The following is a 90,108-nucleotide window of genomic DNA, read 5'->3' as shown; positions in this document are numbered from 1 at the left end:
AGTTCACCTCGCCAGCGACAGCCGTGCACGGCCTCTGGTCCTCCGCGTCACCGGAGGCCAGGCGGGTGACGCGCCAGCCTTCGAGACCGTCATGGAGGACCTGCTCGGGCACGCCCAGCTGGAGACGACGAGGTGGGTGTACCTGGCGCCGGTGGCGGAGTTGCGGCTGCGGTCGCTGCTGGCCGACTTCGTGTCCGCTGACGGGCCGGTGTCGGAGCAGGAGCTGGTGGCGCTGTTCGCCCGGCTGGCCCGGGAGAGCGAGGGCATCCAGGACCTGGACGAGCAGCTGGTAGCTGCCCGGTGAGCCGGCGCGGCCGTACGGCGGCCCTGCCCGAGCAGCCGCATCGGCGCCCGGCAGTACTCGAGGAGGGCGGCCTGGCGGTGGAGCACCGGGACCCGCAGGGCCGGAGGCGTTCCTACGACTTCGCCGTGCTGCCGATCCCGCCGGCGTTCCAGCGGTCGCTGGCCGTCCTGTACGCGGCCCGGTGTTCCCCGGGCGGGGGCTGGGACAGCGTCAAGACGAGCGAGGGGTATTGGTATCTGGTGCGGGCCTTCGCGGAGTTCCTCGCCGGTCTGGAGGACGTGCCGCAGGACGTGGACCGGCTGACGGCGGCGCACTGGGCGGCGTGGCGGATGAGTCTGCCGCCGCGGACCAGTGGCTACAACAAGTACGCGACCATTGCGGGGCTGCTCCAGTCCGACGCGCGCCTGCCGCAGCCGGTACGGGAGGCGATGGCCCAGCGGTTCGCCTGGGAGTCGGGGCGCGAGCAGGCCTACCGCCCGGAGGAGTTCCAGGACATCCGCGCGGCGGCCCGGCGCACCTTTCGGGCAGCCCTGCTGCGGATCCGGGAGAACACCGGTCGGCTTCAGTCCTGGCGTGCCGGTGAGATCCCGGTCGGCAGCCGGGAGTGGCTTGTGGGAGAGGCCTTGGACGTGCTGGCGCGTACCGGGGACGTGCCGCTGTACGAGTTCCGGCGGGCCATGCGTCGTACCCACCGTGAGGCGCTGGGCGGGAGCGCGGCGACGTGCACGTGGATGCGGTTGTTCCTCAGCCGCAAGGAGGCGACCGCGCTGGCGGTGCTGATCGTGATGGAGCTCGGCCTGAACGCCACCACGGTCTCGGAACTGCCCGTGCCGGAGGCGCTGCCGGGCACGGGGGAGGCGGGGGTGCCGGTGTATCGGCTGCGGCTGGAGAAGCGGCGCCGGGCCGGTCATCGGGGCCGCTTCGAGAGCCGCAACCTCACCGACTCCGGTGCCGGATCCTCGGGGCGGGTCATCACCGAGGCGCTGGAGGCGACCGCGGCCGCACGCGCCGTTGTGGCACTGACCGGCGAGGCTCCCAACCGGCTGCTGGTGTGGCACCAGACGACGGGGCACGAGCGGCAGGCGTACCTCAAGCCGGTACGTGTGGGCCCGTTCGGGTTCGGTGTGGACGAGCGCGCCGGACGGGACTGGGCGCGGTCGGTCGGGCTGCCCGGCTCGCCGCTGCGGCGGCTGCGTCGGACAGTGAACGTGCTCCACCGGCGCGAGCCCGGGCAGAACACCCAGGACACGCACGACCAGGTCTACGTGCTGCCCGAGCCGCAGATCCGCGAGGCGGCCGTGCCGGTGATCACCGCTGGAGCGCTGGACGCGGTGGCCTCCGCGCGCCGCACCGTCTTCGCCGCCCGTCTCGCCGACCAGCCCCAGGAGGGGGACCGGCCGACGGCGACGACGCACTGCGCCGACTTCGAGCACGGCCCGTTCGGGCCACCGGGGCGCGGCTGCACCGCGTCGTTCCTGCTGTGCACGGCCTGCCCGAACGCGCGGGTTACCCCGGCCCATCATCCGCGTCTGGCGTACTTGCACCAGGCGCTGACCGCTCTGCGCGGCGTCCTGGGCGCCGCGGTGTGGGAGGCGGACTGGGCCGACTCCCACGCCCGGCTCGACGATCTACGCGCTCGACTGGGGGAGACGGTCTGGGCCACGGCGCTGGGAGCCGTCACCGGCGAGGACCGCGCGATGATCACCCACCTCCTGCAAGGGGACTTCGACCTGTGACCGCTCTGCCGGCCGAGCTGCCCGCGCTGCCTGACTGGACGACGCCAGTGATCGCACCTTCCTTGGTCGTAGCCCCGGGCCGCCCCTTCATGCCGGTCTACGCCGACGACGACTGGTCCCTCACGCCGCTGATCGCCAACCCCGGCGCGAAGCGGGTCTGCATCGACTGGTCGCACTTTCCTGACAGCTTCCGGGAGGAGATGCGGCTGGCCGCCTGGATGATGATCAACACAGCGCTGCCAGCGAGCGTCCTGGTCGGCCACCCCGCCTGGCACCCGCGTCTGGGCCCGAACGGCATCTACGACACCGTGCGCCGGTGGAACAGGTTCGCCCACTGGTTGACCGGTCAGGGACTGTCCACTCTTGCCGCGTGCACGGCCGACACCTTCACCGCCTACGCCGCACACCGGGCGCGCCGCCCGGAGGTCGTCCGCGACGACGCCTCCAGGGAGCTGGTGGCGCTGACCCGGCTGTGGGCGTTCGACGCCGCGAGCGCCGCCCCGGCCGGGGTGCCGATGCCGCCCTGGCAGCAGTACGGCATCGACGACTACCTGCCGGCCGCGCCCGCCGTCGGCGGCGGGGAGAACAGCCGCGAAGCGATCCCGGAAGCCACGATGGGCCCGCTGCTGATCTGGGCCCTGCGCATGGTCGACGACTTCGCCGGCGACATCCTCACCGCACAGCAGGACGCCCGGCGCCTGACCGAAAGGGCCGAGCATACGGCCGGCACCAGGGAGTCGATGGCGCGGCTGGCCCGGTATCTGGACCAGCTCGTCGAACGCGGCGCGCCGGTACCCGCCCGGCGGCTGAAGGGCGAGTACCAGGTCAGCGCCACCTACATCGCCGCCCAGGCCGGCTGCGCTCTGCGGCAGGTCAGCAACCACCTGCGTAGTGAGCGCCGCGAGGGCTTCCGTGACTACGTTCGCCGCCATCCCGGACCGTGCCCGCTCCCCACCCCAGTCACCGGCACGGTCGACGGCCGGCCATGGGCCGCGGCCCTCGACTTCACTGAGATCCCGCAGCTCATGCGGCACCTCAGCACAGCCTGCTTCATCGTCGTCGCCTACCTGACGGGCATGAGGCCCGGCGAGGTGATGGCCCTGGAGAACGGCTGCTGTCCCGAACCCAACCCACCCGGGCGGCACCTGATCTACGGCCGGGTCTTCAAGGGCGTCCTCGACCAGGACGGCAACCACCTCTCCGCCGGCCAGCCACGCGAAGTGCCATGGGTCGCCATCACCCCGGTCGTCACTGCGATCCGCGTACTGGAACGCATCGCCCCCGACGGCCTGCTCTTCGACACCGCCGCCCACGCCATCCCGCGCGGCCGCGCGGCGACCGGTCGGACCATCGGCTTCGAGGCGATGCGCCACCGCATCGAGGACTTCACCGCCTTCGCCTCCGAGCTCGCCCTCCGCCTGGACCGCCCCCAAGAGACGGTCTGTGCCGACCCGCACGGAGCGATCGGCACCGCCCGGTTCCGACGCACCCTGGCCTGGCACATCGCCCGCCGCCCCGGCGGCCTGGTCGCCCTGGCCGTCCAGTACGGGCACCTGCGCACCACGATGAGCGCCGGGTACGCCGCCCGCGGCCGCGACGGCATCCACGAACTGCTCGACATCGAGACCGCCCGGGCCACCGCCGACACCCTCACCACCCTCCACGACGACCTCACCCAGGGGGTGGGCATCTCCGGGCCGGCCGCCCGGCGCGCGATCCACGCCGCCGCCCAGGCGCCGACGTTCACCGGGTCGATCCGCACCCACCGCCAAGCCCGCGACATTCTGGGCAACCCCGCCCTGACCGTCTACGACAACCCGCGCGCCTTCCTGATGTGCGTCTACAACCGCGACCGGGCCCTGTGCCACCGCCTCGACATCACCGATGCCCCGCGGCTCGACCGCTGCCAGCCGTCTTGCGCGAACATTGCCCGCACCGACCAGCACGCCGACCAGCTCCGCCAGCACGCGCAGGCGCTGGAGAAGCAGGCCGCCTCCGAGGCCCTGCCCGATCCGCTCGCCGACCGGCTCGCCCGCCGCGCCGAACACCTTCTGGGCTTGGCCGACCGGCACGAACACGACTGCATCGCCCTTCAGGAGCCGCCGTCATGACCCCAGCCCCGGACGAGCGCGAGCGGATCAGTGCCGCGATGGACCGCATCCTGGGCGGCACACCGCAGCGCTCGAACGGAGCGCTGACGATCGTCGCCCTCGCCGTGGAGGCCGGCGTCCCGCGCAACGCGCTCACCCAGCGACACACAGACCTGAAGGCGGAGTTCTACGACAAGGTCCGGGCCCGGGGCGCCACGCCGGACAGCGAGCGCCGTCTGCGCCAGCAGGTCCGCAAGCTCAAGGAACTCCGGACGGCAGACGCCCGAGAGATCGCCCAGCTCAAAACCGACGTCGAGGCTTTGGTGGGCGCCCTTCACCAGGCCAAGGCAGAGAACAGTCACCTGCGCCGGCAGCTCGTCGACCGCCATGCGGTCGTGCGCGTGCTGCCGGCGCAGACGCCGCCCGATAGGTAGCTGGTCAGCTGCCGCAGGTACACCTGTCGGCGTACGGGCTTTTCTGGCTCTGGCAAGATTTTCGTAGCCGGAGATCATCTCGGTGACACGGTCAGCCGGGCCGCAACGCGGGCAGCCTGTGGCTGTGCTCTGTTGAACTGGCTTCACTGCTACCTCAGTTAGCTGATGTGCTGGTCGTGTCGGTTGATGTCTCTGATACTGGTGTGGTGGTTCGCGCCTGTACGAGGTCCGGTGTTCCCGCGGCATGTACGGGGTGCGGCCGGCTCAGCGAGTGGTGCCATAGCCGCTATGTACGGCGCCTCGCCGACGTCACCCTCGGGGGCCGGCCTGTGCGCATCGACTTGTCCGTACGCCGTCTGTACTGCGAGAGCGCAGCGTGCCCGAAGGTGACCTTCGCCGAACAGGTAGCGGGACTGACCGTGCGCTACCAGCGGCGGACACCGCAGTTGCAGCGCCTGGTGCAGGACGTCGGTGTGGTGCTGGCGGGCCGGGGCGGTGCCCGGATGCTGCGGATCTTGAACATCAGGCTCTCGCGGTGCACCGTCCTGTCCCAGCTGATGCGGGTACCTCTTCCGCCGCTGGTGACGCCCCGGGTGTTGGGTGTGGACGACTTCGCGCTCTACGGCGACACCTACGGAACCCTCCTGGTCGACGCCACCACTCGCCTCCCGCTCACCCTCTGGGAAGGGCGCGACGCCGACCAGCTCGGCCGGTGGCTCCGCGAGCACCCCGGTGTCGAGATCGCCTGCCGCGACGGTTCCCTCACCTACCGGCAGGGCATCGCAGGCGGCGCGCCCGATGCGGTGCAGGTCAGCGACCGCTTCCACCTCTGGCAGGGCCTCTCCCGTCGTGTCCAGGACATCGCCTCCGCCCACCGCGGCTGCCTGCCCGCAGCCCTGCCCCCGGCCGGCGAGAGCGGTCCCGCACCGGCCGAGCAGACCGCCGGGAAGTCCGCGGAGGACAGTCGGGCCGCACGCCACGCCCGCAGACTGTTCGAGGCCGTTCAGGCCCTGACCCGCACCGGCCGGAGTCACAGCTCCGTGGCCCGCGAGCTCGGCCTGGACCGCCGCACGGTCGGCAAATACGCCCGGGCCGGCACCTGGCAGGAGGTGATGCGCCGCCCGCCCCGCAAGCCCTCCCCCCTGGACCCCTACCTCGACTACCTGCAGCAACGTTGGGACGAAGGACAGCACAGCGCGAAGATCTTGCACGAGGAGCTCCAGACCAAGGGCTACCTCGGCCATTACCAGCGCGTGAAGATGGCCGTCGCACCCCTCAGGCGGGGCCTGCCCCTGGACGAGCCTCACGAGCGCCCGCCCTCCCCGCGGGAAGCCGCCCGCTGGATCACCACCCATCCAGGCCGCCGCAGTCCACACCTCAACGACCGCCTGCCCCGGCTCCTCGACCATTGCCCTGAACTGAGGCACACCCACGACCTGGTCCGCCGGTTCGCCACCATGCTCGACAACCGTGACGCCACACCCTTGGCAGGCTGGCTGAAGGACCTAGGCAACAGCGGACTCGCCCCTCTTGCAGGCCTCGCCAGGGCCCTACGCGAAGACCGGCATGCCGTTTCCCAGGGAATCACCACCCCACACAACTCCGGGGTCAACGAAGGCCGTATCACCGACGTCAAGCTGCAGAAACGCCTCATGGCCGGACGCGCCGGCGTCTCTCTCCTCCGCCACCGCGTCGTCCTGATCGCCCACCTCCGCCGCCGATACGCGGACTGACAGACCACCCTCCCAGGCTCAGCACCGTTCCCTGAAATATGACGCCATGGTCTGGACGTCACGAACGCTTCGTCGCCTTGGCTGGGGCTGTCAGCCGTGGATGTCAGAATCGGCGGCATGACTCTGTGTGACTACTTCGCCGCCGCTGACGACCAGGCTGCCGCCGCCGTTGCTCAAATGCCTGGTGGCCCGGCTCAGGCCGCACTTGACGCGGTCTCCCTGAAGGGCATCGACCCGGTGGTCGCCATTGCCCAACTGGAAGGGATCGTGACCGGCTGCAGCTACGAGGAAGCCAGCCAGCGGCCGCGATCCGGACAGTTGCTGTCCCCACCGGAAGCCGACGGCCCCTTCGTGTTCAGCCTGTCGGACTCGCTGATCGAGGCACTCGTCACCGCGACACCGGATGACCTCGCGCGGTTCGCCGAGCCATGGTCCAGGACGGACGAACTGCGGCAGAGCCATGTCGATGCCGAGACCGCGGCCGGTGTTCTGGAAGCCCTGGCCGGCCTGGCCTCACGTGCTCGGGCGAGCCGCATGGGCCTGTACTGCTGGTGGTCACTGTGACTCAGCGAAGTCAGCTTTCAACCCTCGACCGGGGTGATCTTCGGCTACGAAAATCTTGCCAGAGCCACGTTCACGTGTACGCCGACACCCAGCATCTGCGGCGTCCGCCGGGACAGATGGACAAGACCGCGCACCGTTTCCCTGGCGCCGGGGTGGTAGCGGGTCTGCTCCGGAGCCGTTCGGTGTGCTGTCCACAGGGACTTCAAGGACGCCTCGGTGTAACCGAGCTCCATCTCCATGCGCGCGCGATCGATGAAGTAGTGCGCGCGCCGGGACGTGGCGATGCCGGCCGGCAGCTTGATCGCCTTCGCCTGCCGCAGCGCCTCGTCGTAGTGCCGCATCTCCATGGCGACGCTCATCTCGTGCAGGGCGACGTTGACAGGCCCGAAGTTCAGCCAGTGCACCCTGCTGGCGTCCCCGACCCGCCCCGCGTACTCGCGCGCGCTCGAGATGTGGGCGGCGGCCGCGCTCGCGTCCTCGGCTCGCGCGGCAAGGACGGAGCCGCCGAGATGGAGCTGGCCCGCCACGGTGAGGGCCTCCCTGGAGGCATCAGCCGCATCGAGGAAGGCGTGGCCGGAGCGGATCAGGCGCAGACCGATCGTGTACTCGCCCTCCCGGAAGTACACCAGGCCGCGGAAGTACTGCCGTATGGCGGCAAGCCGGCTGTCCGAGGCCCGCTCCGCCGCCCACCCCAGGCGGTCCAGGGCGACGCTCGCGAGGTCGAAGTACCCGAGCTTGACCGTGACGTCATGAGCGGTCCGGTAGGCCGAGGCCAGCGCCCGCCACAAGTCCGTCGTCGGCGCGCGCCAGCACAGCGCGGTCAGCTCGGTGATGACGTCCGGGAGGGCAGTCGCAGCCGTGTGCAGGTGCGTCGCCCGGACCTGCGCGCACAGCGCTTCGGTGGCGGCGGTCAGCTCGGAAGCGGGACGGGTGGTGACCTCCGGGTCGTCGCCGAGGTCGTACAGGTCGAGGGACTCCCGGATCGGGCGGATGAGCTCCGCGAGCCGGTCCTCCTGAAGCTGGGTCACGTAGGGCTGCCCTGTCAGCACGGTGACGTCGACCCTCAGCGCGCGGGCGACGGCGGCGATGAAGTCGACGGACGCCGGTCTCGCCCCGCACTCCACCTGGGTCAGCCAGCTGTACGAGTACGGGATCCGGTCAGCGAGCTCACGCTGAGTCAATCTCGCGAGCTTACGCTGCTGTGCGATCCGCTTTCCGGTGTGACCGTTCTCCGGTGTCGGCATACTGGCGCTCCGTTCCTGACTCCTCATCCGGAACGCTACTCGCGCCCAGCCTGGCGCGAGATGGGTTCGCCCCCGACTCCCTTGCGCCTGAGGCGAGTCCGTGTGATCGGATAGAGCCCATGACGCGGACCTTGTACCTGTTCAGCAGCGCGGCGCCTCCGGTCTTCGACATCGCCCGGGTCATCGAGGACGCCCAGGCAGACGGCTGGGACGTCTGCCTGGGACTCACCCCGACGGCGGCCCGCTGGCTCCACGAGTCCCTGGACGGTCTGGCAGCGCTCACGGGCCGACCCGTGCGGTGGGACTACCGTCTCCCCGGGGACCCGGACGTGTGGCCGAAGCCGGACGCCATCCTTGTCGCCCCCACCACCTTCAACACCGTGAACTCCTGGGCGCTCGGCATCACAGACAAATGGCTCGTCGGCGTGGTCGCCGAAGGCACCGGCAAGGGCATCCCGATCGCGATGATGCCGTGCGTCAACAGCGCGTACACCGCGCACCCGCAGTTCGAGCGGTCGATCGAGACCCTTCGCGGCGCCGGCGTGCGCGTGGTGTACGGCGAGGGCGGGTTCGTGCCGAACGAGCCGGGCCAGGGCGACCGGTCCGCCTACCCCTGGCCCGCCGCACTGAAGGCCGTCTTTGACCCGCTGTGACGATAGAGCCCGGCTCATCGCGGCCATCAACGAGTGGCTGTGATCGGCACCCCGTCGCTAGAGCTCGTAGTCCTGGGCCAGCTCCTCCCAGCGAATGCTGCGCAGCCCAAGGTCGGCGTCCTCTCCCGACGGGACATCCAAGCCGGCCTGGAACCAGACCACGGTGAGAGCGGAACGGTGCAGCACCGAGTCGAGCTCAGAGGCGACCGCCGTCGAGCGGAAGGCCCCGATGCAGGCCACGGAAGGCAGCACCTCAACGGGGCCGAAGGCGCCAGCAGTCTGGTCCGGGTACTCGCAGGAGGGTGGCACCAGATGGACCGGCGTGGAGGGAAACGCGCGTTCAGCCTGCCGCTGGAGGCCCCTGACCTTCATGTCATTGATGGGCTTGCAGGGGTAGCCCTCCAGCATCCCTCCGTAGGTCGAAGACATTCGCAGCTCGGTGAGATCGATCGAACGTCCGGACGAGAGGGCTATGTGGCTCAGCGACATGCCGACACCATATGCGCAAGATCCACTTTCGATACACGGCCTAGTCTTCCGAGTCAGGAATTCTGTTCAGATGTATAGGCTTGGCCTGTGGCGCGTACTGGGCGGCCGAAGGCCGAGTTGATCCTGTCCGGTGAGGAACGGGCCGCGCTCGAGGGGTGGGTGCGGCGTCGTTCCACGCCGCAGGCGTGGGCTCTGAGATGCCGGATCATCCTGGCCTGCGCCGAAGGCGCTTCGAACAAGGACGTCGCGGCCCGGCTCGGTTCGACCGCGCATGCGGTGGGCCGGTGGCGGGCGAGGTTTGTCGAGCACCGGATCGCCGGCCTGGGAGACATGCCCCGCCCGGGCGGCCCGCGGACCGTGACCGACGAGCAGGTGGCCGCGCTGGTCACCAGGACGCTGCAGTCCGCGCCGAAGAACGCGACCCACTGGTCGACGCGCTCGATGGCAAAGGAACTGGGCCTGTCACAGTCGACCGTGTCCCGGGTCTGGCGGGCGTTCGGACTGCAGCCGCACCGCTCCGAGACGTTCAAGCTGTCGACGGATCCGTACTTCGTCGACAAAGTCCACGATGTCGTCGGCCTCTACCTGGACCCGCCGGAGCGGGCCCTGGTCTTCTGCGTCGACGAGAAATCGCAGATCCAGGCCCTGGACCGCTCGCAGCCGGTGCTGCCGATGATGCCCGGAGTGCCGCAACGCGTCACGCACGACTACGTCCGGGCCGGCACCACCACTTTGTTCGCCGCCCTTGAGGTCGCCACCGGCAAGGTCATCGGCTCGCTGCACCGGCGCCACCGGGCCGAGGAGTTCAAGAAGTTCCTCATCAAGCTTGACCGGGAAGTCCCGGACGGACTCGCCGTGCACCTGGTGCTGGACAACTACGCCACCCACAAGACACCGGCCATCAAGACCTGGCTGCTGGCCCATCCCCGGTTCCACCTGCACTTCACCCCGACCGGGTCGTCCTGGCTCAACCTGGTGGAGCGGTGGTTCGCCGAGCTGACGAACAAACGGATACGGCGAGGCGTCCACAAGACCGTCCAGGCCCTGGAGCAGGACATCCGCGACTGGATCGCCGTATGGAACACCGACCCCAGGCCCTACGTCTGGACGAAAACCGCGGACGAGATCCTCGAACGCCTCGCCTCATATCTAAACAGAATTCCTGACTCAGAAGACTAGTGGCGGGGCTGCGGAAGGCCCAGGTGGACGGAGGCGAAGGGCTTCGTGCCGCCGGCTTCGGAGGAAAAGGAGAGTTCGTCCAGGTGTGTGTCCGTGTGCTAGTTGGTCTCCGCCAGCTCCTGCAGGATCGGTATGACGAACCGCCAGATGATCACTGCGATGAGGATGGCGAAGGTAGTCGCTCGCCACTTCCCCTTCGCCAACCGCGCGGCCTGTTGGCGCGCAGCCTCGGCGCGGTCGGCGTCGGCAAGGTGCGGAGCGACCCAAGGCTCATTCTCGAGGCTGTCTCTGCGCCATTGACGGCCCTCCAGCCCTATCTGCTGGGCAGGGCCCAACTTGGCACGGTATTCCTTCTCAGCCTGGTACTCGGCGCGGCGTCCTTCACGCAAGACGAGGCAACGCGACGTGTGGTTCGGCCTGGTGCAGACGCAGGGGTCGAAGGTGAGACGGAACATGGCTCGATTCTTCCAGGAAGGCGGGTTGCCGAGCTGCTCCGCCGGCCTTCAGCCAAAGCCTGAACAACCGCCGGCCCGAGGAGTCAGCGTCCAGGTGGTGCTGCCGTGTGAGCGAGGGCTCGTACGAGAGCTTCGAGCCTCCCCGTGTCCAGCGCGTCGAGGCGCAGGGACCGTGCGCCGCCGAACTTCTTGATGAATGCGTCCCGTGTCGCCCGGTCGGGGAAGAAGGCCTTCGCGAGTGACTGCACCCGCACGGACAGCAGAACCGGCCGGTCAACAGGGGATTCGAGCGCTTGGGGGAAGGTGGTGCTGCCGTCACGGAGCCGTTGAATGAGGGCATGGCGCTTCTCGCCCGCCGCCGTCTTCTCTTCTGGAGACTGCGATTTCGACGTGCTCACCGCCGGAACGGCTCGGCCTTCCAGCGTGTGGTGAGCGGCACGGATGCGGTCGACGAGGTCGGGAACGCAGCCGGCCGAGATGCTGATGCTGTGCTCGTGCATGGCCTCGGTGAGATTGTCCCAGCCGTGGACAGCGCTGAGTAGCGCGACGGCGTGTGTACGCAGCAGGAGGGGATCGGGGTCGCTGAGGACGGCGAGTATGGCGCGGCGTCCTGCCGCCAGGTCGGCCAGAAGACAGCGTCGCGCCTTGGTCTCGGCGGCTGCGGCTTCGGGCTGATGTGTCTGAGGGTGCGTCCCAGCGATGAAGCGGTCGGCCAGCTGCGCGTCGACCGCCGCGATACGGCCCTCGCGTAGAGCGATGGCCACCAGGTGCTTGTCGCGTAGAGCCAAGTGGGCATGTGAGTCAGGGAGGCTGAGTTTGCGGTGGCTGTCTGCAAGCGCAGTGGCCTGCTGCACCCGAAACTTGATCAGCCCCTGAACACTGGAGCCACGCAGCGTTGCCGTGACGCCCTTGACCTGGGCGTCTTTCTTACGGCGTTGCTGGGCATCGCGTTTCTTGATCCTGCGGCATCCTTCGCACTGATCGCCCCTGGAACCGAGCCGGACGAGCGCCGATCCACATTCCGGGCAACGCAACGAGGACACCACTACAGGGGCGCGGGCGCCACGCTGGTGCTCGCCGTCGAGCCGGCCACCGGTCAGGCGCACGGACCGCACTTTGTCGTAAGGGGTAGGCATGTCGGTGCTCCCGGCTCGTCCATTCACGACGGTGGACACGGATCAGTGTGGACGCCCTGCTCGGGCACACGCCAGAGTCTCTACCGCTGCTGTAGGTGGGAACGCCTGGCCATAAGCAGGGTTTGCCAGCGGTCCCGTACTGCGTCGGATGTCTCCGTCCAGCGAACCTAGGCCGCCGAGCGCGGCGTACCTGGAGCCGCCAGGGACGCCACCAGCTTCTGGCTCTCCAAGAGCGTGGCGCGCACCGCTGGCCATCTCGTGAAGGCGGGCTGGCCATAGCCCGCGATTGACCGGAATTCTGGGGCAGACGAGGCCGTCATCTCCGCCGGCCATCGCCGGTCTGTAGTGATTTCTGGGCGCCGACGCACCGACGAACCCCGCCCTTACGCTGCGGGACAGCGCAAGGGCGGGGCAGCCTGCAGGCCAGTCAGCCGCAGGGACGTGTTGATCTTGGGTTGTCCAACCATGTGGTTTCACCAGAGGCGTTGCCTGCCAGACCGAACCCGCTCAAAATCGTGCCGATCTCCGATCGATTACCCCGCGTCAGCAGCTTCGAAGACCAGCCGGGGAGTCATATCGGAGAGTCCGCCTACGGGTTCGCCCGATGGCAGAGCCAGTCGTAGCTGCTGGAAGACCATGGCGATCCGGTCGGGTGTGTAGTCGCGCATGTCATCGGTGGCCTGCAGCACCAAGCCGCCGTCGGCTAGCGCCGTGATCGTCGCGAACGCTCCTGAAGCGCGTAGTACGTCGGGGCCGCCGAGGCGGGCCACAACACCAGGGGAACACACTGTGGTCCACGAGTAGCCACGCATCGTGGTGTCGAGCTCCACGACAGTCTCGTCCTGGAACAATCCCAAGGAGGCTTCCAGCGCCGTTCGGCGCGTTGTCGTATCGACATCGTCTGCCACGCATCCGAAAAGACACGTCCGTCCTCCTCCCTCCAACCGCCGAAGGAGGAACTCGGTCCACTGCCGCTGGACATCGGAAGAGCGATCCGGAGCGAAGAACTCCTCCGACGACCGATCTGCCATGAGCCGCACCCACTCGGGGGCCTCGATGTCCCGCTCGGCGGTAACCGTGAGCCACGGGCCCGCGGGGTATCCGTCCGCGCCGAGCCGCGCCAGCCTGAGTGTCACTTCGAAGGGGTCTTTCTCGAGGCCGTCAAAGAACGACTCCCACTCCTTCGGCGACCAGGCCCGGCCGACACGCGTGCGTCTGCCGCGGGTCATTCCCGCGGTCCACAGACTTCCCCACAACTCGCCGGGCTCACCGTACGGTACTCCCGACTTTTTTAGCACCGCTCCGCGGCCCGACAGGTTCAGGTTATTTGTGAACGGATTCAACGTGGCCCCGCTCAGATGCCGGGCGGCATTGACGAACCACTCCTCAACCAGACTTCGGTAGCCTGCTCTGCTCTCCGGAACGACATAGTCCAACTCGGCATGGACGCTCGTATTGGGCGCAAAGCCGCCAGCATTTCTCACAAAATTCCTCCCACTAAGCGGGCTCGACCCGGCCCCTGTCGAGGCCGAGTCGAGCATACCTATCTCAGCAGGTGGCGCAGCCTGTGGCAGCGTGGAAGATGCCACCCACGACCAGCAATGCACCTGTGCCCACGACGGCGGCTGTCTTTCCGGCGTCCAGCCGGTCCCAGTTCCACTCGACACCGGGGGTGCCCGCGCCTGGCGACACATTCGTTGGCGACGTATGCGGGTGCGCCGGGGTCGGAGCTACCTGAGGGGGTGGTTGCGGCACGGGCTGGGCAACCGGCGCAGGCTGCGGCTGGGGCTTGGGTGCGCTCGTCTCTAGCTTTTTCCACGTGTACACCTCGACGCCTGCGTCCGCCTGGGACGATTCCACGGTAATCAGCTCACGAGGGTTGTCCAGGTTGATCATGGATTGCGAACTCGAAAACTTGAACCCTGGCACGACGGGTCGGTTATCACCCTTGGCTCTGAGCTGCCTGGTCAGATATCGGATGTAGTTCTGAAGCTGGGGAGCTCCATCCTTTTCGGCGTCGCCGCCCTTGTGTTTCATCTCCCAGATGTAAACCTTGCTTGGTGTCCAGTAGATCAGATCGGCATATCCGGGTTTCTTCCCGGGATGGCCCCGAACAGCGTCGCGAAGAGCACGACGGCGCCCGCGATCAAGGCGCCCCCGCCCCGTGTGATGATCTTCATGGCGTGCAGTGTGCCAGCATCCTTACACAGGCCATACATCGGGTAGGGGTTTCGGGTGGGTGCCTGACCTGCGGCCGGACCGACGGACCGCCACGCACCCGAGTGCGCCGGAAGCCCACGGAGTGCTGGTGACCTGAGTCTTAGGTTTGTCGTTGGTTCGGTATGAGTCGTCCGGGTCCGAAGATTCCGCCGTTGTCGGTGACCGATGCCCAGCGTGCTGTGCTGGAGGGCTGGTTACGTCGTCGTTCGACGGCCCAGGCGTTGGCTCAGCGGTCGCGGATCGTGCTGGAGTGCGCGGAAGGGCATTCGGTGATGGAGGTGTCGCGCCGGTTGCGGATCGCGCCGGACACGGTCCGCACCTGGCGGCGGCGTTTCCTGGAGCACGGTCTGGGCGACGAGCCGCGGCCCGGCGTCCCCCGCAGGATCACCGACGCCGATGTCGAGCGGGTGATCGTCAAAACGCTGGAAGAGACACCGAAGAACGCCACGCACTGGTCGACGAGGTCGATGGCCGCGGCCACCGGTATGTCGCAGTCGACGATTTCAAGGATCTGGCGGGCGTTCGCGCTGGCGCCGCACCGTTCGCAGACGTTCAAACTCTCAACGGACCCGTTCTTCATCGACAAGGTCCGTGACGTCGTCGGTCTCTATCTGGATCCGCCGGAGAAGGCTCTGGTCCTCTGCGTGGACGAGAAGTCGCAGAGCCGGGCCCTGGACCGGTCCCAGCCGGTCCTGCCGATGCTGCCGGGCGTTCCCGAACGCCGCAGTCACGATTACATCCGGGCCGGCATCACCACCCTCTTCGCCGCCCTCGAAGTCGCGACCGGCAGGGTCATCGGCTCACTTCACCGCCGGCACCGGGCCGCCGAGTTCAAGAAGTTCCTGGCCAAGGTCGACAGGGAAGTGCCGGCGGATCTCCCGGTCCATCTGATCCTCGACAACTATGCGACCCACAAGACGCCGGACATCAAGCGGTGGCTGCTGGCGCATCCGCGATTCCACCTGCATTTCACGCCCACGAGTGCGTCCTGGCTGAACCTGGTGGAGCGGTGGTTCGCCGAGCTCACCCAGAAGAAGTTCAAGCGCGGAGTCCACCGCTCCGTCCAGGCCCTCGAACGTGACATCCGGGCCTGGCCGGCCGACTGGAACGACCAGCCAAGCCCTTCGCCTGGACGAAGACAGCCGACGAGATCCTCGACAAAATCGCCGCCTACTGCCACCGAATCTCTGACTCAGGTCACTAGGGGGACCGCCTCGGGGACGGCTGAGGACGACACGGTACGAGGTGGCTCTGGATGGCATCAGCCACGTGGTAGGCGCCCACTCCGGGCTTATCGTCAGGGCTGAGAAGGCGGGCGACGCTGACCTCCGTGGTTCTTTGGCAGGTGTGGTTCCAGCGAAGCCCACTCGTTATCCGAAAGATCGCCCCGCCCCATAAGACTCGAAATGATCCACCTGCAGACGAGTCACCCGACCCATCGGACAGGGCCTAGTACTCAGCACGACAGTCGGCGGTCTCGGCGCCACTGCCGTGCTCACGGCCCTGATTGACGAACCGGCGGGCGGCAACGCGCGCCCGCAGCAAGGCCGCCGTTTACAGGCCAAGGGCCAGCAGGATCGTGACCGTCGGCGGGACCGGCGCGACCCACCCCGCCCAGCGGCCCGCCTTGGCCAGGGCGGGGTGGTCCCGGTATAGCCAGAAGGCCACCACGAACAGTGGAGTAGCCGTCCAGGACCCAAACCAGCAGACCGTGACGACCGCCACGGTCTGAGGATGAGCCTCCGCAGCCATCCCGGCGAAGGCCCCGAAGAGAAACGCCAGCGGAATCAGGGCGACCGCCAAGGCCGTGACCCACCGCAACACCACGTCGGCAACAGGGATCGCGGCGGCGCGGTCGGTGGTCAGGAAGGGAGTCGTCTCGTGCATGGGTACAGCTAACTGGCTTCGGAGCCGGTTCGCTTGCGCGGGCGTACTCAGGGCCGGCAGGTCTTCGTACTCATCCTGCCCAGGCAGCTGTCCAGACGTCGGGACCGGGCCGTCCAACGCAGCCGCGGGCTGTGGCCAACCTTGAATTGCCACCAGTCGAGCTCGGAACGCTGTACCGGGTCCGTCGATGACATGTGTCTGGATGATTTGGCAAGGAGCCGCCTACCGTGGCGCCGCCTTGCGACGCGCTGGTCCCGCTTCAGCCATGGTTGGCGCGGGATGCAGTCCCCTGCCAACTGATCGTTTCAGAACGCTGTTCGTAGGCTGCGGCTCCCGGGTGGCTCGGGCGACATGGGTATCGCCGCCCCCCTTACGGGTCGTTCTGGTTCACCCGATTAGGCAGCAGTCCCGCGTATCCAGAGAGGTTGCTGGAGCGGATTACCCGTCACCCAGGCGCCGTGGTAGCCCTGTTCGACTGGCTGATCATCATCTGACCGGGGATTGCACGTCATGGCTGTCACGGTGCCGGACTGGGCGGACACGCTGCTGGACCTTGTGGGGGTCAACTGGCCCAACGTGGACGAGGACGCCTACCGGCAAATGGCGGACGCGCTGCGGGAGTTCGCGGACGACCTCGCCGACGACGGGCAGCTCGCCAACAACCACATGGAGCGCCTGCTGTCGTCCGGGCACGGCGAGGCGATGGACGCGCTCAACGCGCACTGGAACAAGGTCAAAGGCAAGTACCTCAAGGACATCGTGTCCGCGGCCCGGACCATCGCGGGCGCACTCGACACGGCGGCCGGCGCGATCGAGGCCATGAAATGGAAGGCAGTCGCGGAGCTCGGGATTCTCGCGGCCCAGACTGGTCTGGCCATGGCGCTGATCCCGGTGACCGGTGGTCTGTCGGCATTGCTGGGTGCCGGTGCGATCGCCTACACGAAGAAGCAGCTGCTGAAGCTCATCACGGGCGCGATGGAGGAGGCGGTCGGTCACATCGTCGGGGTGCTGACCGAACCCGCCGTGGCGGCGCTGGAGAACATGGCCGCGGACCTGGTGGTCCAGATCAGTATGGACGCCCTAGGGGTCCAGAACGGGGTGGACCTCGGGCAGACGAGGCAGGCCGGCACGGAGGCTTCGACGAGGGTGTCCAGGGTGCGAAAGACGGTCTGAACCTCGCCTCCGCCGGCAGCGGTGGTGGCGGTCGCCCCGGGGGCGGCTTCCACATCGAGCACGACGAGCACGACAACGCCGGCACGAAGCTGAACGGTGTGAGCGCCGGGATCCACGGTAAGACCGCTGGAAAACTGGCGAAGGCAAAGACGGCCCAGGGACGCAACAAGGGCCGGGACGACATCGCCGACGCCCTGGACCCGGTCATCGAGAAGGCCATGAGCGCCCTGGTGAAGTCCGCCAACACGATGGGCGACCATGTCGGCAAGACGCTGCCGAAGGTCGTGAAGCAGATATCCGTCGACCACAAGAACAACGACGACGACTTGCGCGACCGCTTCGCCCGCCAGCGAGAGGGCGACCACGACAGCAACAGCGGTGACCGCAAAGGCGGCAGTTCCCGACGCGATCGCGGGGGAGAGGGCAACGGCAGGAAGCCCCGCGAGGGGCTGAACGGCGCAAAGGACGACCCGCGCCGTCACGCGATCCCCGAAGCGAAGAAGCGATGCAAGAACGACCCGGTCGATGTGGCGACGGGCGAGATGATCCTCACGCACACAGACCTGTCCCTGCCCGGGGTCCTGCCACTCGTCCTGCGCCGAACCCATCTGTCCGGATACCGCTTCGGACAGTGGTACGGCCACAGCTGGGCCTCCACACTGGACGAGCGCATCGAACGCCACCTGGCATCACCCCGGTCTGGGCACGGCAGGACGGCTCCCTCCTCGTCTATCCAGGCCTGCCGCAGGGCAGCGGAGAGCCGGTAGCACCACCCACACCGACCGCATGGGCCGCACCACCACCCACTCAGCCACCCACTTCGACCTACGCTCCGCCACCCGCACCGCAGACGGAGCCGGCCACCACTTCACCCACGACACCGAACTACGCCTCGCCAAGGTCACCAACGCGCAAGGCCTCGAGTGGCACTACACCTACGACGCAGCCGGCCGGCTCATCGCCGAGACCGACTTCGACGGCCGCACCCTGACCTACGAGCGCGACCCATTGGGCCGAGTCACCCGCCGCACCAACGCCGCCGGCCAGCACCTGACCTACGAGCGCGACCACCTCGGCCGCGTCACCCGTCTCGCCCACGACGACGGCACCGCAACCTTCTTCACATACGACGCCGCTGGCTACCTGGTCCGCGCCACCAACCAGCACGCCGACATCACCTTCGAACGGGACGCAGTGGGCCGGACCGTGTCCGAAACCGTCAACGGGCGCACCCTCACCCACGCCTACGACGCCATGGGCCGCCCCACCTACCGCCGCACCCCCTCCGGAGCCGAGTCCCTCATCGAGTACACCGCCGGGGGACTCGCCCAGTACCAGGCCGGCGACCACACCTTCCACTTCACGCGTGACACGCTCGGCAGGGAAACCACACGAACCCTGGGACCCCTCACCCTCCAGCACTCCTGGGACCCGGTCGGCCGCATCACCAACCAGACCGCAGAACACGACCTCACCCAGCTCCTGAACCGAACCGCCACCTACCAGGCCGACGGAACCCCCGCACAACTTCACGACAGCCGCACCGGCACCGGACCTACACCCTCGAACTGCCAGCCGGATCACCGCCGTCGACGCGGACGGCTGGCGCGAACAGTACGCCTACAACGCCGCAGGCGACCTGACGCATACCGCCCCCCGCCCCCCGCCCCCGGCCAGGAAAGCACAGGCGACCACACCTACACCGGAAGCCGCCTCACCCACGCCGGATGCACCGCATTCACCTACGACGGCCGGGGCCGAACCATCCAACGTCAGACCCGCACTCTCAGCGTAAAGACCCTGACGTGGCACTTCACCTGGAACGCCGAAGACCGCCTTACCCGCGTCTTCACCCCCACCGGCGACCTGCGGGACTACCTCTACGACGCCTTCGGCCGCCGCATCGGCAAACAGCAGACCACCGCGGACGGCCGCACCACAGCTTTCATCACCTACACCTGGGACGGCGGGCAGATCGCTGAACAGTACGACGGCACGACCACCCTCACCTGGGACTACCTCGGCTTGCAGCCCCTCGCCCAACGAGAAGCACGCGGAGCCACCCAAGACGAAACCGACCGCAGGTTCTTCGCGATCATCGCAGACCTCACCTGCAGCCCCAGCGAACTGATAACCCCTCAAGGCGACATCGCCTGGCAGGCCCGCTCCACCGCCTGGGGCGCCACCCAGTGGAACCGCAACGCCGCCGCCTACACCCCGCTACGCCAGCCCGGACAGTACTTCGACCCCGAAACCGGGCTGCACTACAACGTCAACCGCTACTACGACCCTGACCTCGGCCGCTACCTCAGCCCCGACCCCCTCGGCCTCGCACCCGCCATCAACCAGTACACCTACGTCCCCAACCCCTTCACCCTCTCCGACCCACTCGGCCTCGCCGGCTGCGAAGCCGACCCCACCTGGGGCGGCAGGGTCACCTGCACCCGCGACGAGCACGGCCGCCCCTACGAGATGTCCGCGACCGTCACCCGCGACATGCTCGACGAAGGCACCGAGGCACGCAGTTCACTTCGCCCTCCGGGCTTCCTCGGCGGCGACTACAACCAGGCCCGAGGCCACCTGCTCGCCCGCATGCTCGGCGGCTCCGGCGACACCCTCGACAACCTCTTCACCATCACGCAAAACCCGACGAACAGCCCAGATATGCGGGACTGGGAACAGGCCATCTACAACTCGGTCAAGGACCACGGCCACGCCACCTACAACGTCTATCTCGAGTACAGCGACGACAAGAAGGACTCCGTCCCCAAGTACATCCAGCTCGAGGCCTACGACCGCCACGGCAAGGTGATCGTCGATACGATGCTCGGCAATCCCGCCTGGAACCAGCAGCAGCGACGTCGCCAAGGACTCCTCCCATGACCACGACCGACGACCTTCTCCGACTCTGCCCACCACCCCCCGGCGCGCCGGTCGTCGACTGGCCGGCCGTCGAGCAGTCCCTCGGCATGCCGCTTCCCGCCGACTACAAGCAACTCGCCGGCGCCTACGGCCCTGGTTCCTTCTGCGGGTTCCTCCACCTCTACCACCCGCTCGCACCGACCGAGTGGGTCAGCCTGACCGGCCCCATGCCGGCTACGATCCGCCGGCAGCTCCAGCACGACCACGAGACTGGAACGCACGCCGTTCCGTACGACCCACAGAAACTGTTCGCGATGGGAGTGACGGACAACGGCGAGTACCTCTTCTGGATCCAGGACCCCGAACACGGGTCCGACCAGTGGAACATCGCCGTCAACGAAGCCCGCGGACCGCGCTGGTACACCCACAAGGGAGGTGTCGCCGACTTCCTCCTCGCCGTCCTCACCGGCCGCGAACAAGTACCCCTCTTCCCCCGCGACCTCCTCGACCACGGAATTTCCTTCACCACCTCGCCCGCCGCGCACGGCCGCCCGCAGCCGCACCAGAGCCAGCCCTCCAGCACGTCTGTCGATACTGACGAGATCCGCACCTGGGCCCGCGCACACGGCTACGAGGTCAACGACCGAGGCAGAATCCCTGCCGCCATCACCGACGCCTGGAAACAAGCCCACAGGGCGTAAGCCGGGTGCAGCCCCGGGGCGTCTGCCGTCCCGGAACCTGCAGGCCGACAAGGGGCAGCAGGTCCAGCAGGGGCGGGACGCCCTGCGATCTCGGGGCCGCATGTGGAACGGGCAGGCCCCCGCCCCCCGACGGGAGCCTGCCCAGCTGCTGTGGTCAGCCTGGATCTCATCTCCCTGGTCTGGTTCCCGCGGTACCTGTCACGGTCGTTTCGGGAGGTACACGGAGCCGGGGGTGATGGATCTGAGTCTCGTCGAGTCCTCGTCGGCCGGGACGATCCAGGCAAACGAGAAGGCCGCCGTCCACACGGAGTGAACGGCGGCCTTAGACGTCGTTTCTGATGGCTGTCAGAGCGACATGAGAGTCTCCGGTCATGAGCTACGACCTTGCTGTCTGGGAGGGCGAGAGGCCGGCGGATGACAAGACCGCCGGCCAGGTCTTAAGCGACCTGTACGACCGCTACATCGACAGCGAGGTGAAAGAGCTTCCGTCGCAACGCATCGCGACGTACGTCGCCGTGCTGCTTGAGCGGTGGTGCGACCTCGCCGAAGACGAAGAGGACACCTCGCCCTGGTCGACCGGCCCGCTGATCGGCGAAGCCAGCGGACCATTGATCCACTTCCCCATGCGATTCAGCATGGCTGAAGAGACGTCGGCCTATGCGGCGGCCGTCGCGGAGGCCATGGGACTGGTCTGCTTCGACGTGCAGCAGGACCGGCTCAGGCCATGAGCAGGGTGTTCAGGCGGCGGTAGCCGATCAAGGTCGCTGCTATGCCGCCGAAGGCGAGGAAGTGTTCGGCCTTGCGCTCGTAGCGGCGGTGGAGCCGTCGGCAGCCGGCCAGCCAGGACACGGTTCTCTCCACGACCCACCGGTGCCGGCCCAGCCGTTGTGAGGACTCAATGCCCTTGCGGGCGATGCGGTGGCGGATGCTGCGCTCGCGGAGCCATCGGCGAGCGGATGGGCGGGATGCCTCGCACGAGCGGCTCAAGGCCCTGGCTGTCGTGCATGTTCGCGCCGGAGATCCCCAGGGACAGCGGCAGTCCGTTCCGGTCACAGATCAGGTGGATCTTCGATCCGAGTTTGCCGCGATCGGTCGGATCGGTCCCGTCAAAGGCCCCCTATTGCCGCCCGCAGACTGACCGAGTCGATCGCGCACCGCGACCAGTCCAGCTCGCCCCGCGCCCCAAGTTCGTCGAGGATCACGCGGTAGAGCCGGGCCAAGACCCGTTCCCGGCTCCACTGGGCGAAGCGGCGGTAGACCGTGGGCCAGGCCGGGCCGAACACCGGCGGCAGCTGCCGCCGCGTGCAGCCCGACGTCGCCACGAAGATGATCGCGGCCAAAGCCTCGCGGTCACCCGCCCGACGTCGGCCACCGCCCTGCGGACGTATCACCTCAGTCGGTGGCACCACCCGTCGGAACAGCACCCACAACTCGTCCGGCACCAACCGTTCGACCAGATCCACCATGCACGGTTCAACGTATGATCACACCATAAGAAAAGACGTCTTAACAGTGACGTGGCATGACCGTGCCTGCCCGCATTACATGGCCGATTTGATCCTGGCCCACGACAGCTGACCCTGGTCGCCGAGCATTTGGCCGCCGCCGACCCCGGACACCCCTGGCAGGGCGTCACGTTCGCCGCGACCTGGGGGAGCCGTGACGTCCTGGACGTGCGCCTGGTCCGCCCCGACCTAGTGGCCGAGATCAGCGCCGACTGCTCGATCGACCAGGGCGGCGTGTGGCGCCACCCGCTCCGTTTCCGGCGGCTGCGCCTGGACGTGGGTGTTGAGGATGTTCCCCGGTTCGGGAAGGAGTCGGACGCCGCAGTCGGCTGACCGGATTCCGGTGCGGTCCGTAGGGGGTTGCGGGGCTACGGGTGCACCCACGATCTGTCAAGAGACGGCATGCTGACGCCCCCTCATGGGAAGATCCACACGCGTCGGCAGCGAGCCGGCCAGAAGAGGGGACAACCCATGCCTGACGAACAGGCCATCACCTAGGTAACCGACCTGGGCCTAATCCTGGCCGAGCAGGTCGCGCCCGAGCACGTCGGCACGTTGAGTCTGCGCCACGTGGACGGGGCGGCGGGCCGCAGGGTCCCGGGGCCTAACGTGCGCGGGCGCGGTCGGTGCTCCGGCCCCAGCAGTTCATTGCGGTTGGCTGCGATCCTGGGCGGATGTCACCGTTCTGCCCTTGGAGAGCAGCATGGTTCTGAGCGCCACCGGCGAGCCCGTCGTGATCCAGGACGACCCCCAGGTCGACGTCGATCTCCACTTCTTAGACACGTTCCGTCGCCGAAGATGGGGGCTTGGTTGTTGTTGGCCCACACATACCGGACACTGCGGACCCGCGCATCCGCCGGCTGCCGCAGCACCTCGTCAGTGAGTGCCCGCAGTTCCTCGTCCTGCCCGGCCTCCAGCAGCCGACGTAGTTCGGGAGCCACCGGGTCCGGGGCGGAGGTGTCCCTGAGCGGGGAGGTTGGCGCGCGGCCGGACCGAGTGCTGGCCGGTCCGTCTCCGGTTTCGGTGCGGCTATCCGACTCGGCAGCTGATCGTGTTGGTGTTACCGCAGGCTACGGCGGAGCTGGTGTGGGAGTGAGAAGGTGGTGGGCTCGGTGACGGCCGTTACTGTCTCGACGCCGTTGCAACCGTGGTCGGCGAGCCACTGCACTGGTCAGTCAGGCCGGTGTCGTCGAACCGATGCACGACCGCCTTATACAGACGGCTTCGCACCCCAGCACGGGACCGGATCCTGAACGGCCGAGCGGCCGAATGGCCTGGTGTTGCTCGTTCGGGTGAGTACCCGTGCCCGTGTGGCGGGGTGCCCGTTGTCTGGTTGATGCGCCATTTCGTGGAAGCCGGGGCTGACTCTAAAGGGTCGTGGCGAGGCGCAACCTTTACTGAGAGGCGTGTGTGAGCACCATCGAGGACTGGCTGACCAGCGTTCCCATGGAGAAGTTCGGTGGGGCGCCGGAGACAATTCCTCCGGCCGGGGGCTTGCTGTGAGCGCCGCGCAGATCGCCGTCACCGGCGTGGGGATGATCACCCCCGCCGGGGCGGACGTGAACGAGACCTGGCACAGGGTCTGCGAAGGGGCTTCAACTGCCGCGGCCGTCAGTCCCGAGTTGGCCGGGCTCCCGGTTGAATTCTGTTGCGCGGTTCCCGAGTTGGATGTAGGCAGGTTGGGGCGTCGCAACGTCCTCCGGCTGGACCGGTTCACCCAGCTCGCGTTGCTGGCCGCGCGCGAAGCCGTGGACGACGCCGGGCTGGACACCGGGACGTGGGACGGGGCCCGGGTCGGTGTGGTCATCGGGTGCGGCATCGGCGGCGTGGGCACGTGGGAGAAGCAGCATGCCCGGCTGCGGGAGCACGGCGCGAGCACCGTCTCGCCGCTGTTCATTCCGATGCTGATCCCGAACATGGTGGCGGGGGAGATCGCCCTGGCCCACGGTGCGCGTGGTCCCAGCCTGGTGACGTCGACCGCATGCGCTTCGGGTGCGACGGCCATCGCCACCGCCCGCGACCTCCTGCTGGCCAACCGCTGCGACATCGTGATCGCCGGCGGGACCGAGGCACCGAACACCCCGTTGACGACGACCGGTTTCGCGAACCTGGGTGCCCTGTCCCAAGCCCAGGACCCCACCACAGCGTCCCGGCCCTTCGACGTCGACCGCGACGGTTTCGTGATGGCCGAGGCCGCCGGTGTCCTGGTCCTGGAACGCGTGGATGACGCCGCTGCACGCGGGCACCGGCCCCGCGCGCTGCTGGCGGGTAGCGGGATGACGACCGATGCCCACCATCCGACGTCCCCCCATCCCGAGGGACTCGGGGCGGTCCGGGCGATGCGCGCGGCGCTGGACGACGCAGGACTCGCGCCGCGGGATGTGGAGCATGTCAACGCCCATGGCACCGCTACGCCCCTCAACGACGTTGTCGAGTCCCGGGTGATCAACCAGGTTCTGCCCCACCGGCCTCTGGTGACCTCCGCCAAGGGAGTCCTGGGCCACTCCTTGGGGGCCGCCGGTGCTGTCGAGGCCGTGCTGACTGTGCTGAGCGTGCAGCACTCCATCGTCCCGCCCACCGCCAACCTCGACAGCCCTGACCCTGCCCTCGACCTCAACCTGGTCGGTAAGACCGTCCGACAACAGCCCATCGGCGTTGCACTGAGCAACTCCTTCGGGTTCGGGGGACACAACGTGGTCCTGGCCTTCTGCAGACCATGACGTGCCCGGTGGCGCCGGATGTCTCCCAACCCGCCGATTACCAAACATCCTGTGGCTCGTTGCTCAGAGTGACGCATGAGCGGCCGTGGGGGCGTTCACAAACGGACGGCGAGCGGAGCGGCAGTGGGAACGAATGGTGTCGACGGAGGCGGCCCGGCCACCATGACGGAGCCGCACACGGTATCCAGGTCCCCGTCCACGGTGCCTGTTCTGCCAGAGGCGGGTGCCGTGGACGGTGCGGGCGGGCTGGCGCCGGGCATGGACCGTGTGATGCTCGAATGGGAACGCCGTCACCCTCGCGACGGATACGTCATCGGGGCGCTGCTGCGGTTGCGGGGCCGCAGGCCCACACGGGAGCGTCTGCTGGCCTGGGCCGCAGCCCGGGTTCCGCTGGTGCCCGCTCTCGCCGAGCACCTGGACGGGCCGGTGCGCCGGGAGCGGTGGACCCCCTTCGGCAGCTTCGACGTCGCCTCGCACGTCCACGTCGCCGACGGCCCGGGGGCGCTGTCCGCCGGGGAGTGGGCGGTGAACCTGCCAGTCCCCGCGGACCGGCCGCGTTGGGGCCTGTGGCTGCTGCCCGGCAGCGACGGCGAGGACGGATACTCTCTCGTTTACCGCGTCCATCACGCGGCCCAGGACGGCCTGGCGATGGTCCACACGCTGGAGTGGTTGTTCGGGGCGGCCGAGCCTGCCGGGACCGTGATCCCGCCGTCGTGCGGCCCGGGGGCCGCAGAGGCGGTCGTTGCCAACCGCGTGATGGCCGTCGCGGATGTTCCGGCGGCGGCGCTGCGTGAGATCGCCCGAGAGGCGGGCTGCAGCGACCACGACGTGTATCTCGCTTCTCTCGCGGGCGCCTTGCGCGTGTGGCTCGGGGCAGGCGGATGTGACCGGCCCGTGGCGGTGCGCATGCCGTTCAGCGTGCGGATGCCCTCCGATCGCCGGGACCGGGGGAACCATGCGGGACATACCCGGATTCTGCTGCCGGTCGACGAACCCTCGGCCGGCCGGAGGCTTGCCCTGGTCGCCGAGAGAACCGCCGCCTGGAAGGGGCGCTCGGCCCGGAAGCGCACCCGCCGGGTCCAGGACCGTATGCCCGACCGCATGCTGCTGGAGGAGTTCTCAGCATTCTCCGACGCCGACGACTCCCTCGGCACAGCGACCTCCATCCGGTTTCGCCGTCCTTTGGTGTTCGACGGCGATCCGGTCACCGCCGTCACCGGACTGCCCCCGCTGCACGGCGACCACGTGTTCACCAGCGTGCTGTGCGTCCACGGGACGCGGACGACTGTCTGCTTCACCGCCCGGGCACAGGACTGCCATGTCCTCGAATTGGCCGGCCTGTGGGAGAACGCGGTCGCCGAACTCGCCGCCGCCAGGCCCTGACCGCCGCCCCGAGAGAGACCACCGTGCCCTATACCCGCTCCACTGTCCTGCTCACCGGCGCCACCGGTGTAATCGGCTCACGCCTGATCACCGCCCTTACCGACCGCCACCACGTCATCGCACTGATCCACCGCCGCCAGTCAGAAGGCACCCACACCTGCGTGACGGGGGACCTGACGGCCGACCGACTGGGCCTGGACACCGGCCAGTACCGCGAACTGGCGCACAACACCGATGTGATCGTGCACTGCGGGGGCCAGACCGACTTCGCCCAGCACACCCTGGACACCTTCGACGAGGTCAACGCGGACGGCACCCGCCGCATCATGGAGCTCGCCCGAGCTGCCGGGGCGCCAGTGCTCCTGCTGTCCTCCATGGCCGCCGTGATGGAAGTCGAAGGCGACGACCTCACCGCCCGCAGTCTGCGCGCCTACGCCCAGTCCAAGCGCCGTGCCGAGGAAGCCGCCGCCAGCACCCACCCAGTCGCCATCGTCCGCTGTCCCACGCTGTTCGCGCCCCGCAACAGCATCGACACGCCCGCCCACCAGTTCCCGCACATCTGGTTCCGCGCCCTGCTGCGCGGCCAGGGCCGCAACCTGCCCGTCTCGCCCGACCACTGGTGCGATGTCATCCCGCTGGAGACACTCGTCGCCTACCTGTCCGCCCTGACCGACGCCCTGCTGAACGGCGAGGACGACGCGACGGGGCTGCACTGGGCGATGGCCGGCCCGGCCCGGCTGACCGCCGGCGAACTCGCCAGGGTCTGCACCGAGTTCCTCGCCGAAGTGGGGCTGCCCGCCGGAGACCCGATCCTCGCCGACCCCACCAGCACCCGTACCCGTTTCACCGGCATGGGCCGCCTCGCGCAGCTCTCCCTCCAGGCCCCCCAGCAGCCGCCCTACCCCTCGGACCTCGACCGCTACCTGCCGCATCCCCTCACCCTCGCCGTGATCCTCGACGCCCTCCACCACAACCTCCGCCTCACCGCAGCCGCACAACCCATCCCCGCCGCGACGGCATCCGGCCGCTGACCTCACCCGCTGCCTTCCCGGCACCGGCCACAACACATCCGACAGACGAACCGAGGAGCCCCCGTGTACGAGACCCTGACGCGCATGCTGATCGAGGACCTCCAGCAGGACCCCGCCAAGATCCACCCCGACACGACGTTCCGCGAACTCGACATGGACTCCCTCTCCCTCGCCGAACTCGCCGTCATGATCGAAAACGCCACCGGCCGCATCATCACCCTCACAGACCAGGACACCACCCTGGCCCAGGCCGCCGAGCTGTACGCCTCGGCAGGAACGCCGGCCTCCTGACGTGACCGACACCGCCACCGCGCCCGCGACGGCGCTCGCCATGCGCGCCACCGGGCACCTCATGCGCATGCACCGCGCCGTCGACGCCGCCCCCCACCACGAGGCCCTGCGCCGCCTGGGCCCCGTCCTGCCCACGCTGTGGGGAGGAGTCCTGGTCGCCGACCCCGCGCTGGTCCGCGAGGTTCTGGCCGACCCCGTCTTCCACCTGCGCGACACCGCATGGCGCGACGCCCACACCCCCGGCTGGCGCCGCCACGAAAGCCTCGTCTTCCTGTGCCGCTCGGTGATGCTGCTCAACCCGCCCCTCCACACCCACCTGCGCCGCTCCCTCAACGGCCTCTTCGGCGCCCGCTCCGTCAACGCCCTTGCCCCGCACATCGAGCGGATCACCCGCGAACGCCTGGACGCGCTGGAACACGACATCCACGCCCGCGGCGAGGCCGACTTCACCACCCTGGTCGCCGGACTCATGCCCTCACAGGTCATGTGCGCCTGGGCCGGCCTGCCCGAGGACGACGCACCGCTCCTGGCTAACTTCAGCGAGCGCTTCGCCGCCGCGCACAACGTCGCCAGCGACGCCGAACTCGACGACGCCGACCGTGTCACCAGCGACATCCGCGCCTACTGGCACGCCCACATCGACCGCCTGCGCACCCGCCCGGGCGACGACCGCATCTCCACCTGGCTCACTGACCCCAGGCTCACCGCCGACCTCCCCGACAACGAGACCCTCGCCGCGACCCTCGCGCTGTTGTTCTTCGCCGCGCACGAGACGACCGCCGTTGCCCTCGCCTACGCCGGCGCCGCCCTCGCTGAATACCCCGACCAGGCCGCGGTACTGCGCGAGAACCCCGATCGCGCGGCCGCGGCCGTCGAGAACCTGCTGTGCGCGCACCCGCCCGTCAGCTGGACCCAGCGCGGCACCTTCCAGCGGACCACACTGGCCTCGCACACCATCCAGGCCGGCGAGAGCGTCTACCTCCTCCTCACCCCCGACAACGACCACCACACCCGCAGCACCCGCTTCGCCACCACGCCACCCCCCGCGGCCTCCCACCACGCAGTCTTCGGCGCGGGCGCGCACTACTGCATCGGCGCCCAGGTCGCCCGCCAGGAACTCGCCACCGTCCTGCCCGCACTCGCCCACCGCTTCCCCGGCCTGCGACTGGCCCGACCGGTCACCGTCCCCCGCGGCAGCAGAGCCCGCCGCGGCGCACCCCAGGTCCACCTCACCGACCACCCCGAAGGCAGCCGAGGCAGCCAGTGACGTCCATGAACATTTCCCTGCACAGCGCGACGCCAGGCGGCCTCAACTGGATCGAGGAAATGGAGCCGGTAGTAGGCGGACTGTTGGACCGTCACCTCACGGTCGCCAAGGAATGGTTCCCCCACCAGTACGTCCCCTGGCGGGCGGGCACCGACTTCGACGGACCGCTGGACGGGACACCGTGGCAGGACGCTCACTCGGCACTCGATCCCCTGGCACGCTCGGCACTGGTGCTGAGCCTGCTGACGGAGGACAACCTGCCCACCTACCACCACGAGCTGGCAAGCATCGTGGGCCGCGACGGCGCCTGGGGAAACTGGCTGCACCGCTGGACAGCGGAGGAGGACCGGCACTCGATCGCGCTGCGCTCCTACATCCACGCGACCCGGGCGGTGGACCCCGTCGCCCTGGAACGCGCACGGATGACGCACATGTCGACGCCGATGCCTGGCTTCTTCCCACGCGGAGTGCGCGGTATCGCCTACGTCCTGGTCCAGGAACTGGCAACACGGGTCGCTCACCGCAGCACGGGTCTCAACACCGCCGAACCGGTGTGCGCGCAGCTGTTCGGCCGGATCGCCGCGGACGAGAACCTGCACATGGTCTTCTACCGCGACCTCTACGAGCAGATCTTCGACCTGATCCCCGACGAGGCGATGAAAGGGCTGCGCTGGGCGGTGTGCGACTACCGGATGCCCGGCCAGCCGATCCCAGGATTCGCCGCCATGTCACTGAGTCTGGCCATGGCCGGCTGGTACGGCCCCCAGATGTTCCTCGACTCCGTGCTCGCACCGATCATGCGGGCGTTGCGGGTCATGGACCGCACGGACCTCAGCTCGGCGGGCGAGGCGCACCGCGAAGCACTGGCCGAGCACCTTGAGCGACTGCGGGTACGGGCCGGGCGCTTTGAGGAGCGACGCCAGGAGCACCGGCCCAACGGTGCAGGCGAGCCGATCACGACCGGCTGACCCGCCACCAACCGCCCTGCGGGCTGTGGACCAAACCAACGGCCGACTCGCCAAACGCCGTCAGGGCCCTCAAGCCATCATCGAAGACGTACGAGCGGAGACCACATGCCGACATGGCTCACATCAGCAGGCGATGACCACCCGTCCCGCACGGTGCGTCTGGGAGCGGCGGACCAGGCGCTGCTCGCCGGGCCGGCCGGTCGGCCGGTTCCCATCGTGGCGCTGTTCGACTTCGACGGCCCCGCCCCCTCCGTAGAGGGGCTGCGCGCCCGCGTCGCCGAGCGCGCCGAACACCTGCCCGCCCTCCGCTACCGCATCGGCGACGGTGGAAGAACCGCGGAATGGAGCGACCGGCTCGACACCGACCGGCACGTCCGGGTGCTGGCCGCGGGCGGCGAGTCAAGCCACGTCGGGGCCGAACTCCTCCTCAACCAAGGACCGCCAGCCGACAAGGACCGCCCGCCGTGGAACATCGTGCTGATCCCCCGTCCCGGCGAATACAGCCTGGCCTTCCACGGCGACCACGGCCTCTACGACGGCGGCGTCGCCGCCCTTGTGCTCGCTCTGCTCGACGACAACCCGACAGCCGCTCCGCCCCTGCCTCTGCCCAGGCGGCCCCCGGCGGCCGGGCTCATCAGTGCGCTGGCACAGCAGATCGCCCTCCTACGCGCCTCACGGCCGACTCCTGCCTTCAGCTCGCCCCAAGGGCCCACCCGCAAGGTGCGGTACGCCGACGTCGCCCTGACGTATCTGCGAGATCTGGCCCACGCGCATCGTGTGAGCGTCAACGACATCTACCTCGCGGCGCTCGCGCACGCCGTACACCTCTGGCAGGGCGAGCAGTCCGACAAGGCGCATCCACCGGTGATCACCGGCATGCCCGTGTCCTTCCGAGGGCCCGGCCAGGAAGGAGCGCTCGGCAACCACATGGCCCTGACGCGGATCGTGCTGCCGTGCGACGAACCGTCACCGCTCCAGGCCCTGCACTTGGTGGCGGCACAGACCGCCCGCCACAAGCGCCTGCGCCAGCGCGACGCCCTGCGGGTGCTGTCCGCGCTCACCCCGGGCGGCGCCACGAAGCGCCTGTTCGGACGACTCGGAAACCCCCTGACCGCCAGCAATGTCGTGCTCGGCGGGCCTCTGACCTACCGTGGCAACGCCGCCCGCGCCGCCTACGGCGTCACCGACACCCTCGGGCCCGACCAGTGCTACACCTGCCTGGTCACCTACCAGAACACAGCCAGACTCAGCGTCGTCCACCACTCCGGGACCCCCGTCGGCCCGCTGCTCCCCGACCTGTGGCGGACCGCGCTTCAGGCCATCGAACACGCCAATGATCCACCGGTGGGCAGCTCTGATGCCCTTCAGCGAGGAGTACGGGCGTGACCGGCACGTGAGAAGGGCGACCGGCTTCCTTCACCGTGACGGGGAGGTCTCCGCGACGCCGGTCGCCGCCTTCCGGTCCGCCTCGGCAGCCGGAGAAAAAGTGCGAGTACGTACAGCGAAGGCGGCCATGCCCAGGGCCGCCATCCCCAAAGCCCATCCGGCACCCAGTAGCAGACAGCTCCAGGGCACCACATGCAGCTCCGCTGCCGCGACCGAGCTCTGCACCGCGCCGTAAGCCGGCAGGTATCGCACGAGGACGCTGTCCGCGTTCGGGTTGATCAGGGGATTCTGCAGCAGCAGGTCGATGGCGCTGATCAGGATCGCCAGGAACATCCCCGCCAGCTCACTGCGCAGCACAGCCGCCAGGACGATGCCGATACCACCGTAGATCAGAGAGCCGGTGAACAATCCTGCGGCGAACACCACGGGCTGCTCCGGCCGCCAGAACACATGCACCCACGCCGTGGCGTACACCGCGACGACGACGGCCACCAGGACGAGCGAGGCGCACTTCGCCAGCGCGAGGCACGATCGCGGGTAACCGGCCTGCACCAGACGCCGGTCGAAGAGCGCCGAGCGGGCCGTGGCCACGAACATCATGAACGCCACCACCAGCGCGAGGGTCTGCAGCGCCCCGGTCACCTGGGTCAGTAGGTTGCCGTCCATGACCAGGTAGGCGCCGACCGGACGGACGTAGAACCGCAACGGTTCCCTGGCCACGACCTCGAAGGTCAGCGTCATCCACAGCGGTACGAACAGGAGCACGATGAGCAACGCCAGCCTGTTGCGGGCCTGTTCGACGATCGAGAACCGCATCGCCGTACCGAAACACGACCACCAGCGCCTCACACCGACACCCCGCCCGTTCCGGCCCGGTCCATCTCGCTCAGAACCCCCGCGTCGAGGCGGTACAACGTGTCCAGCCGAGCCGCATCGTAAGCGAGATGGGAGACCACCAGCACCGCGCAGCCCCGGTCCCGCAGCGTCCCCGCCAGATCCCAGAACCGCAGATAGGTCTCCCAGTCGAAACCCTGGTACGGCTCGTCCAGGAGCAACACCCGCGGATCATGCATCAACGCCAGGACCAGGTTGAGCTTCTGCCGGGTGCCGCCGCTGAGCACCTCAAGGCGCTCGCCCCGACAGCCCGTGCAGTTCAGCTGTTCAAGCAACTCGAAGGCCCGGTCCAGACTGTCCAGGCCATAGGCCTCCTGGAAGAACCGCAGATGCTGCTCGACCGAATACGCGCCGTTCAGCACAGCGTCCTGAGGGCAACTGCCCACCACTCCGTGGCACTCCACCACACCGGCGTCCGGAGCCAGGTCGCCCATCAGGATGCGCAGCAGCGTGCTCTTGCCCGCGCCGTTCTCGCCCACGATGCCCACCAGCTGCCCCGGGAGCAGATCCAGCGACACCCCACGCAGGACCGGGCCCCTGCGATAGCTCTTGCATACATCCCGGATACGAAGAACTGGCTGGCTCGACGTCACGACGCGACCCGGATGCAACGCTCGTAGCCGACGGCCAACCACCCGCGCCGCCCATGCGCAGTCTGCTCCAACGCAGTCACCATCCCGTCCTGGCAGCGTGTCAGCCAACACGATCAAAACGACACGACCCGGCATGAGTGACGGGCAGGGTGTCAATTCCCCGTAAGGAGCCCTTTCCATTTGTCCCCGTAGTTGGTGAACGTGGTGTATGTCGATTCCTCGGCATGGACCGACGAACCGGTGAGTAGACCGGCACAGATCCCCACCGTCACGACTGCTACCGCACCGGACATCTTCAACTTGACGCTCATAGCCCGCACGCCTCTCGCTACGTCCTGTGCCCACCCTCGACCGGGCACGGGTGCCCCGACCTCCGAGCCAACCCCGCGCAAGCCTTCCCCCGACAAGAACGTGGGACCGCCCCCTGAGTGGTGGGCACGCTGATACTGGATCCGCACAACTGGGGCTCCTTCTTCTCCGGTTCCGCCTGGGAGCTGGACGCGGCGAGCGACGCGTACTACCTCCACCTCTTCTCGCCGAAGCAGCCAGACCTCAACTGGGAGAACCCCCGGATGCGTCGGGCCGTGTACGCGATGATGCGCTGGTGGCTGGACCGGGGCGTGGACGGCTTCCGGATGGACGTCGTCAACCTCATCTCCAAGGACCCCGCCCTCCCCGACGGCGAGGTGCACGAACAGGGGCCGTACGGTGACGGCTCGCCCTACTTCGTCTGCGGACCCCGCATACACGACTACCTCCAGGAGATGCACCGCGAGGTGATCGCCCGGTACCCGGGCCGGCTGCTGACCGTCGGGGAGATGCCCGGGGTGACGGTCGAGCAGGCCCGCCTGTTCACCGACCCGGCGCGTGCCGAGCTCGACATGGTCTTCCAGTTCGAGCACGTAGGGCTCGACCACGGGCGGGGCAAGTTCGATCCCCGCCCACTGCGGCTCACCGACCTCAAGGCCTCGCTCGGCCGCTGGCAGTCCGGCCTCGCCGACGTCGGGTGGAACAGCCTGTACTGGAACAACCACGACCAGCCCCGGGTGGTCTCTCGGTTCGGTTATGACGGACCGAGCCACCGCACCCGGTCCGCGACGATGCTCGCGACCGTGCTCCACCTGCACCGGGGCACACCGTACGTCTACCAGGGCGAGGAACTCGGCATGGCCAACTCGCCCTTGCGCACCATCGAGGACTTCAGGGACATCGAGTCCCTGAACCACTACACGGAGGCGTTGCGCGCGGGGGCGGAACCCGAAGACGTCCTCCCGGGACTACGGGCGATGGGCCGCGACAACGCCCGTACACCCATGTAGTGGGACGCGTCCCCGCATGCGGGGTTCACCACAGGCACCCCGTGGATCCCCGTCAACCCGGACCACACCGAGGTCAACGCCGAAGCGGCCCTCGCGGATCCCGACTCCGTCTACCACCACTACCGTCGGCTGGTCGCCCTCCGGCACCAGGAACCGGTCGTCGTCCACGGCGACTTCACGATGCTGCTGCCGGACGACGAGCGGATCTACGCGTTCACCCGCCGGTACGGCCGCACGGTGCTCTTGGTCGTCGGGAACTTCACCGGCGACACGGCCTCCGCCGTGATGCCCGCCGGATGGGACGGCGCCGAACTCGTCATGGGCAACGGCCCGTCGGTCCCTCCGCGGCCCGGCCGCCTGGTGCTTGCCCCGTGGGAGGCGCGGGTGCACCGGCGCACCGACTGAACCGAGCGGGCGGGGACGGCGACCGTTGATCCCTCCGGTGCCGGGTACGCGGATCCCATGACCGTCTATGGATTCCACGCCTCCCACGAACAAGTACCTCCCGCCGACCTGCTGGCAGCCGTCGTGCGCGCGGAAGGCGCGGGCTTCACCGCCGCGATGTGCTCGGACCACTTCTCACCATGGAGCGTCCGGCAGGGTGAGTCCGGCTTCGCCTGGTCCTGGCTCGGCGCGGCGCTCCAGGCCACCGACAGGATCCCCTTCGGAGTGGTGAACGCCCCGGGCCAGCGCTACCATCCGGCGATCGTCGCGCAGGCGATCGGCAGCCTCGCCGCGATGTACCGAGGCCGCTTCTGGGCGGCGCTGGGAAGCGGTGAGGCGTCCAACGAGCACATAACCGGCGACCGTTGGCCGCGTAAGGACATCCGGAACGCGAGGCTGCGCGAGTGCGTCGACATCATCCGGGCGCTGCTGCGCGGCGAGGAGGTGAGCCACGACGGGCTGGTGACCGTGGACCGGGCCAGGTTGTGGACCCGTCCGGAGACGGTGCCACCGTTGGTGGGGGCCGCGTGCAGCGAGGCGACCGCGCGGTGGTGCGCGGAGTGGGCGGACGGCCTGATCACGGTGAACGCGCCACACGAGACACTGCGCCGGATCGTGGACGCCTACCGTTCGGCTGGCGGCGTCGGTCGGCTGCACCTCCAGGTGCACCTCAGCTGGGCCCCCGACCTGGAAACCGCCCAGGAACTCGCTCACGACCAGTGGCGCACCAACGTGCACGGGCCGCCGGCGAGCTGGGACCTCGACTCTGCCGAGCTGTTCGACAACGTCAGCGAGCACGTCTCTCCGGACAGGGTCGCGGAGTCCGTCAACATCTCCAACGATCTCGGCCGGCACGCGGCCTGGCTCCAGGAGTACGCCGACCTCGGCTTCGGCGCCGTCATGCTGCATCACGTCGGCAAAGAGCAGAGCGCCTTCATCGACGCGTTCGGCGCGAAGGTGCTGCCGCAGCTGGATGTCACCCGGCCCCCGGCCGCCGTCGCGGACGGTGTCCGATGAGGCTGACCCGCACCTCCGACCTGTGGTGGAAGAACGCGGTCGTCTACTGCCTGGACGTGGAGACGTACCAGGACTCCGACGGCGACGGCACCGGCGACTTCGCGGGCCTGACACAGCGCATCGACCACTTGGTGCGCCTCGGCGTTACCTGCGTGTGGCTGATGCCGTTCTACCCGACGCGGGAGCGCGACGACGGCTACGACATCACCGACTTCTACGCCGTCGATCCCCGGCTCGGCACGCTGGGCGACTTCACCGAGTTCGTGCGCACCGCCCGCGACCGGGGCATCCGGGTCATCGCCGACCTGGTCGTCAACCACACCTCCGACCACCATCCGTGGTTCCAGGACGCCCGCTCCAGCCGCACGTCGAAGTACCGCGACTGGTACGTCTGGTGCGACAGCCCGCTGGAGGACGGCCCCGAGGGTGTGGTCTTCCCCGACGTCGAGAAGAGCGTGTGGGAGTACGACGAGACCACCGAGCAGTACTACCTGCACCGGTTCTACAAGCAGCAGCCCGACCTCAACGTCGCCAACCCGGCGGTCCGTGACGAGATAGCGCGCATCATGGGCTTCTGGACGCAGCTCGGACTGTCGGGATTCCGGGTCGACGCGGTGCCGTTCCTGCTGGAGACCGACGGCCAGGAGGACGCGGACCAGCTGCCCGACCCGCACGAGTACCTCGCCGACCTGCGGGCCTTCCTCGGACGTCGCAGCGGTGACGCAGTGCTGCTGGGCGAGGTGAACCTGCCCTACCCGGACACCGCGAAGTTCTTCGGCGACTCGGAGTCCTCCCGCGGTGACGAGCTGACCATGTGCTTCGACTTCATCGGTATGCAGCAGATGTACCTGTCGATGGCGCGGGGCGAGGCGGCCCCTCTGGCGGCGGCTCTCCGGGAGCGCCCCCCGGCGCCCCGCGACGCGCACTGGGCGACGTTCGTCCGCAACCACGACGAGCTCACGCTCGACAAACTCGACGACGACGAGCGCGCCGAGGTGTTCGCCGCCTTCGGCCCCGACAAGGACATGCAGCTCTACGACCGGGGCCTGCGCCGCCGCCTGCCGCCGATGGTCGATGGCGACCGGCGGCGCGTGGAACTGGCCTACAGCCTGCTCTTCTCCCTGCCCGGCACACCGGTGCTGTTCTACGGCGAGGAGATAGGCATGGGCGAGAACCTTGCCGCCGAGGGCCGTCAGGCCGTCCGCACCCCGATGCAGTGGACGCCCGACAAGAGTGGCGGTTTCACCGCGGGGGAGGGAGTGGAGCTGCCCAATCCCGTCGCGACGGGTGCGTTCGGCCCGACGAAGGTCAACGCGCACGACCAGGCGCACGACCCGGCTTCGCCGCTGGGCCGGATGCGGACGCTGATCGAACGCTACCGGGAGACCCCCGAGCTGGCCTGGGGCGACTACCGGGTCATCGACGCGGACGACCCGGGCGTGCTGGTCCACCTCAGTTCGCTGGAGGGCGGCGCGGTGCTCGTGCTGCACAATTTCTCCGAGCGGTCCGTCACCGCCTCCGTCGAGGTCCCGGGACTGAGGGGCGGCCGGCTGCTCACCGATGTCTTCACCGGTGACACCCTCAAGTCGGCGGCCGCCGGCCTCGTCGATGTCGCGCTGGACCCGTACGGCTACCGGTGGCTGAGGGTCAACACCCCCCTTGACGAACCGGATCGGGCGACAGCGGTGTGATCCCGCGCGCGCGAGGTGTCCGGCCGCACGGACGGGGAGAAGGCGGAGGTGGTCTTCGACCTGGTGCCGGTCGGTGAACGGCGCCTGGCCCGCTGCCGACGCCGCCTGATGGCGCGGGCCGCCCGTCGGGGCCCGTCCGCGTACGGCGAGCGCCTGACCGGCAGCCTGGGGGGGAGGCGGCTTCTGGGGCTCGATGACTTCGGCCTGGTCCGGTGGCGCTGGCGCCTCCAACCGCTCCGAGCGGATCCCGCGGCAGACCGACCTGCCCGACGGCGTCGGCAAGCTTCAACCCGCCACGGGGGTGGTATTTGCTGTGCAGATCCTGCTGCGTACCGAGGCCGGCCATCCGCAGCTGGCCCCGGCGCGGATGCGCCGGTTGATCGCGGCGCTGTCGATGACGTCGGGGGAGAACTGCCTCAAGGTTCGGCCGGTTCGAGCGCCGCTTCGCGAGCGGGTCGCCGCCGCCCGCGTGCAGGACCTCCTCTTCGGCCTCCAGCTTGGCAAGGCCGGCCACAGCAAGACGGAAGAGGCCCTCGTGCAGTGCATCGCGATGGCGCACTCCGGCTACGGCTGCTGGTTCCTCAACCCGCATGGAGAGGGCTGGGCCCGGGCCAAGCCGTACCTCGCGCACCCGGAGATCGCCGACCGGCTCTGGGAGATCAACCTTGCCAAGGCCGACCCGGACCAGGCGGTTGTCTCCTGGAACCCTCTGTCGATGGAGGGCCGCACCCTCTCCGACGTCCAGGACATTGTCCGCTCCGTCACCGAGGGCATCGCCGCGGCGCAGGACTGGGGCGACAACGCACCCCGTGCCCGGACGATCCTGGCCCGCGCCTCCCAGGCCCTGGCCTTGCTCAACCTCCAGGCCGTCCAGGCCGGCGCCGGCGGGGGCTGCGCAGGCGGGCGAGGGGTTCCGGCACGCGGATGAGTGACGCCCGTGCGACGAGGTGACGCCAGTTCCCCCTGCCCCGCTCCCAGGGACCGCGACACCGTGAACGGGCCACCGCGCAGCTCCGGGCCCGCCCCGCCCCTCATCGGGGTGGTCATGACCACAGGGCCGTGACATCGCTCCGGGGCCCGGGTTGGCCGGGCAGGCGAATGATGATCTCCAGCGCGGCCGTGGCCGCCGCCCTCCTGACGGGCGCCGTGCCCGCGCTCGCCACGGTCGACACCGCCCCGGCCCGAACGACGGCCGGTCTCAACTCGTGCGGGTACGACGTCGCGGGCTCGAACGTGAACCTGCGGTCCGGCGCGGGGACCCGCTACGCCTCGCTCGGGCACCTGACCCGTGGGGACCTGATCGACGTCGACCGGAAGTCGAACGGCTGGTACCGGGTCACGCTCTCCGAGCGCTCACGCTCCGGCATCAAGGCCGGCACCACCGGATGGGTGGCCGAGCGCTACCTGAAGCCATCAGTCTGCATGCAGCTCGACTAGGACTTGTCCGGCCGGTCGTGTCGGACCGCTCGGCGTCAAAGGGGTGGCTGGATCACCGGCAGGACACCTGCGCTCTTCCGCTGATGAGCACGGACATAGGATCACGGGTGTGGACATACGAGGGGCCATCGAAGAGCTGGCAGAGGAAGCCGAAGGGCAGATCCGCGACCACACGTGGGTCCTGACACCCGCCGACCGTTCCGTGGCGGCGAAGGCCGCCTCCGACCTGGACGCCATCGTGGGCACCCTGGACTCCCAGGAGGCGCTGTCTGAGGTCGAGCGGCTGGCACACCTGCGGGAGGCACTCGCCGCGGTGGCCATCGCCCTCGCCCACGTACACGGCCGCCTGGCCTGGTTCCTCGGCGCAGCGGCCACCGCCCTCACACCCGTCCTGCACTGGCGCGCCCTGCCCGCCGAACACGGCCCGACCTTCGGCGCCGTCCCGCCGACCCTCGAGCAATACACGGAAGCCGAAGACGCGGTCCGCCGACTCCACAGCACCCTCGCCAACATCGCCACCACGGGCCACATCCGCCTCCCACGGGACCCGTGATCACCCGGACAAGACCAAGTCCCGGTAGCGCCCGCCCGGACCGCCGGCGGGCGCCACCGCCGTTCCGCTACCGTCCGGAGCGCCGGCCTGCGGGTCACTCGTCACGGTGGTCCCGGCCGCGACGTCCCCAGACCGTGCCCCGCGCTGCGGCAGCGTGAACCCATGCACCCCCGCCACATCCTCTTCGCCGTCCTCGCCGCGCTTCTCACCACCGGATGCGTGGCAGTCCCTCACGCTGCCGCCCCTGACGCTCCGCCCCGGCCCGCCGCGCTCGCGCCCGCTGCCGACCGCCCGCCGGCCCCACTCCCGACGCGGACGGGGGCCGACCCCACCCCGGCCGCACCCCGCGAATCCCTGGCAGCCACCGACCCCCGTCCCACCCCGCCGAAGGCCGCCCCCGCCCCCGCCGCCCCCGCCGCACCGGCCGCCGCGCGCCCGGCCGTACGGCCCGGCGACGCCAAGCCCGCCCGCCGGACCGCACCGACGACGAAGCGGCCCGCGACCACGAAGAGCACGAAGAGCACGAAGAAGGTTCCTGCCAGGAGGGCCGCCAAGCCCCGCCAGAGCCCGAGGAAGACCGCCCCGCGTCGGCAGCCGACGACGGGGCAGGCCCCGCAGATGCGCGAGCTCTGCCGCCAAGCCCAGAGCATTCAGGACCCTATGGGTGCACCGGAGTTGTGCCGGAGGATGTACGGCCGCTGACCCCGTGCCGTGCCACATCAGGCCGGGGCGCGACGCGGAAAAGGGCTGGCCCCCCTTGCCGCCGAAGCGGGTGGAACGGGGTACCGGCCAGCCGAAACGAAGACGAGCCCCCTTCCCGCGATGCGCGGGGGAGGGGGCCTCTTTGCGTTCTGGATCAGTCGGTCAGTTTGAACTTCCGCGTGGTCAGTCCGGCCTGACGTTTGGCCAGTGACGCTGGTGAGCCAGCGGCTCATTACGAGTTGGTGCGTGATAGTGGTTGAGGCAGCGTGCCTGGTTGGTGGCATGATCCGGCTGTGGTGATCATGGTCAATCGGGCGGTGCTGGCACATCGGCTGTTCACGGGGATCTCTCGGCAGCATCTCGGCTGCTTGGTCGAGGAGTTGGCCGTGCCGTGGCAGGCCGGACTCGAGGGCCGACGCCATGCTGCACGAGGCGGAGCCAGAAAGCGGGAAGCAACTGACGCGCTGGACCCACCGCCGCGACCGCCTGCCCGACACCTACCGCGCCATCGCCAACCTCATATCTGACCGCTGCACCACCGCCTGAGAACAGGCCATGAGCAGGTCAAACACGCCTCACCCACTATCACGCACCAACTCGTTAGACGTCATCTCATTTGGCGAGTCTGCGGTGGTAGATGAGGGTGCAGGCGATGCTGGTGAAGGCGAGGAAGTGGTCGGCCTTGCGTTCGTAGCGTCGGTGGAGGCGGCGGCAGCCGGCGAGCCAGGCCATGGTGCGTTCCACGGTCCAGCGGTGGCGGCCCAGCCGTTGCGAGGACTCGACTCCCTTGCGGGCGATGCGGTGGGTGATGCCGCGCTCGCGTAACCATCGCCGCAGGTGGGCGTAGTCGTAGCCCTTGTCGGCGTGGAGTTTGCCGGGCTTGCGCCGTCGTCGGCCGCGGCGCGAGCGGATCGGCGGAATGCCCTTCACAAGCGGGATCAGGGCCTGACTGTCGTGCAGGTTGGCCCCGGAAATGCCGACGGATATGGGCAGACCCGACCGTTCCGTGATCAGGTGAATCTTCGAGCCGTACTTGCCCCGGTCGACAGGATTCGGACCCGTCAGGTCCCCCTTTTCAGGGCCCGCATGTTCACCGAGTCGATCGCGCACCGCGACCAGTCCAGCTCGCCGCGGACACCGAGTTCGTCGAGGACCAGGCGGTGGAGCTTGGCCCACACCCTGGCCTTCGACCACTCCGAGAACCGCCGGTGGGCGGTCGCTCCGGACGGGCCGAACGACGCCGAAGGCAGCTGCTGCCAGGTACAACCCGACGTGGCCACGAAGACGATCGCGGCCAGCACTTCCCGGTCGCCGTGCCGACGCCGACCACCGCCCTGCGGCCGCGACGGCGCCTCCGGCACCACCCGCTGGAACAACTCCCACAACTCGTCCGGCACCAACCGCTCAACGATCCCCACCATGACTCACAGAATACCGAGACACCCAAATGAGATGGCCTCTTAATGAGACGGAACCAACAGAGCCCCCGGACTGGCGGTGGTGTGGAATGCAATATCACCGCCGACATCCAGGGGCTCTGTCGCGCCACTACTTCAGTTGATCATGTCTCACAGCCCCTCAGGGAAGGGATGGAACCGGTCACGGTGGTTTGCGCGGAAGGCCGTCCGACCTAGCCTTGACGTGGGACTTTGGATCTGACCTGGCCTTACACCCGACGCCAAGTCAGGAACTCGTGCCGATCCCCCGCTGAAAGCGGTTCGCTGAGCGGGTTCACCTCGCCAGTCAGGGCCGCCACGCAGAACGACGCCATTCCGCCATCGAACACAGTCCAGCGGTTCATCCCGTACGGCGTCTGCCTCCGAAAGATGGCCACGCGCCAGTCGTCGGGAGCGCCCTCGCACAGCCAGAACGCTACATCGCTGCTCGCCGAGTCCGCGAAGGGCAGCAGTGACGGCAGCGCACTTCCCGGCAAGAGCGCAATGAGATCTTTACGGTCCTGGTGCGAGAGGACGGGATCCTTTCTGTCCAGGAGGTCCCCGTACGCCGACCCGGGGACGGGCGGCGTACTGATGGACAGGTACTCGTCGATCTCTCCACCTCCGTACGACTCCACGAACTCGCGATAGTCGGCGGGAAACGTCAGACCTGCCGTCCGCTCAATTTCCTGCCAGTCGATCGAGTCGCCGCCGGAGACGGGCGGCGGGAGAACTTCACGCAGGCGCGCGACAGCGCAGTGAGGCATATCAATTTTCCTTCGCGTCGTGATGGAGGGCCATCTCATGGCTGCCCCGGTAGGGGCACGTCTCCACCGGTGCGGCTGTCGATCGCGGTGCCCAGATTCTTCCAACCCCGGCCAGCGGTGTAAATCAGGTTCGATACTTCCGTGGCATCAGTGCCCGCGTAGCGTCCCTTGCTGTCCCATGCCGTGTAGGACATGCGGAATTCGTAGGGCACAGTTCGGCCGTCTTTGTAGACCGGTGTCACCTTGTATCGCACAACATGCCCTGAATCAATGAGGGACCGGACTGTGTCCTCGAAGTTCAGCATGCTGTCCATGGGAGGAATCGGCGACTGGGGTTTGCCGACGTAGGAGTTCGCGTCAGTTCCGCAGGTCGCAAGGTTGGCCAGGTCGGTCCCCGATCCGCTCAGCTGGGCGCCGAGGAGATGGCAGGCGTTGACGTCGCGGGGCCGACCTCCCAGATATCCGACGTAGGACCGAGCCCAGTCATACCCAGGTGGCTTGATGCCGGCACGAGTCTCGGTGGAGGTGCCCGGATGGGCGGTTACATAGGAGAGGTCGAGGCATGCCTCCACACCGGTGGCTCGATTCCCGTTGGTGCTGTCGAGAGGACCGGGATCGACCCAACCCGTGCCACCACGCTTGCAGTCCTGCCCGCCGTCGTCATTGCCGCCTGACCCCGGGTCCGTCCCAGGGGCGTCCTGGATGTCGGGGGCCTGGTCGGGCGTGAGGACCGTGTCTGCGCCGCCCGCGAGCATCGCGAGGAGGTTGGCGCCGCTGACGACCATGTCGACGGCCTGGGTGGCCGTCCAGACGGCCTGCGCCGGGGTCCAGTCGGGCTTGGGGATGTGCTTCGGGGCCGGAATGGGGTTCGGGCCGCGGTAGGGGTTCTGCGGGATCTTCGGCTTCGGGGGTGCGGTCGGCCGCTTCGGGCGCGTCAGCGTGGAGGTGCCTCCACGGCGTCCGCCTCCCGAATAGTTGCTGCCGCCTCCACCGCGTCCGCCCCCCGAGTACTTGCTGCCGCCTCCACCGCCCGAGTACTTGCTGCCTCCGGACCCGCCTCCCGGGGAACCGCCGCCCGACGGCGGATCGATCCGCTGCGGGGGCGAACCGTTGCCGCACATCCAGTGGGTGCACGCCTTGCCGAAGTTGCGGGTTGCGGCGCAGGCCGCGATCTCGGCAGGGGTGGAGGTGCAGCCGGAGCCGCTCTTGCCGCCGCTGTCGCTGCCGGCGATCCAGCTCTCCCAGAGGACGCACCCGAACAGCCCGCCGGCTGCCCTCTTCAGCCACAGGCTCTTGGCGTTCTTCCTCGGGTCCACGCAGTCCCACACGAGGTGACCCGTCGGGTCGATCCCGTTCATCGGGCTCGCGTTGGCGTAGGTGTAGCGGTTCGCCTGGACCGAGGGGTTCGGGTCGAGTTGCCAGGTGTCGCGGCTGGTGAAGCCGCCGGTGCCGGGCTGGTACCAGCGGGCGGCCATGTTGACCTCGCCGGTGGACGAGTCGGTCCAGCCGGACTGGTAGCCGACCGACGGGGTGGTGCCGTTGCTCGCGGTGACCTTGCCGGAGGCGTCGTACGCGCGCGACGAGGTGACCGTGGTGCCGTCCGGGGACAGACTGGCGACCAGGTCCGTGTGGCCGTCGGTGACGGCCAGGCGCGCCGTGCCCGCGGTTCCGGCGGTGGCGCTGGCGAGCAGCGCCCCGTCGGGGGTGCGACTGTAGGTGTTCGTGCCGTCCTTGACCAGGTTGTTGGAGCCGCCGTCGTAGCCGAAGGCGGTGCCGTTGTGGGTCATGACCCGGTCGAGCGAGTCGTAGGTGAACGTGCTCGTGCCGTTCGACACGGTGCGCTCGAAGGCATCCGAATTGATGGTGCGGGCGGGTCCGGCGGTGTCGGTGATGCCCTTGACCGTGCCACGTGCGGAGTAGTCGAAGCTCTGCGTGCCCCAGGTCTGGACCCGGTTGCGGGCGTCGTAGGTGGCTGTGACGTCTCCCTTCCTGGTGAGGTTGCCGGCCTTGTCCCACTCGTAGCCGGTGGTGGTGCCCCCGCTGGTTTCGGAGGTCATCCGGCCGGCGAGGTCGTAGGCGTACGTCTCAAGGCCCGCCCCGGCCGTGCCGGTCGCGGTCTTCTTGACCAGGCGGTTGTCGAGGTCGTACTCGTAGGCAGTGCCCTGGACCGCGGCACCGCTGTCGGTCTTCTTGATGCTGTCGTCCGCGAGGCGGCCGAGCGTGTCGTAGGTGTACGAGCGCTTCGCGGCGACCGTCCACGTGCCGCCGGCGGCGGGGCGTGCGTACTCATCGGCGGTCGGGCGCCCGGCCGCGTCGTAGTCGCTGCGCACCTGGGTGCCGGTGAGCGGGTCGGTCGTCGTGTCGAGGCGGCCAGCCTGGTCGTAGGTGAACGCCGCCGCGCCCGCCGCGTCCGTGCGGGAGGTCATCTGGCCGTCCGCGTCGTACGCGTACGACGAGGTGCCGCCCGGGCCGTCCGTGGACAGGAGCTGGCCGCGGTCGTTGTAGGTGTACGTGTTGCCCGCGAGGACTCCGTCGCCGCCGACGCCGGTCAGGCGGCCGGTGAGGTCGTATGAGAGCGAGCGGGGACGGGTGGCCACGGCAGTGCCGGAGCCGGTCTCGCCAGTCATCCGGCCCAGCGCGTCGTACGTCTTGTGACGCTTGACGTTGCCGGGGAGCAGCTCTGTCACGAGCTGACCCCCCGCGTCGTAGACGTTCGTCCAGGTGCGCACGTCCGGGTTCCAGTGCTGGGTGGTGGCCGGTTCGATCGTGGACTCGGGAAGGCCCCACGTGTTGAACGTGTAGTACGTGGCCTTGCCGCGGCCGTCGGTCAGGCGCGTGCGGTTGCCCGCCGCGTCGTAGCCGAAGGTCGTCGTGATCGAGTCAGTGGTAGTGACCGGTTCGACCTGCTTGGTGAGCTGGCCGAGCGCGTCGTACGTGTACGTGCGGCGCGCACCGGTCGGCGACACGGATGCAGTGACGTTTCCGTCGGCGTCGTACTCGGTGCTGGTCGTGCGCAGGGCCGTCGTGCCCGTGCCGTAGTCCGTCACGGACAGCGGCTGGCCCGCAAGGTCGTACGCGGTGACCGTCCTGCGGCCGGTCGCGTCCTTGTTCTCGATCGGGCGGCCCAGGCCGTCGTAGACGGCGCTGCTGACGCCACCGGCCGGGTCGGTGAGCGTCAGGGTCTGCCCGGCCTTGTCGTAGGTCGCGCGGGTGACCCGCCCGCCCGGCGTGGTCGAGGAGACCTGGTTGCCCGCGTCGTCCCAGGTGAAGCGGGAGACGAGGTGCTGGAGGCTGGGCTTGCGTTCGACCGTGGTGGCGGTGAGCTTGCGGCCTAGTTCGTCGTAGGTGGACTCGGTGCGTGCTCCTGTCGGGTCCGTCGCGGAGAGCGGCAGACCGGTCGGGGTCCAGGTGAAGGTGGAGACTCCGCCGCCGGACAGCGTGGTGGAGGTGCCGTTGAAGGACGCCGTGCCCGGGGCCTGGAGGCCCTGCGCACCGGCGACTGCCGGGTCCGTCTTGCTGACCAGCCGGCCCATCTGGTCGTACCGGTAGTACGTGGCGCGGCCGAGCGGGTCGGTCGTCGACGCCGGGTTTCCGAGCCGGTCGTACGTCGTGCGCGAGACGGCCGTGATGGCCGCGGTCGCACCCGGCGGGGTGTAGTCGGGCAGCGTGAGCGCGACGGGGCGGCCCAGCTTGTCGGTCTCGGTACGGGTCACCAGGCCGCGCGTGTCACGCGACTCGGTGACCTCGCCGAAAGTGTTGTAGCCGACGAGGGACTTGGGGGTGACGACCGCGGCCGCACCGCCGCTCTCCTCGGCCTGCACCTGCGGCGCTGTCTGCTCGACCAGGCGGCCCAGCGCGTCGAACCGCCCGCTGCTGGTGATGCCGCGCGGGCTGGTCTGGGTCAGCGGGAGCCCCCGCTGGTCGAAGGTGGCGGAGGAGACCCGGGTCGTGGTGCCGTCGGTGACGGTCGTTTTCTTCGGGTTGCCCACCGCGTCGTACTCGGTGGTCGAGGTCACCTTCTTGCCGGTGCCGTCGATGGCCTGGGTCTGCTCGGTGAGCCGGTCCTCCGCATCGTAGGCAAAGGTGGAGACCCGGTTCAGCCCGTTGGGGTCGAACACCGAGCGGGTGGTGCGACCCAGGGCGTCGACCGTGCTCACGGTCGTGACCCCGCCGCTCGCCGTGGTCGCGACCGGGTTGCCCGCGCCGTCGTAGACCGTCGACCCGAGGAGGATGTCCTTCTTGGAGCCGTCGGACTGGGTGACCTGCTTCGCCGTCGTCGTAGCCTGAAGGCCGTCGTCGTAGTACGTGAAGGCGGTCGTGGCGCCCATCGCGTCGGTCGTCGAGGCCAGGCGACCAGCTGGGTCGTACGCCTTGGAGCCGAGGACCAGGTCGCGGGTCTGGCCGGACGGGTCGCCGGTCCAGTTCTTCAGGACCGACTCGGCCAGCTGGCCGCGCTTGGTGTAGGTGTGGGTGACGACGGTGCCTGCGGGGTCCGTCTCGCCGATCACCCGGCCCAGGGCGTCGTGGTGGTACGTCGACTCGTTGCCGGCCGGGTCCGTCACGCTGTCGGCGAGGCCGTGCGTGTTGTAACGGTAGGTCGTAGTGCGGGTGGCGTCGCCGCCGGTGGTGTCCTCCGTGGATTCGGTGAGCAGGTTGCCGTCCGCGTCGTACGTACGGCTGATCCTGGCGGTGTGGGTGACACCGGTGATCTCGTTCTTGACGCCCGGGCCGGTCTCCGAAGAGACACGGGACATGGCGTTGTAGGCGTACGAGGTGGTGACGCCCGCCGGGGTGGCGTCGGAGACCTGGGTCTCGGTGACCATCCGGCCGATGCCGTCGTAGGTGTAGGTCGTTACCACGCCTGAGGGCGCCGTGGACTTGGCCAGGTCACCGCTCGCGAAGTACGCGTACGAGACCGTGACGCCGCCGGTGCTCTTCTTCGTGGCAACCAGGCCGGCAGGGGTCAGTCCGCCCCCCACCGCAGGCTCGGTGCCCGTGGTGTACGTGGTCGTCGCCGTACGGCCGTCTACCGACGTGACCGTTTCGGTCAGGCCGAGCGCCGTGTACGAGGTGGTCGTCCGGTAGCGGTTGTCCGCAGGTCCCGAGGAACGGCCGTCGCGCAGCGCGATCTGCTTGCCATTACGCAGGTCCAGCTTGTCCGCGGGGTTGTCGTAGTACTCCGCAAAGGAGGTCCAGCAGGAATTGGCGTCCCGGCAGGTGGTCGTCGAGACGGTGTTGCCGCGCTCGTCGTGACCGGTGATGACCGAGTGACCGTTGGGATTGGTGACCGTGTGCAGGAAGCCGCCGGTGTCGTACACGTACGTGGTGACACCTCCGTCGGCGTTGGTCGAGGCGACCCGGCGTTGCCCGCGGACGGCGTCGAAGGTGCTGCTGGTCTTCGCGCCGGTGGGGTCGGTGACCGTCACCGTCGCGCCCAGGGCGGAGACCGAGGCGCGGGTGCGGGCGTAGAAGTGGTTGGCGACCTGCTCTGCGGTGAGGGCGCGCGGGTAGACCGCGACCTCGTCGATCCAGCCGGTGAAGTAGCTGACGCCGTTGCCCGGCGAGGCGGGCCAGTAGTTGGTGTGGCCTGCCCCGATGTAGGTGTACTTGTTGGCCTGGTGATCGACGGGCACGTTGGTGGCCTGGGCGACCTGGGTTCCGTCCAGGTACAGGGTCTGGGTTGCGCCCTTTGCCGTGATCACGGCATGGTGCCACTCGTTGTCCGTCACCGTCGTCGGCGAGACGTTGGTGGCGTCGATGCCCCGCGTGAAGTACTGGCCGTGGAGTTTGCCGTCCGCACCGACGTACAGCACGGGCGTGTAGGTGTTGTGATCGGGGATGCGGTGTTCCTGGTCGCTCAGGAGCACACCGGGTGTGGTGGTCTTGAACCAGAGTTCCGCTGACAGATCGGTGCTGGATATCCGCGCGCCGGGGAGTTCGGCGTAGCCGTCGCCCGAGAACTCGGCGGCCGATCCGTCGCCGGCACCGAACGCCCCGGCTCCGCCGAGGGTCGCCTTGGTGTAGGTGCCGTTGCCTCCGGTGACGGCGACCTTGTTCGCCGCACCGGTGCCGCTGGTCTCGTCGAGCCTGTAGTAGGCCGCGGGGGCGTCCGCCATGACGGCGCCCTGGTACTGGCTGCCACCGCCGGTGACGAGTCGCGTGCGGGCCTTGAAGTGGTCCGCGACGGTCTGCGCGTCGAGTTCCTTCGCGTAGAAGGCGGCCTCGTCGAGCTGGCCGTTGAAGTAGCGGGTGGCGCCCGCCTGACCGTCCCAGGTCTCGTGAGCAAAGCCGCCGCCCAGGTAGGCGTGGGCCAGCGTCTCGGGGTCGACCGCTCCGGTACGACTGCCGACCTTCGTGCCGTCGAGGTACAGCGACTGGCCCGCGGGCCCGCCGGTGATCACGACGTGGTGCCACTTGTTGTCGGTGACCTTGTTGCCGCCCATGACGGGCCAGTCGCGGGTGCCGTCCCACAGGTGGCCGCGGAGCTTGCCCTCACCGTCGATGAGGAGGCTCGGGTTGAACATGGACGGGTGGCCGTCCTCGACGCGACCGTTCTGGAGCCCGAGGAGCACACCGCTCGGCTTGTCGGTGCGGAACCACAGCTCCACCGATAGGGACGTGGCATCGCTGATCGACTCGGCGGGCACGGAGACCAGGCCCCTGGAGCCGTCGAGGGTCACCGCACCGTCATCGCCGTCGAGGAACGCCCCGACGCCGCTGAGGGTGACGCCGTCACGGTAGGAGCCGTTGCCGCCGGCGGATATCTCGTCGGCCGCGGCCGCGCCGCTGCTGTCGCCCAGGCGCCAGTAGTTGACGGGGCCCGCGGCGTGCACGGCGTCCGCGTAGGCCTGGGAGCCCGACGCGTAACGGGGCGCGGAGATCTGCCATACACCGCCGTTCTCGTCGGTGACCTCGGTGGCGCGCCCGGTGTCGCTGTCGTAGAAGGCCTTGCCCCCGGTCCGGCCCGAGGGCAGGGTCGCCTTGGACAGCTTCGAGGTTTCGGTGCGGGCCGCGTAGTGCGAGCGGACCGAGCCGGCGTCGAGGGCGCGGTGGTAGACCGCGACCTCGTCCATGAGGCCCTTGTAGTAGCGATTGCCGTAGGTGCCGGCGCCGTCCCACGTGTGGTCGGTGAAGCCGCCGCCGAGGTACGCGTACGTCTTGGTGGAGTGGCTGACGGGACCCGCGAGGGTGCCGACGGCCTGGCCGTCGAGGTACAGCGTCTGGCCGGTGCCGGTGCTGGTGAGCACGGCGTGGTGCCAGGCGTTGTCGGTGACGGTGGCGGTGGACGTCATCGGGACGAGACCGCCGTTGGCCTTCTCGAAAGCACCGCGCAGCTTGCCCGCCGAGTCGACGGCGAGTACGGGGTTGTAAACGGTGGGGTGCGTCGGGCCCAGCGGGTCGTCCTGGAAGCCGACGAGAACGCCGTTCGGCTTGTCCGTCTTGAACCACAGCTCCACCGACAGCACCGTGGAGGAGGCCAGGCTCGACTCCGGCAGCTCCACGTGGGAGCTGGTGCCGTTGAAGGAGACGGCCTTGTTGCCCGTACCCGCCAGGACCCCGGCGTCGCCGAGGGTGACGTCGCGGTACCGGCCGGCGCTCAGACCGGTGCGGGAGACCGCCTCGCTCTGCGCGACCGAGCCCTCGGTCTCGTTCAGCCGCCAGTAGGCGACCGGGTTGGCGTCCTGCACCATGCTGCGGTAGTGCGAACCGGCGGTGTACTCGTACGTGGAGCACGCGGTCGTCGACTCCGGCGGGCAGACCTTCACCAACCGGTCACCGTCGTACGTGTACGCCCAAGTGAGCGCCGGGGCGTCGGGACCGACGGCGTCGGTCGACACCGAGGCGACGTGCGCGCCCGCCCATGTGAAGGTCAGCGCGCGCTTCGAGAGCGCGTCCGTGGCCTTCGTCAGCTTGCCGGCCGTATAGGTGAGCAGCTGCTCGCGCCCGTGGCCGTCCTTGACCTTGGTCAGGCGGCCCGTCACGTCGAACGTGTGAACCGCGGCCGCCGCATCACGCAGCGTCCAGCCACCACCGGCGACCTCGGTGAGCACGCCCACCGAACCGGACGGCGCACTGTACGTACCGTCGGCGTTGCGGCCGAAACGGACGTGGCTGCCGCTGTCCAGGGTGATGACGACGCTGCCGTCGGGCTCGGCGACGGCCCGCATGTCCCAGCGGGTCGCCCAGCCGGCGCCGAAGGCGTTCGCCTGGCGCGGGTCCTGCGAGTTGTACGTACGCGTAACCGCGAGGTCCGGGCCCACGGACGGCACGGCGGCGTCCGTGGCCGCGGTGGCGTAGTTGCCTGCCCGCTCGCCGAAGGTGCGCCCGCTGTCCGCGCCGCCCAGGTAGGAGGTGATGACCGGCTGGGGGACCTGCGTGCTCAGGATCGACGCTGCCGTGCGCTCAGACTGGTCCTTACCATCGTTCGCGTAGGCGTACCAGGCATACGTCTTGGCCCAACTGAGCCAGCCCGACGGAACCGTCCAGCTCTCGGAAGCAGCGTGCGTGTTGCCGCGGCAGTTCTTCCGGGTGTCCTTGCCTTCGACCTCACAGACCTCGAACTGATATGTCAGCGCGCCCGGGGACTTGTCCCGGTCGGTGGCCGTCGCCCACAGCGTCGGGGTCAGAGTGTCGGCGACCGTGCCACTCGGCGGAGCCACAGCGGTCAGGTACGGCGGAGCGTTGACCGCGTCGAAGCGCACGGTCGGGCCGGGGACGCCGTCGTCGACGAAGCTCCGCACGCCGTACTCGTCCATGGTCCACTGGATCGTGTACGTGCCGGGGGCCAGCGGGGCGATGTGCGCGTCGAGGGTGACCGAGCCGCCCGGCGCGACGTCGTAGGGCATCGGCGTCCACCGGATCTTGCTCCAGTAATCACCGCCCACCTTGTTGCCGTTGGCGTCGAAGAGGTCGTAACGCAACTTGTAGTTGCTGGTCTTGCCCCAGGTCTCACGACCCTGGTTGGTGACCGTGACCTTGAAGATCCCGTCGGCCGTGGCCGTCGGCGGCTGGACGAACCCGCCCAGGCCGTACGCGGCGCCGTACTTCGACCACGTGATGTCGAGGCTGGGCTTGCCGTTGGGGTAGTTGTCGGATCCGAACTTCTTCCAGGTCCTGGAGTCGTCCGTGGCCGCCTTCACGGCTAGGCCGTAATTGGCCTTCCGGCCGTGCGTCCAGTCGTCCACCAGCTTGCGGCCCGACTCGCCGAGCGGGATCGACTCCCACGCCGCGGCCCCACAGGGCCAGCTGCTCGAACCGTCTGGGCGCCAAGCGTGCGCAAAGGACTTGGAGCCCAGGGCGCCACCGGTGGCCGGCCCGGGGTAGCTGCTGGTGCTGCCCTCGGACCAGTTCGAGGTGATCTCGTGGACCGTCACCGGCCGTGCCGTGCACGAGTACGAGAAGGTGTTGAACAGGCTCAGGTTCGCATTGATGACAAATGCGTTCTTGAGCGTGGTGTCCAGGCCGTTGAACTTCAGGAACGAGGCTGCCTTGTGGCCGCCCCCGTCGTACGTTCCGACCTTCAGCTCGTTGGAGCCGGAGAAGTTCTGGTTGTACGGCGACTCGACGTACGTGCCAGAGGCCGCCTCCGTGCCGTTCACGGAGGGGTCGACCCTCACGGGGAACACCCGCTCGGGGGCCGACAGCCACTTTTGGTCCAGCTTGACGACCAGGACCTGGCGAGAGCCTTCCCGCACGAGGTCGTAGGTGACACCGGAGGAGATGACGCCCTCGTCGGAGTTCGGCGCCTGCTTCGAGTCCTCCATCCAGCCGGCGGGCATCCAGCCCTGCTGACGGCCCGCGGCGTCGTTGAAGACGACGCCGCCGTGTCCGTCGAGCTTGGCCGTCAGACCCTTCAGGGCCAGCGGGAAGCGCCACTCGGTCGGCGCGCCCTTGTCCTTGAGGATCAGCGTCTCCTTCACGGAGTCACTGCCGGCGATCAGCTCCACGTCAGTAGAGCGGCGGACCTCCGGATACGTGATCACGCTGCCGTTGACACGGCCCTGCGAGCGCGCCGCGCCCTCGATCGAGTAGCCGACCGCGGCGGTGTCGCCGACACCGAGGCGCACAAACGTTTCCGCATCGGCGAACTCGGAGAAGTAGACCTTCTCCTCGGTCGACGTGGCCTGCCAGCCGGTTCCCGGGGCGCTCTCGGTCCGCACTGGCGGGGACGACTTTGCCAGCCGGGTGTCGATCTCCTTCCACTTGCCGTCGTTGCCGAGGAAGTTGACCTGCTCGTTGTAGTAGCGGGTCGTGAAGGTGCCGTCCGTGTTGGCGAACGTCCGCGCATCGGCGGCACGCTTGCTGGGCACTTCCGTACTGGCCTTGGGGTCGAAGCCCTTAGGCGCGGACCGGCGCGGTGACGGGACCTTGCGATAGGAGGGCACCTGGGTCTTGGGCGGGTTGCCCAGCTTCACCGGCGTGGTGCCGGAGTCGGGGGTGAGTTCGCCGGGCGCCTTCAGTGCACCGCTGCGGCCGCCGGCCGCGGCCGCGTCGGTGGCGTCACCGGAGGCGGCGTGGCCGCGGCCGCGGGCCGACCCCCAGCCCTGTTCGGGCAGTTCGCCGGCACCTGGGCCGGATCTGCCGGCAGACCACAGGCCGACGGCCTGGGCTGCGTGTTCCGTGCCCGCGAGCACGGTCATGGTGATCGCCATGGATATGACGAGTGGACGGGTGATACGCACCGTTATAGCCCCCACAGAATGGATCAGTGGTGGCAGTCAATCCGGGCTCACAGGAAACTCACAAACTACGTCCGGAACCCGCCCACTTCGAACCCGGGGGTGCGCGGTGGTCATATCCGTCATCTCGTCATGGATCTGTCGAATAACCCTGCGATGCACCTCCAATACCGTGATCAGAATCACTCATCGGTGGTCGATGTAGCTGACACCCGCTCAGCTGAGAGTGGATTCCAGCCTCGCCAGAGGCGTCCGATGAGCTATTTCCGGCCTCCCGGTGGCATCACTTGTCTCCACCGCGAAGCGGCGCGCTCGAGCCGTGGGTGGTGCAGTCGAACACTGGCGGCCTGCCACCACGGCTGCCGAGTCGTTTGCGGTTGGCGGAAGAACTCTCCGATCCGCCATACGACCGCAGCCGGCGCCCGGTCGCGTTCATCTCGCCGGAGCATGGCGGACGTGAGTGGCACGCGTGACCGGGCGTGAGCCGGCTGACCACCGGCGTCCAGGCTGAGAAGACACCTTACCGGGCGGGCGCGGAAGGGGGTGGTCGGCCTTCGTCCTCCGGACCGTCAGACGTCGGCTTATCGCTCTCCGGCATGGGAGCCCCCCAATCAGGACCGCCGTGTGTCTTCAGAAAGGCCGGGCGGACGGTCCGCGAAACCCGGCGATCCCGAAGTCGCACAAGCGACCCGGATGGGCGCACCCAGAGTATCGGGCGCCGCTGGCAACCCTGACGATGAGCCACAAAGTCCGGGGTCCGCCGACGCGCGCGTGCCCACGACCCGGTGTCTGCCTGCCGCATGACCGCGCTCGCGGCCTCGTGACCAGCTGTTTGCTACTCAGTCCTTCCTGCCTCGGCCGTTATTGTCCGTCCTGGTAGTTCGCGCCGGTCTGCGACACGACACGCGAGCGCTTCGCACGCAATAGCTCCGCGATCGCTAACCGCGAACTGGGACTCGTCCCGAACACTGCCTTGATGCTCCAGCTGTAGATCGTGATCTTCACCGTCGTGGACGGATCGTCGCCTGCATGCAGATCAGCTGTCTCGTAACGTCCTGACGACCGCGATGGCCTGATCCAGCAAGTCGATGGGGCAGCCCCAGTAGTCATAGATGCCGCCGCGGGCGCGGTTGCTGCCACAGACCACGAATACGCCGGTCCCCAGCTCAACCTTGAGGCGGGTGGCCAGCCAACCGACGAAGCCGCTGTTGTCCACGTGATCGGCGAAATGGAAGGAGAAGATTCCGAAGCGTTCGACGCCGTCGCCCTCCTGGGTGAGCGGGACCAGGCGGCTCCAGCTCTCCCGGTCCCGAACGACTGCCAGCGTCTCGGCGGTGAGTGCCGGCGGCTGGTCGGCTGGAGACTCTTCAAAACGCCAGACGCCGTCGTGCACGACGAGGTCAGCCTGAGCGATCACACGGCGTAGCCGCTGCTCCGTCTGTTCCGCAGTCTCCATACTCACACTGACCATCAGCGAGACTCCTTGATCCGTGAAGGCGTGATCCCACCCGGGGATCATCGCGCGATCGCCTCCTCTGTCGGAACGAAGGCTCCTGCAGGGCAACCATCGTCGCAACGCCCTCGCCGTCTCGTCCATTTCGCACGCGGCTTCCCTCGTCTTTGGAGACTCCGTCGAGCAAGATCGTGAACTTCATGTGGTGGCTGCCCGTCATCGGTAGTGGCAGGCGCGTGCTCGGGCTTGGTGGCGTCGTCGCCGGCGGGACCGGTCGAGCCGGTGTGCCGCCGTGTGGTCGGGCCGGACGGCCAGGCTGATGAGAGGTCGCTGAATCTCGTCGCAGGGCGGCGGGATCAGCCCGCCAGGGGCGCCGTGCTGGGCGTGTTCGTCGGACCGAACGACGGTGAGGAAGGCGTGGCCGATCACGGCCAGAGTGACCCAACGGGTCCCGGACGAGTAGCGGCGGACTTGGTGCTCGTCCAGTCCGGCCAGGCCCTTCTAGGCCTGGAAGGTCTCTTCCACCCGCCACCTCGATCCGGCGACTCTGACCAGGGTGGTCAGCGGGGCGGCCTGCGGCGAGTGGCAGCGGTATTAGGCGAGTTCACCGGTGCTGCGGGTGCGCCGGATCAATAGCTGGCGGTGGCCGGGGGCGTCCTCGGCCAGGTCGACGATGGCCCGGTGGTGGAAGTCATGGCCCTTCGCGCCTTCGCTGGCGGACAGCTGCTGCCGGGCAGCCCCTTGACCAGCGCGTCGGTCCGGAGCTGGCCGGAATCGTTCGATCACCACAGTGGCCAGTTCCGGCTTGGCCTGGAAGGTGAGCTCGTCGTCGAGCCCGGCGGCCTGACAGCGGTCCGGATCACTGGTTCACGAGCGCGGGATGTTCAACTCCCGGTCCCCTACCCCGTGTCCGCACTGCCCGGCGTAGAGCAGGTAGACGGCGACCTGGGAGTCCTCGATCCGTTTGGCAGTGCCGGTGTACTGGCGCTGGACGCCGACGCTGTGAGAGCCGTTCTTCACATCGCCGGTCTCGTCGACGACCAGCACAGCGGCCTCGTCGCGGAGGTGCTCGACGACGTAGTCGCGGACGTCGTCCCGCACGGCGTCGGCATCCCAGGCCGCGCGGCACGGCAGGTACTCGCGCGCTGCCGGGGGCGGGGGCACGGGTCGAAGTCGGTTCTCACGGCAGAACAGCCGGCATCCGGCAAGATCCAGAACGAGACGGCCCGACTGCGATGATGTCCGAGCCGACCTTCCCTACCAGCGAGATCACGGTCTCCAGGGTGACGAGTTGGCGCAGATCTGACCACCATTTCAGAAAGTAGGACGATGAGAAGAACGCGCCTGACGCGCGTCATATCCGGGCTGGTTCTGGTCGCGGGGCTCTTCATGGCGACCACGGCTCCGGCCACGGCGCAAGTCGGCTCCGCATCACAGGTCAGCCTGGTGTCGTACAACGTGTGCGGTGGCTGGGAGGAGTGCCGGAGCGATCTGGCTGTGGGACCAGAGAAGACCCAGGGACAACGGGCCGATGCTTGGGCCGCAGAGGCGTTGGCCAAGGCCGGTCTCGCCGGCACCGATGTGATCATGCTCCAGGAGCTGTGCAAGGGCCAGTACGATGCCCTGCTGCCGAAGCTGCCGGGCCATGCCGGGTACTTCGCCGGACGGCAGACGTACGAGGGTTGCGGCGCATGGGGTTCGGACACGACCATCGGCCAGGCGGTCATCTTCCGGGGAGCGACGGCCGACCAGGTGAGCGGAGCTCCGGTGGAGGTGGCCGTGCCGAACGAGCGCTCCCGGCTCGCGGTCTGCGCGAAGGGCCCGATAGCCGACCGCCACACCCTTGCCTGCAGCGTGCACCTGTCACAGCCGACGGCCGCAGGCGACATGCACGAGCTGACCGGTCACATCCAGGCGCATGCCGGTGGTGCATCCGTCATCGTGGCGGGCGACTTCAACCACAGGCCCGACGACATCAACCCAGCTCTCGCCGCCGGTGTGCCCGCCAGCGGACCGCTCGCCGAAGCCGACGCAGCTGCCAACAGACCGACCACCGGATGGGATGCCAAGAAGGTACCGGCCGGATACACGAAGAAGTTCGACCACGCGTTCTTCAGCACCGAGGACTTCCACTCCCTCTCCGCCGAGATCGAGGACCCGCAGCTGGCCAAGGCGACGGTGAAGGATCACGCTCTGCTGAGGGCGTTCGCCGTGCCGCGCAAGCCTGTCCCCGGTGACCTCACCGCGGACGGCCGTCCCGACTTGCTCGCCGTACGAAAGGACGGCTCGCTCCGCCTGTACCCAGGCCTGGAGGGCGGCCGGTTCGGCTCCGCGCGGACACTCGCCACGACCGGTTTCCTTGGCGCGGTGGTGAGCCATCGTGGTGACTGGACCGGTGACGGCCGCGAGGACGTCTTGGCCCGGATTGGCACCGAACTGTACGTGTACCCGAACTCCGGTGACGGAGCGTTGGGATCTCCCCGAACATTCCCCAACCGGGAGAACCGCTGGGGCGGTACCGCGCCCCGGGCTGCTGGCGACATCGACGGTGACGGCCGCCCCGACCTCGTCGTCCAGGGTCCCTCAGGGCTGTGGCTGCACCGGGGAGGGTTCCCTGCCACTGGCCCTTCGCTGCCGCACGCCGCAGTACAGTTGGGCGGCGGGGAATGGGCTTACGGGGGAGACCTCGAGGTACTCGTCCCGGGCGATACCGGCAAGAGCGCTACAGAGCCCGACGGCCTGGAACGAGCCGACGTGTGGTCCCGCCACCGGATCACCGGCCAACTGCGGGAATACCGCAGCGACGGCGCACACGTGCTGGCAGGTTCGAGTCCGCTCAACGGCGACACCTGGACTGCGGTCAACCGCCCTCTGGTCACCGCGCTCGGAGACGGCGACGGTAATGGCCGGGCCGATCTCTGGTTCACCACGTCGTACGACCAGCAGTCCCAGCAGGGCGGCGACCTGTTTTTCCAGCCCGCCGTAGTGGGCGCATGGGGGATGCCCGAGGAAATCGGCAGCGGCGGCTGGGGTTACATCGAGTCCCTCTCCTGACACCGAGGGGCTACCGCAGCGCTCGGGGATCCGCTCCCCGTTGTATCCCGCGTTTCCCCGGGCGCGCCCGTTCCCCGCTCCCCACCACGGGCGGGGCCGTGGGCCGGCAGGCCCGCTGAGGCCGCGGCCCCCGCGCATTGGCAGGCTCGGTCAGGGGCGAAAGCGTAAAGCGGTCGAGGGCGGGAGCGACCATCAGGTGGGTCGCCGGTGATCTCGGGGTGAAGAGACGCTGAGAACTGGATCAGGGTCCCGGCGGGCGCTGGGTCTGCTCATCCCAGCAGGAGCCGGCGGTGGAACGGATTGCCAAGGGTCCGAACTCGTCGAACGCGAAGGTGCGGTCCGGCCGCTGGTTGATCGCGTGCTCGATCCGGGCCGGCTTGGCGTCGAAGAACGGTCGGGCGGGTGGTGGCCGTCTGGACGACGAAGTCCTCGTCGTCACGATCGAAGGCGGGGACGGCCTCCCGCTCAGCGAGGGTTCAGGCATGCGAGCCCGATCCCGTTGAACTTGTGGATCACATCGCGGACGGTGCCTCGTCCGCCTGGACCAGGCGGGCGATGACGGGGACCGTGCTGCCGCCGGCCGCGGCCAGAAGCATCATCGCCTGCCGAAACCGCACCGAACTCGTGCTTCCCCGCCGGACGATGTGCTGGAGTTTCCGGCCCTCCTGCGTCCGTCAGCCCGCGAACTCGGACCGGTTTCGCCCTCCCGCCTCCTCACGTTGCTTGGAGAACTCATCTCCAAGCAACACTACGAACAACCCGGTGAACCTTCCTGGTCACAGGAGAGATCGCCCGGTGTCCGACAACCCCTGTCTTGGGGGCCTGTGGGCTCCGAGCCGGCGGTGTGCTATGCGGAGGCGGGTGGGACGCTCCCGATCCGGGGGAACGGGGTGATCGAAAAGACCACTTCGACCGGGACCTCGAAGTACTCCGCGATCCGCAGGGCCAGGTAGAGGCTGGGGCTGTACTCGCCCCGCTCCAGATAGCCCACCGTCTGGTAGTGCACCCCGAGCGCATCGGCGAGCTGCCTGCGGGTGATGGCGCGTTCCACCCGCAGGACGGCGATGCGGTTGTGTACCGTCTCGGCCCCGGCGCCGCCACGCGACCGCCCCTGCTCGCCGGCCGTCTTCCGGACGGAGGCCGGCTTGTCGGTGCCCGTGCCCGTGCCGGTGCCGGGCGCGGCACCGGACGGCTCCGTCACCGACTTCGACGCCGATGTTCCGCGATGCATCTGACCGCCCTTTCTGTCGGATGCCTGTCACCCAACGCGCTTCAATGCCTCCTGCTGCCGTGCCTCGACCTTGGACCCCGTCTCGCCCTTGGCCGTACGGCCCAGGACCTTCGGGGCAATCAGCAGCGCGACGACGGCCCAGGCAAGCAGCACGACCGCGGTCATGGGCCTGCGCCAGGAGTCGCCGAGCTCGACCGCGACCGCCGCTTCGGGCAGCAGCGCGGCGCGGGTGCCCAGTCCTACCCAGTACATCGGGAAGATCTGCGCGATGCCTTGGAGCCATCCCGCCAGTGAGGTGACCGGATAGAAAATACCCGAGATCGCCATCAGACCCATTGTCGGGAAGATGCCCCAGGTGTTCGCGCCGCGAGGGTTCTTCACCATGGCCCCGATGATCAGGCCGATCGGCAGCGTGGCGAGCAGCCCGAGCACCAGCACCCAGAGCAGGTTCAGCCACTTCGTGACCTCCCCCGTCACCAGGTCGTCGAAGAGGAAGACGCTCGGCACCAGGATGATCGCCAACGTGAGCAGGGTGCTCAGCGCGATGCCCAGAACCCGGCCGGCGATGTAGCCGGCCAGCCCCTGCGGCACGGTCTTGGCCCGCAGCAGCGTGCCGTCCTCCCGCTCGGCCGCGAGGGCGAACGCCGCACCGCCCAGTGTCTGGAAGGCCAGCAGTCCGCCGATCATGCTGGGCATGGAGAGCGTGGCCAGCGAGAGATCGGTCCCCTGGACAGTGGAGTTCCGCATGAAGAACAGCACCGTGAGGAAGATCCCGCCGAGGAACAGGTAGTAGACGACGTCACCGGGCGTGGTCAGGCTCTGGCGGAACTCGATCCAGCCGCGGCGCAGACCGAGCCGTACGGCGTAGATGGTCGGACTCACGGGCCTGCCTCCCGGAACGCGGCGACCGCCTCTTCGGACCGGCCGGCCTCGTACTGCCGGACCATGGTCATGTACGTGTCCTCGAGGCTGGCCCTGCGCACCTCCAGGTCCCGGACGCGCTCCCCGTGCTGCTTGAACAGCTTGTGGACGAACGCGCTGGCGTCAAAGGTGGCGTGGACGAACTGCTCGCCATTCACGCTCCAGCGGACCTCGGCCTTGCCCGACGCCTGCCTGGCGAGCTGGTCGGCACTGCCGTTTGCGACGATCTGGCCACCGGCGAGGATCAGGATGCGGTCGGAGAGCTTCTCCGCCTCGTCCAGGTCGTGTGTGGTGAGCAGGATCGTGGTGTCCTCCAGGTCGGACAGTCGGTGCACCACGTCGTGGAAGTCCCGGCGCGCCTTGGGGTCGAACCCGACGGTGGGTTCGTCAAGGAACAGCACCTCCGGGCGTCCGACGATGCCGATCGCCACGTCGAGACGGCGGCGCTCTCCGCCGGAGAGCGACCCGATCTTCTGGTCCGCCTGCTCCTCGAGACTCACCATCGCGATCAGCTCGTCCACGTTGCGCGGACGGGGCCGCTCGGTGGTGGAGTACGGCTGGTAGAAGTCGCCCAGCTGGGTCAGCAACTCGCTGACCTTCCATTTCCCGTGGTCCCGCCACGACTGGAGCACGATGCCCAGCCGGGCCCGCCACTGCTCGTCGCCCTTAGCGGGGTCGACGCCGAGCACCGAGACGTCACCCGCCGAGCGGGTGCGGAACCCCTCCATGATCTCGATGGTCGTGGTCTTCCCCGCGCCGTTCGGCCCCAGCAGAGCGAGGACCTCGCCCCGGCGGACGCTGAAGTCCACCCCGTTCAGCACGTCCTTCGATCCGTACCGCATCCGCAGACCGCGGATGTCGATCACTCGTTCGTCCGCCGGGCCGTCAGGTGATCCATCCGCCTGATTGAGCTCCTGCAGATCGCTTGCCCCTGCCATAGGTCCTCTACCTTTCGATCCGACCTGTTAGACCAAACGTAGTATCTGTACTACGAGCAGCACAAGCCATAGTGCGCATATTCGGAACGCACCGTGACAGTCGGCGGGCTTCACCGGGTGAGGGGCGGTTCCAACAGGGCGACACCTGCAACCGCCTCGCAAGCACGCCGAGGGCGCCTTGCTGCCCCTTCTTCGCACCGGTGATGATGACGAGCCGCTTGGCGATGTTGCGCAGGCTCACCTCCTTCTCGTCGCGCCGGTGGAGGGCCATGGAGAACACGGTTGCACTAGGCGGGGGACCGGAGGTGGGACCCCCCGAATCTGATGATCTTGCATTCGCGCAGGTCAGATGCCGTGGGCAAGCCCTCTTCGGAAAACGACACTCTTTGTCCGCGATAGCCGGAGGAAGAGGTCTGCTTCGGGTTCGGGGACGCCTGGCGGTAGTGACGATGCCGGACACGTCCACCGAGTGGAGCTCACCGAGTGGAGCCCACTGGGTGGACCCGATGCCGGGCGCCCGGTGCGGTGGTGCGCACCGACGGTGCGGTGGACTCCACTCGGTGGAGTGGAGTCCACCGCACCGGGGTGGAGACCACCGTGCGCGGCATCCGCTCCACTGAAGGGAGCCCCACTCGGTGGAGTGGACGACATCGTGCGGGAGTGGACGCCGGGGACGGTGCCGTGCATCCACCCGGTGCGCGCCTGCCGCGTTTCTCCTAATCCAGTGCGTAAGCAGACGGCCCGGGACCATGCAACGCCCCGGGCTAGCTGCTCGCGTAGGACAGCGAATGCCTGGATCCCCCCTGGCCGTCAAGGCCTCCTCACAGAGCGGCATCGCTGTCCGTTGCGGGGTCCGCGGTGATGACGCGGGCGCCGGGCTGATGCCCCCGTTTCCCCGGGCCCTTGAGGCCTCTGTCAAGAGCGGCGCAGCCCGGCGTCTCCGTGGTCACCGCGAAACTCGCGGGGACTGCTCGGACGTTGATCGTCACGGCGCGAGCCCGCTCCAGGGTCGACCTCTTGTTCATCCGCGAGCCCGTGAGCTCTGCCGAAAGATCGAGCCCCTGGAGTGCGCTGGTGTCGCGAACGGCTACTGAGATGGCGGACCAACGAGTCCTTGGATTAGGGCGCCGCGTGACCGCATGTGCTCGTGACCTGCATAAACGGACGGATGGGGAGGACCGCTTGACCGTGTTCTGCGGCATCGACTGGGCGGAGCGACACCACGACATCGCCCTCGTCGACAACACCGGCACCCTGCTCGCCAAAGCCGTATCACCGACGACGCGGCCGGCTACCACCAGCTTCTGGCCCTCCTGGCCGAGCACGGCGACAGCCCGGACGATCCGATACCGGTGGCCATCGAGACCAGCCACGGCCTCCTGGTCGCGAGCCTGCGCACCGGCAGCTGTCGGGTCTTCGCGATCAACCCGCTCGCCGCCGCCCGCTACCGCGACTGCCACGGCGTCAGCCGCAAGAAGTCCGACCCGGGCGACGCCCTGGTTCTCGCGAACATCCTGTGCACCGACATGCACGCCCACCGGCTCCTGCCGGCCGACTCCGAACTCGCCCAGACCATCACCGTTCTGGCCCGAGCCCAGCAGGACGCCGTCTGGACTCGGCAGCAGGTCGCCAACCAGGTCCGCTCGCTCCTGCGCGAGTATTACCCTGCTGCTCTGCTGGCCTTCCAGAGCAAGCAAGGCGGTCTGACCAGGGCTGACGCCCGCGTCATCCTCACTCTGGCGCCGACTCCGGCCAAGGCCGCGAAGCTCACCCTCGCCCAGCTGCGGGCTGCTCTCAAACGCAGTGGCCGCCTACGCGGCTGCGACGCGGAAGCCGAGCGGCTGCGGGACGTCTTCCGCGCCGAGTACGCCCACCAGCTCCCCGGCGTCGAGGACGCCTTCGGTCACCAGCTCCTGGCCCTGCTCAAGCAGCTGGACGCCACCTGCCAGGCCGCAGACGATCTCGCGGAGGCGGCCACAGCAGCCTTTCACCAGCACGCCGACAGCGAGATCCTGCTCAGCTTCCCCGGCCTGGGGCCCATGCTCGGTGCCCGCGTGCTTGCGGAGTTGGGCGACGACCGGGCACGGTTCGCCGACGCCCGGGCGCTGAAGTCGTACGCCGGATCCGCGCCCATCACCCGGGCTTCCGGCAAGAAGCGTTTCGTCGGCCGTCGGTTCGTCAAGAACAATCAACTCATCAATGCCGGCTTCCTCTGGGCCTTCGCCGCCCTCACCGCCTCACCGGGAGCGAACGCGCACTATCGGCGCCGACGCGAGCATGGTGACTGGCATGCCGCCGCACAAAGGCACTTGCTGAACCGCTTCCTCGGCCAGCTCCACCACTGCCTCAAGACCCGACAGCAGTTTGACGAAGAGCACGCCTTCGCACCGCTCCTGTCACCCCCAACCGAGCAGGCGGCTTGACTTCATAGCCCCCTGAGATGTCTTGGCATGGGCCGTTTCGGCTCGTGATCAGGTCGCGGTCAAGGGGGCGTGTGATAGAGGAGCCCGCCCGGCCGTGACGCACCCCAACGCGGCGCGACGACGCCGGGGGACCGCACCGCCGGCACCTGGCGCCCGGCGGTACGTGCGGTGGTGCGGCGGTGCGCACCACAGTGGTGCGGCGGTGCGGCGGTGCGCACCACGGCCGTCCCGGAGGTGCGGCTACGCAGTGGTCCGGTGCACCGGGTGCGCTTCCATCGCCTGTTTCATCCCGGCGGCCTCCAGCTGGCGCAGGACGTCGGCGACATCGCCGTGGTCCTCGGTGAGGATGTTCTCGGTGAAGCGGATGATGGTCTCGGCGATCCCCGGTGCACCGGACAGGCACGCGCCATCACAGAGAAGCTCCAGCAGGAGCCGGCCGAGTGCCGCTGCCAGGAAGGAGTGCTCGCAGGGCTCCCCGTCGTACTCGTCCACGGCGGTGACCGGGATGAAGACGCGCGCGGCGACGTCCAGGAGCATCTTGAGCACCTCCGTGCCCATGCCGTCGACGACCGCGCAGGCGGCCTCGATGTCGTCGGCCTGCAACGCCCGGATGTAGGCGAAGGCGGCGGCGATGTCGTCCGGCTCCATCGGGGCGAGCGGCGCGGTGACGGTGTTCTCGGGCACGGGTGCTCCTCATCGTCGGGCCACCTCGCTGATCGCGGCGGCCTTGAGGACACCCTCGAACTGCGGGTCTGTGGACAGAGTCCGGCCGCTGACGGGGGAGAACTCTCCCCCTCCGGTGTCCCGTCTCACCGAAGGTTGGTCAGTCTCACCGAACCTTGACCACTCGGCTGTTGTCCCATCGAACTTTGACCGCCGCGGGTTGAGGGCAGATGGCCTTCGGGCCAGGCTGGCGCTGCGTGTCCGGATGACGCGCTGCCGCCTGCGGTTCCCGTCCTCGAGAAGGTACGGCTTGCTGTGGCCTTACGAACGCCCCTGCTGGGGACTACCTTTGAGACATGGCAACTCAGCAGCCCGGCCCGCTGGCGGAAGTTGTGGCACCCGTGACAGCGGGATGGCGGCTGCTGTTCATGCCCAGCCGGGTCCGCGAGCTGGCTGTCGCGCTCGGCGGGAGCGTCATGGTCCCGTCGGTGGTCGGAGGCCCACTTCTGCTGGCCGCTCTGGTGGTCGCCGTGATCTCGGGGAGCTCACTCGTCTGGGGCGGTTTCTGGGTCCTACTGGCGCTCACGGTCGTCGCAGTGATCGTGCTCACCGTGGCCATGATGTACGTCACGGTCTCCATGACGGTGCGGTGGGTCGAGTTCCGCCCCCTGGGAGATCCGGCCCAGGTCGTGATCGCCCGCTTTCTGCGTTCGTCGACCATGGCGATGGCCGATCTGCAGCGAGTCGTCGTCATCGAGCGACTCAGTCTGGGGCAGCGGCAGTCGATCAAGGTGGTGTTGCACACCCGCAGCGAGACGGTGGAGTGCGAACCGGCGGCGTTCGCACCGCTCGCTCGGGTCGACGCACAGGCGCTAACCAGCTGGTTGACCGAGCAACTCGGCCGGAGCCAGGTGGCGGTGGAGCGTCAGACGGTGGTCAAGCGAAACTTCCTGCGGCCGGACGAGTGGTGGACCCCGTCCCACACCGCCGAGCTGTGGCAGGTACCCGTCGGCGAGGTCGACGGCATAGCCGCCCAACGCGGTGTCGAAATCTACGGGTACACGCCCCGGGCAGCCGCGATGTACAGCCCCGCCACTACGGTCACCGTCTACGACCCGGGCCGGGCCTACGAGGTCGCCGAAGAACTCCGGGCGGAACGAGCCGCCGGCCAGGCCGCCGACAGCACGGCAGCCCCCGGCCCGTCCGAGGACGACGCAACGGATTCCCGCTGACTCGGTCGGGCCGGTCCTGACCTGGCTCGGAGACTGCACTCCATGAGCGGGCGGATGGCATCGCCTGCGTGGTGACGAAATCCGTCGGAGCCAACCCGAAATCCCCTCCGTGAGGCCGCAGCGGGTCGGCAACGGGGTCCGTGCCGCCGTCGACGCGGCAACCACGCCGGCCGCACGGCTCACCCTGGCCCTTGCCGCCGTCCACGCCAGCCCGGCCGAAGGCAATGCGTGAATTCCAGCTCGACGACGTGGACCTGGGCAACCGCCGCCTGGCGGTCAAAGTTCGATGAGACAAACAGCCGAGTGGTCAAGGTTCGGTGAGACTGACCAACCTTCGGTGAGACGGGACATCCGGGTTGATCACGATGCGGTCACGGTGGAGGGATTCTCCGAGGCTGGCGTCACACGGAACCCGAATTCCGCACCAGTAGAAGGTGAATGGCGGGATAGGCCCGCCCCACCTTCAGGAGCATCCTGTGTCCGCAGACGACCCCGAGCAGCACCTCGACCAGCCCGGACAGACCCCCTCCGTGGACCCCTCCATCACCCCCTCCGCGCCCCGCGCTCAGCAGCCGGGCGTTTCCGCAGGTCAGGAACGGCGAAAAGGGGGTCGTCGCAGGTCCGACAACCTCATGTAGGTGTGGCAACACGCCCCAAGCACCGGAAGAACTCGACCGGGCCTCGACGCCGGGAGCTCCTGCAAGCGCTGGGGATCTTCCAGAGGGCGACGCCCGATCAGTGGTGGAAGCTGACCCGTCCGGACAACCAGCAATACAAGCTCACGCGGGGCCCCCTCCTGGATCTTCAGGACCACCACCTGGTGAGGATCGAGTTGGTACGGGAGGACCAGCGGCAGGTGTGGGTGCTGACGAAGCGAGGACACGTCGAGGCGAAGCGGCTGCTGGCGCCGAAGGGCATACGGGTCTCGGCACTGCGCGAGGAGAAGTACGCCCCGGTCACCGGGAAGCTGCTCGGTGCCAGCTACGACGACCACGCGGCGGCGGTCACCTCGACGGCCGCCGAACTCCACCGTGCCGGGATCGGTCACCGGCTCGGCTTCGCCACCGAGATTCCACACCGGCTCGCGGACGGGTAGGTGCAGGGGGCGGACCTGGTGGTGCGGGCGCCGGAGGCCGGGGTGCCGGTGATGCTGCTGGAGATCGACCGCCGCTCCGAGGACGCGCACGATTTGGTGCAGAAGTTGCGCCGGTACGGGGAGTGGGGCCGGCTGCTTCCGAAGGACGCGGCCAAGCGCACGGTGGACCTGGTCCGCTCCCGGCCGGGCGCGATCGAGGACGTCGACCACGAGCTGCGGCTGTGGCGGCGGGTCTACCCGCCGACCGGCCGGGAGGGCCTGGTCCCCCTCGCGTTCGTGTTCGCGGACACCACGACCGCGAAGGTCGACAACACGGTCGCCGCGCTGGAGGAAGCCGGCCGCCGCTACTGGGCGCCGCGCCGGTACGACTCCCTCTACCCGAAGGCGGTCACCGCGCGGGACTACCGCCAGGGGGTCCCCGTCGTTCTCACCACCCTGGAGCAACTCCAGGAGCACGGCGCCGGTGCGGCGGTGTGGCGGCGGCTGGGACGGACCGAGGAGCAGACGCTGACGGACGCGCTCGACAACCCCGACGGCCACGCCCTCTACCGCGCCCAGGAGGCCCGCGCCGACGCGGAGGACAGGGAGCGCCGCGCCGCACAGCGGGAGGCGGAGCGCCCGGTGTGCACGCGGTGCGGGCGGAAGTTCACGGACGAACGCTGGGAGGAGATCACCGTGCACCGGACCGCCGTATGGGCCGGGGACAAGTCCGTGTGCGGCCCTTGCCGCGCCGACGACGCCGCCCGCGAGAAAGCCGCCGCCGAAGCCGCCCGCCTCCAGGCCGCCGCGCCGCCGGAGCCGGAGGACGACCCCGAGCCGGACCGGGGCCGCGGCTGGTTCTGCCGGCGGACCTGACCCGGGCAAGCCCAAGGGGAGCCTGGGCGGCGGGACGGCCGGTGAAGTCGGGGCGTCGCCGTACGGGAAGAAGAGGCCGAACCCGGCTGTAGGCCAGTGCCAGGCCCTAGACAGGTCTCATGAGACGCAGCAGAGAAGAGACCGCGCCGGACCTGCCGGGCGACCTGTGGCACGCCCTGGCCGAACTTCAGCACACCCATCCTGACCCGGTGGGCCGCGTCGGGCCGCTCGCCCGCCCGGCCGGACTGCTGTCCTTCACCGCGGCCGCCGACACCATCCTCGCGGCCCGGGTGCAGCTGACCGGCGCGGAGACGATGCACCAAGTGCACGAGACGCTCCGCGCGATGAGCGGCAACCTCCCCCACGCCCACTTCACCGGCCCCGGCGTCGCCCTGGAGCTCACACTCAGCAGACGGCAGGAGCTCCCGATCCACGCAGCGCACGCCGCCGGCCTCACCCGGCTCTTCCGACACGCCGCCGGAACCATCGGCGCCCGCAGCACACCAGGGGGCGGCCGATGCTTCCACTGCGACGGGACCGGGCTTGCCCGCCCGCTGTGGGAGCCGGCGGCCGGGCAAGCCTGAGCGGCTGGGCAAGCCCAAGGGGAGCTTGGGCAAGCCGCCCCGAACGGCGGCTTGCCCACCCCATCCCCGGCGCGCTGAGGTGGTGCCCGCCCGGCTGGGCGTCCCGGCCGGGCTCGCGAGGGAGGCACCGGTGAAAACCTTCACGACGGGGGAGACGGCCGTTCGACGCGACGTGCACCGCTCCGGGCACGTGTGGAGCGAGCAAGCACTACGCGTCCTCACCGACACCAGCGAGGCGCTGGTGACGGCATGCGCGCCCGGTGCTCAAGCGCTGTGGCCAGCCCTGTACGCCAAGGCCCGCGCCGACGGCGACCGATCGGTGCGCACGGAGGCGTTCGACGCGATGGCGACGGGGGAGTGGGAGCTCGCGCCCGGGGTGTGGCAGGAGACGGAGCTGCTGCTGTGGAAGCCGCCGGGCGCGTGGTTCAGCATCAACGCCTTCTTCACCGCGGCCGGACTGCGGAACTGGTACGTCAACTTCGAGCACCCCACTCGCCGCACCGAGACCGGGTTCGACACCTTCGACCTGACCGTCGACCTCGTCATCGACCCCGATCTGAGCGCGTGGACGTGGAAGGACGAAGGCTAGTACGCCCACGTGAGGCGCCTGGGCATCGTGACTGACACCGAGCACCAGGCGGTGGAGTACGCCCGCGCCCAGGTCCTGGCGATGCTCGAGGAACGGGCGGGGCCGTTCGCGGACGCCGACCTGTGGGCGTCCTGGCGCTGGGAGCCGGCCTGGCCCGCGCCGCGCCTGCCAGGGAGCGGTGGCGAGCCGTTGGGACAGCGCTCTTGACCGAGGGGTCCAGTGCGCGGGACGGTCATCGCGCAACTATGCGCAACCGACTCGACACGGGAGCACGCGATGACGTTACGGTTCGTCGGGATCGACCCGAACACCGGCGGCGAGGGATCACCGACGGTGTGGGTGGAAGAGGAGAGCGCGGACCTGGTCCTCCAGGGCGAGGAAGTCGACGAACTCCTCAAGTCCCTGGTCGGCTCCACCGAGTGGGTGGCCGGCCACACGACGGGGATCCCCGCGCACGAGCGGGTGATCCGGATTCCGGTCCGCATGGCGAAGATTCTGAGGGAGGCGTGCGATGCCGCTGAACGCGCAGCAGCTGAACACCGCGACGTTCGCTGAGCTGCTCGCCGACACCCACCGCACGGCGGTCCACCTGGAGATGCGCGACGTCTACGCGGTGGGCGACGAAGCCGACGACTTCGAGAGCTTCCAGCGCACCGGCGTCCCGAACCTCGATGCGGGCCGCTCGTTCTGGCCGCAGTGGATGCCGCTCGTCCAGGACGCGGTCGCCCGCGGCGTGGTGATGCGCCGCGCGCGGATCGTCTCCGAGCCGGTCACCGACTACATCCGCTACGAGCACGCCATCACCCCGCTCAACCTCCAGGCCGGAGAGGACGTGCGCTGGCTGCCCCGCCGCCGCGCCTCCGACATCGCGCTGCCCGGCAACGACTTCTGGCTCCTGGACGGGAGGCTCGTACAGTTCCACCACTTCACCGGCACCGGCGACTGGGCACCGGACGGCAAGGAACGCACCACGGAGCCGGCCGCCGTCGCGCTGTGCGCCACGGCGTTCGAGACCGTGTGGGAACGCGGCGTCCCGCACGAGAAATACACCGTCTAGGACTCGATCTGCCGATGCCCGCCTCTCCCTCCTCCAGCGCCCAAGGAGCCCGCGTAGCGCTCGCGGCACGCCTACAGCACCTGCGCAAGGACGCCGGCCTCACCGGGAAGGAACTCTCCGCCCGGTGCGGCTGGCACCCCGCGAAGACCACCCGCCTGCAAAAGGGCGACGCCGCGCCCTCCGACACCGACATCCGCACCTGGTGCGCGGCGTGCGACGCCGACGACCAGGCGCAGGACCTCATCGCCACCGCCCGCGCGGTCGACTCGATGTACATGGAGTGGCGCCGCCTGCACCAGGGTGGCATGCGCAAGGTCCAACAGAACCTGTACGACCTGCACGAGCAGACCCGTATCTGCCGCGTCTACCTCTCCAACGTCCCGCCGGGCTTCCTCCAGACCCCCGCGTTCGCGACCGCCCTCACGGGGCAGATCACGCGCTTCCAGGGCACCCCCGACGACGTCGCCGAAGCCGTCGCCGCCCGCGTCGCACGCTCCCGCTTCCTCTACGAGGGCGGGCACCGCTACGTCGTCCTCATGGAGGAGTCGGTCCTGCGCTTCCGCACCGCCGACCCCGGCGCCATGCGCGGGCAGCTGCGCCACCTCCTGGCCGTGATGCCGCTGGCGTCCCTCTCGCTGGGGATCATCCCGTTCACCGCGCAGCGCACCGTGTGGCCGCTGGAGGCGTTCTACGTCCACGACGACACCACGGCCGTGGTGGAGACGCTCACGGCGGAGATCAAGGTGACCCAGCCGCGCGAGATCGCCGACTACCTGAAGGCGTTCGGCGGCCTCGCGGAGATGGCGGTGCACGGCGACGCCGCACGCGCCCTCATCGCGGCCGCGATGGACGCCCTGGAGTGAACCTCCCGCAATTACCCGCAATCTCGTTGAGGAACAACCCGCGGCCTCCGTAGCGTCGAACGACACCGACACCCCAGCAACGGAGGCGGTGCCCCATGAGCGCACCCACATCCGTCGGCCCCGACTCGGACGGTCCCGGCCTCCAACGCCCTGACTTCGGCCGACCCTCCCCGGCCCTGCTCGCCCGCGCGGACCGGGGACTCGCCCGGTTCCTCGCCCGGTCGACCGAGGACCAGGACGACGAGCTCGGCGACGGCGCCCCGCGGTGACCGCCGACCACCCGTACGAGACGTTCCAGGCAGCGAGGCCCGCCATGTACACCAGCAGCCACACGGTCCTGTACGACCCTGACGGGCTGATCGAGGCGGAGCTCCCGCTCGACCGCGAACCGTACGAGTGTCTCGTCACGGCCGTCCTTGCGTGGACCGGCGGGGACACGCTCAGCACCCGGGACTTGGAGCAGATCGCCCTCCAGCTCACCGGCCACGCCCGCGCGGTCGCCTCAGACGTCCGCCGCCGCGCCGACCAGCTGCCCAAGGCCAGCGGACCCAAGGCGCTCGCCGACGTCGTCCTGCGCGAGGCAGAAGGCCGGCTGTCCGTGCCGATCGAGGGCACCGCGCGCTGCGTCCAGAACCGTGCCCGCCTCGTCCGCGCCCTCTACGAACGACTGGACCGCCTGGAGGCGGTCGCCGCACCGGCCGTCTGACCTCCGGGGCGGGAAGCTGGTCCGCCGACCATCAGGGGGCGGAGCCCTCTTCGGTTCCGCCCATCGCCGTGCGGCACCACTCGGTCCGGTGCCGTGAAGGACCAGGAGGTGACTGCCCGGGACACCTGCGGTCTTGGCCATGGCGGACAGCAGCCCGTCAGTCAGCGCGGTGCCGTCCTTCTTGCTGAGCGGCTCGGCGCCCGATCTGTAGGGGCGCACCTAGTGGTGGACCTCGTCGCCGCCTTTGACGACGAGCGCGAGGTACTGGGACGACTGGCGCTCCCATTTGACCTGCGTGATCGTGTCCGCTCGCACGGTCCGGCTGCCGTAGGCCGTGCTCTGCGCCCGCACCCACACGTCCTGCATCCCCATGAGCCTTTGCCCTCCCGTACCGCGGCTGCGTCAACGCCCCGATTCTGCTGCTCCGGGAGCACCAGGGGAGCGGACTTCAGGGAAGACCAGCCGACCGGGGCCGGCACACGGCACGGGCCCGGTCCCCGACGAACGACGGAGGACCGGGCCCGGCTCGCACGCGTAGCCGAAGCCCGCCACGGGGCTTCGCGGCTCCTGCGCTCTGGCGCCTAGCCTTTGCCGTTCAACTTCGGCGCGAGATGTGTCGGGCGAGTGCCTCTGTGGGCCGGCAGAGCCAGTTGAGAAGAGAGCTGCTCACCACGAGCGCGTGGACGCTGATCCAGCCCTGTTCTTTGTCCAGGATCGGTGGGGCATCGTCCCGGTATACGTAGCGTAGGTACCGTCGGCGGACCGGCGCTCCGGCTATCAGTAGCACCGGTGAGACAACGAGGATGGCCACCGGAACCAGAATCCTCGCCGCGGTGAGCTTCGCCTTCTCCTCGTATCGCATGTGCTCAGTGTGCTTGGTCATCGTGCCGCTGGTGCAGCCGGGAGCGGACAGCCTCGCCTTCCTCTACGAGCTCTTCGAACGTACGCATGGCGCCGAGAATGGCAGGCGGGAGCAGCGCACGCATCCGAGTTCGCCGGTTCACTTTCCGGCGCGAATCGCCCCGCGATCTCTTGGTGATCACAGAGCGTCACAATCCCGTGGTCAGGGAAACTTGTGCCTGCCCTGTCTGTCGGCCGACCTGTCGCCGCCTATCCGCGCGACCTCTTACGCCAATCGGCCAGCGAGGTCGCAGCCTCGGCTTTTCGGGAGGCTGTGCGTGACCAGCTGTCCGGCGCACGGTGAGGCCGGTGCGCCAGGCGTCGACGGCCTTCTCCCACCGCCTCCGCCCGGTCACGGACGCCTCGTCGCCCAGAGCCGTCGATGTGCACCCGCGCCGCGCCCTTGATCAGCCTGCTTCGGTCAAGGCTGCGCGCGCGGCGGCGAGGATCTCCTCGGAGAGCGGGGAGCCGTTGGTGGCCCGGGACAGGACCAGCGCTCCGAACAGGGTGCAGAGGCGGACGATGCCGTCCTGGTCGTCGGTGGCGAGGAAGTCGGCGAAGTCGGCCACCCCCTCGGTGTAGACGCGACGAGCCTCACGTCCCCCGCCTTCGCGCGCGATGTCGGAGGCGAGCGCGGCGACCGGACAGCCGTCCGCCGGGCCGTCACGGTGCTCGACGGAGAGGTAGGTGTCGATCAGCACCTGCTGGGCGGCGTCGCGCCGCCCTTCATACCGCTCAAGTCCCTCGGCGTAGCGCCGGGCGAGCTCGGCGAAGGCGTGGGCGGTGGCCTCGTCGACGAGCGCCTCCTTGGAGGCGAACTGCTTGTAGAAGGCGCCGTGGGTCAGACCGGCCGCCTTCATCAGGTCGGCGACGCTGACCTGCGTGCCCTGCTCCCGGAACAACCGGGAGGCGGTGTCCACCACCCGCCTGCGATTCTCCTGCGCCTGCGCCTGCGATACGCGGCCCATGGCCACCTCCCGTTGGATGTCGACTGGCATCTATCGTAACTCCATGTTTAGATTGGTTGCGTAATCTAATTCGGGGGTGCCGTCGGCACCCGTCAGGACCAGGAGCCGGCATGGAACTCAAGAACGCGGTCGCGGTCGTCACCGGCGCAAACCGGGGGCTCGGGCGGCACCTGGCAGCCCAGCTCGTCGAGCGTGGCGCGAAGGTGTACGGCGCGGCCCGACGCCCCGAGGCGGTTGACGTGCCCGGCGTCATTCCGGTGCGGCTGGACGTCACGGACGAGGCGTCGATACAGGAGGCCGCCCGCGTGGCGTCCGATGCGACACTGCTGATCAACAACGCGGGCATCTCCACCGGCGTGACGCTGATCCGAGGCGACGTGGCTGAGGTGCGCCGCGAGATGGAGACCAACTTCTTCGGCCCGCTCGCCGCGACCCGCGCCTTCGCCCCCGTCATCGAGGGCAACGGCGGCGGCGCCGTACTCAACGTCCTGTCCGCCCTGTCCTGGTTCCACCCGGCAGGCCTCGGCTCCTACGCGGCCTCCAAGGCCGCCGCCTGGGCGCTGAGCGACGCGAACCGCGAGGAACTGGCGCCCCGCGGGATCACCGTCTCGGCGCTGCACGTCGGCTACATGGACACCGACATGGCCGCTGGCGTGCCCGCCGATCAGAAGGTCGCCGCCGCCGACGTCGCGGCCCAGGCCCTTTACGGCATCGAGACCGGCCTGCCCGAGATCCTCGCCGACGAGACCAGCAGGTACGTCAAGCAGAGCCTGTCCGCGACGCCCCAGCCGAATGCGGGCTGACGCTCACCCCCTCCACCACGGCACGACGGCCTTCCAGGCCCCCTTGCGCGAGAACTTCTCCTGCGTTACACGGCCTTCGGCCGCAAGACCGGACTACGCGTCTCCGAGTACGCGCTCGGCACCGTGAACTTCGGCACCGGCTGGGGCGTCGGCGCCGAGCCCGACGAGGCCCGCCGGATCTTCGAGGGGTTCGCCGAGGCCGGCGGCACCTTCCTCGACAGCGCCGACAGCTACCTCGCAGCCCTCGACGTCCAGCTCACCGACGAGCAGTACGCGCGCCTCGACAAGGTCAGCGTCATGCCGCTCGGCATACCGCACGAGGGCGTCGCGGGCTCGCTGGGCCTCCTCCAGGGCGGCGACGCGGGCAGCGTCATCGCCTCGGTCGTGCCGGTGGCCTGAGCCCGGAAACACGGCCGCCGCAGGGCTCTCCGTGCAGGCACTGGCCACTGTCGTGCCGACGCGGAGCGCGCGGACCAGAAGAACACCACAACTGTCTCGTAACGAGACAACCCCTCACGGACACCCCTCCCGCTTGGACGGGAGACCACACGAACGGAGATGACGATGAAGGCCTTCATGGTCGAGAAGTACGGTGACGCGTCCAACATGCGTGCCGCCGAGATAACCGCCCCCCAGGTGGGCGCCGACGACGTTCTGGTCAGGATCGACGCGGCGAGTGTCAACCCGCTGGACATGAAGATCCGCGACGGTGACCTCAAGCAGATCCTGCCCTACCGTCTCCCGCTCGTCCTGGGCAACGACCTCGCCGGGACCGTCGTCCGCGTCGGATCGTCCGTCACCCGCTTCGCGGTGGGCGACGAGGTCTACGCGCGGCCCGACAAGGACCGCATCGGCACCTTCGCCGAACTCCTCGCCGTCCACCAGGACGACCTGGCGGCCAAGCCCGCCACGCTCACCATGACCGAGGCCGCCTCCCTCCCCCTGGTCGCCCTGACCGCCTGGCAGGCCCTGGTCGAGCGGGCCAAGGTGCAGCCGGGCCAGAAGGTCCTCATCCACGCGGGCGCCGGCGGCCTGGGATCCATCACCATCCAACTGGCCAAGGCACTGGGCGCGCACGTGGCCGCCACCGCGAGCACCGCCAAGATCGACCTCGTCAAGGACCTCGGCGCGGACGAGGTCATCGACTACCGCACCCAGGACTTCTCCGAACTCCTCACCGGCTACGACCTCGTCCTGGACTCCCTCGGCGGCGAGAACCTCGCCAAGTCCCTGCGCATCCTCAAGCCCGGCGGCCTGGCCATCTCCGTCGCGGGCCCGCCCGACCCGGCAAGCGCCCGCGAACTCGGCTCGAACCTGGTGCTCCGCCTGGGCATCGCCGCGCTCAGCGCCAAGACCCGGCGCCAGGCCAAGCGTCTCGGTGTCACGTACTCCTTCCTGTTCATGAAGGCCAGTGGCGACCAGCTGCGTGAACTCACCCCCCTCATCGACGCCGGGAAGATCCGCTCCGTCGTCGACCGGGTCTTCCCCTTCGACGAGACCCTTCAGGCCATGGAGTACGTCGAAAAGGGCCGCGCAAAAGCCGGCAAGGTCGTCGTCTCCATGACGTGAACCCAGGGCAACGGCCCTGCCGGACGCCGAGACACCCCCCGGCGTCGCGCTGGAGGTCACGCTCGGCAGACGGCAGGAACTCCCGCTCCACGAGGCCCACACTGCGGGCCTCACCCGGCTCCTCTGCCACGCCGCCGGCACCATCGGTGCCCGCAGCACGCCGGGAGGCGGCCGGTGCTTCCACCGCGACGGAACCGGGCTCGCCCGCCCGCTGTGGGAGCCGGCGGCCGGGCACGCCTGAGCCGGGGCCACCGGAGACCTCGCCCATTCAAGCCGGCAGAACGTTGGGCAGTCTGGTGTACATATGCCGCTATGCCAAAAAGCTTGTCCGAGCGCGTTCGCAAGGTCTCCGACGAGGTCACAGATCCGCGCTTCCGGTTCGTCCGTGACCACCACATCCACCAGACCACCCGCCAGCTGATGGACGAAATCTTCGTTACGTTTCATGGCGCAGACCGCAGCTTCGTCCGTGAGTTCCAGACCACCGGCTTCTCTCCTCGAGTGTTGGAGCTAGCTTGATCTTTAACCTGTGCGGCGGGGTCGTGGCCTGGTCGACTTCTTGGTCTGGGACGTGGTGGTGCCCGTCTGGCGGGGTGTGTGGACGTCGTGGCGTGGGGTGGGCCGGGTGTTCTTCCGGCCGGGAGGCCGTCCGGGTCCGGGGCGGGTGGGTTTCGGTGCCTGGGCCGGGCAGGCAGTCTTGGGGCGGATGTGCCGGAAGTCGCGGCGGACACGTGCCGGGGTAAGCCTGTCCGAGGAGACGGGCTTCTCCCATGGGTGGCGCCGGTCGGCTGCCAGTGGCCGGGCCAGTCGCAGTTGGGTGTAGGCGGCGAGGATCAGCCAGGTCCAGCGGTCGGCCGCTTCGGGGGTTCGGATCTTCGAGCAGGTCCAGCCGAGGGTCTGCTTGAACAGGCGGAAGGTGTGCTCGATGTCGAAACGACGCAGGTATGCCTGCCAGAGCCGGTCGGTGTCCGCTGCGTCTGCGTCGGTGCCCGACCACCACAGCCAGACCGGCTTCGGGGTGGCTCCGCTGGGCAGATGGGCGATGTCCAAGCGGATCACCGTTCCCTCGACGATCGGAAGGGTGCCGTCGGCCGCGGCCCAGGAAGAACGGTGGGTGAGCTTGGGGTGCAGCCGGTCCCAGGAGCGGGCGAGGGCGGTGCCGTAGAGGCGTGTGTCGGTGACGGTTTCGGTGTCCGGGGTGCCCCAGGTGTCGGGCTGTCCGAAGACGAACTCGCCGCCGTGCCGGGGCGGCCGGCCCCTGGTGTGAGGCTCCCGCGGCGGGGCGGGCCGACGCAGGACGCGATCCGAGCGCATCCGGGCCAGCACCTGCACCGGCAGATCCTTCAGCAGGAAGGCGAGGCGGGGCGCGTCGTATCCGGCATCCGCGATGACAAGCACGTCTGGGTCCCCGGTCTGCCACTGACCTGCGGCGATCAGCCGCTCGACCAGGTCCCGCAACTGCCGGCCGGTGACGATAGCGGTGTCGTCCCCAGGCGCCAGACGCAACGCGTCCAGCGGTGCGGTCCACGAGCTGCGGCCGGGTTCCAGCGCGCAGACGATCGAGTAGGGCCAGCCGGGAACGGGAATGTGCTGGTCCTTGCCCCGGCCGTAGGTGTGACACAGGATCCGCTGCGGTGAGGTGTGGGCGGCGGGCCGCAGCCAGCAGGTGACGTCGACGGCCAGGACCAGTCGGTCGTCGGCCGCCCGGGGCAGCGGCACCGAGGCCAGGGCTCGTCGCATCCGGTCTGGGTCGACCTGGCCCTGAGCGAGGGCGGCGTAGAGCCCTCCGTGACCACGGCGGTGTTCGCCGACCAGCGACAGCTCGGCCAGTGACCTCACCGGCTCGTCTCCGCACGAAACCGCGTCGGCAAGCTCGAACAGGGCATCCGGACGGGCGGTGAGACAGGAGTAGAACTCGCCCCGGAAGCATGACAGTTCCGTCAACGACTCTCGCCGGGCATCGTGATACAGCAGACTCATCCTCACGGCCTTCGTACTGGACGTGTGTGTTCCTTGGTCGGAGCACATGTTCAGACGAAGGCCGCTTCCGTGTACGGCGGATACCGAACCGAGTGATCAAGTACGACGCACCGTTCGAGGAACGGCTTCTACCGGCGGCGCAGAGACCCGGGGCCGCAACGAGTGGACCAGTCGCCGGCCGGCGACAACCGCACTCCACTGGCCCGCACGACGACAAGCCCGCTGGCTTCGAAAACGACTCGATCACCGACGGCCAGGAAGAGCGGGCTCGCCAGCTCGAAGGCATATCCGTCGTCAGTCTCGAGGTCCTTCACCAGCACCAACCGCGAGGTCGGCGTGGCTCCGTCAGCTACCAGGCGCATACCGAAAATGGTCCCACGCAGCCTGAGGCCACCTCGACCCTCTTCAGCAGCTGCCCAACGGCCCAGACGTTAAAGATCAAGTTAGTAGGGCGCGTGAATCGTAATCGCTCCGTGCCAGTCGATCTCGGTCTGAGTCCCGTCACCCTGCCAGGAGGCCTTCCGGTCGCGACCTGCGACGATGACGTCATGCTGCAGGTCTGTCTCAACGGTGCTCGAAGCCGCGCCGAGTGTTCCCATCTCCCGATGACCCCCGACGAACTGGCGGTGGCGGCCCGCGAGGCTGTCGCCGCCGGCGCCGAGGACATCCATCTGCACCCCAAGGACCGCGACGGCCGGGACACGCTGGAAGCCGCCGCCGTCGCCGCCGCAGTCAACGCGGTACGGGCCGCAGTCCCGGGCGTCCCTGTTGGGGTCACCACCGGCGCGTGGGCCACAGCGGACCCTAAGGCCCGCGCCGCGCAGGTCCGGGCATGGACCGTGCTACCTGACCACGCCTCTGTCAACTGGCATGAGGACGGCGCCACCGATGTGGCCGCGGCCCTGCTGGACCGGCGGGTCGGTATCGAAGCCGGTATCTACTCGGGTACTCCTGCGGCACAGCGGTTCCTGGACTGGCCCGAATCCCGCCGAGTCCTGCGCATCCTGGCCGAGATCACCGAAACGGCCCCGCAGGATGCGGTCCATGCCGCCACCGACCTGCTGGGCGAACTGGAATCAGTCGCCACGCCGATCCTCCTGCACGGCGAAGACACCGCTGCCTGGCCCGTCCTCCGCCTCGCGGCCTCCCGCGGCCTGGACACCCGAATCGGCCTGGAAGACGTGCTCCACCTTCCCGACGGCATACCTGCCCCGGACAACGTCGCCCTCGTCTGCGCCGCCCGCGAGACCATCACGCCCCGGTGGGGTGGTCCTGCAGGTCCACGCCACGGGCGGTGATGTGTTCGCCGAGCTGGCCCGCAGAGACGTCGGAGCCCTTGAGCGCCAGCTCGTCGAAGAGCTCCTCGTGTATCAGCCCGTGCGCCCACCGGCGTGATGCCGGAGGCCGCCGACAGCTGCTGGGGCCCGTCCAGCACAGCACCGCGCGGGCCGTCTCCAGTTCGGCAGCGGTGACGTCCAGGAGGCCCGGGCCCGGTTCGGCAATGTGCTGCTCGTGGATCTGCGTGCCCCTTTCGACTGCAGTTCCGGGCAGGGTGGTTTCACCCGACGGCGACCTGCATCCGTACGAGTGACAGAGGCCGAGCGTGAGTCGAGGCCATGTCAGCGGCCGTCAGGCCGCCTCCGATGAGCCTGAGTCGCCCACGCCAGCCTAGAGCCGCCGGCCTTGGAGCGGTCTACGAGCCGGAACGAGGCGTGCCCATCAGCCGACCTCGCCATAGGCGCTCAAGATGGTCGTGCCGATGACGCTATGACGTCGGGATGTACACCACCCGAACGCGGTTGTCCCGGTACTCCCACTCCAGCTTGCCCTCGCCGCTGACCTCGATCCGGTGGCCGAGGCAGAGCCGGACGATCGCAGCGTCCAGGACTCGCGCTCGGCGTCGTGGTGATGGGCACGGCAGGACGTCGATTCGGCGACGGCCGGAAAGACGCGGTTGGTGCCACCGGTCCATGACTTCGCATCGTCCGGCGTGTTCGCCACAGGCTGGCCGGTGCCTCCGCGCACAGTGAAGTCGTGGGCCGCCGTCTTGGTGGCTTTTGCTTCACGACGAAGGGAGATGCCAGTGACTGTGGTCGGTGACAGCGCGACGGGGGAGGAGCTCGCCGAGAGTTTGCTGGAGGGGGTGGTGAATGAGCCGATGCGGGCCGCGACGAAATTGCTGGGGGCTCACAGTGACGGTTACTGGCTGCGACGTCTCACCCACGACCAGGAACTGGCGGCTGCGGTCGACCAGCCGCTGATCGGCCTTTCCGCCCGGTATCCGGCGGTCCACTGGGACGGCGTCGGCCACCTCCTGAAGACCTCAACGTGGTCCCAGGGAGCCTCCAGAAGCCAGGCGGCCGTCCTGCAGTTCGCCGCATCCCTCGTGAGCCGGTGCCCCGTACAGCTCGGCACGGTGACCCACGCGCTCGACGACGCCGAATTCCAGTTGCTCCTGACGGCCATGGAAGAGGCTTCGTACGGCGACCCCCGCTGAGCTGCACGGGGGCTCGTGGCGGCACCGCAGCACCTGGCAATCGGATGATGCAGGTTCTCTGGGCGCCGTGTGTGCTGTGAAGATCAGACGGCGGGGGCGTATGAAGGCCCGGTGAGCCGGCCCGGGTGGGCGAAGAATCGGGTCGGCCACCTTGAGCAGATCGGTCCGCAAAGAGGGGATGTCTCCCCGGCTTGCTCGCTGCGTTTCGGAGAGGTTGCGCTTGCTCACTGGCGCTTGCTCACTGGCGTTCCTGCCCCGGTGAGGCGGCCACATCCTCCCGCTGCGAGGGGTCTGACCTCGGCTTCCGGCCTCCGCACTCCGGCTTGCGCTGCAGATCATCGGGCAGGGGACTACAGCACCCCGCCATCGGTTCCGAGGTGCGACACGTGCGGATGGCTCTGTACGCGAGAACGGCCCGCGAATAGAGCCAGTCATCCGACGCTGACGGCAGGTCTCAAGCAGAAAGGCTTGGATTCCCCCGCTGCGGGCCGGTTAAATCCGAGCCTTTGCAGTTCTGGGGGCCTGTCGAAGAAGACCGGGTCGACGGTGTCCGGCGTAGTCCGGCTATCCCCGCTGCCTGGCACGACCGCGTCCTTGCAAGCTCGGGGAGGCGCATCCCCTCATTCCTGCAGTAGCCGCCATGCGGTGAGGGCGAGTCTGACCCGTGTCAGCCCAGTGGATGTGGTGAGTTCGACGTCCAGGGTCTTGGCGATGCGTTCGAGTCGGCGGGCGACGCTGCTGTGGTGCAGGTGGAGGAGCTCGGCGGCCCGGCGTATGGAGCCGGTGGCGCAGTATGCGTCCAGGGTTTCCATGTGTTCCGGGCTGTCGGCGATGCGGGCGATGGCGGCCACGTCGGTGTTGTCGCGTGAGACGTCCGGAGATATCTCGGCCAGGAGAGCCAGCGCGCCCAGGTCGGCGTAGTGGACGACAGGCGCGCGAGGGGTCGTGAAGCGGAGAGCGGTGCGGGCTTCCCGCCAGGATCGGCCGGGACTTCCGGCGGCGCCGATGCCCGCGCGTACGCCTGCCGGAAACCGGGCGGGGTCGATCGCGGTGGCCAGGATGACGCCCACGTCGGCGAGAGGTGCTGCCTTAACCGGGCGGGCCGGGCAGATCAGGCCGCCGATCTGGTCGAGCGGGAGATGTGAGCGCACGGCGGCCACGTGGACCGGCAGCTCGGCGGCGAAACCGAGGAGCCGCAACGCGCGCGCCCTGGTCACCTCGTCGCCGTCGGGGCCGACGGCGAGCTCGACGAGGGCGGGGTCGGCCATGGTCGTGCGAGCCGGGCCGTACCGCTCGACGGCTGCTGCGGTGGCGATGGCGAGCCGGTCGAGGAGTACCTCGTCGAGAGGATTGGGAGGCCCGGGGCGCTCCAGCCACACCGTGCCGATCTCCTCCTCGTCGAGAATGATCGGCACGGTGGTGGACGCGGGCGACGGCGGGGCGGAGGCGTGCCTGCCGTCGGCCGTGAAGCGGGTCGCCCGGCCCGTGTCGTGGAGCCGGATACCGGTCACGCACTCGGCCAGGCCCGCCGACGCCCGAGCGAGCGCCGAGAGATCTACCCGTCGGCGCATCAGCGTGTCGTAGAAGGCGATGATGCGGATTGCTCCGTCGACGTACGGATCGAGTCCCGACAGCCGTACGGCCAGTGCTTCCATGGCAGAAGGGTAGAAGAACGAGGACGCGCCGATGGGTGCGTGATCGGTGCGGGATGCGCGACGGATGTCGGACGACCCCTCGGGGCTCGGCCGCAAGGATGGTCGCCATGGATCCCGAACTCGAAGCGTTCATCCCCTTCCTGCCGTACATGGACATGAACGACCCGGTCGCCGCGCGCAAGGACTTCGCCGAACGGGCGGCGGCGACGCCGGCACCAGACACCTCCCGCATGGACATCGAGGACCGTACGGTGTCCGCCGATGCCGGTGCGGATGTGGCGGTGCGGGTCTACCGCCCGCACTGGGCCCAAGGCGCCGTCGTCTGGCTGCACGGCGGCGGCGGAGTCTTCGGTGACCTGGACACCGAGCATCCGTGGGCCGCCCGGATCGCGGACCTCTCCGGGGCGGTGGTGATCTCGGTGGGCTATCGCCTGGCGCCCGAGCACCCGTTCCCGGCCGCCCTCGACGACGCCTACGCCGCACTGGCCTGGACGGATGAGCGCGCGGACGAACTCGGCATCGACCCGGCGCGGATCGCGGTCGGGGGGCACAGTGCAGGTGCGAACCTCGCGGCTGCGGTGTGCTTGCGGGCGCGAGACGAGCAAGGGCCGGCGATCTGCTTCCAGCTGCTCAACCAGCCGGGACTGGACGATCGGCAGGAGTCCTGGTCAGCGCGGAATTTCACCAGCACCCCCTGGTTCGATCGCGACAAGCTTGCCGCGGCGTGGCGGCACTACCTGGGGTCCCGGCCCGCCACCCCGTACGCCGCCCCGGCGCGGGCGGCCGATCTGTCCGGCCTGCCGCCGGCCTACATCGCCACAGCGGAGTTCTGTCCGAACCGGGACGAGGGCATCGCCTACGCGCTGCGCCTGATGCAGGCGGGCGTGTCGGTCGAACTCCATCAGTGGCCCGGCACATTCCACGGATCCCAGGCGATCCTCTCCGCCGATGTCTCGCAGCGGCAGAACGTCGAACTCGGCGCCGCTCTGCGCCGCGCGCTGGCCGAATGAGTCGTGGATGGCGACCCGCTCGGAGAGAGTCCCCGATGCACTCACCGATCATGAAAGGACGGACGTCTTGAAGATCCGACTGGCGGTATGCGGAAGTGTGGCCGCGCTGAGTGTCTGTGCGGGCACGGTGGGGGCGGTTCCCGCGCCCGATGAGACGAGGCCCGTGCCGGCCGCCGACGCGAGCCCGTCGGTCGGCTTCGATCCCGCGGAGCTCAAGACCGCCCTGGACGATGTCCACGGTGCGGGGATCCCCGGGGTGTACGCCGAGGTGCGCGACGCCAGCCGAATATGGCGTGGGGCTTCCGGGGTCGCCGATGTCAGGACCGGGCGTCCCGTCAAGCCCGACATGCGGCAGCGCGTCGGCAGCATCACCAAGACCTTCACCGCCGCCGCGATCATGCAGCAGGTCGAGCAGGGCCGGATTGGACTCGATGCGCCGATCGGCGACTATCTGCCGCAGCTGGTACCGGGAGAACGTGGCAGGAGGATCACGGTCCGCATGCTGCTCAACAACACCAGCGGTTTCCCCGACTACATCCGCTATGCCTTTCCTTCTCTGCAGGACATGTCGTCCGAGAGCCTGGACGAGAACCGGTTCAGGCAGTTCCGCCCAGGCGAGCTGATCGAGATGGGCGTCAACGCGCCTCCCGCCGCCGAGCCCGGAGCCACCCCGGGGGTGTACTCCAACACCAACTACCTGCTCCTCGGCCAGCTGCTGGAGAAGGTGACCGGTATCCCGGCCGAGGAGTACATCACCCGCAACGTCATCGAACGCGCGGGCCTCCGGCACACGGGCTTTCCGGCCGGGCCCCGGATCGCGGGGCCGCACTCGCGGATGTACGAGGCCTTGTGGGGCCTGCTCGACCCCCCGCGGGACTACAGCGTCTACAACATGTCCTGGACGGGGACGGGGGCCGCTCTGGTTTCGACTATGGAGGATCTCAACCGTTTCTACCGCAAGTTGCTCGACGGCAAGATCGTCAACCGATCGTCGCTGGCGGAGATGCAGCGCACCGTCCCGGTCATCGCACTGGACGGAACGACGATCCAGTACGGCCTCGGTCTGCACAAGGTCGAAAACGGGGGCTGCGGCACCTTCTGGGGCCACGACGGCACGGTCTGGGGGGCCGGAACGGTGTCCCTGACCTCGGCCGACGGCACACGCCAGATGTCCGTCGCGGTCAACCTTCAGAGGTGGAACGAGATGGACTCCTCGGGTATGGCGCAGCACCACCCCATCGACGACGCGCTGAAGACGCTGTACCAGCAAGCGATGTGCGGCAGCGGCGCCCAGACCGAGAACACCCCGTACGGCCCGGCGATCACGTCTCGTTGACGGTCTGGTAGCTGGTCAGGGGCCTGGCGCGCCCAGTTAACGATGATGCGGCAGAACATGCGGTGTTCGGTCCTGTTCCACTTCGATGTTCCGGGTGGGAAGTGGCAGACGGTGATCTCGAGGCCGTTTTCAGGGCGAAGGCGGCAAGGTGCTTCTTCCATGTCCAGCGGCGGAGGTCGTTGGAACTTCCGCAGTCGGCGGTGATCAGCAGCCTGGGGGCATCGGGGTGATCGGTGCGTCCGCGCTGCTGCCACCATCGGTGGATGGATTGCACCGCAAATTCGCCCGTGTCGTGGTCGGTCCCGACGTTGACCCAGCCGGTGTTGCGGGTGTTGTCCCGTAGGGGATGACCATGGGGTGGTGGTGATGAAGGTGTGCAGGCGAAGTTCCTCCCGGCTGGTGGTGGACATGGCCTGGCAGGAAGGCCGAGCGGGTGCCAGCCGATGGCCGAGGTGCTACTCGCGAGGGTGACAGCATGAACCTTGGCGTCGGCAGTCCGACAGGCACCCCGAAGCTGGTCCCCAGTGCAGCATTCGCACGGCACGTTATGCGTCGTAGCGATCCCCTATCACCTCCGTCCACCATTCGGGCCGGACCGTCTGCCCTCCGGGGCACCGACGCCTGGTGACGCGCTCGGCGGTGGGGAAGTCGGACTGGGCGGAGCGCACCTGCAGCCGTCCAGGAGCAGCGGCGTGCGGCAGAGGTGACAGGGCTCTCTGTCTCGACGAGATCCTCCTGCCCAGAGAAGGCTCCAGCCACGAGATCGCCTGCTGGGCGGCGCCTTCATAGTTCCGAGACGACCAGGACCATCACGTGGGCGACTTCGACTGCGATCGGGCGTACGAGGCGGTCGAGGAAGGCCCGGGTGCACTCGCGGGCGTCGGCCGTGGAGCGGGCGGTCGCGACGTTGACGCTCATCGTGTCCATCAGGGGCACCGTGGTCTCTGGATCGCCATCGCCTGGGGCGGCCCGTCCGGTACTTGTGCACCGGGTGTAGGGGGTAACCCGGCGATGACTGCCCCTGCGTCTTGTGGTGCGCTGTTCGAGGTCGATTAGCTCACCGCTGGACGGGCGAAAATCTGTGTCGGCCGGAGTAGATATTAGGCATCGGTGTGGCTATTGTTTCTCCCGTAGCCAAGAAGGACCGCAGGGCCCGGCAGAGACGAACTGCCGGGCAGCAGTACACGCGATTGCAGTTCGCAGGACGGTGCGGCGGTGGAGTTTCGAAGCCAGGGTGGTTGCAGGACGGCGACGGGGCTGACGGCCGGACCGGGTGGCCCGCAGTGATCAGGGGCCGCCGCAAGCGGGACTGCGGGCATGGCAGTTGTGCGGTACCCGTGAGTGCAGTACGCAGTACCCAGCAGTGAAGTCAGTGAGCGGTACCCCCGGTGAAGGTGTCGGCTGCGGACGCGCGCACCGGGAAGTTCGGCAGTGGGGTTCCAAGCCAGAGCAGGCGCAGGACGGGCAACGGGGCTGGCTGCCGAAGAGCGACGCTGTCACAGTTCGTTCAGCAGGTCGCATCACCAGCAGTACCCGCAAGAGAGCAGTACCAGTAGTACGCAGTACCCCGTAGTAAGTAGTTGATCACTGAGGGAAGAACGGAGGAACGAAGCACCATCAGGATCGCCTGGACAGAGTCTTGAGTCCGGGTACCGCAGGACATCGTTAGTGAGGTGGTCTCCGGTCAAGCAACCGCGATCCCCGCAATCCCGGCAGCAGTCAGGTCGGGTCTGCGGACACAGAAGGCCGGCGCGGTATCAGGGCCGGCAGGTGGTGTAGCAGTTCCTTCGGGGCCCCGGTGCCGTACGGCACCAGGGCCCCTCCACGCGTTTCAGAGAGAGGTGCAGATGACAGCAGACGACACACGCGGGCATCTCGACGACGACTATCCCGCCTACACGATGGGCCGGCCGCCGAGATGCTCGGCACCCCCCCGCCTTCCTGCGCGCCATCGGCGAAGCCCGCCTGATCACCCCGCTGCGCTCCGTCGGCGGCCACCGCCGCTACTCCCGCTACCAGCTGCGCATCGCCGCACGGGCCCGCGAACTCGTCGACCAGGGCACCCCCATCGAGGCCGCCTGCCGCATCTTCGTCCTCGAAGACCCACTCGAGGAAGCCCAGCGCATCAACGCCGCATACCGCCGCGCCGCCGAAACGGCCCACCCGTCGGCCGCAGCCTGAGACGACACCCGTCCGCCGTCCGCCGTCCGCCGGGCACCGCGCACTTACCCGCGGAGACGTTTCCTCTGGTGACGGGGTGTGACGCCGACAGCATGGCCGCCGTTCTTGGGACCCCGGACGCCGGGCACGAGACCCCGGACGCCGTGGAGGAGCGCAGCGAGGACGACCGCAGGAAGGACCCGAGCGAGGACCGTCCGGCACCGGCCGAGGAGGCCGCCCCGGCCGACGACAGCGAGGAGCGCAAGGAGCCGTCGACCACTTTCGACGCCCGGCACCATGACGTCGTCCAGGCCGCGCGGGCAGGACGGCTCAGTGGGGCCGCGCAGCTCGCCGCGATCGGTGAACGCGAGGACATCACCGCGTACGGCTTCAACAGTGACCAGGCGGCACTGTGGCTGATCACCCGCGCCCACGTGGCGGAGTTGTCCGGAAGCCCGGCCAAGCCGCGCAGCTCCGCGCTACCGTCGCCCGCATGGGCAAAGATCCAGAGTGGTGGACCGACCACACCGCAGCACCGGCCTGGCACAGCGTCCCCGAGCCGCTCACCCCCGAGCCCCCGCACGGCACGACGCAGCCACCCGCAAAGCGCCGGCGCACCTGGCCGTACGCCGCAGCGGTCGCAGCCCTGGCCATCACCGCCGCAGGCATCTGGGAGCAGCGGGAGGCCGGGCAGCAGCGCGAGGAGCGTGCGCGCACCGCCGCCGCCTACAAGGGAAGGTCGGGAGCCGAGCTGAGTGTGGACGGCGTCAGTGCCGAGCTGGTCGCCCGGTGGAACGGTGACCGCGACCGCGTCGTCATCGAGCTGCGCACCTACGCCGACAGGAAGGCCAGGTATCTGCGGCTCGACGCGGCGGGGGAGAGCGCCCGCGCCACGAAGGGGACAGATCCCTGGATCGCCAAGACCCCTGAGGTCGCGGTGCCGGTCAAGGACCCGATGGCCGACGTCACGGTCCGGATAGCGGTCGGCGGAGCGACATGGAAGGAAGGGGACCAGGCCCCCGTCCGAACCGTGCGCCTGTCCCCGACCGGGGCGGCGTACGACGCCGAGACCGGAGAGCAACTCCCCTCCGATCTCTGAATCTTCAGCTACGAACTGGCCCCGGGCCGCCCCCTCAGGAGGCGACGCCGAGATCAGTCCGCGTTTACCGCAGACCCCGTTCCGCCCGGCAGGGGTGCCGTGCTCGTGCAGGCAAAAACCGGGTGTCAGAACATTCTGACACTCCAGATTCGGTGTCCGGCCGCGCGCGGCCGGAAGCTACGCTGCGGCCATCACCACGGGAAAGTGGAGAGGACGGGCATGGCAGGCAAGCGCGTAGCGTCATACAGCGAGAAGGGCGGGGTGGGGAAAAGCGCGCTGGCCGCAGGGCTGGCAGCGACCGCCCGCCGCCGCGCCCACGCGGGCAAGATCGGGACCGTGTACGCGGCGGACCTGGACCCCCGAGGCACCCTCACCTCTGAACTCGGTCTCGACCCCGAGGCGCTGCCGTGCAGCCTCAACGACCTCCTGGCCGCCGATCCCAAGGGCGAAAAGGGTCTGGCGGCCGATGTCCTGCTGGAGGCCTCCGAGGCATGGTCGGGCATTCATGTGCTGGCCGCCGAGCGAGCGCTGGCCCACCGCGAGACGGACCAGTCTACCGGCATAGAGTTCCGCCTGCGGAACGGCCTTGACGGAGTGGTGACGGACGACGACCTGGCGGTGATAGACCTCCCGCCCCGTGCCGGCGGCAAACTGGTCGTCGCCGGACTGACGGCCGCTACGCACGTCGTCATTCCCGCCACGCTCGACGAGAACGGCCGGATCGGCGCCCGGGAGGCACTCGACACAATCCGGCACGGCAGTACTGCGGAGCGCTCGGGAAGCGGGCGAACTGCCAGGTCGCGGTCAGTGTCCATGCCACCACCGACACCGCTTCGTGCCCGCTGGACTGGGAGTTGTACCTGCCTGGGGAGTGGACGGATGAACCGGGCCGCTGCCGCCGGGCCGGCATCCCGGACGGCACCGTCCATCAGGAGAAGTGGCGGCTCGCACTCGGTCTGCTGGACAACGTGTCCGGGTGGGGACTGACTCCGCCGGTGGTGGTCGCCGACGCGGGTTACGGCGTCAGCGCCCCCTTCCGCCATGGCCTGGAGGAACGGGGCGTGTCCTATGTGCTGGCGCTGACCGGGAAAGAAGTGGCGCACGCCCTGGATGTCGAGCCCCATCAGCCGGGTTACGGAGGGCTTGGACCGCCGACGCTTCCCCGTTACCGGACGGCACCGCAAGCGCTTTCCGTCCACGCGGCCGAGGCCGCTGCCGCGGGCCGCTTTGCCGAGGTGGCTTGGCGGCAGGGCAGCAAAGGCACGATGACCTCACGGTTCGCGGTCCTGGCTCTGCGCGCGGCGGGCAAGCAGTCCCTGGCCGCCGCCCAGGCGGCAGGCGGCGGACGCAACCGGTGGGACGGTGTCCTGCCCGTTTCCACCGTGCTGGTCGAGTGGCCCGCTGACCAGGAGATTCCGACCGGCTTCTGGATATCGAACCTGCCGCCGGAAACTCCCCGTGCCGAGCTGGTGCGGTGGGCGAAGATGCGCTGGCGCATCGAACACGACTACCGCGAGCTCAAGCACGGTCTGGGCCTGGACCACTTCGAAGGCGGCACCTGGCGCGGCTGGCATCACCACGTCACCCTCGTCACCGCCGCCCAGGCCTTCCTCACCCTGCGGCGGCTCGACCCACAAGCCCACACGCCGACCTGACCCTCTACCAGGTCCTCGACACCCTCCAGGACCTACTGCAGTGCTGGACCGGCACCTGCACCACCTGCGGCCGACCCCTACCCCGCAACAGAACCAGACGAAGAACCTAACGAAGCACTACTAGCAGCGTGTCGCTGAAGGAGGGCGTCGCGTCGGGTGCCGGTCGCAGCGCGGTCGAGCGGGCCAACCGCCAGGACTGGCGGCCGTTCCAGTGGCTCAGGGGTGCATAGCGCAGGACGGGGTCGCTGGTGCGTTCGGGTTCGGCCGGGGCGAGGCGCCAGCGCTGGCTCTCCGCGCTGTCCTTCACCGCTCTGCTTCACCGTGCCAGGCTCCGCCGCATCCGGTTCCACGACCTCCGCCACTCGGCGGCGACGCTCCTCCTGGAGCAGGGGGTGGAACTCGTTGTCATCAAGGAACTCCTCGGCCACGCCCACATCGGCGTCACTGCCACCGTCTACGCCCACGTCCGGCTCCGCCTCCAGCGCGACGCTATCGATCTTCTTGGTAACTCCCTCCGTACCTCCGCCGCCATCACCGGCCAGCCCGACGATGGCGACACCCCACCGCTTTGCGCAGCCACCGTCCGCTGACGTTGCCGTCAACTACTGCCGTCAAACGCCAAGAAGCCCCACCGGAGTGTTATCCGGTGGGGCTTCTTGGCATTCTGACGCAGGGCTGATTTCCTGATTTAATTCGCCATCCGGCACATGCAGTTCAACTCGCCCAGGTAATAGAACGCATGTAAAGCGCCAGACTAAGGTCGCACCTCGATGGAGATCATTCCGATATCTGGGAGGGCGCTTGGCGGCTCATCCCCATACCATGCGTATTCGATCGCCGAGAGGCATCCATTGGTAGCCCAGAGAAGAATCTCCCCGAACAGTGAACCTGTTTTGTCCACAACTGTTGCATCCACCGGAATCACGCCGGTGACTCCCGGTGACCGAGGAGCTTCTTCCGACACCAGCAGGTCGACGCTCGCTGAATCTACTCCCCATTTTGCAACCACCTGTACGAAGTCAACTTGGGCTCGCAGTTCAGCTGCGCCGGGGAATTCATTGGCGAGGATCAGCTCAACTACAGCCCTCTCAACTGGGCTCATGGGGCGAGGAGTGATTGCAACGGGCACGGCGGGATGCCTCCGGGTAGTCGCCCCCTCGGGGGCGAGCGCTGCGAGTTCTTGGAATTTAGAGGCTGCCCAAAGAGCGCCTCGCACAGATTTTCCTAGCCGGGGAATTTTCCAGGAATGAATGCCGTGCCGAGCCGGGGGACTCCATTCACTACGGCTCCTCGGATCGTCACCGTCTCTCCTGAAATTTCTCGGTTCACCTCGTACCTTCCTGCAGCTGGCAAATCCGTAGCGCCATGAAGACTATCCATGATCGAACGAAGGGCTCCCTCTCGCCCCCCGGTCTTGGCCACCAGATCCCCAAACCCATGCTTGGCCGGGTCAATCACGTGTTCAAGATTCGCTGGCGTATTCCATGACGACCACGCCTGATCCAGGGTCTCCGCCGTCACACCGCAGCCAGGTTCCGTGTTATGTACCAGGACCGGGGTAGCCCCCGCCAGCACATAGTACGTGTGGATGCGGTTGACGGTCAGGTCAAAGGTCCGCTGTTGCTTCGTGTAGTGCCGGACCGCAGTCACCTCGACGGTCATGCCGTCCGACGCGTGGAGCGTCGTCCCCGACGTGATGTCGCCCGCGTTGATCCACTTCTTCAGGCTGACTGCCCAGAAGGGGTGGGTGTCCGTGGCGGTGATCTTCGCTTTACGAGTTGGTGCGTGATAGTGGTTGAGGCAGCGTGCCTGGCTGGTGGCATGATCCGGCTGTGGTGATCATGGTCAATCGGGCGGTGCTGGCACAT

Annotated in this window: 74 protein-coding genes and 14 pseudogenes; 57 read left to right on the top strand and 31 right to left on the bottom strand. The window is 68.9% G+C overall.

Features of this window, described 5'->3' with window-relative positions; all coding sequences use genetic code 11:
- The 6 genes and pseudogenes from ABZ567_RS29005 to ABZ567_RS28980 form a co-directional block, all read left to right on the top strand.
- Window positions 1–94 (top strand): annotated as a pseudogene (locus ABZ567_RS29005) (IS5/IS1182 family transposase); the annotation flags it as partial.
- A 206-nt stretch (window positions 95–300) separates the two neighbouring features.
- Window positions 301–2,040: a hypothetical protein gene (locus ABZ567_RS29000; protein WP_360795261.1), complete on the top strand. Its 1,740-nt coding sequence runs from the start codon at window positions 301–303 to the stop codon at window positions 2,038–2,040.
- Complete coding sequence (locus tag ABZ567_RS28995) at window positions 2,037–4,151, top strand: integrase (RefSeq protein ID WP_360795258.1); 2,115 nt, start codon at window positions 2,037–2,039, stop codon at window positions 4,149–4,151. The genes ABZ567_RS29000 and ABZ567_RS28995 overlap by 4 nt, the downstream gene beginning before the upstream one ends.
- A complete protein-coding gene (locus ABZ567_RS28990) occupies window positions 4,148–4,564 on the top strand; it encodes a hypothetical protein (protein WP_360795255.1) in 417 nt (138 codons plus the stop codon). The genes ABZ567_RS28995 and ABZ567_RS28990 overlap by 4 nt, the downstream gene beginning before the upstream one ends.
- A 116-nt stretch (window positions 4,565–4,680) precedes the next feature.
- A complete protein-coding gene (locus ABZ567_RS28985; RefSeq protein ID WP_360795288.1) occupies window positions 4,681–6,297 on the top strand; it encodes an ISL3 family transposase in 1,617 nt (538 codons plus the stop codon).
- Window positions 6,298–6,414: 117 nt separating this feature from the next.
- A complete protein-coding gene (locus tag ABZ567_RS28980; RefSeq protein ID WP_360795252.1) occupies window positions 6,415–6,861 on the top strand; it encodes a hypothetical protein in 447 nt (148 codons plus the stop codon).
- Window positions 6,862–6,905: 44 nt separating this feature from the next.
- On the opposite strand, the gene ABZ567_RS28975 is transcribed toward ABZ567_RS28980, so the two are convergent.
- Complete coding sequence (locus tag ABZ567_RS28975; protein ID WP_360795249.1) at window positions 6,906–8,105, bottom strand: helix-turn-helix transcriptional regulator; 1,200 nt, start codon at window positions 8,103–8,105, stop codon at window positions 6,906–6,908.
- Between the two features lie 119 nt (window positions 8,106–8,224).
- Between ABZ567_RS28975 and ABZ567_RS28970 the strand changes: the two genes are divergently transcribed.
- Window positions 8,225–8,758 carry a flavoprotein gene (locus ABZ567_RS28970; protein WP_360795246.1) on the top strand — a complete coding sequence of 178 codons (534 nt, stop codon included), beginning with the start codon at window positions 8,225–8,227 and terminating at the stop codon, window positions 8,756–8,758.
- 57 nt (window positions 8,759–8,815) lie between these two features.
- Here ABZ567_RS28970 and ABZ567_RS28965 read toward each other — a convergent pair whose 3' ends face one another.
- Window positions 8,816–9,247 carry a hypothetical protein gene (locus ABZ567_RS28965; protein WP_360795243.1) on the bottom strand — a complete coding sequence of 144 codons (432 nt, stop codon included), beginning with the start codon at window positions 9,245–9,247 and terminating at the stop codon, window positions 8,816–8,818.
- Between the two features lie 87 nt (window positions 9,248–9,334).
- Here ABZ567_RS28965 and ABZ567_RS28960 point away from each other — a divergent pair, with 87 nt between their 5' ends.
- Window positions 9,335–10,426 (top strand): IS630 family transposase, encoded by a 1,092-nt coding sequence (locus ABZ567_RS28960; protein WP_360795240.1) that lies wholly within the window; start codon window positions 9,335–9,337, stop codon window positions 10,424–10,426.
- Window positions 10,427–10,524: 98 nt separating this feature from the next.
- On the opposite strand, the gene ABZ567_RS28955 is transcribed toward ABZ567_RS28960, so the two are convergent.
- The 4 genes from ABZ567_RS28955 to ABZ567_RS28940 form a co-directional block, all read right to left on the bottom strand.
- Window positions 10,525–10,881, bottom strand: a complete 357-nt coding sequence (locus ABZ567_RS28955; RefSeq protein WP_360795237.1) for a hypothetical protein — start codon at window positions 10,879–10,881, stop codon at window positions 10,525–10,527.
- Window positions 10,882–10,964: 83 nt separating this feature from the next.
- Window positions 10,965–11,987: a hypothetical protein gene (locus ABZ567_RS28950; protein ID WP_360795234.1), complete on the bottom strand. Its 1,023-nt coding sequence runs from the start codon at window positions 11,985–11,987 to the stop codon at window positions 10,965–10,967.
- Window positions 11,988–12,550: 563 nt separating this feature from the next.
- Complete coding sequence (locus ABZ567_RS28945; RefSeq protein ID WP_360795231.1) at window positions 12,551–13,453, bottom strand: hypothetical protein; 903 nt, start codon at window positions 13,451–13,453, stop codon at window positions 12,551–12,553.
- Between the two features lie 112 nt (window positions 13,454–13,565).
- Window positions 13,566–14,054, bottom strand: coding sequence for a hypothetical protein (locus ABZ567_RS28940; RefSeq protein WP_360795228.1), 489 nt, complete (start codon window positions 14,052–14,054; stop codon window positions 13,566–13,568).
- Window positions 14,055–14,359: 305 nt separating this feature from the next.
- On the opposite strand from ABZ567_RS28940, the pseudogene ABZ567_RS28935 reads away from it, so the two are divergent.
- Window positions 14,360–15,441: pseudogene (locus ABZ567_RS28935) on the top strand (IS630 family transposase).
- Window positions 15,442–15,791: 350 nt separating this feature from the next.
- Here ABZ567_RS28935 and ABZ567_RS28930 read toward each other — a convergent pair.
- Window positions 15,792–16,124: a hypothetical protein gene (locus ABZ567_RS28930; protein WP_360795225.1), complete on the bottom strand. Its 333-nt coding sequence runs from the start codon at window positions 16,122–16,124 to the stop codon at window positions 15,792–15,794.
- A gap of 510 nt (window positions 16,125–16,634) precedes the next feature.
- Between ABZ567_RS28930 and ABZ567_RS28925 the strand changes: the two genes are divergently transcribed.
- From ABZ567_RS28925 to ABZ567_RS28905, 5 genes are all read left to right on the top strand, one after another.
- Complete coding sequence (locus tag ABZ567_RS28925; protein WP_360795222.1) at window positions 16,635–17,297, top strand: hypothetical protein; 663 nt, start codon at window positions 16,635–16,637, stop codon at window positions 17,295–17,297.
- Between the two features lie 98 nt (window positions 17,298–17,395).
- Window positions 17,396–18,064 (top strand): DUF6531 domain-containing protein, encoded by a 669-nt coding sequence (locus ABZ567_RS28920; protein ID WP_360795219.1) that lies wholly within the window; start codon window positions 17,396–17,398, stop codon window positions 18,062–18,064.
- A 19-nt stretch (window positions 18,065–18,083) separates the two neighbouring features.
- A complete protein-coding gene (locus ABZ567_RS28915; protein WP_360795216.1) occupies window positions 18,084–20,180 on the top strand; it encodes an RHS repeat-associated core domain-containing protein in 2,097 nt (698 codons plus the stop codon).
- Entirely contained in the window at window positions 20,177–20,860 is a 684-nt protein-coding gene (locus ABZ567_RS28910; protein ID WP_360795213.1) for a histone-like nucleoid-structuring protein Lsr2, read from the top strand. The genes ABZ567_RS28915 and ABZ567_RS28910 overlap by 4 nt, the downstream gene beginning before the upstream one ends.
- A gap of 371 nt (window positions 20,861–21,231) precedes the next feature.
- Window positions 21,232–21,588 carry a hypothetical protein gene (locus ABZ567_RS28905; protein ID WP_360795210.1) on the top strand — a complete coding sequence of 119 codons (357 nt, stop codon included), beginning with the start codon at window positions 21,232–21,234 and terminating at the stop codon, window positions 21,586–21,588.
- On the opposite strand, the pseudogene ABZ567_RS28900 reads toward ABZ567_RS28905, so the two are convergent.
- Window positions 21,578–22,326, bottom strand: a pseudogene (locus tag ABZ567_RS28900) (IS5 family transposase). The gene ABZ567_RS28905 and the pseudogene ABZ567_RS28900 overlap by 11 nt on opposite strands.
- 129 nt (window positions 22,327–22,455) lie before the next feature.
- Here ABZ567_RS28900 and ABZ567_RS28895 point away from each other — a divergent pair.
- From ABZ567_RS28895 to ABZ567_RS28860, 8 genes are all read left to right on the top strand, one after another.
- The gene (locus ABZ567_RS28895; protein WP_360795207.1) at window positions 22,456–22,698 is read left to right on the top strand and encodes a hypothetical protein; all 243 of its coding nucleotides are present in this window, start codon (window positions 22,456–22,458) and stop codon (window positions 22,696–22,698) included.
- A 1,166-nt stretch (window positions 22,699–23,864) separates the two neighbouring features.
- Window positions 23,865–25,085 carry a beta-ketoacyl-[acyl-carrier-protein] synthase family protein gene (locus ABZ567_RS28890; protein WP_360795204.1) on the top strand — a complete coding sequence of 407 codons (1,221 nt, stop codon included), beginning with the start codon at window positions 23,865–23,867 and terminating at the stop codon, window positions 25,083–25,085.
- Window positions 25,086–25,286: 201 nt separating this feature from the next.
- Entirely contained in the window at window positions 25,287–26,468 is a 1,182-nt protein-coding gene (locus tag ABZ567_RS28885; RefSeq protein WP_360795201.1) for a hypothetical protein, read from the top strand.
- A 23-nt stretch (window positions 26,469–26,491) separates the two neighbouring features.
- On the top strand, window positions 26,492–27,499 hold the full coding sequence (locus ABZ567_RS28880; protein ID WP_360795198.1) for an SDR family oxidoreductase: 1,008 nt from the start codon (window positions 26,492–26,494) through the stop codon (window positions 27,497–27,499).
- 63 nt (window positions 27,500–27,562) lie between these two features.
- Window positions 27,563–27,790 carry an acyl carrier protein gene (locus ABZ567_RS28875; RefSeq protein ID WP_360795195.1) on the top strand — a complete coding sequence of 76 codons (228 nt, stop codon included), beginning with the start codon at window positions 27,563–27,565 and terminating at the stop codon, window positions 27,788–27,790.
- A 1-nt stretch (window position 27,791) separates the two neighbouring features.
- Complete coding sequence (locus ABZ567_RS28870; protein WP_360795191.1) at window positions 27,792–29,057, top strand: cytochrome P450; 1,266 nt, start codon at window positions 27,792–27,794, stop codon at window positions 29,055–29,057.
- Between the two features lie 5 nt (window positions 29,058–29,062).
- Entirely contained in the window at window positions 29,063–30,025 is a 963-nt protein-coding gene (locus ABZ567_RS28865) for an acyl-ACP desaturase (RefSeq protein ID WP_360795188.1), read from the top strand.
- A gap of 105 nt (window positions 30,026–30,130) precedes the next feature.
- A complete protein-coding gene (locus ABZ567_RS28860; protein WP_360795185.1) occupies window positions 30,131–31,411 on the top strand; it encodes a wax ester/triacylglycerol synthase domain-containing protein in 1,281 nt (426 codons plus the stop codon).
- 30 nt (window positions 31,412–31,441) lie between these two features.
- Here ABZ567_RS28860 and ABZ567_RS28855 read toward each other — a convergent pair whose 3' ends face one another.
- Both ABZ567_RS28855 and ABZ567_RS28850 read right to left on the bottom strand, forming a co-directional pair.
- Window positions 31,442–32,227, bottom strand: coding sequence for an ABC transporter permease (locus ABZ567_RS28855; protein WP_360795182.1), 786 nt, complete (start codon window positions 32,225–32,227; stop codon window positions 31,442–31,444).
- Window positions 32,228–32,256: 29 nt separating this feature from the next.
- Window positions 32,257–32,898 carry an ABC transporter ATP-binding protein gene (locus ABZ567_RS28850; RefSeq protein WP_360795179.1) on the bottom strand — a complete coding sequence of 214 codons (642 nt, stop codon included), beginning with the start codon at window positions 32,896–32,898 and terminating at the stop codon, window positions 32,257–32,259.
- Window positions 32,899–33,329: 431 nt separating this feature from the next.
- Here ABZ567_RS28850 and ABZ567_RS28845 point away from each other — a divergent pair, with 431 nt between their 5' ends.
- The 9 genes and pseudogenes from ABZ567_RS28845 to ABZ567_RS28805 all read left to right on the top strand — a co-directional run bounded on the left by ABZ567_RS28845 (window position 33,330) and on the right by ABZ567_RS28805 (window position 40,607).
- Complete coding sequence (locus ABZ567_RS28845) at window positions 33,330–34,217, top strand: alpha-amylase family glycosyl hydrolase (protein WP_360795176.1); 888 nt, start codon at window positions 33,330–33,332, stop codon at window positions 34,215–34,217.
- A gap of 45 nt (window positions 34,218–34,262) precedes the next feature.
- Window positions 34,263–34,622 carry an alpha-glucosidase C-terminal domain-containing protein gene (locus tag ABZ567_RS28840; RefSeq protein ID WP_360795285.1) on the top strand — a complete coding sequence of 120 codons (360 nt, stop codon included), beginning with the start codon at window positions 34,263–34,265 and terminating at the stop codon, window positions 34,620–34,622.
- A gap of 57 nt (window positions 34,623–34,679) precedes the next feature.
- Window positions 34,680–35,678: a TIGR03885 family FMN-dependent LLM class oxidoreductase gene (locus tag ABZ567_RS28835; RefSeq protein ID WP_360795173.1), complete on the top strand. Its 999-nt coding sequence runs from the start codon at window positions 34,680–34,682 to the stop codon at window positions 35,676–35,678.
- Window positions 35,675–37,369 (top strand): alpha-amylase family protein, encoded by a 1,695-nt coding sequence (locus ABZ567_RS28830; RefSeq protein WP_360795170.1) that lies wholly within the window; start codon window positions 35,675–35,677, stop codon window positions 37,367–37,369. Before ABZ567_RS28835 ends, ABZ567_RS28830 begins: the two co-directional genes overlap by 4 nt.
- Before the next feature lie 193 nt (window positions 37,370–37,562).
- The gene (locus ABZ567_RS28825; RefSeq protein ID WP_360795167.1) at window positions 37,563–38,297 is read left to right on the top strand and encodes a hypothetical protein; all 735 of its coding nucleotides are present in this window, start codon (window positions 37,563–37,565) and stop codon (window positions 38,295–38,297) included.
- Window positions 38,298–38,470: 173 nt separating this feature from the next.
- Window positions 38,471–38,806, top strand: a complete 336-nt coding sequence (locus ABZ567_RS28820) for an SH3 domain-containing protein (RefSeq protein WP_360795164.1) — start codon at window positions 38,471–38,473, stop codon at window positions 38,804–38,806.
- Window positions 38,807–38,915: 109 nt separating this feature from the next.
- Window positions 38,916–39,359 (top strand): hypothetical protein, encoded by a 444-nt coding sequence (locus ABZ567_RS28815; protein ID WP_360795161.1) that lies wholly within the window; start codon window positions 38,916–38,918, stop codon window positions 39,357–39,359.
- Between the two features lie 1,004 nt (window positions 39,360–40,363).
- A pseudogene (locus ABZ567_RS28810) lies at window positions 40,364–40,510 on the top strand (IS5/IS1182 family transposase); the annotation flags it as partial.
- Complete coding sequence (locus ABZ567_RS28805; protein ID WP_360795291.1) at window positions 40,482–40,607, top strand: hypothetical protein; 126 nt, start codon at window positions 40,482–40,484, stop codon at window positions 40,605–40,607. The pseudogene ABZ567_RS28810 and the gene ABZ567_RS28805, both read left to right, overlap by 29 nt.
- Before the next feature lie 66 nt (window positions 40,608–40,673).
- Here ABZ567_RS28805 and ABZ567_RS28800 read toward each other — a convergent pair.
- From ABZ567_RS28800 to ABZ567_RS28780, 5 genes and pseudogenes are all read right to left on the bottom strand, one after another.
- Window positions 40,674–41,482 (bottom strand): IS5 family transposase gene (locus ABZ567_RS28800; RefSeq protein WP_360795158.1). Its coding sequence is split into 2 segments (ribosomal slippage): window positions 40,674–41,135 and window positions 41,138–41,482, totalling 807 coding nucleotides; the frame shifts between segments, so codons are not numbered across the junction.
- Window positions 41,483–41,727: 245 nt separating this feature from the next.
- Window positions 41,728–42,264: an SMI1/KNR4 family protein gene (locus ABZ567_RS28795; RefSeq protein WP_360795155.1), complete on the bottom strand. Its 537-nt coding sequence runs from the start codon at window positions 42,262–42,264 to the stop codon at window positions 41,728–41,730.
- Window positions 42,265–42,299: 35 nt separating this feature from the next.
- Window positions 42,300–52,916, bottom strand: coding sequence for a LamG-like jellyroll fold domain-containing protein (locus ABZ567_RS28790; RefSeq protein ID WP_360795152.1), 10,617 nt, complete (start codon window positions 52,914–52,916; stop codon window positions 42,300–42,302).
- A 1,063-nt stretch (window positions 52,917–53,979) separates the two neighbouring features.
- Entirely contained in the window at window positions 53,980–54,414 is a 435-nt protein-coding gene (locus tag ABZ567_RS28785) for a DUF6196 family protein (protein ID WP_360795149.1), read from the bottom strand.
- A gap of 198 nt (window positions 54,415–54,612) precedes the next feature.
- A pseudogene (locus ABZ567_RS28780) lies at window positions 54,613–55,536 on the bottom strand (transposase); the annotation flags it as partial.
- A gap of 189 nt (window positions 55,537–55,725) precedes the next feature.
- Here ABZ567_RS28780 and ABZ567_RS28775 point away from each other — a divergent pair.
- Window positions 55,726–57,450 carry an FG-GAP-like repeat-containing protein gene (locus ABZ567_RS28775; RefSeq protein WP_360795146.1) on the top strand — a complete coding sequence of 575 codons (1,725 nt, stop codon included), beginning with the start codon at window positions 55,726–55,728 and terminating at the stop codon, window positions 57,448–57,450.
- A gap of 253 nt (window positions 57,451–57,703) precedes the next feature.
- On the opposite strand, the pseudogene ABZ567_RS28770 reads toward ABZ567_RS28775, so the two are convergent.
- From ABZ567_RS28770 to ABZ567_RS28755, 4 genes and pseudogenes are all read right to left on the bottom strand, one after another.
- Window positions 57,704–58,128, bottom strand: a pseudogene (locus tag ABZ567_RS28770) (helix-turn-helix domain-containing protein); the annotation flags it as partial.
- A gap of 169 nt (window positions 58,129–58,297) precedes the next feature.
- Entirely contained in the window at window positions 58,298–58,516 is a 219-nt protein-coding gene (locus ABZ567_RS28765; protein ID WP_360795282.1) for a helix-turn-helix transcriptional regulator, read from the bottom strand.
- Between the two features lie 192 nt (window positions 58,517–58,708).
- On the bottom strand, window positions 58,709–59,563 hold the full coding sequence (locus ABZ567_RS28760; protein ID WP_360795143.1) for an ABC transporter permease: 855 nt from the start codon (window positions 59,561–59,563) through the stop codon (window positions 58,709–58,711).
- Entirely contained in the window at window positions 59,560–60,444 is an 885-nt protein-coding gene (locus tag ABZ567_RS28755; protein WP_360795279.1) for an ABC transporter ATP-binding protein, read from the bottom strand. Before ABZ567_RS28755 ends, ABZ567_RS28760 begins: the two co-directional genes overlap by 4 nt.
- A 1,248-nt stretch (window positions 60,445–61,692) precedes the next feature.
- Here ABZ567_RS28755 and ABZ567_RS28750 point away from each other — a divergent pair.
- A pseudogene (locus ABZ567_RS28750) lies at window positions 61,693–62,963 on the top strand (IS110 family transposase).
- Window positions 62,964–63,203: 240 nt separating this feature from the next.
- Here ABZ567_RS28750 and ABZ567_RS28745 read toward each other — a convergent pair.
- Window positions 63,204–63,647, bottom strand: a complete 444-nt coding sequence (locus ABZ567_RS28745; RefSeq protein WP_360795140.1) for a hypothetical protein — start codon at window positions 63,645–63,647, stop codon at window positions 63,204–63,206.
- 335 nt (window positions 63,648–63,982) lie between these two features.
- Here ABZ567_RS28745 and ABZ567_RS28740 point away from each other — a divergent pair, with 335 nt between their 5' ends.
- The 11 genes from ABZ567_RS28740 (at window position 63,983) to ABZ567_RS28690 (ending at window position 70,608) form a co-directional block, all read left to right on the top strand.
- Window positions 63,983–64,858, top strand: coding sequence for a hypothetical protein (locus tag ABZ567_RS28740; RefSeq protein ID WP_360795137.1), 876 nt, complete (start codon window positions 63,983–63,985; stop codon window positions 64,856–64,858).
- Between the two features lie 640 nt (window positions 64,859–65,498).
- Complete coding sequence (locus tag ABZ567_RS28735) at window positions 65,499–65,954, top strand: hypothetical protein (protein ID WP_360795134.1); 456 nt, start codon at window positions 65,499–65,501, stop codon at window positions 65,952–65,954.
- On the top strand, window positions 65,955–66,809 hold the full coding sequence (locus ABZ567_RS28730; RefSeq protein ID WP_360795131.1) for a hypothetical protein: 855 nt from the start codon (window positions 65,955–65,957) through the stop codon (window positions 66,807–66,809).
- A 119-nt stretch (window positions 66,810–66,928) separates the two neighbouring features.
- A complete protein-coding gene (locus tag ABZ567_RS28725; protein ID WP_360795128.1) occupies window positions 66,929–67,393 on the top strand; it encodes a hypothetical protein in 465 nt (154 codons plus the stop codon).
- 130 nt (window positions 67,394–67,523) lie between these two features.
- Window positions 67,524–67,982: a DUF402 domain-containing protein gene (locus ABZ567_RS28720; protein ID WP_360795125.1), complete on the top strand. Its 459-nt coding sequence runs from the start codon at window positions 67,524–67,526 to the stop codon at window positions 67,980–67,982.
- A gap of 27 nt (window positions 67,983–68,009) precedes the next feature.
- Entirely contained in the window at window positions 68,010–68,189 is a 180-nt protein-coding gene (locus ABZ567_RS28715; protein ID WP_360795122.1) for a hypothetical protein, read from the top strand.
- Window positions 68,190–68,258: 69 nt separating this feature from the next.
- A complete protein-coding gene (locus ABZ567_RS28710; RefSeq protein ID WP_360795120.1) occupies window positions 68,259–68,537 on the top strand; it encodes a hypothetical protein in 279 nt (92 codons plus the stop codon).
- Window positions 68,494–69,039: a DUF6879 family protein gene (locus tag ABZ567_RS28705; RefSeq protein ID WP_360795117.1), complete on the top strand. Its 546-nt coding sequence runs from the start codon at window positions 68,494–68,496 to the stop codon at window positions 69,037–69,039. Before ABZ567_RS28710 ends, ABZ567_RS28705 begins: the two co-directional genes overlap by 44 nt.
- 14 nt (window positions 69,040–69,053) lie before the next feature.
- Window positions 69,054–69,902, top strand: a complete 849-nt coding sequence (locus ABZ567_RS28700; protein WP_360795114.1) for a helix-turn-helix transcriptional regulator — start codon at window positions 69,054–69,056, stop codon at window positions 69,900–69,902.
- A gap of 95 nt (window positions 69,903–69,997) precedes the next feature.
- The gene (locus tag ABZ567_RS28695; RefSeq protein WP_360795111.1) at window positions 69,998–70,171 is read left to right on the top strand and encodes a hypothetical protein; all 174 of its coding nucleotides are present in this window, start codon (window positions 69,998–70,000) and stop codon (window positions 70,169–70,171) included.
- Window positions 70,172–70,215: 44 nt separating this feature from the next.
- Window positions 70,216–70,608 (top strand): DUF6415 family natural product biosynthesis protein, encoded by a 393-nt coding sequence (locus ABZ567_RS28690; RefSeq protein WP_360795276.1) that lies wholly within the window; start codon window positions 70,216–70,218, stop codon window positions 70,606–70,608.
- Between the two features lie 219 nt (window positions 70,609–70,827).
- On the opposite strand, the gene ABZ567_RS28685 is transcribed toward ABZ567_RS28690, so the two are convergent.
- The 3 genes from ABZ567_RS28685 to ABZ567_RS28675 form a co-directional block, all read right to left on the bottom strand.
- Window positions 70,828–70,980, bottom strand: coding sequence for a hypothetical protein (locus ABZ567_RS28685; RefSeq protein ID WP_360795108.1), 153 nt, complete (start codon window positions 70,978–70,980; stop codon window positions 70,828–70,830).
- A 223-nt stretch (window positions 70,981–71,203) separates the two neighbouring features.
- Entirely contained in the window at window positions 71,204–71,470 is a 267-nt protein-coding gene (locus ABZ567_RS28680; protein WP_360795105.1) for a hypothetical protein, read from the bottom strand.
- Window positions 71,471–71,915: 445 nt separating this feature from the next.
- Window positions 71,916–72,476: a TetR family transcriptional regulator gene (locus ABZ567_RS28675; protein WP_360795273.1), complete on the bottom strand. Its 561-nt coding sequence runs from the start codon at window positions 72,474–72,476 to the stop codon at window positions 71,916–71,918.
- Window positions 72,477–72,586: 110 nt separating this feature from the next.
- On the opposite strand from ABZ567_RS28675, the gene ABZ567_RS28670 reads away from it, so the two are divergent.
- From ABZ567_RS28670 to ABZ567_RS28655, 4 genes are all read left to right on the top strand, one after another.
- Window positions 72,587–73,279: an SDR family oxidoreductase gene (locus ABZ567_RS28670; protein WP_360795103.1), complete on the top strand. Its 693-nt coding sequence runs from the start codon at window positions 72,587–72,589 to the stop codon at window positions 73,277–73,279.
- Between the two features lie 123 nt (window positions 73,280–73,402).
- Complete coding sequence (locus ABZ567_RS28665) at window positions 73,403–73,678, top strand: hypothetical protein (RefSeq protein ID WP_360795100.1); 276 nt, start codon at window positions 73,403–73,405, stop codon at window positions 73,676–73,678.
- A gap of 165 nt (window positions 73,679–73,843) precedes the next feature.
- Window positions 73,844–74,848 (top strand): NADP-dependent oxidoreductase, encoded by a 1,005-nt coding sequence (locus tag ABZ567_RS28660; RefSeq protein ID WP_360795270.1) that lies wholly within the window; start codon window positions 73,844–73,846, stop codon window positions 74,846–74,848.
- Between the two features lie 324 nt (window positions 74,849–75,172).
- Window positions 75,173–75,367 carry a hypothetical protein gene (locus ABZ567_RS28655; protein WP_360795097.1) on the top strand — a complete coding sequence of 65 codons (195 nt, stop codon included), beginning with the start codon at window positions 75,173–75,175 and terminating at the stop codon, window positions 75,365–75,367.
- Between the two features lie 3 nt (window positions 75,368–75,370).
- Here the strand turns inward: ABZ567_RS28655 and ABZ567_RS28650 are convergent, their stop codons facing one another.
- The gene (locus tag ABZ567_RS28650) at window positions 75,371–76,828 is read right to left on the bottom strand and encodes an NF041680 family putative transposase (protein ID WP_360795094.1); all 1,458 of its coding nucleotides are present in this window, start codon (window positions 76,826–76,828) and stop codon (window positions 75,371–75,373) included.
- A gap of 548 nt (window positions 76,829–77,376) precedes the next feature.
- On the opposite strand from ABZ567_RS28650, the gene ABZ567_RS28645 reads away from it, so the two are divergent.
- On the top strand, window positions 77,377–78,126 hold the full coding sequence (locus tag ABZ567_RS28645) for a 3-keto-5-aminohexanoate cleavage protein (protein WP_360795267.1): 750 nt from the start codon (window positions 77,377–77,379) through the stop codon (window positions 78,124–78,126).
- Here the strand turns inward: ABZ567_RS28645 and ABZ567_RS28640 are convergent.
- Window positions 78,086–78,208 (bottom strand): annotated as a pseudogene (locus ABZ567_RS28640) (MOSC domain-containing protein); the annotation flags it as partial. The gene ABZ567_RS28645 and the pseudogene ABZ567_RS28640 overlap by 41 nt on opposite strands.
- Before the next feature lie 703 nt (window positions 78,209–78,911).
- Between ABZ567_RS28640 and ABZ567_RS28635 the strand changes: the two are divergent.
- Entirely contained in the window at window positions 78,912–79,325 is a 414-nt protein-coding gene (locus ABZ567_RS28635) for a hypothetical protein (RefSeq protein WP_360795091.1), read from the top strand.
- A gap of 620 nt (window positions 79,326–79,945) precedes the next feature.
- Here the strand turns inward: ABZ567_RS28635 and ABZ567_RS28630 are convergent.
- Entirely contained in the window at window positions 79,946–80,980 is a 1,035-nt protein-coding gene (locus ABZ567_RS28630; protein WP_360795088.1) for a helix-turn-helix domain-containing protein, read from the bottom strand.
- Window positions 80,981–81,087: 107 nt separating this feature from the next.
- On the opposite strand from ABZ567_RS28630, the gene ABZ567_RS28625 reads away from it, so the two are divergent.
- Both ABZ567_RS28625 and ABZ567_RS28620 read left to right on the top strand, forming a co-directional pair.
- A complete protein-coding gene (locus tag ABZ567_RS28625; RefSeq protein WP_360795085.1) occupies window positions 81,088–81,990 on the top strand; it encodes an alpha/beta hydrolase in 903 nt (300 codons plus the stop codon).
- Between the two features lie 7 nt (window positions 81,991–81,997).
- On the top strand, window positions 81,998–83,326 hold the full coding sequence (locus ABZ567_RS28620) for a serine hydrolase domain-containing protein (RefSeq protein WP_360795082.1): 1,329 nt from the start codon (window positions 81,998–82,000) through the stop codon (window positions 83,324–83,326).
- Here the strand turns inward: ABZ567_RS28620 and ABZ567_RS28615 are convergent.
- Together ABZ567_RS28615 and ABZ567_RS28610 are read right to left on the bottom strand one after the other, a co-directional pair.
- Window positions 83,325–83,651, bottom strand: a pseudogene (locus tag ABZ567_RS28615) (ISAzo13 family transposase); the annotation flags it as partial. The gene ABZ567_RS28620 and the pseudogene ABZ567_RS28615 overlap by 2 nt on opposite strands.
- 458 nt (window positions 83,652–84,109) lie before the next feature.
- Window positions 84,110–84,253: a hypothetical protein gene (locus ABZ567_RS28610; RefSeq protein ID WP_360795079.1), complete on the bottom strand. Its 144-nt coding sequence runs from the start codon at window positions 84,251–84,253 to the stop codon at window positions 84,110–84,112.
- Window positions 84,254–85,173: 920 nt separating this feature from the next.
- Here ABZ567_RS28610 and ABZ567_RS28605 point away from each other — a divergent pair.
- The 4 genes and pseudogenes from ABZ567_RS28605 to ABZ567_RS28590 form a co-directional block, all read left to right on the top strand.
- A pseudogene (locus ABZ567_RS28605) lies at window positions 85,174–85,507 on the top strand (MerR family transcriptional regulator).
- Window positions 85,508–85,979: 472 nt separating this feature from the next.
- The gene (locus ABZ567_RS28600; protein ID WP_360795076.1) at window positions 85,980–86,585 is read left to right on the top strand and encodes a hypothetical protein; all 606 of its coding nucleotides are present in this window, start codon (window positions 85,980–85,982) and stop codon (window positions 86,583–86,585) included.
- A gap of 219 nt (window positions 86,586–86,804) precedes the next feature.
- Window positions 86,805–87,281 (top strand): annotated as a pseudogene (locus ABZ567_RS28595) (AAA family ATPase); the annotation flags it as partial.
- A 56-nt stretch (window positions 87,282–87,337) separates the two neighbouring features.
- Window positions 87,338–88,240: pseudogene (locus ABZ567_RS28590) on the top strand (IS701 family transposase); the annotation flags it as partial.
- Between the two features lie 109 nt (window positions 88,241–88,349).
- Here ABZ567_RS28590 and ABZ567_RS28585 read toward each other — a convergent pair.
- Window positions 88,350–88,541, bottom strand: a pseudogene (locus ABZ567_RS28585) (hypothetical protein); the annotation flags it as partial.
- A gap of 10 nt (window positions 88,542–88,551) precedes the next feature.
- Here ABZ567_RS28585 and ABZ567_RS28580 point away from each other — a divergent pair.
- Window positions 88,552–88,830, top strand: a pseudogene (locus ABZ567_RS28580) (tyrosine-type recombinase/integrase); the annotation flags it as partial.
- Window positions 88,831–88,994: 164 nt separating this feature from the next.
- Here ABZ567_RS28580 and ABZ567_RS28575 read toward each other — a convergent pair.
- Both ABZ567_RS28575 and ABZ567_RS28570 read right to left on the bottom strand, forming a co-directional pair.
- A complete protein-coding gene (locus ABZ567_RS28575; RefSeq protein ID WP_360795073.1) occupies window positions 88,995–89,342 on the bottom strand; it encodes a hypothetical protein in 348 nt (115 codons plus the stop codon).
- Window positions 89,343–89,464: 122 nt separating this feature from the next.
- Window positions 89,465–89,953: a hypothetical protein gene (locus ABZ567_RS28570; protein ID WP_360795264.1), complete on the bottom strand. Its 489-nt coding sequence runs from the start codon at window positions 89,951–89,953 to the stop codon at window positions 89,465–89,467.
- Between the last annotated feature and the right edge of the window lie 155 nt (window positions 89,954–90,108).

The sequence above is a fragment of the Streptomyces sp. NPDC016459 genome, assembly GCF_040632845.1.
Lineage (GTDB): Bacteria > Actinomycetota > Actinomycetes > Streptomycetales > Streptomycetaceae > Streptomyces.
Note: the sequence above shows the minus strand (reverse complement) of the source record. Positions and strands in the feature narration are given on the sequence as shown.

Coding starts and splice junctions, on each gene's coding strand:
- ABZ567_RS28990 (WP_360795255.1), top strand. CDS start 4,148: ATGACCCCAGCCCCGGACGAGCGCGAGCGGATCAGTGCCGCGATGGAC.
- ABZ567_RS28980 (WP_360795252.1), top strand. CDS start 6,415: ATGACTCTGTGTGACTACTTCGCCGCCGCTGACGACCAGGCTGCCGCC.
- ABZ567_RS28975 (WP_360795249.1), bottom strand. CDS start 8,105: ATGCCGACACCGGAGAACGGTCACACCGGAAAGCGGATCGCACAGCAG.
- ABZ567_RS28970 (WP_360795246.1), top strand. CDS start 8,225: ATGACGCGGACCTTGTACCTGTTCAGCAGCGCGGCGCCTCCGGTCTTC.
- ABZ567_RS28965 (WP_360795243.1), bottom strand. CDS start 9,247: ATGTCGCTGAGCCACATAGCCCTCTCGTCCGGACGTTCGATCGATCTC.
- ABZ567_RS28955 (WP_360795237.1), bottom strand. CDS start 10,881: ATGTTCCGTCTCACCTTCGACCCCTGCGTCTGCACCAGGCCGAACCAC.
- ABZ567_RS28940 (WP_360795228.1), bottom strand. CDS start 14,054: ATGAAACACAAGGGCGGCGACGCCGAAAAGGATGGAGCTCCCCAGCTT.
- ABZ567_RS28930 (WP_360795225.1), bottom strand. CDS start 16,124: ATGCACGAGACGACTCCCTTCCTGACCACCGACCGCGCCGCCGCGATC.
- ABZ567_RS28925 (WP_360795222.1), top strand. CDS start 16,635: ATGGCTGTCACGGTGCCGGACTGGGCGGACACGCTGCTGGACCTTGTG.
- ABZ567_RS28915 (WP_360795216.1), top strand. CDS start 18,084: ATGGGCCGCACCACCACCCACTCAGCCACCCACTTCGACCTACGCTCC.
- ABZ567_RS28910 (WP_360795213.1), top strand. CDS start 20,177: ATGACCACGACCGACGACCTTCTCCGACTCTGCCCACCACCCCCCGGC.
- ABZ567_RS28905 (WP_360795210.1), top strand. CDS start 21,232: ATGAGCTACGACCTTGCTGTCTGGGAGGGCGAGAGGCCGGCGGATGAC.
- ABZ567_RS28865 (WP_360795188.1), top strand. CDS start 29,063: ATGAACATTTCCCTGCACAGCGCGACGCCAGGCGGCCTCAACTGGATC.
- ABZ567_RS28860 (WP_360795185.1), top strand. CDS start 30,131: ATGCCGACATGGCTCACATCAGCAGGCGATGACCACCCGTCCCGCACG.
- ABZ567_RS28855 (WP_360795182.1), bottom strand. CDS start 32,227: ATGCGGTTCTCGATCGTCGAACAGGCCCGCAACAGGCTGGCGTTGCTC.
- ABZ567_RS28835 (WP_360795173.1), top strand. CDS start 34,680: ATGACCGTCTATGGATTCCACGCCTCCCACGAACAAGTACCTCCCGCC.
- ABZ567_RS28830 (WP_360795170.1), top strand. CDS start 35,675: ATGAGGCTGACCCGCACCTCCGACCTGTGGTGGAAGAACGCGGTCGTC.
- ABZ567_RS28825 (WP_360795167.1), top strand. CDS start 37,563: ATGACTTCGGCCTGGTCCGGTGGCGCTGGCGCCTCCAACCGCTCCGAG.
- ABZ567_RS28820 (WP_360795164.1), top strand. CDS start 38,471: ATGATCTCCAGCGCGGCCGTGGCCGCCGCCCTCCTGACGGGCGCCGTG.
- ABZ567_RS28805 (WP_360795291.1), top strand. CDS start 40,482: ATGCTGCACGAGGCGGAGCCAGAAAGCGGGAAGCAACTGACGCGCTGG.
- ABZ567_RS28795 (WP_360795155.1), bottom strand. CDS start 42,264: ATGCCTCACTGCGCTGTCGCGCGCCTGCGTGAAGTTCTCCCGCCGCCC.
- ABZ567_RS28790 (WP_360795152.1), bottom strand. CDS start 52,916: ATGGCGATCACCATGACCGTGCTCGCGGGCACGGAACACGCAGCCCAG.
- ABZ567_RS28785 (WP_360795149.1), bottom strand. CDS start 54,414: ATGGTCAGTGTGAGTATGGAGACTGCGGAACAGACGGAGCAGCGGCTA.
- ABZ567_RS28775 (WP_360795146.1), top strand. CDS start 55,726: ATGAGAAGAACGCGCCTGACGCGCGTCATATCCGGGCTGGTTCTGGTC.
- ABZ567_RS28755 (WP_360795279.1), bottom strand. CDS start 60,444: ATGCGGTACGGATCGAAGGACGTGCTGAACGGGGTGGACTTCAGCGTC.
- ABZ567_RS28740 (WP_360795137.1), top strand. CDS start 63,983: ATGGCAACTCAGCAGCCCGGCCCGCTGGCGGAAGTTGTGGCACCCGTG.
- ABZ567_RS28725 (WP_360795128.1), top strand. CDS start 66,929: ATGAGACGCAGCAGAGAAGAGACCGCGCCGGACCTGCCGGGCGACCTG.
- ABZ567_RS28710 (WP_360795120.1), top strand. CDS start 68,259: ATGACGTTACGGTTCGTCGGGATCGACCCGAACACCGGCGGCGAGGGA.
- ABZ567_RS28705 (WP_360795117.1), top strand. CDS start 68,494: ATGCCGCTGAACGCGCAGCAGCTGAACACCGCGACGTTCGCTGAGCTG.
- ABZ567_RS28700 (WP_360795114.1), top strand. CDS start 69,054: ATGCCCGCCTCTCCCTCCTCCAGCGCCCAAGGAGCCCGCGTAGCGCTC.
- ABZ567_RS28695 (WP_360795111.1), top strand. CDS start 69,998: ATGAGCGCACCCACATCCGTCGGCCCCGACTCGGACGGTCCCGGCCTC.
- ABZ567_RS28690 (WP_360795276.1), top strand. CDS start 70,216: ATGTACACCAGCAGCCACACGGTCCTGTACGACCCTGACGGGCTGATC.
- ABZ567_RS28685 (WP_360795108.1), bottom strand. CDS start 70,980: ATGGGGATGCAGGACGTGTGGGTGCGGGCGCAGAGCACGGCCTACGGC.
- ABZ567_RS28680 (WP_360795105.1), bottom strand. CDS start 71,470: ATGCGATACGAGGAGAAGGCGAAGCTCACCGCGGCGAGGATTCTGGTT.
- ABZ567_RS28675 (WP_360795273.1), bottom strand. CDS start 72,476: ATGGGCCGCGTATCGCAGGCGCAGGCGCAGGAGAATCGCAGGCGGGTG.
- ABZ567_RS28670 (WP_360795103.1), top strand. CDS start 72,587: ATGGAACTCAAGAACGCGGTCGCGGTCGTCACCGGCGCAAACCGGGGG.
- ABZ567_RS28660 (WP_360795270.1), top strand. CDS start 73,844: ATGAAGGCCTTCATGGTCGAGAAGTACGGTGACGCGTCCAACATGCGT.
- ABZ567_RS28650 (WP_360795094.1), bottom strand. CDS start 76,828: ATGAGTCTGCTGTATCACGATGCCCGGCGAGAGTCGTTGACGGAACTG.
- ABZ567_RS28645 (WP_360795267.1), top strand. CDS start 77,377: ATGCTGCAGGTCTGTCTCAACGGTGCTCGAAGCCGCGCCGAGTGTTCC.
- ABZ567_RS28630 (WP_360795088.1), bottom strand. CDS start 80,980: ATGGAAGCACTGGCCGTACGGCTGTCGGGACTCGATCCGTACGTCGAC.
- ABZ567_RS28625 (WP_360795085.1), top strand. CDS start 81,088: ATGGATCCCGAACTCGAAGCGTTCATCCCCTTCCTGCCGTACATGGAC.
- ABZ567_RS28620 (WP_360795082.1), top strand. CDS start 81,998: ATGGCGACCCGCTCGGAGAGAGTCCCCGATGCACTCACCGATCATGAA.
- ABZ567_RS28610 (WP_360795079.1), bottom strand. CDS start 84,253: ATGGACACGATGAGCGTCAACGTCGCGACCGCCCGCTCCACGGCCGAC.
- ABZ567_RS28600 (WP_360795076.1), top strand. CDS start 85,980: ATGGGCAAAGATCCAGAGTGGTGGACCGACCACACCGCAGCACCGGCC.
- ABZ567_RS28575 (WP_360795073.1), bottom strand. CDS start 89,342: ATGAGCCCAGTTGAGAGGGCTGTAGTTGAGCTGATCCTCGCCAATGAA.